At 61.0% G+C, this 115,343-nt stretch carries 95 protein-coding genes (2 of these 95 running past the window's edge); 60 read left to right on the forward strand and 35 right to left on the reverse strand.

Annotated elements, in window-relative coordinates:
* A protein-coding gene (dcuC, locus tag ACW5W7_RS03095; RefSeq protein WP_456500737.1) for an anaerobic C4-dicarboxylate transporter DcuC crosses the window boundary here: on the reverse strand, positions 1-609 show its beginning. Its footprint begins 744 nt before the window's first position; 609 of the gene's 1,353 nt are visible here — the first part of the coding sequence; the start codon lies at positions 607-609; its stop codon lies beyond the left edge, outside the window.
* Positions 610-920: 311 nt separating this feature from the next.
* On the opposite strand from dcuC, the gene ACW5W7_RS03100 reads away from it, so the two are divergent.
* Entirely contained in the window at positions 921-1,517 is a 597-nt protein-coding gene (locus ACW5W7_RS03100) for a DUF922 domain-containing protein (protein WP_456500738.1), read from the forward strand.
* 87 nt (positions 1,518-1,604) lie between these two features.
* Here ACW5W7_RS03100 and mnmC read toward each other — a convergent pair whose 3' ends face one another.
* Positions 1,605-3,623, reverse strand: coding sequence for a bifunctional tRNA (5-methylaminomethyl-2-thiouridine)(34)-methyltransferase MnmD/FAD-dependent 5-carboxymethylaminomethyl-2-thiouridine(34) oxidoreductase MnmC (gene mnmC, locus ACW5W7_RS03105; protein ID WP_456500739.1), 2,019 nt, complete (start codon positions 3,621-3,623; stop codon positions 1,605-1,607).
* A gap of 90 nt (positions 3,624-3,713) precedes the next feature.
* Here mnmC and fabB point away from each other — a divergent pair, with 90 nt between their 5' ends.
* A complete protein-coding gene (fabB, locus tag ACW5W7_RS03110; protein WP_349922007.1) occupies positions 3,714-4,925 on the forward strand; it encodes a beta-ketoacyl-ACP synthase I in 1,212 nt (403 codons plus the stop codon).
* Between the two features lie 141 nt (positions 4,926-5,066).
* On the opposite strand, the gene ACW5W7_RS03115 is transcribed toward fabB, so the two are convergent.
* From ACW5W7_RS03115 to ACW5W7_RS03125, 3 genes are all read right to left on the reverse strand, one after another.
* A complete protein-coding gene (locus ACW5W7_RS03115; RefSeq protein WP_456500740.1) occupies positions 5,067-5,567 on the reverse strand; it encodes a GNAT family N-acetyltransferase in 501 nt (166 codons plus the stop codon).
* Positions 5,568-5,669: 102 nt separating this feature from the next.
* Entirely contained in the window at positions 5,670-5,984 is a 315-nt protein-coding gene (locus tag ACW5W7_RS03120; protein WP_349922009.1) for a DUF4377 domain-containing protein, read from the reverse strand.
* 95 nt (positions 5,985-6,079) lie between these two features.
* On the reverse strand, positions 6,080-7,366 hold the full coding sequence (locus ACW5W7_RS03125) for a citrate synthase (protein ID WP_349922010.1): 1,287 nt from the start codon (positions 7,364-7,366) through the stop codon (positions 6,080-6,082).
* A 422-nt stretch (positions 7,367-7,788) separates the two neighbouring features.
* Here ACW5W7_RS03125 and sdhC point away from each other — a divergent pair, with 422 nt between their 5' ends.
* The 10 genes from sdhC (at position 7,789) to ACW5W7_RS03175 (ending at position 18,999) form a co-directional block, all read left to right on the forward strand.
* Entirely contained in the window at positions 7,789-8,178 is a 390-nt protein-coding gene (sdhC, locus tag ACW5W7_RS03130) for a succinate dehydrogenase cytochrome b556 subunit (RefSeq protein ID WP_349922011.1), read from the forward strand.
* Positions 8,172-8,516 (forward strand): succinate dehydrogenase, hydrophobic membrane anchor protein, encoded by a 345-nt coding sequence (sdhD, locus tag ACW5W7_RS03135; RefSeq protein ID WP_349922012.1) that lies wholly within the window; start codon positions 8,172-8,174, stop codon positions 8,514-8,516. The genes sdhC and sdhD overlap by 7 nt, the downstream gene beginning before the upstream one ends.
* A gap of 1 nt (position 8,517) precedes the next feature.
* Positions 8,518-10,284 (forward strand): succinate dehydrogenase flavoprotein subunit, encoded by a 1,767-nt coding sequence (sdhA, locus tag ACW5W7_RS03140; protein ID WP_456500741.1) that lies wholly within the window; start codon positions 8,518-8,520, stop codon positions 10,282-10,284.
* 17 nt (positions 10,285-10,301) lie between these two features.
* Complete coding sequence (locus ACW5W7_RS03145) at positions 10,302-11,018, forward strand: succinate dehydrogenase iron-sulfur subunit (protein WP_349922014.1); 717 nt, start codon at positions 10,302-10,304, stop codon at positions 11,016-11,018.
* A gap of 144 nt (positions 11,019-11,162) precedes the next feature.
* Positions 11,163-13,973, forward strand: coding sequence for a 2-oxoglutarate dehydrogenase E1 component (gene sucA / locus ACW5W7_RS03150; protein WP_456500742.1), 2,811 nt, complete (start codon positions 11,163-11,165; stop codon positions 13,971-13,973).
* A gap of 85 nt (positions 13,974-14,058) precedes the next feature.
* Positions 14,059-15,249, forward strand: a complete 1,191-nt coding sequence (gene odhB, locus ACW5W7_RS03155; RefSeq protein ID WP_434667636.1) for a 2-oxoglutarate dehydrogenase complex dihydrolipoyllysine-residue succinyltransferase — start codon at positions 14,059-14,061, stop codon at positions 15,247-15,249.
* Between the two features lie 212 nt (positions 15,250-15,461).
* The gene (sucC, locus tag ACW5W7_RS03160) at positions 15,462-16,628 is read left to right on the forward strand and encodes an ADP-forming succinate--CoA ligase subunit beta (protein ID WP_100861649.1); all 1,167 of its coding nucleotides are present in this window, start codon (positions 15,462-15,464) and stop codon (positions 16,626-16,628) included.
* Complete coding sequence (gene sucD / locus ACW5W7_RS03165; RefSeq protein ID WP_042863772.1) at positions 16,628-17,500, forward strand: succinate--CoA ligase subunit alpha; 873 nt, start codon at positions 16,628-16,630, stop codon at positions 17,498-17,500. The genes sucC and sucD overlap by 1 nt, the downstream gene beginning before the upstream one ends.
* A 69-nt stretch (positions 17,501-17,569) precedes the next feature.
* On the forward strand, positions 17,570-18,382 hold the full coding sequence (locus tag ACW5W7_RS03170) for an NYN domain-containing protein (protein WP_456500743.1): 813 nt from the start codon (positions 17,570-17,572) through the stop codon (positions 18,380-18,382).
* Between the two features lie 161 nt (positions 18,383-18,543).
* Entirely contained in the window at positions 18,544-18,999 is a 456-nt protein-coding gene (locus ACW5W7_RS03175) for a YcgN family cysteine cluster protein (protein WP_349922019.1), read from the forward strand.
* A 627-nt stretch (positions 19,000-19,626) separates the two neighbouring features.
* On the opposite strand, the gene pflB is transcribed toward ACW5W7_RS03175, so the two are convergent.
* The 3 genes from pflB to ycaO form a co-directional block, all read right to left on the reverse strand.
* The gene (gene pflB / locus ACW5W7_RS03180) at positions 19,627-21,909 is read right to left on the reverse strand and encodes a formate C-acetyltransferase (RefSeq protein WP_456500744.1); all 2,283 of its coding nucleotides are present in this window, start codon (positions 21,907-21,909) and stop codon (positions 19,627-19,629) included.
* Positions 21,910-21,950: 41 nt separating this feature from the next.
* On the reverse strand, positions 21,951-22,799 hold the full coding sequence (gene focA, locus ACW5W7_RS03185) for a formate transporter FocA (protein WP_349922021.1): 849 nt from the start codon (positions 22,797-22,799) through the stop codon (positions 21,951-21,953).
* A 383-nt stretch (positions 22,800-23,182) separates the two neighbouring features.
* Complete coding sequence (gene ycaO / locus ACW5W7_RS03190) at positions 23,183-24,943, reverse strand: 30S ribosomal protein S12 methylthiotransferase accessory factor YcaO (protein ID WP_456500745.1); 1,761 nt, start codon at positions 24,941-24,943, stop codon at positions 23,183-23,185.
* Positions 24,944-25,222: 279 nt separating this feature from the next.
* On the opposite strand from ycaO, the gene ACW5W7_RS03195 reads away from it, so the two are divergent.
* Positions 25,223-25,921, forward strand: a complete 699-nt coding sequence (locus ACW5W7_RS03195; protein ID WP_456500746.1) for a B3/B4 domain-containing protein — start codon at positions 25,223-25,225, stop codon at positions 25,919-25,921.
* 293 nt (positions 25,922-26,214) lie between these two features.
* Here the strand turns inward: ACW5W7_RS03195 and sugE are convergent, their stop codons facing one another.
* On the reverse strand, positions 26,215-26,529 hold the full coding sequence (sugE, locus tag ACW5W7_RS03200) for a quaternary ammonium compound efflux SMR transporter SugE (RefSeq protein WP_456500747.1): 315 nt from the start codon (positions 26,527-26,529) through the stop codon (positions 26,215-26,217).
* Between the two features lie 330 nt (positions 26,530-26,859).
* Here sugE and asd point away from each other — a divergent pair, with 330 nt between their 5' ends.
* Positions 26,860-27,972 carry an aspartate-semialdehyde dehydrogenase gene (gene asd, locus ACW5W7_RS03205; protein ID WP_456500748.1) on the forward strand — a complete coding sequence of 371 codons (1,113 nt, stop codon included), beginning with the start codon at positions 26,860-26,862 and terminating at the stop codon, positions 27,970-27,972.
* Positions 27,973-28,098: 126 nt separating this feature from the next.
* Here the strand turns inward: asd and cspD are convergent, their stop codons facing one another.
* Entirely contained in the window at positions 28,099-28,317 is a 219-nt protein-coding gene (gene cspD, locus ACW5W7_RS03210; RefSeq protein WP_005300025.1) for a cold shock-like protein CspD, read from the reverse strand.
* A gap of 228 nt (positions 28,318-28,545) precedes the next feature.
* On the opposite strand from cspD, the gene clpS reads away from it, so the two are divergent.
* Both clpS and clpA read left to right on the forward strand, forming a co-directional pair.
* Positions 28,546-28,863 carry an ATP-dependent Clp protease adapter ClpS gene (gene clpS / locus ACW5W7_RS03215; RefSeq protein ID WP_349922026.1) on the forward strand — a complete coding sequence of 106 codons (318 nt, stop codon included), beginning with the start codon at positions 28,546-28,548 and terminating at the stop codon, positions 28,861-28,863.
* Positions 28,864-28,923: 60 nt separating this feature from the next.
* A complete protein-coding gene (gene clpA / locus ACW5W7_RS03220; RefSeq protein ID WP_456500749.1) occupies positions 28,924-31,176 on the forward strand; it encodes an ATP-dependent Clp protease ATP-binding subunit ClpA in 2,253 nt (750 codons plus the stop codon).
* A 69-nt stretch (positions 31,177-31,245) separates the two neighbouring features.
* On the opposite strand, the gene infA is transcribed toward clpA, so the two are convergent.
* The 3 genes from infA to aat all read right to left on the reverse strand — a co-directional run bounded on the left by infA (position 31,246) and on the right by aat (position 32,953).
* On the reverse strand, positions 31,246-31,464 hold the full coding sequence (infA, locus tag ACW5W7_RS03225; protein ID WP_005300033.1) for a translation initiation factor IF-1: 219 nt from the start codon (positions 31,462-31,464) through the stop codon (positions 31,246-31,248).
* A 68-nt stretch (positions 31,465-31,532) separates the two neighbouring features.
* Positions 31,533-32,249 (reverse strand): arginyltransferase, encoded by a 717-nt coding sequence (locus ACW5W7_RS03230; RefSeq protein ID WP_349922028.1) that lies wholly within the window; start codon positions 32,247-32,249, stop codon positions 31,533-31,535.
* A complete protein-coding gene (gene aat, locus ACW5W7_RS03235) occupies positions 32,246-32,953 on the reverse strand; it encodes a leucyl/phenylalanyl-tRNA--protein transferase (RefSeq protein WP_456500750.1) in 708 nt (235 codons plus the stop codon). The genes ACW5W7_RS03230 and aat overlap by 4 nt, the downstream gene beginning before the upstream one ends.
* A 17-nt stretch (positions 32,954-32,970) precedes the next feature.
* Here aat and ACW5W7_RS03240 point away from each other — a divergent pair, with 17 nt between their 5' ends.
* Positions 32,971-33,441 (forward strand): glycine zipper 2TM domain-containing protein, encoded by a 471-nt coding sequence (locus ACW5W7_RS03240; protein WP_456500751.1) that lies wholly within the window; start codon positions 32,971-32,973, stop codon positions 33,439-33,441.
* A gap of 104 nt (positions 33,442-33,545) precedes the next feature.
* Here ACW5W7_RS03240 and ACW5W7_RS03245 read toward each other — a convergent pair whose 3' ends face one another.
* From ACW5W7_RS03245 to ald, 3 genes are all read right to left on the reverse strand, one after another.
* Positions 33,546-34,787 carry a diguanylate cyclase gene (locus ACW5W7_RS03245; RefSeq protein WP_349922031.1) on the reverse strand — a complete coding sequence of 414 codons (1,242 nt, stop codon included), beginning with the start codon at positions 34,785-34,787 and terminating at the stop codon, positions 33,546-33,548.
* 57 nt (positions 34,788-34,844) lie between these two features.
* Positions 34,845-35,795 (reverse strand): thioredoxin-disulfide reductase, encoded by a 951-nt coding sequence (trxB, locus tag ACW5W7_RS03250; protein WP_456500752.1) that lies wholly within the window; start codon positions 35,793-35,795, stop codon positions 34,845-34,847.
* Between the two features lie 183 nt (positions 35,796-35,978).
* Positions 35,979-37,094: an alanine dehydrogenase gene (gene ald / locus ACW5W7_RS03255; RefSeq protein WP_456500753.1), complete on the reverse strand. Its 1,116-nt coding sequence runs from the start codon at positions 37,092-37,094 to the stop codon at positions 35,979-35,981.
* A 150-nt stretch (positions 37,095-37,244) separates the two neighbouring features.
* Here ald and lrp point away from each other — a divergent pair, with 150 nt between their 5' ends.
* The 7 genes from lrp to purF all read left to right on the forward strand — a co-directional run bounded on the left by lrp (position 37,245) and on the right by purF (position 46,332).
* Positions 37,245-37,736 (forward strand): leucine-responsive transcriptional regulator Lrp, encoded by a 492-nt coding sequence (lrp, locus tag ACW5W7_RS03260; RefSeq protein ID WP_005300047.1) that lies wholly within the window; start codon positions 37,245-37,247, stop codon positions 37,734-37,736.
* Positions 37,737-37,931: 195 nt separating this feature from the next.
* Entirely contained in the window at positions 37,932-40,430 is a 2,499-nt protein-coding gene (locus ACW5W7_RS03265) for a DNA translocase FtsK (protein ID WP_349922034.1), read from the forward strand.
* A 68-nt stretch (positions 40,431-40,498) separates the two neighbouring features.
* Positions 40,499-41,107, forward strand: a complete 609-nt coding sequence (gene lolA, locus ACW5W7_RS03270) for an outer membrane lipoprotein chaperone LolA (protein WP_456500754.1) — start codon at positions 40,499-40,501, stop codon at positions 41,105-41,107.
* Positions 41,108-41,177: 70 nt separating this feature from the next.
* The gene (locus ACW5W7_RS03275; RefSeq protein WP_456500755.1) at positions 41,178-42,515 is read left to right on the forward strand and encodes a replication-associated recombination protein A; all 1,338 of its coding nucleotides are present in this window, start codon (positions 41,178-41,180) and stop codon (positions 42,513-42,515) included.
* A gap of 302 nt (positions 42,516-42,817) precedes the next feature.
* Positions 42,818-44,113 (forward strand): serine--tRNA ligase, encoded by a 1,296-nt coding sequence (serS, locus tag ACW5W7_RS03280; RefSeq protein ID WP_349922037.1) that lies wholly within the window; start codon positions 42,818-42,820, stop codon positions 44,111-44,113.
* A 188-nt stretch (positions 44,114-44,301) separates the two neighbouring features.
* Positions 44,302-44,793, forward strand: a complete 492-nt coding sequence (locus tag ACW5W7_RS03285) for a CvpA family protein (RefSeq protein WP_349922038.1) — start codon at positions 44,302-44,304, stop codon at positions 44,791-44,793.
* 18 nt (positions 44,794-44,811) lie between these two features.
* Positions 44,812-46,332, forward strand: coding sequence for an amidophosphoribosyltransferase (gene purF / locus ACW5W7_RS03290; RefSeq protein WP_349922039.1), 1,521 nt, complete (start codon positions 44,812-44,814; stop codon positions 46,330-46,332).
* 80 nt (positions 46,333-46,412) lie between these two features.
* On the opposite strand, the gene ACW5W7_RS03295 is transcribed toward purF, so the two are convergent.
* Both ACW5W7_RS03295 and ascF read right to left on the reverse strand, forming a co-directional pair.
* On the reverse strand, positions 46,413-47,843 hold the full coding sequence (locus ACW5W7_RS03295) for a 6-phospho-beta-glucosidase (protein ID WP_456500756.1): 1,431 nt from the start codon (positions 47,841-47,843) through the stop codon (positions 46,413-46,415).
* Positions 47,844-47,876: 33 nt separating this feature from the next.
* Entirely contained in the window at positions 47,877-49,346 is a 1,470-nt protein-coding gene (ascF, locus tag ACW5W7_RS03300; RefSeq protein ID WP_456500757.1) for a PTS cellobiose/arbutin/salicin transporter subunit IIBC, read from the reverse strand.
* A 257-nt stretch (positions 49,347-49,603) separates the two neighbouring features.
* Between ascF and ACW5W7_RS03305 the strand changes: the two genes are divergently transcribed.
* Positions 49,604-50,614, forward strand: coding sequence for a LacI family DNA-binding transcriptional regulator (locus ACW5W7_RS03305; RefSeq protein ID WP_456500758.1), 1,011 nt, complete (start codon positions 49,604-49,606; stop codon positions 50,612-50,614).
* A gap of 106 nt (positions 50,615-50,720) precedes the next feature.
* The gene (gene miaE / locus ACW5W7_RS03310) at positions 50,721-51,479 is read left to right on the forward strand and encodes a tRNA isopentenyl-2-thiomethyl-A-37 hydroxylase MiaE (protein ID WP_456500759.1); all 759 of its coding nucleotides are present in this window, start codon (positions 50,721-50,723) and stop codon (positions 51,477-51,479) included.
* Positions 51,480-51,655: 176 nt separating this feature from the next.
* Here miaE and ACW5W7_RS03315 read toward each other — a convergent pair whose 3' ends face one another.
* The 6 genes from ACW5W7_RS03315 to pspF form a co-directional block, all read right to left on the reverse strand.
* Positions 51,656-52,441: a peptide ABC transporter ATP-binding protein gene (locus tag ACW5W7_RS03315; protein WP_349922044.1), complete on the reverse strand. Its 786-nt coding sequence runs from the start codon at positions 52,439-52,441 to the stop codon at positions 51,656-51,658.
* A 142-nt stretch (positions 52,442-52,583) separates the two neighbouring features.
* Positions 52,584-53,582, reverse strand: a complete 999-nt coding sequence (locus tag ACW5W7_RS03320; protein WP_456500760.1) for a peptide ABC transporter ATP-binding protein — start codon at positions 53,580-53,582, stop codon at positions 52,584-52,586.
* A 114-nt stretch (positions 53,583-53,696) separates the two neighbouring features.
* Positions 53,697-54,590, reverse strand: coding sequence for an ABC transporter permease subunit (locus tag ACW5W7_RS03325; protein WP_456500761.1), 894 nt, complete (start codon positions 54,588-54,590; stop codon positions 53,697-53,699).
* A 62-nt stretch (positions 54,591-54,652) separates the two neighbouring features.
* Complete coding sequence (locus tag ACW5W7_RS03330; RefSeq protein ID WP_434667698.1) at positions 54,653-55,612, reverse strand: ABC transporter permease subunit; 960 nt, start codon at positions 55,610-55,612, stop codon at positions 54,653-54,655.
* A gap of 70 nt (positions 55,613-55,682) precedes the next feature.
* Positions 55,683-57,278, reverse strand: a complete 1,596-nt coding sequence (gene sapA, locus ACW5W7_RS03335) for an ABC transporter substrate-binding protein SapA (protein ID WP_434667701.1) — start codon at positions 57,276-57,278, stop codon at positions 55,683-55,685.
* Between the two features lie 164 nt (positions 57,279-57,442).
* Positions 57,443-58,495: a phage shock protein operon transcriptional activator gene (gene pspF / locus ACW5W7_RS03340; protein WP_456500762.1), complete on the reverse strand. Its 1,053-nt coding sequence runs from the start codon at positions 58,493-58,495 to the stop codon at positions 57,443-57,445.
* A gap of 195 nt (positions 58,496-58,690) precedes the next feature.
* On the opposite strand from pspF, the gene pspA reads away from it, so the two are divergent.
* The 12 genes from pspA to hutW all read left to right on the forward strand — a co-directional run bounded on the left by pspA (position 58,691) and on the right by hutW (position 69,832).
* Positions 58,691-59,365, forward strand: coding sequence for a phage shock protein PspA (gene pspA, locus ACW5W7_RS03345; protein ID WP_349922050.1), 675 nt, complete (start codon positions 58,691-58,693; stop codon positions 59,363-59,365).
* Positions 59,366-59,368: 3 nt separating this feature from the next.
* The gene (pspB, locus tag ACW5W7_RS03350) at positions 59,369-59,605 is read left to right on the forward strand and encodes an envelope stress response membrane protein PspB (RefSeq protein WP_349922051.1); all 237 of its coding nucleotides are present in this window, start codon (positions 59,369-59,371) and stop codon (positions 59,603-59,605) included.
* Positions 59,602-60,003, forward strand: coding sequence for an envelope stress response membrane protein PspC (gene pspC, locus ACW5W7_RS03355; protein ID WP_349922052.1), 402 nt, complete (start codon positions 59,602-59,604; stop codon positions 60,001-60,003). Before pspB ends, pspC begins: the two co-directional genes overlap by 4 nt.
* A 77-nt stretch (positions 60,004-60,080) precedes the next feature.
* The gene (locus ACW5W7_RS03360; RefSeq protein WP_456500763.1) at positions 60,081-61,487 is read left to right on the forward strand and encodes a YcjX family protein; all 1,407 of its coding nucleotides are present in this window, start codon (positions 60,081-60,083) and stop codon (positions 61,485-61,487) included.
* 52 nt (positions 61,488-61,539) lie between these two features.
* A complete protein-coding gene (locus ACW5W7_RS03365; RefSeq protein WP_456500764.1) occupies positions 61,540-62,580 on the forward strand; it encodes a YcjF family protein in 1,041 nt (346 codons plus the stop codon).
* Between the two features lie 243 nt (positions 62,581-62,823).
* Complete coding sequence (gene phhA, locus ACW5W7_RS03370; protein WP_456500765.1) at positions 62,824-63,639, forward strand: phenylalanine 4-monooxygenase; 816 nt, start codon at positions 62,824-62,826, stop codon at positions 63,637-63,639.
* A 43-nt stretch (positions 63,640-63,682) separates the two neighbouring features.
* Positions 63,683-64,021 carry a 4a-hydroxytetrahydrobiopterin dehydratase gene (locus ACW5W7_RS03375; protein ID WP_456500766.1) on the forward strand — a complete coding sequence of 113 codons (339 nt, stop codon included), beginning with the start codon at positions 63,683-63,685 and terminating at the stop codon, positions 64,019-64,021.
* Between the two features lie 142 nt (positions 64,022-64,163).
* Positions 64,164-65,711 (forward strand): transcriptional regulator TyrR, encoded by a 1,548-nt coding sequence (gene tyrR, locus ACW5W7_RS03380; protein ID WP_456500767.1) that lies wholly within the window; start codon positions 64,164-64,166, stop codon positions 65,709-65,711.
* 171 nt (positions 65,712-65,882) lie between these two features.
* Entirely contained in the window at positions 65,883-66,428 is a 546-nt protein-coding gene (locus ACW5W7_RS03385; protein WP_456500768.1) for a YfiR family protein, read from the forward strand.
* Positions 66,425-67,672, forward strand: a complete 1,248-nt coding sequence (locus ACW5W7_RS03390; RefSeq protein WP_349922058.1) for a diguanylate cyclase domain-containing protein — start codon at positions 66,425-66,427, stop codon at positions 67,670-67,672. Before ACW5W7_RS03385 ends, ACW5W7_RS03390 begins: the two co-directional genes overlap by 4 nt.
* A 27-nt stretch (positions 67,673-67,699) precedes the next feature.
* The gene (locus tag ACW5W7_RS03395; protein ID WP_434667728.1) at positions 67,700-68,188 is read left to right on the forward strand and encodes an OmpA family protein; all 489 of its coding nucleotides are present in this window, start codon (positions 67,700-67,702) and stop codon (positions 68,186-68,188) included.
* Between the two features lie 264 nt (positions 68,189-68,452).
* The gene (gene hutW / locus ACW5W7_RS03400; protein WP_456500769.1) at positions 68,453-69,832 is read left to right on the forward strand and encodes a heme anaerobic degradation radical SAM methyltransferase ChuW/HutW; all 1,380 of its coding nucleotides are present in this window, start codon (positions 68,453-68,455) and stop codon (positions 69,830-69,832) included.
* Positions 69,833-69,895: 63 nt separating this feature from the next.
* On the opposite strand, the gene xseA is transcribed toward hutW, so the two are convergent.
* From xseA to ACW5W7_RS03425, 5 genes are all read right to left on the reverse strand, one after another.
* On the reverse strand, positions 69,896-71,260 hold the full coding sequence (gene xseA / locus ACW5W7_RS03405) for an exodeoxyribonuclease VII large subunit (RefSeq protein ID WP_456500770.1): 1,365 nt from the start codon (positions 71,258-71,260) through the stop codon (positions 69,896-69,898).
* Positions 71,261-71,427: 167 nt separating this feature from the next.
* The gene (locus tag ACW5W7_RS03410; protein WP_456500771.1) at positions 71,428-72,342 is read right to left on the reverse strand and encodes a DMT family transporter; all 915 of its coding nucleotides are present in this window, start codon (positions 72,340-72,342) and stop codon (positions 71,428-71,430) included.
* 178 nt (positions 72,343-72,520) lie between these two features.
* The gene (locus ACW5W7_RS03415) at positions 72,521-72,943 is read right to left on the reverse strand and encodes an ExbD/TolR family protein (RefSeq protein WP_456500772.1); all 423 of its coding nucleotides are present in this window, start codon (positions 72,941-72,943) and stop codon (positions 72,521-72,523) included.
* Positions 72,943-73,713, reverse strand: coding sequence for a MotA/TolQ/ExbB proton channel family protein (locus ACW5W7_RS03420; protein ID WP_456500773.1), 771 nt, complete (start codon positions 73,711-73,713; stop codon positions 72,943-72,945). The genes ACW5W7_RS03415 and ACW5W7_RS03420 overlap by 1 nt, the downstream gene beginning before the upstream one ends.
* A 2-nt stretch (positions 73,714-73,715) precedes the next feature.
* Complete coding sequence (locus ACW5W7_RS03425; protein ID WP_456500774.1) at positions 73,716-74,489, reverse strand: energy transducer TonB; 774 nt, start codon at positions 74,487-74,489, stop codon at positions 73,716-73,718.
* A gap of 453 nt (positions 74,490-74,942) precedes the next feature.
* On the opposite strand from ACW5W7_RS03425, the gene ACW5W7_RS03430 reads away from it, so the two are divergent.
* The 9 genes from ACW5W7_RS03430 (at position 74,943) to ACW5W7_RS03470 (ending at position 89,889) form a co-directional block, all read left to right on the forward strand.
* A complete protein-coding gene (locus tag ACW5W7_RS03430; protein WP_456500775.1) occupies positions 74,943-78,152 on the forward strand; it encodes an alpha-amylase family glycosyl hydrolase in 3,210 nt (1,069 codons plus the stop codon).
* A gap of 830 nt (positions 78,153-78,982) precedes the next feature.
* Positions 78,983-79,615 carry a YitT family protein gene (locus ACW5W7_RS03435; RefSeq protein WP_349922068.1) on the forward strand — a complete coding sequence of 211 codons (633 nt, stop codon included), beginning with the start codon at positions 78,983-78,985 and terminating at the stop codon, positions 79,613-79,615.
* A 274-nt stretch (positions 79,616-79,889) separates the two neighbouring features.
* A complete protein-coding gene (guaB, locus tag ACW5W7_RS03440; RefSeq protein WP_349922069.1) occupies positions 79,890-81,353 on the forward strand; it encodes an IMP dehydrogenase in 1,464 nt (487 codons plus the stop codon).
* Between the two features lie 84 nt (positions 81,354-81,437).
* Positions 81,438-83,015: a glutamine-hydrolyzing GMP synthase gene (gene guaA, locus ACW5W7_RS03445; protein ID WP_456500776.1), complete on the forward strand. Its 1,578-nt coding sequence runs from the start codon at positions 81,438-81,440 to the stop codon at positions 83,013-83,015.
* Positions 83,016-83,390: 375 nt separating this feature from the next.
* On the forward strand, positions 83,391-83,663 hold the full coding sequence (locus ACW5W7_RS03450; RefSeq protein WP_349922071.1) for a hypothetical protein: 273 nt from the start codon (positions 83,391-83,393) through the stop codon (positions 83,661-83,663).
* Between the two features lie 713 nt (positions 83,664-84,376).
* Positions 84,377-85,840 (forward strand): amidohydrolase family protein, encoded by a 1,464-nt coding sequence (locus ACW5W7_RS03455; RefSeq protein WP_434667760.1) that lies wholly within the window; start codon positions 84,377-84,379, stop codon positions 85,838-85,840.
* Between the two features lie 96 nt (positions 85,841-85,936).
* Positions 85,937-87,355: an MFS transporter gene (locus ACW5W7_RS03460; RefSeq protein ID WP_456500777.1), complete on the forward strand. Its 1,419-nt coding sequence runs from the start codon at positions 85,937-85,939 to the stop codon at positions 87,353-87,355.
* Positions 87,356-87,688: 333 nt separating this feature from the next.
* Complete coding sequence (locus ACW5W7_RS03465) at positions 87,689-89,035, forward strand: protein kinase (RefSeq protein ID WP_456500778.1); 1,347 nt, start codon at positions 87,689-87,691, stop codon at positions 89,033-89,035.
* A gap of 206 nt (positions 89,036-89,241) precedes the next feature.
* Positions 89,242-89,889 carry a thiopurine S-methyltransferase gene (locus ACW5W7_RS03470; protein WP_456500779.1) on the forward strand — a complete coding sequence of 216 codons (648 nt, stop codon included), beginning with the start codon at positions 89,242-89,244 and terminating at the stop codon, positions 89,887-89,889.
* A 275-nt stretch (positions 89,890-90,164) separates the two neighbouring features.
* On the opposite strand, the gene ACW5W7_RS03475 is transcribed toward ACW5W7_RS03470, so the two are convergent.
* On the reverse strand, positions 90,165-92,939 hold the full coding sequence (locus ACW5W7_RS03475; RefSeq protein WP_456500780.1) for an insulinase family protein: 2,775 nt from the start codon (positions 92,937-92,939) through the stop codon (positions 90,165-90,167).
* Positions 92,940-93,100: 161 nt separating this feature from the next.
* Between ACW5W7_RS03475 and sixA the strand changes: the two genes are divergently transcribed.
* From sixA to ACW5W7_RS03490, 3 genes are all read left to right on the forward strand, one after another.
* The gene (sixA, locus tag ACW5W7_RS03480; protein WP_456500781.1) at positions 93,101-93,568 is read left to right on the forward strand and encodes a phosphohistidine phosphatase SixA; all 468 of its coding nucleotides are present in this window, start codon (positions 93,101-93,103) and stop codon (positions 93,566-93,568) included.
* Between the two features lie 133 nt (positions 93,569-93,701).
* On the forward strand, positions 93,702-93,908 hold the full coding sequence (locus ACW5W7_RS03485; RefSeq protein WP_349922445.1) for a DUF1107 domain-containing protein: 207 nt from the start codon (positions 93,702-93,704) through the stop codon (positions 93,906-93,908).
* A gap of 211 nt (positions 93,909-94,119) precedes the next feature.
* Positions 94,120-95,040, forward strand: coding sequence for a DMT family transporter (locus tag ACW5W7_RS03490; protein WP_456500782.1), 921 nt, complete (start codon positions 94,120-94,122; stop codon positions 95,038-95,040).
* A 59-nt stretch (positions 95,041-95,099) separates the two neighbouring features.
* On the opposite strand, the gene ACW5W7_RS03495 is transcribed toward ACW5W7_RS03490, so the two are convergent.
* Positions 95,100-96,716, reverse strand: a complete 1,617-nt coding sequence (locus ACW5W7_RS03495) for a peptide ABC transporter substrate-binding protein (RefSeq protein WP_456500783.1) — start codon at positions 96,714-96,716, stop codon at positions 95,100-95,102.
* A gap of 373 nt (positions 96,717-97,089) precedes the next feature.
* On the opposite strand from ACW5W7_RS03495, the gene fbp reads away from it, so the two are divergent.
* Complete coding sequence (gene fbp / locus ACW5W7_RS03500) at positions 97,090-98,124, forward strand: class 1 fructose-bisphosphatase (protein ID WP_100858471.1); 1,035 nt, start codon at positions 97,090-97,092, stop codon at positions 98,122-98,124.
* Between the two features lie 190 nt (positions 98,125-98,314).
* Here fbp and mfd read toward each other — a convergent pair whose 3' ends face one another.
* Both mfd and ACW5W7_RS03510 read right to left on the reverse strand, forming a co-directional pair.
* Entirely contained in the window at positions 98,315-101,770 is a 3,456-nt protein-coding gene (mfd, locus tag ACW5W7_RS03505; RefSeq protein ID WP_456500873.1) for a transcription-repair coupling factor, read from the reverse strand.
* Positions 101,771-101,818: 48 nt separating this feature from the next.
* Positions 101,819-102,394 (reverse strand): PilZ domain-containing protein, encoded by a 576-nt coding sequence (locus ACW5W7_RS03510; RefSeq protein ID WP_349922081.1) that lies wholly within the window; start codon positions 102,392-102,394, stop codon positions 101,819-101,821.
* A gap of 76 nt (positions 102,395-102,470) precedes the next feature.
* Between ACW5W7_RS03510 and ACW5W7_RS03515 the strand changes: the two genes are divergently transcribed.
* Genes ACW5W7_RS03515 through lolE form a run of 3 tightly spaced genes read left to right on the forward strand, consistent with a single transcriptional unit; the run spans position 102,471 to position 105,713 of the window.
* Positions 102,471-103,706, forward strand: a complete 1,236-nt coding sequence (locus tag ACW5W7_RS03515; protein ID WP_456500784.1) for a lipoprotein-releasing ABC transporter permease subunit — start codon at positions 102,471-102,473, stop codon at positions 103,704-103,706.
* Between the two features lie 37 nt (positions 103,707-103,743).
* On the forward strand, positions 103,744-104,472 hold the full coding sequence (gene lolD, locus ACW5W7_RS03520; RefSeq protein ID WP_349922083.1) for a lipoprotein-releasing ABC transporter ATP-binding protein LolD: 729 nt from the start codon (positions 103,744-103,746) through the stop codon (positions 104,470-104,472).
* Positions 104,472-105,713, forward strand: a complete 1,242-nt coding sequence (gene lolE / locus ACW5W7_RS03525) for a lipoprotein-releasing ABC transporter permease subunit LolE (RefSeq protein WP_456500785.1) — start codon at positions 104,472-104,474, stop codon at positions 105,711-105,713. Before lolD ends, lolE begins: the two co-directional genes overlap by 1 nt.
* Positions 105,714-105,840: 127 nt before the next feature.
* Here the strand turns inward: lolE and yfbR are convergent, their stop codons facing one another.
* Together yfbR and ACW5W7_RS03535 are read right to left on the reverse strand one after the other, a co-directional pair.
* On the reverse strand, positions 105,841-106,431 hold the full coding sequence (gene yfbR, locus ACW5W7_RS03530) for a 5'-deoxynucleotidase (RefSeq protein WP_456500786.1): 591 nt from the start codon (positions 106,429-106,431) through the stop codon (positions 105,841-105,843).
* An 85-nt stretch (positions 106,432-106,516) separates the two neighbouring features.
* Positions 106,517-106,951 (reverse strand): YccF domain-containing protein, encoded by a 435-nt coding sequence (locus tag ACW5W7_RS03535; RefSeq protein ID WP_349922086.1) that lies wholly within the window; start codon positions 106,949-106,951, stop codon positions 106,517-106,519.
* A gap of 429 nt (positions 106,952-107,380) precedes the next feature.
* Here ACW5W7_RS03535 and tig point away from each other — a divergent pair, with 429 nt between their 5' ends.
* From tig to ppiD, 6 genes are all read left to right on the forward strand, one after another.
* Positions 107,381-108,691: a trigger factor gene (gene tig / locus ACW5W7_RS03540; protein WP_456500787.1), complete on the forward strand. Its 1,311-nt coding sequence runs from the start codon at positions 107,381-107,383 to the stop codon at positions 108,689-108,691.
* A gap of 86 nt (positions 108,692-108,777) precedes the next feature.
* Positions 108,778-109,401 (forward strand): ATP-dependent Clp endopeptidase proteolytic subunit ClpP, encoded by a 624-nt coding sequence (gene clpP, locus ACW5W7_RS03545; RefSeq protein ID WP_005324106.1) that lies wholly within the window; start codon positions 108,778-108,780, stop codon positions 109,399-109,401.
* Between the two features lie 141 nt (positions 109,402-109,542).
* Positions 109,543-110,817, forward strand: coding sequence for an ATP-dependent protease ATP-binding subunit ClpX (gene clpX, locus ACW5W7_RS03550; RefSeq protein ID WP_349922088.1), 1,275 nt, complete (start codon positions 109,543-109,545; stop codon positions 110,815-110,817).
* Positions 110,818-110,957: 140 nt separating this feature from the next.
* Complete coding sequence (gene lon, locus ACW5W7_RS03555) at positions 110,958-113,312, forward strand: endopeptidase La (RefSeq protein ID WP_456500788.1); 2,355 nt, start codon at positions 110,958-110,960, stop codon at positions 113,310-113,312.
* A 239-nt stretch (positions 113,313-113,551) separates the two neighbouring features.
* On the forward strand, positions 113,552-113,824 hold the full coding sequence (gene hupB, locus ACW5W7_RS03560; RefSeq protein WP_005315375.1) for a nucleoid-associated protein HU-beta: 273 nt from the start codon (positions 113,552-113,554) through the stop codon (positions 113,822-113,824).
* A gap of 150 nt (positions 113,825-113,974) precedes the next feature.
* Positions 113,975-115,343 carry the 5' portion of a peptidylprolyl isomerase gene (gene ppiD, locus ACW5W7_RS03565; RefSeq protein ID WP_456500789.1) on the forward strand. The gene runs 545 nt beyond the window's last position, so only the first 1,369 of its 1,914 coding nucleotides appear in the window; the start codon lies at positions 113,975-113,977; the stop codon falls past the right edge of the window.

Here is a 115,343-nt window from a genome sequence, read left to right on the forward strand (position 1 = left end):
CGCGAGGGAGATGGGCAGGGTCAGCTGGAAGGCGAACTCGATGAGCTCCATGTTGGCCGCCTGGGCCGCCATCACCACGTCCCCGGAGGTGGGGGCGAGGATGATGGCCGCCGGGGAGGCGCACACCGCCGCCGCCGCGCCGCGGGAGATCCCCATGTTGACCATGAGCGGGAACAGGGTCGCCATCAGCAGTACCCCGAGACCGGTGGCCGAGCTCACCGCGAGCGACATGGCGCAGGCCACCAGATAGGCGGCGACCAGCAGGATATAGGGGGACTTGATGATGCCAAGCGGCTTGCTGGCGAGTTTCACCAGGATGGTGTTGGCGCCGATGTGGCTCATGTAGCCGGCAAAACCGCACAGCACCATGATCAGCATGCCCAGACCACCGCCACGGTCGACCAGCAGGAAGCGCACGTACTCGAACACGTCAGTGGCTACATGACCGGTGGAGGTGACGCTGGCGGGCAGCACGGCCTTGCCCATCAGGGCGGTGATCGCCAGCAGCAGCAGACCGCCGCTGAGCAGGACCCCGGTCGCCGAGTAGCCTTTGAATATGTAGCGACCCACGGCCAGGGTGACCAGGGTGCCAATGAGGAGTTCCATCATAAAGTAAGTTCCTGAGTACGAATAACGGTGGAGCTGCGTGCCCACGTTGGCGCAGATCTGACCAAATTGGTTAGCCCCGGTAATAAAACGTGCTGATTATTAGCTCAAAAGTAGTATTTTTCTTTGATCTGTCTCCATATCTTTCACATTCAAGCCGTCCCGTCTGACCACCCTTTGTGCACTTGGACCTGGCTCGGGGTGACAGGAGGTGACAGTTGTCCCGAACGCGGGTAATCTCCCATCTTGAATATTAATTCATTGATTCTTAATCGAAATTACGCCGGACTCACAAGGAGCAAGGCAGCGAACAGATGGGACTCTTCAGCAAAGCAGGGATGGCGGCCGTCCTGATGTACGCCGCCTCAATCGGGGCACAACCCTCCCATCATAGCGGTATTCGAGTGGCGCCGGATATAAAGGTCGACTTTCAGTTTTACCGGGTATCCGGTCCCGATGTCGCCAGCCTGATGCGCCAGATCGCCAATCCCGCACCCACCCAGGCGAGCGGTCACATCGGCAAGGCGAGTTATCAGCTCTCCTGGCAGTTGCAGACGAAGCCAACGGCGGCGCGCTGCGAGCTGGAGCAGGCCAGCGTGACCGCCCGCGTCAAGGTGCTGGTGCCGAACTGGATGGACAAGGCGAAGGCGTCCGAGCGCGAACGGCAGAAGTGGGATCGGCTGATGGCGGCCATGTTTGACTACGAGAGCCGTCACAAGGACATTCTGCTGGAGAGCGTGAGCCAGCTTGGCATCCGGCTCGCCCAGTTGCCGGTGACCCGGGATTGCGACGCCCTGCAATATCAGGGGTGGCAGCAGGGGCAGGCGGTGCTGGCGACCACCCGCAGCCGTTTCGCCACCCTGGCGCAGCAGACCGACGGTGGCCGCAAGCTGGGGCTGGTCTGGCGCTGAGCGCTGGCATGGGGCAAAACAGAACGGGCTACCCAGTGGGTAGCCCGTTTTCGTTGGTCATCGGCCGCCAGCCTGAGGCTTGCTTGTTCAGTCGAGGGACTTGCCCTTGAGCAGCTTGCGCACCCAGTAGCGGGCGGGGTGGAGCGCCTCCAGCAGATCGCGGGGCAACGGCAGGGGATCGCCACAGATCTCGCTCGCCACCAGTTCACCGCACAGGGGGGCCGAGCAGAGGCCCCGGGAGCCGAGCGCCCCCAGCACATAGAGGCCCGGGTGGAGGGGCAGGGGAGCGGCATCCGCCGGATGCTGCTGGAGCCCGGCGTAGTGATCCGCCAGACCGGGCAGACGCACCACGGGCCCCGCCACCGGCAGGTGATCCCGACTGGCGCAGCGCACGCCGACCCTGGCCTGGTGGCCACTCACGTCCACTTCGTCCGGCCAGATCTGATCTGGCAGGCAGGCCTGCAACCGGCTGCGGTTCTGGGCCTGCTCCTCGGCGCTAAACCCAAGCTCGGTCTGGTTGCGGCCATAGCTGGCACCGATGCAGTGGGCGCCATCGTGAGCCGGGGTGAGATAACCGTCGTAGCAGAGCACGGTGTTGAGCTGACTGAGGCTGGCCGTGGTCGGCACATGGCTCACCTGACCGCGCACCGGGTAGAGGGGCAGCTCGGCGAAGGGGATGAGGGCGGGCAGACGATGACCGGCGGCGACCACCAGATTGGGGGCCAGCCAGTGGCGGCCGTCATGGCTCGTCACCTGCCAGCCATCGGCCTGTTCATCGACCTGGGTCACCTCGGCGCCATATTCCAGCTGCAGCAAGCCGCTCTGCATGGCGTCGCTCAGCGCCGCCCGGGTCAGGTCCGCCGGGCAGAGCCAGCCCCCCAGGGGATAGCTGACGCCGCCCACGCCGCAGGGCAGGCCGACCAATGGTTCGATCTCGCTGGCCGAGAGGGGGCGCATCAGTTCGGGCGGGAAGGGGCCCTGGCTCATCTTGGCGAGCTTGGCCGCCGACTTGTCGTCATAGCCGAGCTGGGTGACGCCGCACAATGCAAAGGCGATGGGGTGGCGATCGCTCAGGGCCTGCAGCCGGTTTCGGGCATAGCCGAAGGCGAGGGCATAGAAGCGCGACAGGGCGTCATGCTCGCCGTTGAGCAAGGGATAGAGCGCCCCCTGGCGGTTGCCGGAGGCGCCGGTGGCGGGCTCGGCATCGGCGCAGAGCAGGGTGACGGCGCGGCCCCGCTCCACCAAAGAGAGGGCGGTCATGGCGGAGGCGATACCGCCGCCGATGATGAGGGTCGCCCCTTTCCGGCCCGCCGGGCGGGCGTACCAGGGCGCTATGGTGCTGTCCGGGGTCTTCTCTTCCCGCATTCCGGCCAGCATCTCCCGCTTGCTGCCGTGACCTTTCACCTTCTTCATGGCAAAGCCCGCGGCGATGAGCCCCCGGCGCACGAAACCGGCGCAGGTAAAGGTCGCGATGGTGGCGGTGGGACGCGCGAGACGCGCGAGGCCGTCGAACAGATCCTGGGTCCACATTTCGGGGTTCTTGGCAGGCGAAAAACCGTCCAGATACCAGGCATCCACCAGCCCCTCGGCCGGGTGGGGGACCTGCGGCAGCGTCTCCTTGATGTCACCGAGCCAGAGATCGAGGCGTATCCGGCCACCGGCAAACGACAGACGGTGACAGCCTTCGACCGGCAGCGGCCACTGGTCGATGAGGGCACGGCTCAACGGCGCGAGTTCGGGCCAGGCCGCGAGCGCCTTGCACAGATCATCCCGGGTCAGAGGGTATTTTTCGAAGCTGATGAAGTGCAGACGCGGGCAGCGGGCGGGATCGCCTGACTGTTCCAGAAACGCAGCCATTGTCGCCAGAAAGTTAAGACCAGTGCCGAAACCTGTTTCACCAATCACGAAACTGTCACTATCGTGGTGCGAAAATCGCTCTGGCAGCCGATTTTGCTGCAAAAAGACGTAGCGGGTTTCACTTAGACCGTTATCATTGGAAAAGTACACATCCCCGAACTCACTGGAGACTGGAGTTCCCGCTTCATTCCAGTCCAATCGGGCATGATGTAAGGATGTTTGACTCACGTTTTCCTCTGCTCGCGTCATAAAATCGCGGGCATTCTACGTGAAAGCAGACCAGTTTGGCAGCCGAAAGCGGGTAGACTCGGTGCCAGTTTTTCCAGACGAGATGAATTAATGAGAAGAGCAGTGATCACCGGTATCGGCGTCATCTCCAGTATCGGCAACAACAAGGAAGAAGTGCTGGCCTCCCTGCAAGCAGGCAAATCCGGCATCACCTATTCCGAGCAGTTTGAACAGTACAATCTGCGCAGCCGTGTCTGGGGTAACATCAAACTCGATCCGTCTGAACTGATCGACCGTAAAGTCATGCGCTTCATGGGTGACGCTGCGGCCTACGCCTATCTCTCCATGCAGCAGGCCATCGAAGATGCGGGTCTGGCAGAGGATCAGGTTTCCAACGAGCGTACCGGTATCGTCACCGGCTCCGGCGGCGCCTCCGGCAAGAATACCTCGGAGTCTGCAGACATCGCCCGCGAGAAGGGCGTCAAGCGGGTAGGTCCCTACATGGTGCCGCGCACCATGTCTTCCACCACCTCCGCCTGTCTGGCCACGCCGTTCAAGATCAAGGGTGTCAACTACACCATCAGCTCCGCCTGCGCGACCTCTGCCCACTGCATCGGTCACGCTCTGGAACTGATCCAGCTCGGCAAGCAGGACATCGTCTTCGCCGGCGGCGGCGAGGAGCTGGACTGGTCCTCCACCATTCAGTTTGACGCCATGGGCGCTCTCTCCACCAAGTACAACGACAACCCGGAAAAAGCCTCCCGCACCTATGATGCGGATCGCGATGGCTTCGTCATCTCCGGTGGCGGCGGCATCCTGGTGGTCGAGGAGCTGGAACATGCCCTGGCCCGTGGCGCGCACATCTACGCCGAGATCACCGGTTACGGTGCCACTTCCGACGGCTACGACATGGTGGCCCCGAGCGGTGAAGGCGCGGTGCGTTGCATGAAGATGGCGATGCAGGGTGTGGGTCAGGTGGATTACATCAACACCCACGGCACCTCTACCCCGGTGGGTGACACCAAGGAGCTGGAAGCGATCCAGACCCTGTTTGGCAGCAATGCCCCCAAGCTCTCCGCCACCAAGGCCATGACCGGGCACGCCCTGGGCGCCGCCGGTGTGCACGAGGCCGTCTACTCCCTGCTGATGCTCAAGCACGGCTTCATCGCCCCCAGCATCAACATCGAGAATCTGGACGAGAAAGCCGTGGGCCTGCCCATCGTGCGCGAGTACGAAGCGGCTGATCTCAACACTGTCATGTCCAACAGCTTCGGCTTCGGCGGAACCAACGCCTCCCTGGTGTTCAGCAAGTTCAAGGCTTGATGAACTAGCCATCCTGGCGAGACAATCGAGATAGAAAAAGGCGCCGCAAGGCGCCTTTTTTATGGCCGATCGTCAGTGTTCAAACCGCACTGCTGCCGGGAAAAGTACGCTGGCGTACACACCGGGTTTGCTTGCTGTCGTTCACGCCACGCTTGGCGCTGCCAGCGGCAGTCGCATATAGACGGCACCCTCACCATATTCCGCTAGGCACTTGTCGGTGGCGGCGGGCAGGAACCCCTGCTTGCGCCAGAAGGCCGGCGCGTCTTGCACCGCCACCAGACCCGCATGTGCGAATCCCTCTTCACTGGCGAAGGCGAGGGCGGTGGCAAGCAGCCGCTGCCCCACCCCGATGCCGCGCGCTTCACCCGAGACGGCGAGATCGTGCAGATAGAACTCCTCATCCCCTGCCAGTCGCTGCATGGCGATCGAGAGGGGTGGGGGCCGCCTGGCACGCCAGGGGTGACAGAGCAGGTAACCGAGCACCTTGCCCTGGCGCTCGGCAACCCAGCAGCATGCCGGCGCCAGCGCGGACTTGTTCTGCATCACGTCGAGAGGCTCGGGATCGAACTGGTGATAGCACTCGTGCTGGATCTTCATGATGGCGGGCCAGTCGGGAGCCCGGATGGCGCGGATGTTAATCATAACCTTTAACGCTGCAGTAGTGACTCAAACCATGAGGGAGGCCCAGACTAGCACAAGGCGCTGATTAATTGAACAGGGGTGGTCTATATGACGCCCATTCACTCAGCGAGCGGCTTCCTTGCTCACGACCTTGATCAGCTGGTAGCGCAGGGAAGAGGCATCGGCCGGCACATCGGTCAGCTTCTCCTTGGTGACTTCCAGTTGATAGTTGTAGCCAGGCTCGAAGGTGAAGCCCTCGATCTGCTGGTAGAAGAAGCTCCAGCTCTCGCCGGGCTGGCTGCGTACCTGCATGCACTTCATGGGGGCGACACCGACGCAGTCGGCCAGCTGGCTCTTGATGTAGAGGGTCTCGGTGGGCGGGGTGCTCTGGCAGGCACTGAGCAACAGGGCGGAACAGAGTATCAGGGGGGCTTTCATCAGGGTCTCTCCTTTTGGCGAAAGGGCGCGATTAAAGCGGTAAATGAAAAGGCGGTCAATGACCGCCTTTGTAACAATTTTTATCAGCGATGAATTCAGCGCTGATCCAGGGGGACGAATTCCCGCTGGGGCTGACCGGTGTAGAGCTGACGGGGACGGCCGATCTTCTGATCCGGATCCGAGTGCATTTCGTTCCAGTGGGCAATCCAGCCGATGGTACGGGAGATGGCGAAGATCACGGTGAACATGGACATGGGGATGCCGATGGCCTTCATGATGATGCCGGAGTAGAAGTCCACGTTCGGGTAGAGCTTCTTCTCGATGAAGTAGGGGTCGGAGAGCGCGATGCGTTCCAGCTCCATGGCCACATCCAGCAGCGGATCCTTGATCTGCAGCTCCTGCAGCACTTCGTGGCAGGTCTGACGCATCACGGTGGCGCGGGGATCGTGGTTCTTGTAGACCCGGTGACCGAAGCCCATCAGACGGAAGGGATCGTTCTTGTCCTTGGCCTTGGCAATGAACTCGGGGATGCGATCGACCGAACCGATCTCTTCGAGCATCTTGAGGCAGGCTTCGTTGGCACCGCCGTGGGCCGGACCCCACAGGGAGGCGATCCCGGCGGCGATACAGGCGAACGGGTTGGCACCGGAGGAGCCCGCCAGACGCACGGTGGAGGTGGAGGCGTTCTGCTCATGATCCGCATGCAGGGTGAAGATGCGATCCATGGCGCGTTCGACGATGGGGTTGACCTTGTACTCTTCGGTCGGCACGCCAAACATCATGTGCAGGAAGTTGCCCGCATAGGAGAGGGCGTTGCGCGGCTGCATGAACGGCTGACCGATGGAGTACTTGTAGCACATGGCGGCCAGGGTCGGCATCTTGGAGAGCAGACGGAAGGCGCAGATCTCGCGGTGCTCCTCGTTGTTGATGTCGAGGGCATCGTGATAGAAGGCGGACAGGGCGCTGACCACGGCGCACATGACGGCCATGGGGTGAGCGTCACGACGGAAGCCGCGGAAGAAGAAGGCGATCTGCTCGTGCACCATGGTGTGGCGGGTGACCAGACGTTCGAAGTCCGTGTACTGGGCCTTGGTGGGGGCCTCACCGTAGAGCAGGATGTAACAGACTTCGAGGTAGCTGGCCTGGGTGGCCAACTGGGCGATGGGATAACCACGGTGCAGCAAGACACCCTGATCCCCGTCGATGTAGGTGATGGACGATTTGCAAGATCCGGTGGCCATGAAGCCCGGGTCAAAGGTGAAGTACCCTTGAGCACCCAGTTTTCTGACATCGATGACATCGGGTCCGACAGTCCCGGACAGGATCGGCAGTTCTACCGGCTCTTTTCCGGGCAAGTGTAGGGTGGCTATTTTATCAGCCATAGCACGTCTCCTTTGCTCTTTATAATTTGGTTCCAGTCCTACTTTATTACGACTTTCATAACGCTGGCAAAGGTTGTTACCCGTACCACGGCGGCTGGAGCGCCTTATTTGAACCAGAGATCGATAGCTTTGTCAATTTTACTGGATGATCATTAATGAGTTGTTAAAGCTGTTGTGGGATCTGGTTTACGGTTTTGGGTTTTCTATGTAGCTAATTGATTGTCATTGGTTAAGGCCGCCGATATACTGCGCCACGTGGGTGATGGTCGTCGGTGTTTGAAACGCTTTCGCAAAGCCAGATGTGATATTGAAAATGTTATTTTTGGCTTTCCTGAGTTGTTTTGGTAACAAAAACCTAACAAATGCCACTCCTAGCCCTCAAAGCGTGTAAAAACAATAACTAACGTGCTCAATGGAGCTGAGTGGGCAAAGCCGTGAAAAACAAACAGAGACCTGTAAACCTCGACCTACAGACGATCAGCTTTCCTGTCACCGCCATCGCTTCCATCTTGCATCGTGTCTCAGGGGTCATCACCTTTGTGGCGCTTGCCATCTTGCTGTGGATGCTTGGTACTTCACTCGCCTCTCCCGAAGGATTTGAAACGGTCGTTGCCATCATGGACAACTTCCTGGTCAAGTTCGTGCTGTGGGGGATCCTGACTGCGCTGGCTTACCACATCGTGGGCGGTCTGCGTCACCTGGTCATGGACATGGGGCATTGGGAAGAGCTGGAATCCGCGAATCAGAGCGCCCGGGTGGGCTTCGTGATCACCGCGATTCTGGCCGTATTGGCGGGGGTACTGGTATGGTAACCAATTCTGCAACTTTCGGGCGCAGCGGTGTTCATGACTACATCCTGATCCGCGCCACCGCCCTCATCATGACGGCCTACGTCCTCTATCTGGTGGGTTTTGTCGCCCTCAATGACATCACCTACGAGGTGTGGACCGGCTTCTTCGCCAAAACCTTCACCAAGGTCTTCACCCTGCTGACGCTGGTTTGCGTCCTGATCCACGCCTGGATCGGTCTGTGGCAGGTGCTGACCGACTATATCAAACCGGTGGGACTGCGCGGTGCACTGCAATTTGCACTGGTGGTGGTGCTGTTTGTCTATCTGATGACTGGTTTCGTCGTGCTGTGGGGTGTGTAAGGTGACTATTCCAACTCGTGAATTTGATGCGGTCGTGATTGGTGCCGGTGGCGCCGGTATGCGCGCCGCGCTGCAGATTGCCCAATCCGGCAAGAGCTGCGCACTGCTTTCCAAGGTTTTCCCGACTCGTTCCCACACCGTTTCCGCCCAGGGCGGGATCACGGTCGCCCTGGGCAATGCCCATGACGACAACTGGCAGTGGCACATGTATGACACCGTCAAGGGCTCCGATTACATCGGTGACCAGGAAGCGATTGAATACATGTGCAAGACGGGCCCGGAAGCCGTCTATGAACTGGAGAACATGGGTCTGCCCTTCTCCCGCTTCGACAACGGCGCCGTCTATCAGCGCCCGTTTGGTGGTCAGTCCAAGAATTTCGGTGGCGAGCAGGCGGCCCGTACCGCGGCTGCGGCCGACCGGACCGGCCATGCCCTGCTGCATACCCTGTATCAGCAGAACGTCAAGAACAAGACCACCGTCTTCTCCGAGTGGTATGCGCTGGATCTGGTGAAGAACCAGGACGGTCACGTCGTCGGCTGCACCGCCATCGACATGGAGAGCGGTGAGGTCGTCTACTTCAAGGCCAAGGCCACGGTGCTCGCCACCGGTGGCGCCGGTCGCATCTACCAGTCCACCACCAATGCCCACATCAACACCGGTGACGGTGTCGGCATGGCGCTGCGCGCCGGTGTGGGCGTGCAGGACATGGAGTTCTGGCAGTTCCACCCGACCGGCATCGCCGGGGCAGGGGTGCTGGTCACCGAGGGTTGCCGCGGTGAAGGCGGCTATCTGCTGAACAAGGACGGCGAGCGCTTCATGGAGCGTTATGCGCCGAACGCCAAGGATCTCGCCGGTCGCGACGTGGTGGCTCGCTCCATCATGATCGAGATCCGCGAAGGCCGTGGCTGCGACGGTCCCTGGGGCCCGCACATCAAACTCAAGCTGGATCACCTGGGCAAAGAGGTACTGGAATCCCGCCTGCCGGGGATCTGCGAGCTGTCTCGCACCTTCGCCCACGTGGATCCGGTCAAGGAACCCATCCCTATCATCCCGACCTGCCACTACATGATGGGCGGCGTGCCGACCAGCGTGAACGGCCAGTGCCTGACCCAGGACAAGGACGGCAACGACGTCCCCGTGGTCGGTCTGTTCGCGGTGGGGGAAATTGCCTGCGTCTCCGTACACGGCGCCAACCGTCTGGGTGGCAACTCCCTGCTGGATCTGGTGGTGTTCGGTCGTGCCGCCGGCATGCACCTGGTGGAGACCCTGGGCGAGATGGAACATGGCCGCGAGGCCAGCGAGGCCGAAGTCGCCAAGGCCCTTGAGCGCTTCAACCGCTGGGAAGCCAACCGTGACGGGGAAGACCCGGCCCAGATCCGTAAAGATCTGCAGCGCTGCATGCAGAACAACTTCTCCGTATTCCGGGAAGGGGATGCCATGGCAGAAGGGCTGGCCGAGCTGAAACTCATCCGCGAGCGCCTCAAGAACGCCCGTCTGGACGACACCTCCAAGGAGTTCAACACCCAGCGCATCGAGTGCCTGGAGCTGGACAACCTGATGGAGACGGCCTATGCCACCGCGGTGGCGGCGAACTTCCGTACCGAGAGTCGCGGTGCCCACAGCCGCTTCGACTTCCCGGATCGCGACGATGAGAGCTGGCTGTGCCACAGCCTCTATCACCCGGACACCGAGTCCATGACCCGTCGCGCTGTCAACATGTCTCCGAAAACCCGTGAGGCATTCCCACCCAAGGTGCGGACTTACTGATTGCGGAGCCAAATACAATGAACGTCACATTCTCTGTTTACAGATACAACCCGGATGTTGATAACGTCCCGCACATGAAGGATTATCACCTTGATATTCCTGAAGGTTCCGACATGATGGTGCTCGACGCACTGATCCAGCTGAAAGAGCTGGATCCCACACTCGCCTTCCGCCGCTCCTGCCGCGAAGGGGTCTGTGGATCAGACGGCGTCAACATGAATGGCAAGAATGGTCTTGCCTGCATCACTCCGCTTTCCGATCTCTTGAAGAAGGGCAACAAGGTCGTCATTCGCCCCTTGCCCGGCCTGCCGGTGATCCGGGATCTCGTGATCGACATGACCCAGTTCTACACCCAGTGGGAGAAGGTCAAACCCTTCCTCATCAACGATGAAAAACTGCCGCCCGTGCGTGAGCACCTGCAATCCCCCGAAGAGCGCGCCAAGCTGGATGGTCTGTACGAGTGCATTCTGTGCGCCTGCTGCTCCACCTCTTGCCCCTCCTTCTGGTGGAACCCGGACAAGTTCATCGGCCCGGCCGGTCTGCTCGCCGCCTATCGCTGGCTGGCGGACAGCCGTGATACCGCGGCTGCCGAACGACTGGGTAACCTGGACGACGCGTTCAGCGTGTTCCGCTGCCACGGCATCATGAACTGCGTGAACGTCTGTCCCAAAGGCTTGAACCCGACCAAGGCCATCGGTCAGATCAAGTCGATGCTGCTCAATCGGGCCGTGTAGTACCAGGGCCGGGCGTCACCCGCCGGGCCCGACCTCTGGATAGCCATCCCGCCCCTCTTCAGGCGAGTTGCCAGGCGAGATGCAGGATGGCTGTTTGACCCCTACAAGCTGCACTGCAGCGAACAAGATGTACAAGGGATAGAAATGCATAACGGCGTGATGAAGGCCTGGTTGGAGTCATCTCACCTGGCTGGTGCGAATGCAAGCTACATTGAGGATTTGTACGAATCCTTCCTGGAAAACCCCGACTCCGTCGCCGACGAGTGGCGCAGCCTGTTTGAGCAGCTGCCCCAGGTCAACGGTCATGCTGTCGACCAACCCCATTCCCAGGTTCGCGACTATTTCCGCCGCCTGGCCAAGGATCCCTCCCGTTACAGTGCCCCCGTCAGCGATCCCCAGGTGGACGCCAAGCAGGTGCGCGTGCTGCAGCTGATCAACGCCTTCCGTTTCCGTGGCCATCAAAATGCCAATCTGGATCCGCTCGGCCTCTGGGATCGTGAAACCGTTGCCGAACTGGACCCCGCCTTCCACGGTCTGCAGGGGGCCGACATGGAGGCCACCTTCAACGTGGGCTCTTACGCCATCGGGCGTGAGACCATGGTGCTGTCGGATCTCTACGCATCGCTCAAGAAGACCTACTGCAACAGCATCGGTGCCGATTACATGCACCTCACCTCCACCGAGGAGAAGCGCTGGCTGCAGGACAGGCTCGAATCCATCGAAGCCCACGGCAATTACAACCTGGAGGAGAAAACCCGTTTCCTCGAGAGTCTGACCGCCGCCGAAGGGCTGGAAAAATACCTGGGGGCCAAGTTCCCCGGTGCCAAGCGTTTCTCCCTGGAAGGGGGCGATGCCATGGTGCCCATGCTGAAAGAGTTGATCCGCCGCGCCGGTGAGCAGGGCTGCAAAGAAGCCGTCATCGGCATGGCCCACCGCGGCCGCCTGAACGTGCTGATCAACGTGCTCGGCAAGCGGGCGCAAGATTTGTTCGACGAGTTTGCCGGCAAACATGGCGAGTCCTGGGGCACCGGTGACGTGAAGTACCACATGGGCTTCTCCTCCGACTTCGCCACCCCGGGTGGCAACGTCCACCTGGCGCTCGCCTTCAACCCGTCTCACCTCGAGATCGTCAACCCCGTGGTCATCGGTTCGGTCCGTGCCCGTATGGATCGTCGTGGTGACAAGGATGGCTCCAGCGTGCTGCCCATCACCATCCACGGTGATTCCGCCATGGCCGGGCAGGGGGTAGTCGCCGAGACCTTCAACATGTCCCAGACCCGTGCCTATGGCGTCGGCGGGACAGTGCGCATCGTCATCAACAACCAGGTCGGCTTCACCACCTCCTACATCCGTGACCTGCGCTCCACCGAATATTGCACCGACATCGCCAAGTCCGTGCAGGCGCCTGTGCTGCACGTCAACGGTGACGATCCGGAAGCCGTGGTGCTGGTGACCCAGATTGCGCTGGATTATCGCAACACCTTCAAGCGCGACGTGGTCATCGAACTGGTCTGCTACCGTCGTCACGGCCACAACGAGGCGGACGAGCCGAGCGCGACCCAGCCGCTGATGTATCAGAAGATCAAGCAGCATCCGACCCCGCGCAAGATCTACGCCGATCAGCTGATCGCCGAGGGCATCATCGCTCCCGAGCTCGCGACCACCCTGGTCAACGAGTACCGCGACACCCTGGACCGGGGTGAGCGGGTGAGCAAGGAGTGGCGCCCCATGGAGCTGCACTCCGTGGACTGGACCCCGTATCTCGGTCATGACTGGGCCATGCCCTACGACAGCACTGTGCCCATGGATCACCTGAAGTCCCTAGGTGAGCGCATCAGCCAGTACCCGGCGACCCACGTATTGCAACGTCAGGTCGAGAAGATCTACGAAGACCGTCGCCTGATGGCCGCCGGCGAGAAGCTGCTGGACTGGGGCTTTGCCGAGACCCTGGCCTACGCCACCCTGGTGGACAAGGGCTCGCGCATCCGCTTCACCGGTGAAGACTCCGGCCGTGGCACCTTCTTCCACCGCCACGCCGTGCTGCACAGCCAGACCGACGCCAGCACCTATACCCCCCTGTGCAATCTGCACGACGAGCAGGGGCCGTTCGAGGTGTACGACTCCGTTCTGACCGAGAACGCGGTTCTGGCCTTCGAATACGGCTATGCCAGCGCCGAGCCGGCGGGTCTCACCATCTGGGAAGCCCAGTTCGGTGACTTCGCCAACTGTGCCCAGGTGGTGGTGGATCAGTTCCTCTCCTCCGGTGAGCAGAAGTGGGGCCGGATGTGCGGCCTGACCATGCTGCTGCCTCACGGTTACGAAGGGCAGGGTCCGGAGCACTCCTCCGCCCGCCTCGAGCGCTATCTGCAGATGTGCGCCCAGCACAACATGCAGGTGTGCGTGCCGTCCACCCCGGCCCAGGTGTTCCACATGCTGCGCCGCCAGGTGGTGCGCCCCATGCGCCGTCCGCTCATCGTGATGACGCCCAAATCCCTGCTGCGCCACCCGCTGGCGGTGAGCAAGCTCGACGAGCTGGCGGAAGGCACCTTCCAGAACGCCATCGGCGAGATCGATGCGCTGGATCCGAAAGGGGTCAAACGCGTGGTGTTCTGCTCCGGCAAGGTCTACTACGACCTGCTCGATGCCCGTCGCAAGGCCGAGCAGCAGGACGTGGCCCTGGTGCGGATCGAGCAGCTCTACCCCTTCCCGGAGGAAGAGGTGCGCACCATCCTGGCCGATTACGCCCATGTCACCGACTTCGTCTGGTGTCAGGAAGAGCCGCAGAACCAGGGCGCCTGGTACAGCACCCGTCATCACTATGACAGCGTGCTGCCAAGTCAGGCCCGCCTGCGTTATGCCGGTCGCCCGGCCTCGGCCTCACCGGCCGTCGGCTACATGTCCGTCCACACCAAGCAGCAGAAAGCCCTGGTGGAAGACGCCCTCACGCTGGAATAAACGAGTCATGGATGAGAGGGGTGCCAAGCCCCTCTCTGAGCTGGAACAAGCCTGCTGGCCAAGAAGTAAACAAGGAACTGAATAGATGACTATCGAGATCAAGGTACCGGACCTGCCCGAATCAGTGGCAGATGCCACCATCGCGACCTGGCACAAGAAACCGGGTGATCTGGTTGCCCGTGACGAAGTGCTGGTCGACATCGAAACCGACAAGGTCGTGCTGGAAGTCCCGGCGCCGGAAGCCGGCGTGCTGGGCGACATCCTGCAGGCGGAAGGGGCGACCGTGCTCTCCCGTCAGCTGATCGCCATGCTCAAGGCCGCCCCCGTGGCCGGTGAAGAGACCAAGGAGAAGCCGGTGGAAGCCGCAGCCGACGACAGCACCGATGGCATGAGCCCGTCCGTGCGCCGTCTGGTGGCCGAGCACGCCATCGACGTCGCCAAGCTGACCGGCACCGGCAAGGGCGGTCGCGTCACCAAGGAAGACGTGGAAGCCTTCATCAAGAACCTGGGCAAGGCTCCTGCCGCTCCGGCTGCTGCCGCCCCCGTGGCTGCGGCACCGGTCGCTCCGCTGGCCGGTCGCACCGAGAAGCGCGTGCCCATGACCCGTCTGCGCAAGCGCATCGCCGAGCGTCTGCTGGAGGCCAAGAACACCACCGCCATGCTGACCACCTTCAACGAGATCAACATGGCGCCCATCATGAAGCTGCGCAAGCAGTACGGCGAGATCTTCGAGAAGAAGCACGGCATCAAGCTCGGCTTCATGTCCTTCTACGTTAAGGCCGTTGTTGAGTCCCTGAAGCGCTACCCGGAAGTGAACGCGGCGCTGGACGGGAATGACATCGTCTATCACAACTACTTCGACGTCAGCATCGCCGTCTCCACTCCCCGTGGTCTGGTGACCCCGGTGCTGCGCGATTGTGACAACATGAGCCTGGCGGACATCGAGAAGGCCATCAAGGATCTGGCTGGCAAGGGCCGTGACGGCAAGCTGACCGTGGATGAACTGACCGGCGGCAACTTCACCATCACCAACGGTGGTGTGTTCGGCTCCCTGATGTCTACTCCCATAATCAACCCGCCGCAGAGCGCCATCCTGGGGATGCACAAGATCCAGGACAGACCCATGGCGGTCGATGGCAAGGTCGAGATCCTGCCGATGATGTACCTGGCGCTCTCTTATGATCACCGCATCATCGACGGTCGCGAGTCCGTGGGCTTCCTGGTCTCCATCAAGGAGCTGCTGGAAGATCCGACCCGTCTGTTGCTGGACGTTTAAGGGCATGGGCCGGATGGCAAGCCCTCTGGCTTTCCATCCGGCCATGCACAGGATGTCCGAGGGGCAGGGGAGGCGCCCTTGCTGGCAAGCGCCCCCGCCTTCGAGTACCCGAGCGAAATCAGAAAGATAACCGGGGCCCCAGAGGCCCTTTCACAGGGGATTGAGAAACACGAGCCCCGGACGGAAATACCTACAACACGGATAGAGCATCTATGAATCTGCATGAATATCAGGCAAAACAGCTGTTTGCCGAGTATGGCCTGCCGGTCTCCGAAGGTTATGCCTGTGCTACCCCGCAGGAAGCGGCCGAAGCGGCCGATAAGATTGGCGGCAACACCTGGGTCGTCAAGTGCCAGGTCCACGCCGGTGGCCGCGGTAAAGCGGGCGGCGTCAAGCTGGCCAAGAGCAAGGACGAGATCCGTGCCTTCGCCCAGAACTGGCTCGGCAAGAACCTGGTGACCTATCAGACTGACGCCAACGGTCAGCCGGTCACCAAGATCCTGGTGGAATCCTGCACCGACATCGCCAAAGAACTGTACCTCGGCGCCGTGGTCGATCGTGGCAGCCGCCGCGTGGTCTTCATGGCCTCTACCGAAGGTGGCGTGGACATCGAAAAGATTGCCCACGAGACCCCGGAACTCATTCACAAGGCGGCCATCGATCCGCTGGTAGGCCCGCAGGCTTACCAGGCGCGCGAGCTGGCCTTCAAGCTGGGTCTGGTCGGCGATCAGATCAAGCAGTTCACCAAGATCTTCTTAGGGCTTGGCCAGATGTTCCTGGATTGCGACTTCGCATTGCTGGAAATCAACCCCCTGGTCATCACCGACAAGGGCAACCTGCATTGCCTGGACGGCAAGATCAACATCGATGCCAACGCCCTGTACCGTCAGCCCAAGCTGCGTCAGATGCACGATCCTTCCCAGGATGACCCCCGCGAAGCGCACGCCGCCCAGTGGGAGCTGAACTATGTGGCGCTCGATGGCAACATCGGCTGCATGGTCAACGGCGCCGGTCTGGCCATGGGCACCATGGACATCGTCAACCTGCACGGCGGCTCACCGGCCAACTTCCTGGACGTCGGCGGCGGCGCCACCAAGGAGCGCGTGACCGAGGCCTTCAAGATCATCCTGTCTGACAGCAAGGTTCAAGCCGTGCTGGTCAACATCTTCGGCGGCATCGTGCGCTGCGACATGATCGCGGAAGGCATCATCGGCGCCGTGAAAGAAGTCGGGGTGAAAGTGCCCGTGGTGGTGCGTCTGGAAGGCAACAACGCCGAACTGGGTGCCCGTAAACTGGCCGACAGCGGCCTCAACATCATCGCCGCAACGAGTCTGACTGACGCCGCGCAGCAAGTGGTCAAAGCCGCGGAGGCCAAATAATGAGCGTTCTGATCAACAAAGACACCAAGGTGATCTGCCAGGGCTTCACCGGCGGTCAGGGTACCTTCCACTCCGAACAGGCCATTGCCTACGGTACCCAGATGGTCGGCGGCGTGTCCCCGGGCAAGGGTGGCACCACCCACCTGGGCCTGCCGGTGTTCAACACCGTCCGTGACGCCGTGGAAGCCACCGGCGCCACCGCCTCCGTCATCTATGTGCCGGCCCCGTTCTGCAAGGACGCCATCCTGGAAGCCATCGATGCCGGCATCAAGCTCATCGTCACCATCACCGAAGGCATCCCGACCCTGGACATGCTGCAGGTCAAGGTGAAGCTGCAGGAAACCGGCGTGCGCATGATTGGCCCGAACTGCCCGGGCGTCATCACCCCGGGTGAGTGCAAGATCGGCATCATGCCAGGCCACATCCACAAGCCGGGCAAGGTGGGCATCGTCTCCCGTTCCGGCACCCTGACCTATGAAGCGGTCAAGCAGACCACGGACGAGGGCTTCGGCCAGTCCACCTGCGTCGGTATCGGTGGCGACCCCATCCCGGGCTCCAACTTCATCGATATCCTGGAGATGTTCCAGAAGGATCCGGCGACCGAAGCCATCGTGATGATCGGCGAGATCGGCGGCAGCGCCGAGGAAGAAGCGGCGGCCTATATCAAGGCCCACGTCACCAAGCCGGTGGTCTCCTACATCGCGGGTGTCACCGCCCCGGCTGGCAAGCGCATGGGTCATGCGGGCGCCATCATCGCCGGTGGCAAGGGCACGGCGGCCGAGAAATTTGCCGCCCTGGAAGATGCCGGTGTGAAAACCGTGCGCTCCCTTGCTGACATCGGCAAGGCCCTGCGTGAAGTAACTGGCTGGTAAGTCAGCCTGTTATCTCAGATAGTAAAATGCCGCCCTAGGGCGGCATTTTTTCACTTATCAGGTAGCCGGATGCTGCCTATAGATTGCTTACTGACAGGAGTCATCATGGTTTCACCAAGGCTAATTGCCAAAATCGAATCTGAAGAGCCAACGCTCCGTTTAGCGGTTCTGATTGATGCAGACAATGCTCAAGCTGCGGTTATTGAAGGGCTGCTTGCTGAGATTGCACGCTTCGGTGAAGCAACTGTCAAACGCATCTATGGTGATTTCACCGCGCCTACTAGCGCTGCGTGGAAAAAGGTTCTTCAAAAACATGCAATAAAGCCTGTTCAGCAGTTTGCCTACACGACGGGAAAGAATGCTACAGACAGCACTCTAATCATTGATGCAATGGATTTGCTCTACACCCGGAAATTTGATGGATTTTGTCTGATTACTAGTGACAGTGATTTTACCGGCCTTGCCATGCGCTTGCGTGAGGAAGGAATTACCGTTCTTGGTTTTGGTGAACAAAAGACGCCAGAAGCATTTCGTAATGCTTGTCATAAATTTTTGTTTACCGAGGTTCTTCGCCCAAGCGTTTCCACAGAGAGTCAGTCAATCAAGCCAGATAGTACTCAGTCACCTATGACAGAGGCAAAGACTGCGTTTCCAAAGAAGTTCGTACTGACGGCCCTTGAACAATCGGGTGATGAATCAGGCTGGGCAAATTTAGGTACTTTTGGTAGTTATCTGACCAAACTACAACCTGATTTTGACTCCAGAATTTATGGCTACAAGAAACTTTCTGATCTTGTCAAAGCGATGACGGAACTCTTTGTTACTGAAGAACGCCTTGCACCAGGTTCAACACAAAAAATTCTCTATCTTAGGGCGAGGTAAGATTCTGAAACTTCTCATGGAGCAATGCATTCTCTGTACGATTAACGAAATGTAATCGAGCGCTCGCATGATTGAGCCCATGACATAACCCACAACCTTGAAAAATCGGGCCATAGGGCGTATAACCACGCGCTTGTCAGTGTATTGAGTGAGCCAAATTTATGCAGCAGAGTGAACCCGTGCAGACCGCCCCCTTTTGGCAGGTAAAAAGCCTGCAGCAGATGACCATGACCGAGTGGGAGTCCCTGTGCGACGGCTGCGGCAAATGCTGCCTGAACAAGCTCATCGACGAGGATACCGAGGAGCTGGTGTTCACCAACGTGGCCTGCAACCTGCTCAATACCAAGACCTGTCAGTGCTCCGACTACGGCAACCGCTTTAAAAAAGAGCCGGACTGCCTGCAAATCACGGTCGACAAGATAGCCGAGTACGACTGGCTGCCGTCGAGCTGCGCCTATCGCCTGCTGGCCGAAGGCAATACCCTGCCTGCCTGGCATCCCCTTATCACCGGCAGTCGCAGCGCCATGCACCAGGCCGGCCAGTCGGTGCGCGGCAAGGTGGTGCACGAGGCGCAGGCTGGCGACTGGGCCGACCATATCATTACCTGGGCGAGCTAAACCTTACATCGCCGTTTATCGCCACCGTTTATTGCAAACAACAGGGGCAGGGGAGTGAGACTCCGCTGCCCCTGTTGTTTTTGGCATATAAGTGATCAGTTTTTTGCGATGAAGGCAGTGTAACGTCTTGCTGTGAGATAAGCGCAGCGCCGGGCTCTGGGAGGTCGCCTCTAACGCCGCCAGCACCCGTCCAATCGCTTCCAGGATACAAGGGCAGCAGAGTTCACACTCTGCTGCCCTTGTTGCTTTCTGGCGCCTTCTCGCGATGTCGATGACATCCCCTCACCCTGACCCTCTCCCAAGGGGAGAGGGAAGAGATTCAGGTTCTGGTGCAAAGTCCGTGGCGGCGGAGCACGGTTCTGCCCTGCTTGTCTGCTTGTCTGCTTGTCTGCTTGTCTGGGTGCTTGTGAGCGCATCAGTGCATAAAACGGTGGAGGGGAGGAGAGAGGGGCATAGAGAGGGCCGTTGGGAAGCCAATCTCTGGCCGCGCCCGCGCGTCGAAGCAAATCGGTGGATCAGCGGATCTGCGAGGGGGAAAGCGGCTTGCACTGCGGCCAACAGCCATAAAAAAACCGGCGCCTGGGCGCCGGTTTTTGTTCACCGCAATGCTTGCTTACAAATAAGCGATTACAGAGAAGCGGTGAAGGTACGGGTGATGACGTCTTGCTGTTGCTCCTTGGTCAAGGAGTTGAAGCGAACGGCATAACCGGATACGCGGATGGTCAACTGCGGATATTTCTCCGGGTTTTCCATGGCGTCCAGCAGCATTTCACGGTTCATCACGTTGACGTTCAGGTGCTGACCGCCTTCCAGGTTGGACTCGTGGTGGAAGTAACCATCCATCAGGCCAGCCAGGTTGGCTTTCTGGGCTTCCATGTCTTTGCCCAGGGCGTTCGGTACGATGGAGAAGGTATAGGAGATACCATCTTTGGCGTAGGCGAACGGCAGCTTGGCGACGGAAGTCAGTGAAGCAACGGCACCCTTCTGGTCACGACCGTGCATCGGGTTGGCACCCGGGCCGAACGGTGCACCGGCGCGACGGCCATCCGGGGTGTTACCGGTCTTCTTGCCGTACACCACGTTGGAGGTGATGGTCAGCACGGACTGGGTCGCCACGGCGCCACGGTAGGTGTTGAGCTTCTGGATCTTCTTCATGAAGCGCTCGACCAGGTCGCAGGCGATGTCATCGACGCGGGCGTCGTTGTTACCGAACTGCGGGTATTCGCCTTCGATTTCGAAGTCGATGGAGACGCCGTCGGCATCACGTACCGGCTTGACCTTGGCGTACTTGATGGCAGACAGGGAGTCAGCCGCAACAGACAGACCGGCGATGCCGCAAGCCATGGTGCGATAGACGTCACGGTCGTGCAGCGCCATCAGGGAGGCTTCGTAGCTGTACTTGTCGTGCATGTAGTGGATGATGTTCAGGGCGGCGACGTACTGCTTGGCCAGCCAGTCCATGAAGTGATCCAGACGGTCCATCACGTCGTCGTAGTCGAGGAACTCGGACTTGACCATTTCGGTTTTCGGACCGACCTGGATCTTGAGTTTCTCGTCCATACCGCCGTTGATTGCATACAGCATGGTCTTGGCCAGGTTGGCGCGGGCACCGAAGAACTGCATCTGTTTGCCGACGATCATCGGGGACACGCAGCAAGCGATGGCGTAGTCATCGTTGTTGAAGTCCGGACGCATCAGGTCGTCGTTCTCGTACTGAACGGATGAGGTCTCGATGGATACCTTGGCGCAGTACTTCTTGAAACCGACCGGCAGCTTCTCGGACCACAGGATGGTCAGGTTCGGCTCAGGGGACGGGCCCATGGTGTACAGGGTGTTCAGCATACGGAAGCTGTTCTTGGTGACCAGGGTACGGCCATCAACGCCCATACCGGCCAGGGTCTCGGTGGCCCACATCGGGTCGCCGGAGAACAGTGAATCGTATTCCGGGGTACGCAGGAAGCGAACCATACGCAGCTTCATGACCATGTGGTCCATCAGCTCCTGGGCTTCTTGCTCGGTGATCAGGCCCTTCTTCAGGTCACGTTCGATGTAGACGTCCAGGAAGCTGGAGGTACGACCGAAGGACATGGCGGCACCGTTCTGGGACTTGACCGCAGCCAGGTAGGCGAAGTAGGTCCACTGTACGGCTTCTTTGGCAGTCTTGGCCGGCACGGAGATGTCGCAGCCATATTTGGCAGCCATCACCTTCATCTGGGCCAGGGCACGGTGCTGCTCGGAGATCTCTTCGCGCAGACGGATGGTGGCTTCCAGGTTGACACCGTTTTCCAGATCGGCCTGCAGGGACTTGAACTGGGCCAGTTTGTCGGCCATCAGGAAGTCGATACCGTACAGGGCGACACGACGGTAGTCACCGATGATACGGCCACGGCCGTAGGCATCCGGCAGACCGGTGATGACGCCGGACTTGCGGCAGTTCAGGATGTCCTTGGTGTAGACATCGAACACGCCCTGGTTGTGGGTCTTGCGGTATTCGGTGAAGATCTTCTCGACCATGGGGTCGAGCTGACGGCCGTAGACTTCGCAGGAAGTCTTGACCATCTTGATACCGCCGTTGGCGATGATGGCGCGCTTGAGCGGCTTGTCAGTCTGCAGACCGACGATCTGCTCCAGGCTCTGGTCGATATAGCCGGCATCGTGAGCGGTAATGGTGGAGGGCAGGTCAGTATCAAAATCGACCGGCGCGTGAGTGCGGTTCTCGATCTTGATGCCTTCCATGACCTTGTCCCACAGCTTGGTGGTAGCGTCGGTCGCGCCAGCCAGGAAGGACTCGTCACCTTCATAAGGGGTGTAGTTCTTCTGGATGAAATCACGGGTGTTGACAGAGGTCTGCCATTCACCGGCTGCGAAGCCTTCCCATGCGCTTTGGAACTGTTCGTTAAGTTCTGCCATTTTCATTACCTCTCAAGGTATTTATGTGTCTGTCGCCGTCCTTAATGATGGCGACGGAAGATAAACCAGTAAGTCAAACCAACCATTACGCCGCCGCCAATGATGTTGCCAATGGTCACCGGAATGAGGTTGTGTAGCACGAAGTTGGATACGGTCAGGTCGGCGAAGCTTGCCGGATCCTGGCCGATGGCCTGCCAGAATTCCGGACCGGCCACGCTGTGAATGGCGATGCCAACCGGGATCATAAACATGTTTGCGATGCTGTGCTCGAAACCGGAGGCCACGAACATGGCGACGGGGAGCAGCATGACCATCACCTTGTCGGTGGCACTGCGGGCACCAAAGGCCATCCACACGGCGAGACACACCATGAGGTTGCAGAGAATACCGAGGGCGACGGCTTCGAAGAAGCTGTGGTGAAGCTTGTGCTGGGCCACGTTGAGGGCATTGAGGCCCCACTGGCCGTTGGCGGCGGTGTACTCGGCGGACATGATGATGAGGCCGACCATGATGAGGCCACCGATGAGGTTGCCAAAGTAGACCAGACCCCAGTTCTTGAACAGCTGCGCCCAGCTGATGCGATTGGCCGCCTTGGCCACCAGAGTCAGGGTGGTGGAGGTGAACAGCTCGGCACCGAGCAGCACGCACAGGATGAGGCCGAGGGAGAAGCACAGACCGCCGACCAGTTTGGCCATGCCCCAGGACATGCCGCTGCTGCCGGTGGTGACCGTGATATAGAAGATGAACGCGATGGCGATGAATGCGCCAGCCGTGATGGCCAGGGGGATGACCTTGTATGCAGGCTTGGTGGCCTTGGCATAGGTAATGTCTTCGGCCAATGCGGCGATGGCTTCGGGCTTGAGACAATCAAAGGGAGATTCTGCTTTCAATTCTCATGTACCTGCATATTTTGCCTGTGGAAATCATAACAAAGGGGCATTTCGTCAAATTTGACTCGGATCAAGAATTACAGATTGTGAATGTAATTTTACTACAGAAATTTCACCCCGCTGGCAGCTTGACTTTACACCCGATTTCAGGTGAAACAGAAATACATGTTACAGTAAGTTAATGATTTAACGTGACATTATTTTGTTTTAGGCAAAAATATATCGTCAATCTATCTTTGCGGCAGCCCCGCACAGAAGTACCGAGGTTGACAACCCCCTTAGAGGTATTTTTTGTTTTTTATTTCATCCCTGAATAACAAACAGCCCAAAGCGTAGACCATAAAACAGAAGGGGCCATCAGGCCCCTTCGTCACATTACCACATCAGGCCCAAGAATGGGCTCGTTTGGCCTTCTGTAGCTTCTCATAGGCCGCCAGCAACTTCTGGTGCAGCGGGAATTGAGACAGGGACAGATCGGCGGCCTCCAGCCCATGGAAGCGTGCCTCGCCGCTGGCGTGGGCCCAGGCCTCGGCCAGCGCCGCTTCCCCGAACATGCGGGTGAACACCGGGCGGTACTGCTCAGGATCGCGATCCTCGTCCAGGAACAGCTCGACGCAGGCACGCAGGGCGCGGTAGTAGTTGGCGCGATCGCTTGGGAACACCGACTGGTTGAACTCCATGGTCCAGTCGATGAGATCCAGCGCGCTCTCCAGCTCGCCTGCGGCCAGTGCCAGCATGGCTTTGAGTTCACCGACGCGCAGGGTGTGCAGGGCGGTGCCCTTGGCGGCGGCGATGCCGAGCAGCTCGCGCACCCGGGTACGTTCGTCGTGACCCTCTTCATCAAGCTGATCGAACAGTGCCATGTACTGCTCGGCATCCCACTCCAGGGACGGCAGCGCCAGGATCACTTCTCGCAGGTGCGCGCCCATGGTGTTGTTGGCCAGCAGCAGATCCTCGACCGGGTAGATGTCGGACATGCCGGGCACCAGGATGCGACAGGCGTAGACGCCAAGGTGCTCGTAGTCGGCGATGTAGACCGGCTGCTCCAGCTCATGGAAGATGCCGATCAGGTGATCGAACTCCTCCTGGGAGCTGCCGCGGAAATCCCAGTCGGCGAACTCGAAGTCGCTCTCCTGCTTGAACAGATCCCAGCTGATGAGACCGGAGGAGTCGATGAAGTGGGTCTCCAGGTTGTGGTGATCCGCCACCTGCTCGTTGTCGAACGAGGGGGGCACGAACACATCCAGATCTTTCAGGCCACGGCCCTGCAGCAGCTCGGTGACGGTACGCTCGAACGCCACTTCGAAGCGCGGGTGGGCACCGAAGGAGGCAAAGCAGGTGCCGTTGCTCGGGTTGAGCAACACCACGCAGATGACCGGGTAACGACCGCCCAGGGAGGCATCGAAGCTGTAGATGGGGAAGCCTTCGGCCTCGAGCGCATCGATGGAGGCCTTGATCCCCGGGTAGCGGGCGATCACCTCGCTCGGAATTTCCGGCAGGCTGATGGCCTCGGCGATGATCTTGTTCTTCACGTGACGCTCGAACACCTCGGACAGCCCCTGGGTGCGGGCCTCGGTCTTGGTGTTGCCGGCGCTCATGCCGTTGGAGACATAGAGGTTGCCGATGATGTTCATCGGGATGTAGACGGTCTGGTGATCGGACTGGCGCTCGAAGGGCAGGGCGACGATGCCGCGGCCCTCATTGCCCGATTGCAAGTCCACCAGCATGTCGGCGGTCACTTCCCCGTCCGGGTTGTAGAACTTGCGGGTGAAGCTGTCGAGCAGCCCGGCGGGCAGCTGATCCCCCTCGATGGGGAACCATTTCTCGTTCGGGTAGTGAACGAAGTCGCCGTTCGCGACCTGCTCGCCCAGATAGAAGTCGGCGAAGAAGTAGTTGGTGGAGAGACGCTCGAAGTACTCGCCAAGGGCGGAGGCGAGTGCCGCCTTCTTGCTGGCACCCTTGCCGTTGGTGAAGCACAGGGCGCACTCCTTGTCGCGGATATGCACGGACCAGACGTTGGGCACGGGGTTGAGCCAGGAGGCTTCTTCTATATCAAACCCCAGGGCTTGCAGCTTGGTCTGGAAGCGTTCGATGGAGTCTTCCAGCGCCGCGTCCTTGCCGGGAATAAAGGTGTGGTCGGTCATCACAATATCCTGATTTTATTGACTCATGTTAGGCCGCAGATAATAGCATGAGTCGGCGGGGACAATCCCACCCCAGAGGTTGTGAGGAGTGCCATCGGCGGCCGATCTGCCTCTTCTTCATTAGTTTCTCTAAACAACATTAAGAAAAAGTAGTTTTTTTTATGATTCGGCCTCCGCCATCATGGGGCCCTCTTGCTGCGGAAGACGAGACGGGTCGTGGATTTATGCGGGTCGTTCCTTCGCTATCGCCTTCCCTTAGCCCATTTATCGGGAGTTGCTATGCCATTGATGACACCACAAATTGCACCCGGCGTGACCGACCTGGCACCGGGATTTCGGGCCCTGAGCATTCTGGTCGACGGGGCCCCCATCGTCGATGCCGAGGTCGGTGCCCGTGCGCTGGCGCGGGCCTGTCAGTCGGTCGATGCCGACGGGGCCCCCTGGGCGCAGGCCCACCTCGATGCCTGGGGCGAGGTCTTCAAGCGCTTTGGCGCCAAGCCCCAGCGTTTCCCCTGCTCGGCACTGGCTCTGCGCAAGCGGGTGCAGCGGGACGGCAGCCTGCCCAGCATCGATCCCGTGGTGGATCTCTACAACGCCATCAGCATCGAATACGCCATTCCGGTCGGGGGGGAAGATCTCACCGCCTATGAGGGGGTACCGCGCCTCATCGTGGCCGATGGCAGCGAGCAGTTTGACACCATGAAGGAGGGGGAGCCCGCCTTTGAGTGCCCGGAGCCCGGCGAAGTGGTGTGGCGTGACGACAAGGGGGTGACCTGCCGGCGCTGGAACTGGCGCCAGGGGATCCGGACCCGGCTCAGCGCCGAGTCCGGCCAGATGTGGTTCATCCTGGAAAGCCTGCCGCCAATGCCGCTCTCGGCCTTGCAGGAGGCCGGCGATCGCCTTATCGACGGATTGCGGCAGATGATGCCGGAGGCCCACATCGAACATGAGCTGATCGGCAGTCTGACGCAGGCATAAGGCTGGTTGAGCCACAAATAAGGAAAGGTATAAAAAGGGCCACCCTGGGTGGCCCTTTTTATATGCGCGGATCACGGGTGACAGAGCAGGGATGGCGAGCGCCGACCCAGGTATCAATGCCGATTCATGGCAGTGATAGATGCTATTATCTGTCAATTTCGCAGAATAAGCTGGATGGAAAGTCGCGACGGGCAGTGAGATGTTGGTGCAATTCTGTGCCGCCCGGCACGGCGTCCTGTGCCGCACACGGCGAGAGCACAGGGGATCGGTCAGTCCGATCCCCTTTTTATGGCTTAGCCAACAAACTTCAGCCCCAGGATGCCGCCGATGATCAGCAGCAGGCAGAGGATGCGCACCAGGGTGGCGGGCTCGTTGAACAGCCAGATCCCCATCAGCACGGTGCCGACGGCGCCGATGCCGGTCCAGACCGCGTAGGCGGTGCCAAGGGGCAGTTGCTTGACCGCCATGGCGAGCAAGAACACGCTCACCGCCATTGCAGAGAGGGTCAGCAGGGTGGGGAGGGGACGGCTGAAGCCGTCGGTGTATTTGAGGCCAATGGCCCAGGCGACCTCGAACAGGCCAGCCAGTAGCAGGAGTAACCACGCCATCAGGGAGTTTCCGAAGGGGCAGGGTCGTCCCTGCGAGCGGAGGAGCCTCGGGGTCGTCCCCGAGGGGCAGCCGGGCTGCCAAGTCCCGTCCATCATGCCTCAAGGTGCGCTTGGCTGCCAGGGGTTGCCCACGGCAATCGCACCAGGGGGGATATTGCGGCAATCGACACAGAATATTGCGCAATTCGACTTGCGCCCGCCGCGACAATCCGTAATGTGGACAGACGCATGCGTGCAACACCATTCTTGTGATCCATTTGTGAACGGACCCCGCGTCCGGCAAGGGATCCGATACACAGTTTCTATAGCAGCTATCCAGGGTAGGACATTATGAAAAAAGTAGGTTTGGTCGGTTGGCGGGGCATGGTGGGTTCGGTGCTGATGAGCCGGATGCAGGAAGAGAAAGACTTTGCCCGTATCCAGCCCACCTTCTTCACCACCTCCCAGGCCGGTGAGGCCGCCCCCAACTTCGGCGTCGATGCCGGCACTCTGCAGGATGCCTTCGACATCGAGGCGCTGGCGGCGCAGGAGATCATCATCACCGCCCAGGGCGGCGATTACACCAAGGATGTCTATCCACGTCTGCTGGCCGCCGGCTGGCAAGGCTACTGGATCGATGCCGCCTCCTCCCTGCGCATGGACAAGGATGCCGTCATCATCCTGGATCCGGTCAACGGCGATGTGATTGAGCAGGCCCTGGCCAAGGGTGTCAAGACCTTCGTCGGTGGCAACTGCACCGTCAGCCTGATGCTGCTGGCCCTGGGCGGCCTGTTCAAAGCAGATCTGGTGGAGTGGGTGAGCGTGGCGACCTATCAGGCTGCTTCCGGTGGCGGTGCCCGCCACATGCGCGAGCTGGTCACCCAGATGGGCCTGCTGCGGGACGAAGTGGCGGTGGAGCTGGCGGATCCCGCCTCCGCCATCCTCGACATCGAGCGCAAGATCACCGAGAAGACTCGCTCCGGCACCCTGCCGGTGGACAACTTCGGCGTGCCGCTGGCCGGCGGCCTCATCCCCTGGATTGACACCAAGCTCGACAACGGCCAGAGCCGTGAAGAGTGGAAAGGCCAGGCGGAGACCAACAAGATCCTGGGTATCGAAGAGGCGGCCATTCCGGTGGACGGCCTCTGCGTGCGGATCGGCGCCCTGCGTTGCCACAGCCAGGCTTTCACCATCAAGCTCAAAAAAGACGTGCCGCTGGCCGAGATCGAGGCGCTGATCGCCGCGCACAACGACTGGGTGAAGGTCATTCCGAACGATCGCGATATCACCGCCCGTGAGCTGACTCCGGCCGCCGTCACCGGCACCCTCAGCATCCCGGTGGGGCGTCTGCGCAAGCTCAACATGGGGCCGGAGTACCTGGCCGCCTTCACCGTGGGTGATCAGCTGCTGTGGGGGGCCGCCGAGCCGCTGCGCCGCATGCTGAACATCCTGCTGGCGCGCTGAGGGGCTATAACTTACCCGTTCCTAGCAGCAAAAAAGGAAGGCCAAGCCTTCCTTTTTCTCTGTATTTTCCCAATAAAAAACGGCAGCCGCGTGGCCTGCCGTTTTTTAATTTATCCAGTTTGACTCTTACATGTTCTGTGCTTCGTTTGGCACGATGACAGAGGCGTGATTTCCTTTCGGCCCCTGCTGCAGTTCAAAGTTGACTGCTTGACCTGCTTTCAAGGTCTTGTAACCTTCCATTTGAATCGTGGAGTAGTGAGCGAAGATATCTTCACCACCGCCTTCCGGACAGATAAACCCAAATCCTTTTGCGTTGTTGAACCACTTGACTGTTCCGGTTGCCATACATCTACATCCTTTTATTGATTACCCTGAAGTCGTTGAGTAACCTGCGCCAGCCTTATATAACTAGAGCATCAGCCCATAGCAGACGGGCGCCGATTAGCAAGTAACCAATCTAGTCCAACTTTTGAGCGAGTCAAGAAGTTGTTAACAACCGATGTGATCTGGTTAACAAGTCTATTGACAATCCTGAGCGAGACGGTAGTAATCTAGAGGTACCAAAGCGCAATTATGAGCAAGCAGAAAGAACTCTTTGCTAATGAAGAGATTGCAGAAGCAGAGAAAACGAAGCTGCAACCGCCATCCATGTACAAGGTCGTGTTGAACAACGATGACTACACACCCATGGAGTTCGTGGTGGAGGTGCTGCAAAGGTTCTTTGGTATGGACTTGGACAAGGCGACTCAGGTCATGCTGAGTGTGCATTATAGTGGTAAGGGAGTCTGCGGCACCTTCACCGCCGAGATTGCCGAGACCAAGGTAGTCCAGGTCAACACCTACGCACGTAACAACGAACATCCACTGCTATGTACCATGGAAAAGGTTTGAATCTGATGACTTGATGGCGATAACGACACCGCATTGTGGCTGTACTGAGGGGAGGTGCCTATGTTGAACAAAGATCTAGAAAAGACGCTGAACGAGGCTTTCAAACTGGCCCGTGACGAGCGCCACGAATTCATGACAGTCGAGCACCTGTTGTTAGCCCTGCTGGATAACAGCTCAGCCCATGAGGCGCTGAGTTCATGTGGTGCGGACGTGGAGCAACTGCGCAAGGAAATTCGCGCATTCATCAACCAGACTACCCCGCTCATCCCCCGGGATGACGAAGACCGTGAAACCCAACCCACCTTAGGCTTCCAGCGCGTGCTGCAACGGGCCGTATTCCACGTCCAATCCTCCGGCAATACCGAGGTGAGCGGCGCCAATGTGCTGGTAGCCATCTTCAGCGAGCAGGAGTCCCAGGCCGCCTACTTCCTGAAAAAGGCCGAGATAAGCCGACTGGATGTGGTGAACTTCCTCTCCCATGGGGTACGCAAGGACAACAAGCCCGAGAGTGGCGGCAACAATGCCGAGTCTGACGACGAGGTTTCCTCCGCCCAGATCGAGAGTTTTGCCACCAACCTCAACCAGCTGGTGCTGGAAGGGCGCATCGACCCCCTCATCGGGCGTGATCAGGAACTCAACCGCACCATCCAGGTACTCTGCCGTCGCCGCAAGAACAACCCCCTGCTTGTCGGGGAGGCCGGCGTGGGCAAAACCGCCATCGCCGAAGGGCTGGCCTATCGTATCGTCAAGGGTGATGTGCCCGAGGTGATCGCAGGCAGCACCATCTATTCCCTGGACATGGGCTCCCTGCTGGCGGGGACCAAGTATCGCGGTGACTTCGAGAAGCGCCTCAAGGTGCTGCTCAAGCAGATTGAACGTCAGGAAGGGGCCATCCTCTTCATCGACGAAATCCATACCATCATAGGGGCGGGGGCTGCCTCCGGTGGACAACTGGATGCCGCCAACCTCATCAAGCCGCTGCTTTCCAATGGCTTGCTGCGCTGCGTCGGCTCCACCACCTATCAGGAGTATTCCCAAATCTTCGAGAAAGACCGTGCTCTGGCACGCCGCTTTCAGAAGATCGACATCGTCGAGCCGAGCGTGGATGACACAACCCGCATCCTGATGGGGCTCAAGAGCCGTTATGAGTCTCACCACGGGGTGCGCTATACCGTCAAGGCCATCCGGGCCGCGGTGGAACTTTCCGCCAAGTACATCAACGACCGTCACCTGCCGGACAAGGCCATCGACGTGATCGACGAGGCGGGGGCGGGTCAGCGGCTGCTGCCAGCCAGCAAGCGTAAAAAAGTGATCAATGTGCCGGAAATTGAAGCCATCGTGGCCAAGATCGCCCGCATCCCGGAGAAATCGGTCTCTTCCTCCGACAAGGAGGTGCTGAAGAACCTGGAGCGCAACCTCAAGATGGTGGTGTTCGGGCAAGACAAGGCCATTACCGTGCTGACCGATGCCATCCGTCTGTCACGCTCCGGTCTTGGCAACGAGCGCAGGCCGGTGGGCTGCTTCCTGTTTGCCGGCCCGACCGGGGTAGGCAAGACAGAGGTCACCCAGCAGCTTGGCAAGGCGCTCGGGGTCGAGGTGCTGCGCTTTGACATGTCCGAATACATGGAGCGCCATACCGTTTCCCGCTTGATCGGGGCGCCTCCCGGCTATGTGGGCTTCGAGCAGGGGGGGCTGTTGACCGATTCCGTCCTCAAGCACCCGCACTCCGTGGTGTTGCTGGATGAGATCGAGAAGGCGCATCCGGATGTGTTCAACCTGCTGCTGCAGGTGATGGACAACGGTACTCTGACGGATAACAACGGTCGCAAGGCGGATTTCCGTAACGTGATCCTGGTGATGACCACCAACGCCGGTGTGCAGGAGACCCAGCGCAAGTCCATCGGCTTCCAGCAGCAGGACATGAGCCACGATGCCATGGCGGTGATCAACAAGACCTTCAGCCCGGAATTCCGCAACCGGCTCGATCACACCATCTGGTTCAATCATCTGGACATGCAGGTGATCCACCAGGTCGTCGACAAGTTCATCGTCGAACTGCAGGTGCAGCTGGATGCCAAGGGAGTGTCCCTCGAGGTGTCAGAAGGTGCGCGTCACTGGCTGGCCGAGAAGGGATACGACAGAGCCATGGGTGCCAGACCCATGGGACGGGTCATTCAGGAACACCTCAAGAAGCCGTTGGCTAATGAGATCCTGTTTGGTTCCCTGGTCGATGGTGGGGTGGTGAAAGTGGAACTGGTGAATGACAGCCTCAGCTTTGATTTTCAGGTCAATGTTGAAGCTGTATCCCACTAAATCTCGCTGACGACAGAAATAGCAAAAAACCCCAACCGAGAGGCTGGGGTTTTTTGCTGAATTCCTGGCTTAGCGAGAGCGGAAAACAATACGTCCCTTGGAGAGATCGTACGGAGTCAGAGCCACCGTTACTTTGTCCCCAGTCAGGATACGGATGTAGTTTTTGCGCATCTTGCCGGAAATATGAGCGATAACCACGTGACCATTTTCCAGTTCCACACGGAACATGGTATTGGGCAAGGTTTCGAGAATGGTACCCTGCATCTCAATACTGTCTTCTTTAGCCATTGAATCCTCTTGATAAGCCACAACAAAAAACCGCTGGATCATGCCGGATTTAAGGCTATGTGTAAAGTTTACTCGGGCTTGGCGTCGATCTTTTTCCATTCTCCCTGTACCAGCAGTTCATGAGGCAGGTACTGGCGTTTGTAATTCATCTTGCGGCACGCCTCCACCAGATAACCCAGATACAGCCAACTGCGGCCGGTTCGTCGGGCCAGTTCCAACTGACTCAGAATGGCGAAGGTGCCTAGTGAGCGATCGGCGTAGTCCGGATCGAAGAAGGTATACATGGCGCTCAGGGAGTGGGGTAGCAGATCCGTGGTGGCGACCCCGATGAGGCGTCCCTCCTTGCGCATCTCCAGATAGAGCGGAGGCATCCAGTCACAGTGCAGGAAGCCCTTGTACTGGGTACGGCTCGGTGGATACATGCTGCCATCGCGGTGGCGCTCGCGGATGTAACGCTCGTAGAGCTGATAGTATTCGGGCTTGTCGTCGTAACTCAGCACCAGTTCGATATCCCGGTTTTGCTGACGCACGCGCTTCTGGCCCCGGCTCGGCACGAAGAGTTCGCTGTGAATGCGAAGGGATTGGCAGGCGCTGCAGGCCGGGCAGTGGGGACGATAGATGTCGTTGCCGCTGCGCCGGAATCCCGCCGTCAGCAGTCGCTCGTAACCGTTGGCATTGAGCAGGTCGTGATCCATCAGCACCAGCAGCTGCTCCTGCTCGTGGCCGAGGTAGCTGCACGGGTGCCTGGGGGTCAATCCCACTTTGAGGATGACTTCTTCGGTCATAGGCTGATGCTCCTCGGTTGCCAGCAGCCTGCCAGCAGGGGTTGCTGGGTCAGCCGGTTCAAGGCACTCAAGAACTGCGACCTCGGCCATTGCTCGATCCCGAGGGTGGCGAGGAAGTCGTTCTGCATCTGGCAATCGATGAGGGCACCGCCGTGGCGGGCAAAATGGCGGCAGAGCGCGACCATGGCCAGCTTGGCGCCGTTGTCGATGCGGCTGAACATGGATTCGCCGCAGAAGAGGCGTCCGAGGGAGAGCCCGTAGAGCCCGGCTCGCAGCTCACCCTCCTGCCAGATCTCGACGGAGTGGGCGTGGCCCAGGCGATGGAGTTGTTGATAGGCGTCGATCATGGGGGTGCTTATCCAGGTTCCACTGGCGCTGCGACGGGGGGCGGCGCAGGCCACTATCACCTCATTAAAGGCGCGATTGACGGAAATATCGAATGAGGTTCGGCGGATGGCCTTGTGCAGGCTGCGACCGATGTGCAGTTGATCAGGCAGGACCACGCCCCTGGGATCCGGTGACCACCAGAGCAGCGGCTGGTGGGGTTCATTCCATGGGAAGATCCCCCTGTGATAAGCTGCCAGCAGACGGTCAGGGGAGAGATCCCCCCCGATGGCCAGCAGGCCGTTGGGCTCTTCCAGCGCGTGGCGGGGATCGGGAAACCAGCACAGCTCATCATCCAGTTGGGTGAGATAGCGAGACATAAGACAGAGGTTCACAGATGAAGGCCATTCTCCTGATAGTATCCAGCTTGCTCTGCTTTGTCACGGCAACCGCCTGGGCTGCGCCTTATGAGCGCAATACGGCGCGCCCCGTGGATCAGGTGGTGTTTGGTCAGGTCGATACGGTGCGCAACATCACCCAGCGCCAGATAGTGGAGTCCGAGCACAGTGGCTGGAAGACCCTGGGCGGCGCAGTGCTGGGAGGGCTGCTTGGCAACCAGTTTGGCGGTGGTCATGGGCGGGAAATCGCAACTGCCGTGGGGGCGCTCGCGGGGGCGGCTGCGGTGCAGCACTACCAGTCTGGCGACAGCGTGGTGGAAAACAAACTGGTGGAGCTGCTCATTCGCAACGAACAGAACGGCCTCATCAACGTGATCCAGGATTACGATCCGGCCATGGTCTTTGCGAGCGGTGACAAGGTGCGCATTCTCTATTTCAGTGACGGGGTGCGGGTCGACAAGACCTATTGAGCGGCTGGCTGGGAGCCAAGCAGAGATAAAGAAGAAGGGAAATGAACCCGGCGCCGCAAGAGAGCGGGCCGGGCGGGACTACACGGAGTGCCCTGGCAAGACGCTCAGGCTTCCTGACACACTATCTTGTCGCGGCCGGTGTTCTTTGCCAGATAGAGCTGGCGATCCGCCTCGGACAGTGCTTCATCCATGGAGAGCCGCCCGACGTTGATGACGCCGAAACTGGCGCGCACGAACAGAGGAGTCTCCCTAGAGAGGGGTTGCTGGCGCATCTGCTGGCGCAGACCTTCCAACCGCTTGAGCAGCACGGGTACGGTGCAATGGGGCACCATCAGGGCGAACTCCTCGCCACCGAAGCGGGCGATCATGGCGTCGGGGAAGAACTGGGCGAGCAGTCGGGTCAGATGGCAGAGCAGCTGATCGCCGATGGCGTGACCCCAGTGATCGTTGACCTGCTTGAAATGATCCACATCGAGTACGCAAAGGGAGAGCTGCGTCTGTTGCTGTTGGTGCTCCTCGAACCACTTCTGACCCTCGTTGAACCAGTAACGCCGGTTGTAGAGCCCGGTCAGATAGTCGCGGTTGGCCGACTCCTGAATGTTGTTGAACTGCTCGAGGGCCTCCAGATTGTGGCTGACCCGGCATTGCAGCTCCTCGGGCTCGAACGGCTGGTTGAGAAAGTCATTGGCCCCCTGCTTGAGGTAACGGGCCGAGAGGCCGCGCTTGTCAGACACCGAGATGCCGATGATGGCGAGCTGCTGCTTGCTGTAGCGCTCACGCAGCATGCGCACCAGGCTGATGCCGTCGATCTCCGGCATGTAGTAATCCACCAGTACCAGCCGGATGGCCGGGTGCTGCTCCAGCAGGGTCAGGGCATCGCGGGCGCAGTTGGCTTCGTGCACCTGCAGCAGTTGCTTGCGCAGTTGCGCCATGGTGCGGTGGCGGGAGGTGAGGGAGTCATCCACCACCAGCACCTCGATGGCCTGATTGAGGTAGAGGCGATGCACCAGGCTCACGGCGTATTGGAGCGAGTGACGGGAATCCTTCATCACATAATCCAGCACTCCGGCCTCCAGCCAGGCTTCCCGCTTCTCCTCGCTGATGTCGGCGGTGAGGATCACCACCGGCAAGCCCTGCTCCAGCAGTACCTTGACCGCTTCTCCACTCGGGGCATCCGGCAGGGTGAGATCCACCAGGGCCACTACATACTCTTCTCCCTGGCAGTGGCGGGCGCCCGCCAGGGTATCGAAGGCATCCACTTCCAGCCCGGTTTGTTGGGCGATGGCCTGGATCAACATCCGGCGGATCGTAAGGCTGTCTTCGACTATCAATATTTTTCGCTTCATCCGGCTCCTTAAAAAGAAAAGGGCATGCCTGTTGGCATGCCCTTTATATCCTTGCGCTTATTGCGCGTCCAGATATCGCTCAGCATCCAGGGCCGCCATGCAGCCCGTGCCGGCGGAGGTGATGGCCTGACGGTAGACGTGATCGGCCACATCACCGGCGGCGAAGACTCCCTCGATGCTGGTCTGGGTGGCAAACCCCTCGAGACCGCCACGTACCTTGAGGTAGCCATTCTCCATCGCCAGCTGGCCGGCGAAGATCTGGGTATTGGGCTGGTGGCCGATGGCGATGAAGACCCCCATCAGCGGCAGCTCGGTGGTGCTGTCATCGCGGGTGCTGCGCAGGCGCACACCGGTGACGCCCATTTCATCGCCCAGCACCTCGTCCAGGGTCTGGTGGGTGTGCAACACGATGTTGCCGCTCGCCACCTTGTCGTGCAGGCGCTTGATCAGGATCTTCTCGGCGCGGAACTCGTCGCGGCGATGGATGAGGTGCACCGTCTTGGCGATGTTCGCCAGATAGAGGGCCTCTTCCACGGCGGTGTTGCCGCCGCCGACCACGGCCACTTCCTGATTGCGATAGAAGAAACCATCACAGGTGGCGCAGGCGGAGACGCCGCGACCCTTGAATGCCTCTTCCGAGGGCAGCCCCAGGTATTTGGCAGAGGCACCGGTGGCGATGATGAGCGCGTCGCAGCTGTATTCACCGTTGTCGCCCTTGAGGCGGAACGGGCGCTGGGTCAGCTCGACCTCATTGATGTGGTCGAACAGGATGCGGGTATCGAATTTTTCGGCATGGGCCTGCATGCGCTCCATCAGGGCCGGGCCGGTCAGCCCTTCCGCGTCACCTGGCCAGTTTTCCACTTCCGTGGTGGTGGTCAGCTGACCACCTTGCTGCATGCCGGTGATCAGCAGGGGATTGAGGTTGGCGCGGGCGGCGTAGACGGCGGCGGTGTAGCCTGCCGGGCCGGACCCCAGGATCAGCAGTTTGCTGTGAGTGACTTGGCTCATGATGTGATTTCCGAGACGTGATGAGTTTGCGCGATTGTAGGTAATTCGTGATCCGGGGTCAAAGGGCGGTGCATCGATTGTGGCAATCGCCTTGAAAGGGGGAGGGCGCAGGAAAAGAGCCATAAAAAAACCGCCCATCGCGGGCGGATTTTCACTCATCGACTCACCCTGGCGGGGGAGGGATCAGTTCAACAGGGTCAGGGGATCGGTGTAGGCCAGGTTGTGTGCCTCGGCCACTTCCCGGCAGGTGATCTTGCCCGCCATCACGTTCAGGCCGTGCAGCAGGTGGGGATCGCCGAGCAGCGCCTTGCGATAACCCTGATCCGCCAGCCGGATGATGAAGGGCAGGGTGGCGTTGTTGAGGGCCACGGTGGAGGTGCGGGCCACGGCTCCCGGCATGTTGGCCACACAATAGTGCACCACTTCATCCACGATAAAGGTGGGATCCTGGTGGGTGGTGGCGTGAGAGGTTTCCACGCAGCCACCCTGATCGATGGCCACATCGACGATGGCCGAGCCCGGCTTCATGCGCGCAATATGGTCACGGCTGACAAGTTTTGGCGCAGTGGCACCGGGTACCAATACACCGCCGATGACCAGATCCGCCGCCAGGATGTGGCGCTCCAGGGTCTCGCGATTGGAGTAAACCACCTTGGCTGCGCCCTGGAACTCGCTGTCGAGACGGCGCAAGGTGTCGATGTTGTTATCAAGGATGGTGACGTCTGCGCGCAGGCCGATGGCCATGCGGGCCGCGTTGGAGCCCACTACCCCGCCACCGATGATCACCACCTTGGCCGGTTCCACGCCGGGCACGCCGCCGAGCAGCACACCGCTACCGCCGCGGGATTTCTCCAGCGCCTGGGCGCCGGCTTGAATAGACATGCGTCCGGCCACCTCCGACATGGGGGCCAGCAGGGGCAGGCCGCCACGGGTATCGGTGACGGTTTCGTAGGCGATGCAGACCGCGCCGCTGTCCACCAGTTCCCGGGTCTGGGCCAGGTCTGGCGCCAGATGCAGGTAAGTGAACAGGGTCTGGCCCGGGCGCAACATGGCGCGCTCGATCGCCTGGGGCTCCTTCACTTTGACGATCATCTCCGCCTTGGCGAAAACATCGGCAGCAGAGGCCAAAATTTCGGCGCCAGCAGCCAGATAATCTGCGTCAGTGAAGCCAATGCCACTTCCTGCCCCGCTTTGCACGAAAACAGTATGGTTTCGTGCTGTTAGTTCACGTACACTGGCTGGAACCATGCCTACGCGATATTCATGGTTTTTTATTTCCTTAGGTACACCGATAATCATGCTATCCCTCGTCTATCGATTGGTGGTTTATGTTGCCAATGTGTTAAGCAACATTTGCGCCTAGTATATTCAGGTATTGACAGGATTTGTGACCATTATTATAAAATGACTGGTGATTCTTACCAAAAAATAGCCAAAGGATGGAATTAAATGATGGAAGCTAAGAGTCGGCTGAAGGATTTGGACAGGATTGACCGCAACATTCTGAACGAACTGCAAAAGGACGGCAGGATTTCGAATGTTGAGTTGTCCAAGCGAGTTGGCCTGAGTCCTACACCGTGTCTTGAACGGGTTCGTCGCCTCGAGCGACAAGGTTATATCGAAGGATATGCCGCCATTCTGAACCCTCATTATCTTGACGCGTCCCTGCTGGTATTCGTGGAAATTACCCTCAATCGTGGTGCTCCCGACGTGTTTGAACAGTTCAACAAGGCTGTTCAGGTACTCGAAGAGATCCAGGAGTGCCACCTGGTCTCCGGCGATTTTGACTATCTGCTCAAGACCCGTGTTAGCGACATGTCGGCTTACCGCCGTCTGCTCGGGGAGACGCTGCTGCGCCTGCCCGGGGTCAACGACACCCGCACCTACGTGGTGATGGAAGAGGTCAAACAGAGTAGTCGTCTGGTGATCAGCACCCGCTAAGGTGGGTTGTGCTGTGACTTGCCTGTTCAACGACGAGTCACGATAGTCAGAAACGAGCGGCTGGTCCGCTCGTTTCTTCTTATCACCTGGTGATAACCATGGCCGCCCACAGGCACAGGCTGACAATCGGTGGGCTTTTCAGGGATACTAGGCCACCTATCCCCGCATTACTCGTTTTCAGAAAGGAGCCGGAGTTTGGCCGACAAAAAGCTGTTTACTCCTTTATCAGGTACCCAACGGATCTTCGAGGCCGTCTTGATCGCCATCACCCTGATGGCTGCCTATCTCTTACTCGCCTTGTTGTCCTATCACCCCGCCGATCCCGGCTGGTCCCAAACCTCCTGGCAGGGGGATGTGAAGAACCTGGCGGGCAGTGCCGGTGCCTGGCTTGCCGATATCACCATGTTCACCTTCGGTGCCTTCTCCTATCTGGTTCCCCCTCTGGTCGTCTTGCTCGGCTGGAGCCTCTTCTGGCGCCCGAGCAAACTGCTGGAAGTGGACTATCTCACCCTGTCGGTACGCATCATCGGCTTCGTATTGACGGTGCTTGGCATGTCGGCCATCGCCAGCATGAACTTCAACGATCTGCAAAACTTCTCCGCCGGCGGCCTGGTGGGGGACGTGATCGCCTCCGCCGTGGTGCCGCTGTTTGGTGGCGTTGGTGCCAACCTGATGTTGCTCTGCTTCGTGGCCACCGGCATCACCCTGTTTACCGGCTGGTCCTGGCTTACCATTGTCGAGCGCATCGGTGCGAGCTGCACCGGCAGCGTCAGCGCCATCTACCATTTCCCCACCACCCTGGGTCGCTGGCTGACCGGTGGCTGGCGCCAGCCGCGCATGGAGGGGCCGGATCCCTTGCTGGAAGGGGGCCCGAGTGGCGTCAATCTCGATGACGAGGATGAGCCCCACAGCAGCTGGACCCGTCGCCCCAAGGCGGTCGGCAAGGTGCAAAAGACAAGATCTGACGAATACCTGCCGGAGCTGGACGAGGATACCTTCCAGTTCGATCCGCAATTTGACGACGATGATGACGCGCCAGCCCCCGCGGCCAAGGCCAAGCGTCCGGCCCGTGCCCAGCCGCAGCTGGCCAACGAAGAGGAAGATGATCTCGATCTGCCCTGGGCGGATGGAGATGACGAACCCGCGGCGCCTGTTGCCGCCGCCCCCGCGCCCAAGGCCAAGCGTCGCCCGCAGCCCAACATGGCACCCTTGCCGAGCCTGGAGCTGCTGGACCGTCCCCCTGCCAAGACCCAAATGATGAGCAAGGACGAGCTGGATCGCATGGGCCGCCTGGTGGAAGCCAAGCTCGCCGATTACAACGTGCAGGCCAAGGTGGTCGGCGTCTACCCGGGCCCCGTCATCACCCGCTTCGAGCTGGACCTGGCGCCGGGCATGAAGGCGAGCAAGATCACCAACCTGTCGCGAGACCTGGCCCGCTCTTTGTCTGCCAGCAGCGTGCGGGTAGTGGAAGTCATCCCGGGCAAGACCTTCGTCGGCATCGAGTTGCCCAACCGGGTGCGCCAGACCGTCTACCTGCGCGAGACCCTGGACTGCGAAGCCTTCACCGGCAGCCACAACCCGCTCACCATGGGTCTGGGTCAGGACATCGCCGGTGAACCCGTGGTGGTGAACCTCGCCAAGATGCCGCACCTGCTGGTGGCCGGTACCACGGGCTCGGGCAAGTCGGTGGGGGTGAACACCATGATCATCTCCATGCTCTACAAGTCCTCCCCGGAAGATCTGCGCTTCATCATGATCGACCCCAAGATGCTGGAGCTGTCGGTCTATGAGGGGATCCCTCATCTGCTGACCGAGGTGGTCACCGACATGAAGGATGCCGCCAACGCCCTGCGCTGGTGTGTGGGGGAGATGGAGCGTCGCTACAAGCTGATGTCGGCGGTCGGGGTGCGCAACCTCAAGGGCTACAACGACAAGGTGCTGGCGGCCGCCGCCGAAGGAGAACCCCTGCTGGATCCCCTGTGGCGTCCGGGCGACTCCATGGATCAGATGCCACCCGAGCTGGTGAAGCTGCCCCACATCGTGGTGGTGGTGGACGAGTTCGCCGACATGATGATGATCGTCGGCAAGAAGGTGGAAGAGCTCATCGCCCGTATCGCCCAGAAGGCGCGGGCCGCCGGTATTCACCTCATCCTCGCGACCCAGCGCCCGTCGGTGGATGTGATCACCGGCCTCATCAAGGCCAACATCCCGACCCGGATCTCCTTCCAGGTGTCGAGCAAGATCGATTCGCGTACCATCCTGGATCAGGGCGGTGCGGAATCCCTGCTCGGCATGGGTGACATGCTCTACATGCCGGCCGGCACCTCCAACCCGACCCGGGTTCACGGCGCCTTCGTCGATGACCACGAGGTCCACAAGGTGGTGGCGGACTGGAAACTGCGCGGCGAGCCGGATTACATCGACGAGATCCTCTCCGGTGAATCGGACGGCGAGGGGAGCGGTGGCGACTATGGCGGCGGTGGCGACGAGGAGCTCGATCCCCTGTTCGACGAGGCGGTGGCCTTCGTGGTGGAATCCCGCCGCGGCTCCACCTCCAGCGTGCAGCGCAAGTTCAAGATTGGCTACAACCGGGCGGCCCGCCTCATCGAACAGATGGAGAACCAGGGCATCGTCAGCTCCCCCGGCGGCAACGGCCAGCGGGACGTGCTGGCACCGCCTCCGGTGCGCGACTGACTCTTCATATCATCCTGGCCATGTCTGCGGACATGGCCTTTATCTGACCCTCTGACATGGGAATCGTGATGAAAATAGCATTGTTGATGGGTTCTGTACTGCTGCTGGCCAGCAGCCAGGTCTGGGCGGATGCCGCCAGCGATCTCAAACAGAAGCTGGCGGGTGTCAGCCTCTTCTCCGCCAAGTTCTCCCAGGTGGTCTATGACAGCAAGGGCAAGGAGCTGCAGCGCGCCGGTGGCGACCTGCTGGTGCAACGCCCCAATCGTTTCAACTGGCACACCACCACCCCGGACGAGAGCCTAATCGTGGCCGACGGCAAGGATGTCTGGATTTACGATCCCTTCGTCGAGCAGGTCACCGCCCTCAAGTTGAAAGACGCCGTGCTCAACACCCCCTTCGTGCTGATCGCCGGCAACGACGACGCGCTCTGGAAGAACTATGAAGTGACCCAGCAGGGGGACGTCTACACCGTCACCAGCCGCAACAAGGACGAGCTGATCGCCTCCTTTCGCATCACCTTCGACAGACAGAACAACATCAACCGCTTCGATGTGAAAGAGGCCCAGGGGCAGTGGAGCGAATTCACCCTGAGCAGTTTCAATCGCAAGCCGGCGCTCAAGGGCAATGAGTTCGTGTTCAAGATCCCCAAGGGTGTCGCGCTGGACGACCAACGCTGATGAGCGGGAGCAGACCGCCGCCCGGTGTCCCATCGGACGCGGCCTGCACCCCATTGGACGAGTAACCCTGATGAGCAATTTATCCCTGGATTTTTCGTCGGACTTTCGCCCGCTGGCGGCCCGCATGCGGCCGCAGAACCTGGATCAATACATCGGCCAGCAGCATATCCTGGGGCCCGACAAACCCCTGCGAAAGGCCATACTGGCGGGCCACTGCCACTCCATGATCCTCTGGGGCCCCCCCGGCACCGGCAAGACCACCCTCGCAGAACTGATGGCGCACTACTGCCAGGCCGAGGTGGAGCGACTCTCGGCGGTCACCTCCGGCATCAAGGAGATCCGCGCGGCCATCGACAAGGCCAAGGAGAACAGCTGGCGTGGGGTGCGCACCATCCTGTTCGTGGACGAGGTGCACCGCTTCAACAAGAGCCAGCAGGATGTGTTCCTGCCCCATATCGAAGACGGCACCATCACCTTCATCGGTGCCACCACTGAAAACCCCTCGTTCGAACTCAACAACGCGCTGCTCTCCCGGGCCCGGGTCTATCTGCTCAAACGCCTGGAAGAGGCGGACATCCTCGCCATGATCGATCAGGCGCTGACCGATCCCCGCGGCCTGAGTGATCCCGGCCTGCACTTCGCCCCCGGGGTGAAGGAGGCGTTGGCCAAAGCCGTGGACGGGGACGGGCGCAAGTCCCTCAACTACCTGGAGCTCCTGGCCGACATGGCCGAGGCGAACGGAGCGGGGGAGCGGGTTATCGACAGCAGCCTGCTTGCCGCCATGGTGGGGGAGCATGTGGCCCGCTTCGACAAGGGGGGCGATCACTTCTACGACCTCATCTCGGCGGTGCACAAATCCATTCGCGGCTCGGCGCCGGATGCGGCCCTCTACTGGTACGCCCGCATGGTGAGCGCCGGTTGCGATCCCCTCTATATCGCCCGCCGGCTGCTGGCCATCGCCTCGGAGGACGTGGGCAATGCCGATCCCCGCGCCATGCAGGTAGCCCTGTCCGCCTGGGATTGCTTCCATCGCATCGGCCCGGCGGAAGGGGAGCGGGCCATCGCCCAGGCCATCGTCTACCTCGCCTGCGCTCCCAAGAGCAATGCGGTTTATGTTGCCTGGAAGGCGGCGCTCAATGACGCCAGAAACCTGCCGGACTTCGAGGTGCCACCCCACCTTCGCAACGCCCCGACCAAGCTGATGAGCGAACTCGGCTACGGCGCCGAGTACCGCTACGCCCACGACGAGCCCGGCGCCTACGCCGCCGGCGAGAGCTACTTCCCGCCGGAGCTCGCCAGCAAGCACTACTACCAGCCCACCGATCGGGGTCTGGAGAAGCAGATAGGGCAAAAGCTCGATTATCTGCGTGAACTGGACAGCCAAAGCCCGAAAAAACGGGATAAATAAGTCGTTTCAATGAGGCAGGGCAGTGCAATGCGCCGATGGGCGGTGCGAAGTGCCGCCCCTGTCGTAAAACTTGCGAAAAACGACCCCATAACGCCCTGTTCGGGCGGGGGGGCGGTCTGCTACACTGCCCCACTGACCCCGTTGTCTTGGCTCGGTGCCATCTTCTTGATTTTGAAGGCTGGAAAGATCCAACTTTCTTCTTAAAGACGGCTGGGGTACGCCAATCGATATTAACTTCCTGATCTGTTTTCTCGCCAGGGCCATGCCCCGGGCTCAGATCTCATTAAAAAAGTAGGTAAACCATGCTGGATCCCAAATATCTGCGCAGCGATATCGCCGAAGCTGCCGCTCGTCTGGCGACACGTGGCTACGTCCTGGACGTAGCGGCTGTCAATGCTCTGGAAGAGAAACGCAAGGATCTGCAGTCCCGCACCCAGGAGCTGCAGGCCGAGCGCAACGCCCGCTCCAAGTCCATCGGTGAGGCAGCTCGTCGTGGTGAAGATGTGGCCCCGCTCAAGGCACAAGTCACCCTGATCAACGAAGAGCTTGAGACCAGCAAGGTTGAACTCGAGGCGCTGCTGCGCGACCTCAAGGCCATCTCCGACGCCATCCCGAACCTGCCGAGCGACACCACCCCGGTGGGCCGTGACGAGAACGACAACGTGGAAGTGCGTCGCTGGGGTACCCCGCGCGCCTTCGATTTCCCGGTACGCGATCACATCGATCTCGGTGAAGCGGCCAAGGGCGTGGACTTCAAGAACGGGGTCAAGCTCTCCGGTGCCCGTTTCGTGGTGATGAAGGGTCAGATTGCCCGCCTGCACCGCGCCCTGGCGCAGTTCATGCTGGACCTGCACACCCAGCAGCACGGTTATACCGAATGCTATGTTCCCTACCTGGTGAACCCGGACAGCCTGTACGGCACCGGCCAGCTGCCGAAGTTCTCCGAAGACTTGTTCAACACCGGCATCAACGGGGAAGGGGACGAAGAGGGCCACGTGCGCAAGTTCTCCCTGATCCCGACCTCCGAAGTGCCGCTGACCAACATGGCCCGCGACGAGATCTTCGACGAGCAGGACCTGCCCATCAAGATGACCGCCCACAGTCCCTGCTTCCGCTCCGAAGCGGGCTCCTACGGCCGTGACACCCGTGGCCTCATCCGCATGCACCAGTTCGACAAGGTCGAGATGGTCCAGCTGGTGCACCCGGAGAAATCTTGGGATGCCCTGGAAGAGATGGTGGGTCACGCCGAGAAGGTGCTGCAACTGCTGGAGCTGCCGTATCGCGTGATGGCGCTGGCCACCGGTGACATGGGCTTCTGCGCCGCCAAGACCTACGATCTGGAAGTCTGGCTGCCGGCGCAGGATACCTACCGCGAGATCTCCTCCGTCTCCAACTGTACCGATTTCCAGGCCCGCCGCATGCAGGGCCGGGTACGCATCGACGGCAAGCCCCAGTTGCTGCACACCCTGAACGGCTCCGGCCTCGCGGTGGGTCGTACCCTGGTGGCGGTGATGGAGAACTATCAGCAGGCCGACGGCCGCATCGCCATTCCCAAGGCGTTGCAGTCCTACATGGGTGGTCTGACCCATATCGGCTAAGCCGAACGCCGTAATGACAACGCCATGGCAGTGCCATGGCGTTGTGCATTTGGGCGCGGCTCAATCGTTTTTAGTGCCGTAAAACAGGGCTCTATCGACGCTGTAGTGAAGCTTTAACACAATTTTATCAAGCATTGCGCAATCGTTTTTGTTAGACTGCGCCGCAATTTCGCAGGACACCCGTTTCTATGGTCTGGATTGATTACGCCATCATCGGCATCATCGGTTTTTCCGCCCTCATCAGCCTGGTGCGCGGCTTCGTCAAGGAGGCCATGTCCCTTGTCACCTGGTTCGTCGCCTTCTTCATCGCCAGCCATTTCTATTCCGATCTCGCCGTCTATTTCACCTCCTTCTCCGACGCCCTCGTGCGCAATGGCCTGGCCATCGCCGCCCTGTTCGTGGCGACCCTGATCCTCGGCAGCGTGGTGAACTATGTGGTGGGGCTCCTGGTGGACAAGACCGGCCTGTCCGGCACGGATCGGGTGCTCGGCATCTGTTTTGGCGCCATTCGCGGGGTACTGATCGTCAGTGCCCTGCTGTTTTTCATGGATACCTTCACCAGTCTCTCCCAGAGCGATTGGTGGGCGGCATCCAAGCTGGTTCCCGAGTTCAAACCGGTGATCCAGTGGTTTTTTGGGTTCATACAGAGCTCATCGAGTTTCATTCAACCGGTACAGTGACTTCGAGGTAGCAAAGACATGTGTGGTATTGTCGGTATAGTTGGCACCACCCCCGTCAATCAGGCCCTCTACGACGCCTTGACGGTGTTGCAGCACAGGGGACAGGACGCCGCCGGGATCGTGACCATAGACAGTGGAAACTTCCGGCAACGCAAGGCCAACGGCCTGGTGAAGGATGTGTTTGAAGTGCGCCACATGCAGCGTCTGAAAGGGAATATCGGCATAGGACATGTCCGTTATCCCACCGCAGGCAGCTCCAGTGCCGCAGAAGCCCAACCTTTTTATGTGAACTCTCCCTACGGCATGGTGCTGGCCCACAACGGCAACCTCACCAACGCCAAGGCGCTCAAGGAGCAGCAGTTCAAGGTGGCCCGCCGCCACATCAACACCACGTCCGATTCGGAAGTGCTGCTGAACGTGCTGGCCCACGAGCTGGACCTGTGCGACAAGATGGCGCTGGCGCCGGCGGACATCTTCTCTGCGGTGCGCAAGGTGCATCAGCAGATCCGCGGTGCCTACGCCGTGGTCTCCCTGGTGATTGGCCATGGCCTCATCGGCTTCCGTGATCCCAACGGCATCCGCCCGCTGATCCTGGGTCGTCGCACCGATGAGCAGGGACAGATTGAATACATGCTCGCCTCCGAGAGCGTGGCACTGGATGCCATCGGCTTCGAGACCGTGCGTGACGTCGCCCCGGGCGAGGCCATCTACATCACCGAGCAGGGCCAGCTCTTCTCCGAGCAGTGCGCCGACAACCCGCAGATGAGCTCCTGCATCTTCGAGTACGTCTACTTCGCCCGTCCCGATTCGTGCATCGACAAGGTCTCGGTCTACGCCGCCCGCCTCAACATGGGTCGCAAGCTCGGCAAGAAGATCGCCCGCGAGTGGGAAGATCTCGACATCGACGTGGTCATCCCCATCCCCGAGACCTCCTGCGACGTGGCGCTGGAGATCGCCCACACCCTGGACCTGCCTTACCGTCAGGGATTCGTGAAGAACCGCTACATCGGCCGTACCTTCATCATGCCGGGCCAGACCCAGCGCAAGAAGTCGGTGCGCCGCAAGCTCAACGCCATCGGCTCCGAGTTCAAGGGCAAGAAGGTATTGCTGGTGGATGACTCCATCGTCCGTGGCACCACCTCCGAGCAGATCATCCAGATGGCGCGGGAAGCCGGTGCCGCCAAGGTCTACTTCGCCTCCGCCGCGCCGGAAATTCGCTTCCCCAACGTCTATGGCATCGACATGCCTACCGCCAACGAGCTGATCGCCCATGGCCGGGAAGTGGAAGAGGTGTGCAAGATCATCGGCGCCGACGGCCTCATCTTCCAGGATCTGGAAGATCTGGAAGAGGCGGTGCGGGAGATCAACCCCGAGCTGCGCCACTTCGAGACCTCGGTGTTCAACGGCCACTACGTCACCTCCGACGTGGATCAGGGCTATCTGGATCACCTCAATGCCATGCGCAGCGACGACAACAAGGCCGTGCGCGAGTGGCAGGAAGGCACCAGCAACCTGGAAATTTTTAACGAAGGCAGTTAAACGTTTTCTCGCGGCTTGCGAGCCGACACGAAAATGGGGGCCGAGGCCCCCATTTTTTTATCCCTGTCATGGCTATCCGGTTATGCCAGATCCTCGCCGTTGCTGGCGATGACCTTCTTGTACCACCAGAACGACTTCTTGCGTCTGCGCTCGAGGGTGCCCTTGCCCGCATCGTCCCTGTCCACATACACGAAGCCGTAGCGCTTGCTCATCTCGCCGGTGGAGGCGGCGACGAGATCGATGCAACCCCAGCTGGTGTAGCCCATGAGCGGGATGCCGTCACCGATGGCATCTCCCATGGCGTGGATGTGCTCGCGCAGATAGCCGATGCGATAGTCATCCTCAATCTCGCCTGCGTCATTCACCTCGTCCACGGCGCCCAGACCGTTCTCCACCAAAAACAGTGGCTTCTGGTAGCGGTCATAGAGGGTATTCATGGTGATGCGAAGGCCGAGGGGATCGATGCCCCAGCCCCATTCGCTCACTGCTAGGTGGGGGTTTTTCAGGGACTTGACCACGTTGGCCGCGCTGGTGTTGCCGGCGTTCATGTCGGCGGAGGCGCAGCGGGAGGCGTAGTAGCTGAAGGAGACGAAATCGACGGTGTTTTTCAGAATGTCGTCATCCTCCGGCGCCTTGACGATCTGGATGCCCTTGTCCCGAAACAGGCTGGCGGCATAGCTCGGGTAGGCGCCCCTGGCCTGCACGTCGATGAACAGCAGGTTCTCCCGTTCTTTTTGGAGCGCCATCCACACATCTTCCGGCTTGCAGGAGTAGGGGTAGAAGTTGCCCCCCGCCAGCATGCACCCCACCTGGTTGCAGGGGTTGACCTCGTGGGCAATCCGGGTCGCGAGGGCGCTCGCGATGAGTTCGTGGTGGGCCGCCTGGTACTTCACCTGCTCCTTGTCTTCCCCTTCCTCAAACACCAGCCCGGCGCCGGAGAAGGGGCTGTGCAGCATGATGTTGATCTCGTTGAAGGTGAGCCAGTACTTCACCAGACCATCGAATTGCTCGAAGCAGGTGCGGGCGTAGCGGGTGAAGAATTCCACCATCTGGCGGCTGCGCCAGGAGCCGTATTCCGTCACCAGGTGCATGGGCACGTCGAAGTGGCACAGGGTGACCAGGGGCTCGATACCGTATTTCTTGCACTCCTCGAACACGGCACGATAGAAGGCGATGCCCTCGGCATTGGGCTCGTGCTCATTCCCCCTGGGGTAGATCCGGCTCCAGGCGATGGAGGTGCGAAACACGGTGAATCCCATCTCGGCCATCAGGGCGATGTCTTCCTTGTAGCGGTGATAGAAGTCGATGGCATCGTGACTCGGGTAATACTCGTCGCTTCGCAGGGAGAAACGCTTCTCCTGGCCGAGCTTGACCGCCATGCGGTTCGGGCCGTGGGGGATCATGTCCACCGTGGTCAGCCCCTTGCCGCCCTCGCGGTAGCCCCCCTCCGCCTGGTTGGCGGCCAGGGCGCCGCCCCAGAGGAAGTCTTCGGGGAATCGGGTTATCGACATCTGTTACCTCTTGTCATGTCTGATATGAGTGGGTTAGGCGCTGGCGGTGGTTTGGCGCTGGCCAACCTTGGCCTGGGCAGTCGCAGCCGGCTGGGGCGCGTCGGCCTCCTTGGGGGCCTCGACCGGGATGTCTTCAAAGCCCATCACCAGGGTCAGGATGAAGGAGAGCACCACGGAGAGCGCCATGACGCCGAACACCCAGGCGATGCTCATGGGGTTGGCCGGATCGAAGAACTGCACGCTGGTGAAGAGACCGGGAGCCGCCATGGAGTGGCTGGCCAGCCCCGCCATGCCGGCGACGGCGCCGCAGATGAAGCCGCTGATGAGGCTGGCGATGAGCGGCCGCTTCAGGCGCAGGGCCACCCCGTAGAGGGCGGGCTCGGAGATCCCCGCCATGATGGCGGAGGCGGCGGCCGCCATAGCGGTCTGACGCAGTTCGGGGTTCTTGGTCTTCCAGGCCACGGCGAGGGAAGAGCCACCGAGGGAGAGGTTGGCGCCGATCTCGGACGGCATCACCATGCCTTCTTTGCCGGTTTCGGCGATGGTCTGGATGATGGTGGGGGTGAAGACGCGATGCATGCCGGTCATCACCAGCAGCGGCCACAGGGCCCCCATGATGGCCACCGACAGCCAGCCGAGGTAGTCGTGGACCGTGTAGACAAGGCCGGAGATGGCGGTGCCGATCCAGATGCCGATGGGGCCGATGAGCACGATGGCGAGCGGCGCGGCGATGAGCACGATCAGCATGGGTTTCAAGAAGTTCTTGGTCACCGCCGGGGTGATCCTGTCCACCCAGCGCTCGATGTAGGAGAGGCACCAGGTCATCACCAGGGCCGGGATCACCGTGTAGGTGTATTTCACCGCCGTGACCGGAATGAGGGCGAAGCTGACCTGCTCACCCTGGGCGGCCCTGGCCATCAGGTCGATGAAGCTCGGGTGTACCAGCACGCCGGCGATGGCGATGGCGAGCGACATGTTGGTCTTGAACTTGATGGCCGCCGAGGCAGCCACCATCAGCGGCAGGAAGAAGAAGGCGCCGTCACCGATGGCATTGAGGATGATGTAGCTGGGGGCCGTGGTCTCCACGACGCCGCTCATGCTGAGCACCATGGCCAGCAGCTTGACCATGGAGCCGCCGATGATGGCCGGGATGAGCGGCGACATGGTGCCGATGAGGGCATCGAGGATGCCAGCCCCGAGGCGACGGAGGCTGAAGCCGGGCTTGGCCTCGGCTGCGGGGGCGTGCTCACCGGCGGGCAGCAGGGCGAGCACCTCCTTATAGGCGTGGGAGACCATGTTGCCGATGATCACCTGGCACTGGTTGTCGCCTTGCACCACCCCGAGCACCCCGGAGATGGCTTTCAGGGCCGGGCCGTCGAGCTGGGCGGGGTCTTGCAGCACGAAGCGCAGGCGCGTCATGCAGTGGGTCACGGCACTGATGTTGCCGGTTCCGCCGAGGGCCCTGATGACCTGGCCGGCCAGGGCCGCATAGTTTTTTGACATCTAGCTGTATCCTTTTTACCAAATGGGTCCTGTTCATCCGGGCCCGTTGACGGCGGGATGAGAAGGCATGAAACTGAATGTGGAACCGGTTCCACATAGCATGCGCAGTTTCATATCGGGTTACAAGGTGGTCGCACCACCATTGTGCAGATCCGTGAAAGGGATCACTGAACGCACCCCGTCGTCGACAATCTTGCTGCGACAACCCGGGGCCCGTGCAGTACACTGCGGCCCGTCGGATAGGAGGGATGAAGAAGATGACCACTATGCTGGAGGTGGCGAGGCGGGCAGGGGTGTCGAAGGCGACGGTCTCCCGCGTGTTGTCGGGCAATGGCTATACCAGCCAGGAGACCCGGGATCGGGTGTTCAAAGCCATCGACGAGAGCGGCTATCGCCCCAATCTGGTGGCGAGGCAGCTGGCGACCAAAAGCACCCAGACCCTGGGGCTGGTGGTGACCAACACCCTCTATCACGGCGTCTACTTCGGCGAGCTGCTCTCGCACGCGGCGCGGATGACGGAGGCGCGCGGGCGCCAGCTGATCCTGGCCGATGGCAAACACAGCGCCGAGGAAGAGCGTCAGGCCATTCAGTACCTGCTGGACTCGCGTTGTGATGGCGTCATCATCTACCCCCGTTTCCTCGGCGTCGAGGAGATGGACGAGATCATCGAGCAGCATCCCCAGCCCATCATGGTGCTCAACCGGCGATTGCCCCGTCACCACCACCACTGCGTCTATTCCGATCAGCGGGTGGCGGCGGCGACCGTGGTGGACAAGCTGGTGGAGATGGGGCACAGGGAGATCGCCTTCATCGCCGGCTCGTCCGATTCGCCGACCGGCATCGAGCGCCTCGCAGGTTACCGCGACGCCCTGGCTCGCCACGGCTTGCCCCAGCAAGATGCCCTGATCGCCCCCGGCAAGTGGACCCCCGCCTGCGGCGCCGCCGCCGCGGCGACCCTGCTGGCACGAGGTGTACCCTTCAGCGCCCTGATCGCCAGCAACGATGACATGGCCATCGGCGCCATCAAGCAGTTGCACGCATCCGGTGTGGCGGTGCCAGAGCAGGTCTCGGTGGTGGGGTTCGATGACATCGCCCTGGCCCCCTATGTCATTCCTTCGCTGGCCAGCGTCAAGATGCCGGTGACCGAGATGATCCAGGAGACCATCAGCCGGTTGATCACCATGGTGGAGGAGGGGGGCGTTCAGACACTGCCCTCCTTCAGCGGCACCCTGATCCGGCGCGACTCCCTCAAGCGCCTGCTGGCGTGATGGCGGTGGGCAGCGGGGGCGGGATCCGTTAGCATAGGCCCCCTTCGCGGCGACCCGCCGCAGCCTGTATGTCAGTCAACGCCAACCAGAGAGTACAAGAGTTCAGATGGATGATCTGCTAGCCCCCGTTCGCCAGTTCCTGCATTGTGAGACCCCGGATGAGTGGGTGGAGATGGCGCGGGATCCCGCCCAGTTGTCGACCCTGCTCATCGATCACGCCAACTGCGAGAACAAGGCCGCCCTGACCGCCCACAGTCTGGTGCGCCGCTACTGCCTGCCCAAGGGCAAACGCCACCTGCTGCCCAAGCTCGAGTTTTACCGGGAGCTGGACGCCATCCCCGAGAAGGCGGAGATCCTGGGCAAGCGCACCATGGGGGAGTCGGACAGAAGCGTGTTTGCCGAGCTTGAGCGCAACCCCTTGCTGTTTCCCATGGTCAGGCTCATTCAGGAGGAGCTGCACCACTTCGAGCAGGTGCTGGCGCTGATGCAGGCCCGCGACATCCCCTATGGCCCGGTCAGCGCCTCCCGCTACGCCCGCAGCCTGCTCACCCATGTGCGCACCTACGAGCCCGCGGCCGTGGTGGACAAGATGATCATCGGTGCTTACATCGAGGCGCGATCCTGCGAGCGCTTCGCCAAGCTGGCTCCTCATCTGGACGATGAATTGGGGCGCTTCTATGTCTCCCTGCTGCGCTCGGAGGCGCGTCACTACCAGGATTATCTGGCCCTTGCCGAACAGTTCGCCGAGGAGGATATCAGCGAGCGGGTGGCCTTCTTCGGGAAGATAGAAGCGGAGCTTATCTGCTCACCGGATCCGCAGTTCAGGTTCCATAGCGGACTGCCTGTCAGATCTGACAGTTGTTGATAAAAGGGGGCACACCTAGTATCTGGGATGTTCCTACTACGAGCGACGCAATCACTTTTTTTGAGCGCAATACCCGGCCCACAAGCCGGGTTTTTTTATGGCTGAAAACGGCTCACAGGCCGGTTCTGTCTTGTCGCTGAGAGGGGGAAAAACGGCCCGAGCGGGCCGTTTGGGGGTTATCGGCGGTATTCGTTGTTGTAGTTCTGGATGAGGCGGCGGGTCACCTCGTGCTGGGGATCGGCGAACACCTTGAGGGTCTTGCCACGCTCCACCACCCGGCCCTCGTGCATCACCAGCACCTCGTCGCTGATGTGGCTGACGATGCCCAGATCGTTGGCGACCAGCACATAGCTCAGCCCCGTGGTCTCCTGCATCTCCAGCAGTAGGTTGATGATCTGGGAGCGCACCGAGATATCCAGGGTCGACAACGCTTCATCCGCCACCACGATTTTGGGGTTGAGGATCAGGGCCCGCGCCAGCCCTACCCGTTGCTGCTGACCGGCGGAGAGCATCTGGGGGTAGAAGAGGGCGTGATCCGGCAGCATGCCCACCATGCGCAGGGTCTGGACGACCTTCTCCCGTCGCTCCTCCTCGCTCAGCGCCGTGTTGAGGCGAAGGGGGGTCTCCAGGATCTGGCCGACCCGGATCTTGCGGTTAAGGGAGGTGTTGGGATCCTGGAAGATCATCCGCAGCAGCTTGCAGCGGGTCTGGTAGTCACCGTGTACCAGGCGCTGGCCCTCGACGGCGATCTCGCCGCCGCTCGGCTCTATCATGCCCGCCAGAATGCGCGCGAGAGTGCTCTTGCCGGAGCCCGCTTCGCCGACGATGGCCAGGGTCTGACCCGTCTCCAGGCTGAAGGAGAGGGGTTTGATCGCCTCCACCGCCTGGCGCCGGAACAGGCCGGTACGGTTCTGATAGGTCTTGCACAGGCCCCTGACCTGCAACAGAGAGGGTTCGGTCACAGGCTTGGCTCCTGGGTAGCGGAACATGCTGAAAAAATGGCGGTTGTCATCATTTTTGTATCGACGGGACACAGGCGTGCAGTGCCATGAGCTGCCAGTCGAGATGGCGCGCCCGGGAGCCGGGGCTGACGACGGGGAGCGATCATTTCTTCGGCTCTTCCATGTTGAGGGGGAAGTGGCAGCTGAACTGGTGTCCCTTCACCTTGCTCATCAGCGGGGTCTGCACGCACTGCTTCTGGGCATAGGGGCAGCGAGGGCCGAGCCGGCAGCCGATGGGCAGGTGCTGCAGGGGCGGGATCACCCCGGGCAGGGTTTCGAGCCGGGACTTGTGGCGCACCAGCTTGTCAAAGTCCGGGATGGATTTGAGCAGGGCGTCCGTATAAGGGTGATGAGGGCTGGTCATGATCTGCTCGCGGGTCCCCACCTCCACCATCTGGCCGCAGTACATGATGTTGATGGTGTCGGTCAGGTTGGCGATGGCGGCCACGTCGTTGCTGATGATGAGGATGGTGGTGTTGCCCAGCTTGTTCATCTTGTCCAGCAGCCGCAGGATCTGGGAGTGGGTGGTGGACTCCATGGCGCTGGTGGGTTCGTCCGCTACCAGCAGGCGCGGCTGATTGGCGATGGCCATGGCGATCATCACCTTTTGGCACATGCCGTCCGAGAGCTCGTGGGGATAGGCCCGCATCACCTTGCGGTGATCCTTGACCCCGACCCGGTGCAAGAGGGCGATGGCCCGCTTCTTGCGCCACTGGAAGCGCTGCCAGAACTTGCCGACGAAGGAGTCGGTAGGGATGGCCTCTTCCAGCTGGGTGCCAATCTCCGTCGAGGGGTCGAGACAGCTGATGGGATCCTGGAAGATCATGGCGATCTCCCGGCCCATGATGCGGCGTCGCTCCTTGGGGGCCATGGTCAGCAGATCCATGTCGTTGAAGCGCATCCGGTCGGCGCGCACCGTCCAGTTGTCCTTCTGGATGCCGACGATCACCTTGGCCACCAGGCTCTTGCCGGAGCCGGATTCGCCGACGAGGCCGCGAATTTCTCCCTCGCTCAGGGTCAGGCTGACCTTGTCCACCGCCTTGACCTTGCCCTGGGGGGTGTCAATCTCGATGGTGAGGTTGCGGATATCAAGCAAGGGCATGGACGTTTCCCCCTTCGAGTGGTGCGCGGGCGCCTGCCCGTGACGGCATGCCCAGCGCGGAGCTCAGGTGCGCGCCCAGTGCGCTGAGGCTGCCCATCTTCAATGATACCCCCATCAGTCGTTCCCCTCCTTGAGCGCTTCGCGGATCCCTTCACCCACCACGTTGGTCACCAGCACGCTGAACAGGATGGCCATGCCGGGCAGGGTCACGGTCCAGGGGGCGAGATAGATGAGATCGCTCGAATCCGCCAGCATGGCACCCCACTCCGGCTGGGGGGATTGGGCGCCGAGGCCGAGGAAGCCCACCGCCGAGATGTCCAGGATGGCAGCGGAGAGGGTGCGGGTGGTCTGGGCCACCAGGGTCTCGACGATGTTCGGCAAGATGGCGAGACGCATGATGCGGGAGGGGGGCGAGCCGTCGAGGCGGCTGGCGATGATGTACTCCTTCTGCATCTCGGTGTGGACCGCGTTGTAGGTCGCCCGGATGAACGGCGGAATGAGTGCCAGGGTGATGGCGATCAGAGTGTTGAACAGGCCGGGCCCCAGGATGGCCACCACTATGATGGCCAGCAGCAGGGAGGGGATGGAGAGCAGGGTATCGAGCAGATGGTGCAGCACGCTCGATTTCACCCCCTTGCTCATGCCGCCGAGGATGCCGATGGCGGAGCCGATGATCAGGGCAATCAGCACCACCAGCAGGGCATTGCCGAAGGTCAGACGGGCCCCCACCACCAGGCGGGAGAGGATGTCACGGCCCAGATCGTCGGTGCCGAGGAAGTAGTCGATGTTGCCGGTGCTGGCCCAGGAAGGGGCCAGCAACAGGCGAGTGCTGTGCTGATCATCGATGCCATAGGGCACCACCAGGGGACCGATGAGGGTGATGAGCAGCAACAGGCCGAAGCACCATAGTCCGGCCATGGCCAGTGGGTTGCGGCGATAGGCGGCCCAGGTCTGCTCCAGGGGGGAGAGGATCCTGAGCTCCGGGTAGAGGCTCGATTTATCTTGCATGAGTCAGGCTCCCACCCAGGCCATCGGCGTGTTCAGTCATGTTTTGCATCCCGTGACCCTGTTCAGTGTTGCTTTGCATAGAGCTCTTTGCGCCTGGCCGGATACATGATGGTGGTCAGCAGTTCGGTGCTGACGCTGGTGAAGATGACGAAGCTCGCCACCACCAGGGAGGCTCCCCGGATGGCGGCATAATCCTGCAGGGCGATGCTGCTCACCAGCCAGCGGCCGATGCCGGGCCAGTCGAACACGACCTCGGTGATCATGGCGGAGGTGAGCACGCTGCCAAGCTGCAGCCCGAGCAGGGGCAACACCGGGGGCAGGGCATTCTTGAGGCCGTGGCGCCAGACGATCTGGCGACGGGAGAGGCCACGGCTCGCCGCGGCCTTGATGTAGTTCTGCTTCATCACGTCGATGAGGGAGCTGCGCACATGGCGGATCACCTCGGTGGTGGGCACCACCGCCAGCACCAGGGAGGGAAGTACCAAATGGCGAAGGGCATCGTGCAGGGCCGCCTCGCGCCAGGGCTCCTGGCTCATCAGCACGTCGATGATCGCAATGCCGCTGATGTTGGGCACGTCATAGAGCAGGCTGATCTGGCCCGAGCTCGGCAGCCAGCCGAGATCCAGGGAGAAGAACATCACCATCAGCAGCCCCAGCCAGAACACCGGCACGGCATAGCCGATGAGACCGGCGGTCATGATGGAGAGATCCACGCTGCGCCCCTGGTAGAGGGCAGCCAGGGTGCCGAGCGGGATCCCCACCAGCAGGGAGATGGCGAAGGCCGCGAGGCAGAGGGTCAGGGTAGCCGGGAAGTAGTGACGGATCTCGTCCAGCACCGGCTGGCCGGAGACGCTGGAGACGCCGAGATCGCCGGCGAAGATCCGGCGCATGAAGTCCGGGTAGCCGTGCCAGAAGTCCAGTACCTGAGTGATGAGGCGATATTCCAGCAGATAGGCCCCGATGCTCAGCACCAGCAAGGTGATGAGCAGCAAGGTGATGCGGCGCAGGATATAGAAGAACATGGTTAGGTCCGTCCTCGCTGACGGTGGGATGACGGAGCGTCATCGCTGGCATGAAGAAGTCGGAACATGCTCACTCCCGATGGGCCTGATTGAACGTGGTGCCCCCAAAGGGCATAAGGGCAAGCCCCTCGATATCGTTGCGGCTCACCTGAGTGCGCAGGGCATGGGCCAGGGGGATCACCGGCAACTGCTCGCCGAGCAGGGTCTGGGCATAGTAGTAATTGCGCAGCCGGAAGGCGAGCTGGGGCGTGGTCACCGCATCGTCGAGCAGTTGATCGAAGGCGGGGCTGCACCAGCGGCTGTAGTTGTTGCCCCGCTCGACGGCGGCGCAGCTGAGCAACTGGCGGAAGAAGTTGTCCGGATCCGCGTTGTCGGCGACCCAGCCGGAGAGCAGGCTGTCATATTGCCCCTTGGCGAGCCGGGTCTCGATGACCGGCCAGGCCTGCTGCACGATTTTCAGTTTCACCCCAATCTTGGCCAGATCGCTGCGCATCAGCTGGGCGGTCTTGAGGCCATCGGGGTTGTAGGGGCGCGCCCCCGGTTGGACCAGCACCTGCATCTCGAAACCGTGGGGGAAACCAGCCTCGGCGAGCAGTTGACGGGCGAGCTTGAGATCCTGCTTGCGCAGGTGCAAGGAGGGGTTGTAGCCCCAGGAGAGGGGCGGCAGCAGGCTGACCGCCGGTTGTCCGGTCTCGAAATAGACCGCCTGCAGCAGGTTCTGCACATTGATGGCGCTGGCGATGGCCTGGCGAACCTTCACCTTGTTGAACGGCGCCTTGCGGGTGTTGAGGGCGAGGAAGGCGACGTTCATGCCCGACTGCACCGACAGATTGAGGTGGGAATCCTTGTCGATCACCGACAGCTGGCTGGCGGAGGGGGTGCTCATCACGTCGCATTCCCCGGTCAGCAGCTTGGCGAGCCGCTTGGAGGATTTGGGGGTGATGTCGTAGATGAGTTGCTCAATCCTGGCCTCGCCGCCCCAGTAGCCGGGATGGCGCAGGTAGCGCACGAACTCGTTGTGGCGGTACTCCTTGAAGCTGAAGGGACCGGTGCCGATGGGGCGGCTGTCGAGCAGCTCGGGGGTACCGGCCTTCTGCATCTGTTCGCCATACTCTGCCGAGAGCACGATGGCGTAGTCGCTGGCCAGGGTGGCGAGGAAGGAGGAGTCCGGCCGATTCAGCTCGAATACCACCTCATGGGGGCCCTTCTTGTAGACCCGCTTGATGAGGGAGGAGAGGCCGAGGCTCGAGAAATAGGGGTAATCGCCACCTGAGATATGGTGGTAGGGGTGATGCTCGTCCAGCAGGCGATGATAGGTGAATACCACGTCGTCGGCGTTGAAGGGACGGGATGGATTGAACCAGGGAGTGCGATGGAAGGTCACCCCCTTGCGCAGGGTGAGCCGGTAAGTCAGGCCGTCGTCACTGATCTGCCAACGGGTGGCCAGCCCCCCTTCGATGCTCAGGGTATTGGCGTTGACCTCCAGCAGGCGATCGTAGAGGGGGCGGGCGCTGGCATCCAGGGTCACCGCCGAGTTGGCGAGCTGCGGGTTGAAGGTCTGGGGCGCCCCTTCGACGCAATAGATGAGCCCTGTCTTGGAGGCCTCGTCCTGTTTCTGACAACCGGTGACCAGCACCAGCAGCCCGAGCAGCATTGGTTTGAGCATTCTCATTATGGAACCATGTTTTTATTCGAAAGTGCCAGCACCCGGGCTGGCGAGTGGTGAGGGCCCGTGCTGCTGCCGTGGCGGCGCAGCATCCCTCTCCTGGCCGCTATCTTGCCACATTCCGCCATCAACTGCGGGTGACATGGCCCCTGGCAGGTCCTGACTCAGGCGCCATCGTGCTCTGGGTTGCCATTGCCATCATCCCCGTCGAGCAACTGGTATTTTCGCAGCATGCCCCTGAACTGGTGGTAACTCAGCGCCAGCAATTGGGCCGCTTTGCGCTGATTATACTGGGATTGCTGCATCCCTTGCTTGAGTAAATTAATCTCGAACTCGGCCACCGTGCTCTTGAGATCCAGCGGCAACTGGAGGGCCGGGGAGCCGGCAGAGGGCGCCTCCCCGGCGGGAGCGGAGGTCTGTACGCTCGCGGCGCGAGGGCGCCAGGGGGAGTCGAAGGGATTGAGCACCAGCTCCGCCAGCGGCAATTGCGGGTTGCCCTGGCGGTAGATGCTGCGCTCCACCACGTTTTTCAGCTCCCGCACGTTGCCGGGCCAGGGGTAGTCGAGCATCAGCTGGGTCGCCTTGCGGGAGAACCCCGCAAACAGCGGATAGCCGAGCTCCCGGGTCATGCTGTGGGCGAAGTGCTCCGCCAGCATCAGGATATCCTCCCGTCGCTCCCGCAAAGGGGGGAGGGTTATCACGTCAAAGGCCAATCTATCCAGCAGATCGTGTCGAAACAGCCCCTTGTCGGCCAAGGCGGGCAGATCCTCGTTGGTGGCGCACACCAGGCGCACGTCCACCTTGAGGGGCTTGGCCCCGCCGACCCGCTCGAACTCCCCGTATTCGATGACCCGCAGCAGCTTTTCCTGCACCCGGGCGCTGGTGGTGGCCAGCTCGTCGAGAAAGAGGGTGCCCCCGTCCGCCCGCTCGAAACGACCCTGGTGGCGCTTGGCAGCGCCGGTGAAGGCGCCAGCCTCGTGGCCAAACAGCTCGGTCTCCAGCAGGCTCTCACTCAAGGTGGCGCAGTTGATGGTGACAAAGCTTTGATCCCAGCGGGCCGAGAGATAATGTAGGCGGTGGGCGATGAGCTCCTTGCCGGTGCCCCGCTCGCCGATGATGAGCACGGGTTTGCGCAGGGGGGCTAGTCGCGAGGCCTGCTCAATGATCTCGAGAAATGCGTTGGACTCACCCAACAGACTCTCCGTGGTTGTGCTCATCTTGCTCCCTGCTCGTTGAAAAATCTGGTCAATCTTACCAAGAGTTGGTGATTTTTATCACCCCTTGAGACGGCGTCCTTGAATTTCATCCAATGCGCCCATATAAATCAATAAGTTAAAATTTGTTCCAGATTGGCACACAAGTTGCCATTGTCAATGGAGAAACAACCCAATGCCCATCACAGGAGTACAATCATGAGTATTTTTTCCCGTCTGGCCGACATCATCAATTCCAACCTGACGGCCCTGCTCGACAAGGCAGAAGATCCCCAGAAGATGGTGCGCCTGATCATCCAAGAGATGGAAGATGAACTGGTGAAGGAGCGCTCCAACCTGGCCCGCTTCCTCGCCAACCAGAAAGAGATTGGCCGCCAGGTCTGCCGCCATCAGGAGCGGGTGGACGAGTGGCAGGCCAAGGCCGAGCTGGCGCTGACCAAGGGTCGTGAAGATCTGGCCCGCGCCGCCCTCATCGAGAAGAAGAAGCAGGTGGAGCTCGCCGATGCGCTCCAGCGGGAGCAACAGGCGGTGGACAGCGGCATCGACAAGCTGGGGGATGAAATTCGCCAGCTGGAAGCCAAACTCGAAGACGCCCGTGCCCGCCAGAAGGCGATGGCCATTCGCAGCGAAGCGGCCAGCAGCCGCCTGAACGTGCAAAGCCAGGTGGCCCGTGGCGACAGCCAGGCCGTGGTCAGCAAGTTCGAGCGCATGGAGCGTCGCATCGACGAGATGGAAGCCCGCGCCGATCTGGGGCAATCCGACAAGGCGCTGGCCCAGCAATTCGCCGAGCTGGAAGTGGACGATCAGATCAGTCGTGAACTCGAGGCCATGCGTGAGAAGCTGGGTCAGAACCCGGCTCCCAAAGGAGAGTAATGGATGGAAGACATCATTGGCATTCTGGCGACGCCGCTCATCGTCTTCATGGTGATCGTCGCCCCCATCTGGCTGGTGCTGCACTATCGTGCCAAGGGCAGGATAGGGGCAGGCCTCGCCGACAACGAGCGTGAACAGCTGCAAGGGCTGCTGGTGCGCGCCGAGAAGATGCAGGAGCGGGTCGGTGCCCTGGAGTCCATCCTGGATGCCGAGGTCCCCGGCTGGAGGAACAAGGTATGAGCGCCGCCAACAGTCAACGCAACCTTTATCGGGATCCCCAGCAGGGCAAGATTGCCGGCGTCTGCGCCGGCCTTGCCGACTACTTCGGAGTGGAGACCTGGATAGTGCGGCTGCTGGCCATCAGCGGTCTCATCTTCGCCGGTTTCATCACCTTCACCGCCTATATTGCGGCCTGGTTCCTGCTCGACAAGAAACCGGTGACCCTCTATGGGGAGCAGGATGCCGATTTTGGCGAGCTGCGCATGAAGGCGCGCAGCTGGCAGGCGGGGGTGACCCCTCATCAGGCGCTGGGACGCATCGCCCAGGAGCTCGACAGCCTGGAGCCGAGATTGCAGCGTATGGAGAAGCTGGTCACCTCCAAGGAGTTCAACTTGCAACGGGAATTCAGCAAGCTGTGATGAGAGTGTGACAAGAGACAAGTGCGCCCTGGGCCAGCGAGGGTAGGGGCGCGACAACACAGAGGATTGATCAGGCCTTGATACGAAACAAGTTCGAACAGCAGTGGTCCGTGCTGCAGCACAAGGCCAATGAGGTAGTGAACCGGGTTCGGGATCGCCACATCCGGCTGGCGGTCACCGGCCTCTCCCGCAGTGGCAAGACCGCCTTCATCACGGCGCTGGTAAACCAGCTGGAGCATGCGGCCATCGACGGTCGGCTGCCCTTGTGGGATGCCCAGCGTCAGGGGCGGATCCTGGGGGCCCGTCGGGTGCCCCAGCAAAACGTCCACATCCCCACCTTCCCCTACGAGCGAGGGCTCGACGCTCTGTTTGGCGATCCCCCCGCCTGGCCGGAGCCCACCCGCGGGGTGGCCGAGGTACGTCTCGAAATTCGTTATCGCACCCGCCATCCCTTGCGTCGCCATCTGGGGGAGATCTCCACCCTCTATGTGGATCTGGTGGATTACCCCGGCGAGTGGCTGCTGGACTTGCCCCTGCTGGATCTCAGTTACGAGCAGTGGAGCGAGCAGGTTGAGCAGCAACTGCGCCGCCCCGAACTGCAGGCGCTCGCCAGTCGCTGGCTGGCACCGGTCTGGCAGGCGGATCAACCCTTCGAGGAGAAACCGGCCTGCGAGCTGGCGGAGCGTTACACCGACTACCTGCACGCCTGCAAGCGGGAGCTCGGCCTGCACCTCATCCAGCCCGGGCGCTTCGTGCTGCCGGGGGAGTATGCCGGTGCACCGCTGCTGCAATTCGTGCCCTGGGTGTGGGAGAAGCCTGCCCATGAGCCCGCCGACGGCACCCTCTACGCCACGTTCAAGCAGCGCTTCGAGCAGTACAAGCAGCACCTGGTGCAGGGGTTCTACGAGCAGCATTTCGCCGGGTTTGATCGCCAGATCGTGCTGGTGGACTGCCTGCAACCCCTCAACGCCGGTGCCGCCAGCTTTGGTGACATGCAGCAGGCCATCGCCCGCATCATGGAGAGCTTCGCCTACGGCAAGAGCAACTGGTGGCGCAGGCTGTTCGCCCCGCGCATCGACAAGTTGCTGTTCGTGGCGAGCAAGGCCGATCACGTGACCCCGGAGCAGCACGGGCCTCTGGTCTCTCTTTTGCAACATCTGGTGAGCAGCGGTCGCGGCCAGGCCCGCTTCGAGGGCATCGAGACCGAATGCCTGGCGCTCGCCGCCATCAAGGCCACCGAGGTGGGCAAGGGGCAGGCCAATGGCCGGGAGTTCCCCGCCATCCGTGGCACCAGTCTGGACGGCGAGCCCTTGCTGCTGTTCCCGGGGGAGGTGCCCTCCCAGATCCCGTCGGCCCAGTGGTGGCAACACCAGGGCTTTGATTTCCAGGCATTTCGCCCGCTGCCCATGAGCGCCCATCAGGCGCTGCCCCATATCCGGCTCGATGCCGCGCTGGAATTCTTGCTCGGGGATCACCTCGAATAATCAGGTGGCCAGGCGGCGGCAACCCCGCGACCTGGCGCCGAGGAACATAGCGATGAACGATCAGACAAAACCGCGTGCGCTGGATGAGGCGCCGCTGCAGGGGAAGATGGTGCTGGATCCGGTGATCCCGGCACCAGCCCGGGAGCCCGCTCCCGCACCGGCCCAGCGGCTGGAAGAGGCGAGCTTCGAGCGTCTCGATGATCTCGATGATTTCACCGAGGTGGAGCCCGCCCTCACCGTCAAGCCCCGTCGCCGTCACCGCCTGCTGGGATGGGGGCTGGGGGCCGTGGGGCTGCTCTCCCTTGGCCAGTTTGGGGTCTTCCTCGCCGACCAGTTTGCCTCCTCGCCGTTCTGGGGCGGTGCCTGGCTGCTGGCCTCCGGTCTGGTGCTGGTGGGTACGGCCTCCGTGGCGGGCCGTGAGTGGCTGCGACTGCGTACCCTCAAGCGGCGCCAGGATGTGCGCTCGCGCGCCGAAGACCTGCTGGCGCATCAGGGGGTGGGGCAGGGCCAGGCATTTTGCGAGGCTCTGGCCGAGAAGAGTGGTGACAAGGGGCGGGAGGGTTACCACAACTGGCTTTCCCAGCTCGACGAGAGTCACAGCGACCGGGAGGTGCTGACCCTTTACAGCCAGCTGGTGCTGACCGAGCGGGACAAGCTGGCCCAGGCCCGGGTCGCCAAATGGTCGGGGGAGGCCGCCGTGCTGGTGGCCCTGAGTCCGCTTGCCACCGTCGACATGATGCTGATGCTGTGGCGAAACCTGCGGATGATTGAAGATATTGCGGATGTTTATGCCATCGAACTCGGTTATTGGAGTCGAATCAAACTGATCCGCCAGGTGTTTCGCAACATGCTCTATGCCGGCGCCACCGAACTCGTCACCGAGGTGGGGATGGATCTGCTCGGTGCCGAGCTCACCGCCAAGCTGTCGGCGCGGGCCGCCCAGGGGGTGGGGGCGGGGCTGCTCACCGCACGGCTCGGGCTGCGCACCATAGAGGCGTGCCGCCCGCTGCCCTGGTGCGGCGACGAGAAACCCAAGCTCGGCGAGTTGCGCAAGCGGCTCATCGGCCAATTGGCGGGCTATCTCAATCGCTGAGGCCCTGGCGCTCCCGTTTCGGAGCCCGGATGATGACTCGGGTCTGGCATGGGAGTCTCAAACCTGGATGTCACAAATTATTTACATTTGTGCGTGGCAGCCGACCCCGGGGTCGGCTGCTTTTTTAGGGGGCAAACCGTTACAGTGATCCCATAGACCTTTGCGAGAGAACCTGTGCACACAGGGCTTCTCCCGCAGAGCCAACGCAGCGGCGCCCAGGCAGGGCACGGGATGGAAGGGATCATGGCCAGCCTCTATACAGCACATCAACCGGACGAGCAGGGCGTCATCCACTACAGCGATGAGGAGCACGGCACCTGGCAGATCCTCATCGAGCGCCAGCTCGCGGCGCTGGGTGGCAAGGCCTGTGAGGAGTACGTGGCGGGGCTCGCGCGCCTCGACCTGCCCCGGGAGCGGATCCCCCAGCTCGCCGAGATCAACGCCGTGCTGCAACCCGCCACCGGTTGGACCGTGGTGGCCGTGCCGGCGCTCATCTCCTTCGACCGCTTCTTCTCGCTCTTGGCCAACCGCCAGTTTCCGGTGGCCACCTTCATCCGCCGCCGGGACGAGCTCGATTATCTGCAGGAGCCCGACATCTTCCACGAGTTGTTCGGTCACTGCGCCATGCTCACCAACCCGGCTTTCGCCCACTTCACCCATGTCTACGGCCAGCTCGGTCAGCAGGCGAGCAAGGAGGAGCGGGTCTTTCTCGCACGCCTCTACTGGTTCACGGTGGAGTTCGGCCTGGTGCAGGGGGACGCAGGTAAGGGGCAGGGGAGCGATGGCCTTCACATCTACGGCGGCGGCATCCTCTCCTCCATCGGCGAGACCGCCTATGCCCTGAGCGGCCAGCCCAAGTTGCAACCCTTCAACCTGATGGAGGTGCTGCGCACCCCCTATCGCATCGACATCATGCAACCCATCTACTTCGTGTTGCCGAGCCTGGATGCCCTCTACCGGCTGGCGGAGCAAGACATCATGGGGACGCTCGCCGAGGCGCGTCGCCTTGGCCTCAATGCCCCCTTGTTCGCCCCGGCCCCTGACAAGCAGGCGAGCTGAGGCCAGCGTCCACTTTCCGATTTATTAACCAAAGGAGTCCCCCATGTCCGAACTGGCAAGCCAACAGTGCGAAGCGTGCCGCGCCGATGCCCCCAAGGTCAGCGACGAGGAGCTGGCGACGCTGATGCACGCCATCCCAGACTGGCAACCCCTGGTGGTCGCCGGTGAGCTGCAATTGCGCCGGGAGTTTGGCTTTCGCAACTTCAAGGAGGCGCTCGCCTTCACCAATCGCCTGGGGGAGCTGGCGGAGGCAGAGTTCCACCATCCTGCCATCTTGACCGAATGGGGCAAGGTCACGGTGAGCTGGTGGACCCACAAGATTGGCGGATTACATCGCAACGACTTCATCATGGCGGCACGCACGGATGCGCTGCTGAAGTAAGCCATTTTCCCCGGTTTTTCCCCGCGTGCCTGCCTGATGATAATCGGGTGGGCCCGCATTTTTGTGGGTCAGCGCTCGCACTGGCGGGATCGAGTCTGTATTATCCGGTGAATCAGAATGTTAGCTAGGAAGTGTGTTCCGAATGCGTCTTGAAGTCAGCTGTGAAGACCGCCTGGGCCTGACCCGGGAACTCCTCGACCGCCTGGTGGAGCACAACATCGATCTGCGTGGCATCGAAATCGATACCTCAGGCATCATCTACCTCAACTTCCCCGAGCTGGAATTCAGCGACTTCCAGCACCTGATGCCGGGCATTCGCCGCATTCCTGGCGTCTATGACGTCAAAACCATTCCCTACATGCCCTCCGAGCGGGAGCATCACGAGATTGAGGCCCTGCTCAAGGCACTGCCGGATCTGGTGTTCTCCCTCGACGCCAAGGGCAAGATCACCCAGGCCAACCAGTCCGCCCTCACCACGCTGGCCCTGCCATCGGAGGAGGTGCGCGGCCTGGCGCTGGGCTCCCTGGTCAAGGGCTTCTCCTTCAGCCGCTGGCTGGAGGCCCCAGAGATCCGCCCCCAGACCTGCAAGCTGAGCCTCGGTAGCGAGGAGTACCTCGGTGATCTCATGCCGCTGTTCGTGGCGGAGGAGAAGGGCAGACAGGCCCTGGCCGGCGCCGTGGTGGTGCTCAAATCCGCCCGCCGGGTCGGCATGCACTTCAGTGCGCTGCACGCGGTGGAAGTGGGGGGCTTCGAGCACCTGCAGGCCGAGAGCCAGAAGATGAAAGAGGTGCTGGCTCAGGCCGCCAAGCTCGCGATGCAGGACGCCCCCTTGCTGATCGTCGGGGAAACCGGCACCGGCAAGGAGCTGCTAGCCCGCGCCTGCCACGGTGCCAGCCTGCGCTCCAGCCACCCCTTCATGGCGCTCAACTGCGCCGCCATGCCGGACAACGTGGCCGAGAGCGAGCTATTCGGTTACGCCCCCGGCGCCTTTGGCAACAACACCGAGGGCAAGCGCGGGGTGCTGGAGCTGGCGAGCGGCGGCACCCTGATGCTGGACGAGATCGGCGACATGTCTCCCCATCTGCAGACCAAGTTCCTGCGGGTGCTGCAAGACGGGGTCTTCCGCCGGGTCGGGGACGAGCAGGAGGTGCGGGTCAATGTGCGTTTCATCTGCACCACCCAGAAGCAACTGCTGGATCTGGTGCACGAGGGCAAGTTCCGCGAGGATCTCTACTATCGCCTCAACGTGCTGAGTCTGGCGCTGCCCCCCTTGCGTGAGCGCAAGGCGGACATCATGGCTCTGGCCCAGCAGTTCGTTTCCCGCTTCGCGAGCGAGTTGCAGCGCCCGCGCCCGCGTTTCACCCGCAACATGGCCGAATACCTGACCGCCTATCGCTGGCCGGGCAACGTGCGTCAGCTGCGCAACTGTCTCTACCGGGCCATGACCCTGCTGGAAGGGGACGAGATCGGCCCCGAGCACGTGGATTTGCCCATGGCGGCCGATACCATGCCGCTCATCGACGAGTGGTTTGAGGGAGGGCTCGACGAGGCGGTCAAGCGCTTCGAGAGCCAGCTGCTGGCGCGGCTCTACCCGGCTTTTCCATCTACTCGCCAGCTGGCCAAGCGGCTCGGGGTCTCCCACACCGCCATCGCCAACAAGCTGCGTGAGTACGGGCTCGGCAAGAAATAGCGAGATGGGGGGATCAGGTTGGTGGGGCCCTGTTGATCACGGGGCCCTGTGGTGCTTGCGACAACCGCTGACACAACCGAGGTGGTTGCGGATCTGCGGTGCTCGCACGACTGGTAAGCTCGCATCACATATCCTCCCCCTTGCCATGGGTACTGACGAGCGCAGACAGTCATGATGCAATCACACTCCTTGATCCGGGCCTTGCTGCTGCTGATCACGCTGTCTGGCTCTCTGGTACAGGCCGGTGAGCCCCTGACCAGTGCGGAACTGCGTGCCGAACAGGTTCGCCAGACCGTGCTCGATATCCTCAGCTACACCCGCTGGCCGAGTGAACCCACGACCCTGCGTCTGTGCATCACGGCGCCGACAGAATATGCGGAGGCCCTGCTCAGCATCGCGCACCAGGCCAATGGCCGTCCGGTGGAGGTACACCGTTACGAAACCGATGACGGGAGCCTGGGACAGCGTTGTGACGTGATCTACGTCGGCGTGCTCTCCCCCCCATTGCGTCTGCCCCTGTTCCAGCGGCTGGAGGGGCACCCCATCCTCAGCATCAGCGAGCAGAGCAGCGAGTGCATCGCCGACGCCGTCTTCTGTTTGCAGGCGACGGGGGAGAGGGTGCGCTTCAAGGTCAATCTGGATGCCCTTGCCCGCAGTGGGGTCAGGGTGCACCCGGCCGTGCTCAAATTGGCCCGTGCCGGGGAGGGGGCGCCATGAAAGATCACGCCTCGTTTGATTCAACCCGGGTCACCCTGCGTCAGAGCCTTGGGCGCACCCACATGATGACGTCGCTCACCGCCGTCTGCATGGCGGGCCTGTTCCTGACCATCACCGCCCTGCTGGCCCTGCGCCTCTATGCGGACCACAACCTGGAGCTGGTGGCGCGGGCCATCAGCTATACCACTGAGGCGGCGGTGGTGTTCCACGACGAGGAGGCGGCCAGAGATGCCCTTGAGGCCATTGCCTCCCACGAGGATGTGGCGAGCGCCAGCATTCATCTGGCCGATGGTCAGCTGCTGGCAAGCTGGACCCGGGCCATCTCCACCCCCTGGTCCAGTCTGGAGCAGCAACTGGCTCACCTGATCCTGCCAGGTCCGGTGGACTTGCCCATATTGCGGGATGGCCAGGAGATCGCCAGCATCCATCTGGTGGGACATGGGCAATACCTGCTCAGCTTCTTGCTGCAAACCCTGCTGGCGACCCTGGTCTGCCTGCTGCTCAGCATCCTGGGGGCCCTCTATGTGGCGCGCCGGATGCAGCACTCCATCACCGAACCGCTCAAGTCCCTGGCGCTGGTGGCCTTCAATGTGCGCCGCCGCCGCGACACCAACCTGCGGGTACCGTCGACCAATATCGCCGAGCTGCACGAGCTGGGGGAGGATTTCAACTCCCTGCTGGATGAGCTGGAAGCCTGGCAGGCACACCAGAAGCGGGAGAATGCCAGCCTGCTCCATCAGGCGACCCATGATCCCCTGACCGGGCTGCCCAACCGGGCCCTGTTCGAGGCGAGGCTGGCCCAGGCCATCACGGCCGGTGCGACCAAGGGGGAGCACTTTGCCTTGCTCTATCTCGACTGCGATCGCTTCAAACAGATCAATGACAGCCTCGGCCACGCCGCCGGTGACGATGTGCTGATCACCCTGGCCAGACGGATCCAGCATCAGCTGCGGCCGCTGGATCTGGTATGCCGGCTGGGGGGGGACGAGTTTGCCATCCTGTTGTTGCCCCTGCATTTCCAGCACGAGGTGGATGAGGTGATGGTCCGGATCCAGCGGGCCATGGCGGCCCCCGTGGTGCTGGGGGACGGCCAGCAGCTGGTGGCCGGCGTCAGTGTCGGATTTGCCATGTATCCCCAGCAGGGGGGCACGGCGGAGGCGCTGCTGCAACACGCGGATGGCGCCATGTATGAGTCGAAACGACAACGACGGGAGGCTGAAGAGAGCACAAGAGACGCAGAGTGACGCAAGTACAATAACAAGAGGACAAGAATGAACACTTCCAACTGGATAAGAGCGGGCCTGACCGGTTTGTTGCTCACCCTTCTGAGCGCATGCCAGAGCGCTCCCCAGGGCCTGACCCCGGCACAGCTGACCGTGCTCAAGGAGCAGGGCTTTCACCTGACCGACGAAGGCTGGACTCTGGATATTTCCAACAAGGTGCTATTTGCCAACAACGTGGGGGCACTCAACCCCAACACGCGCCAGGTGGTGGCGCAGCTTGGCAAGGCACTGATGGATGTGGGGCTGGACAAGGCGCGGGTGGATGGCCACACCGACTCCAATGGTGAGGCGGCCTACAATCAGCAGCTCTCCCTGAAACGGGCCCAGTCCGTGGCGGACGTGCTGATCTCCGTGGGCATGCCCCCCGCCAACCTGGATATCCGCGGCCGCGGTGAAGAGGCGCCCATCGCCAGCAACAGCAACATGGCCGGACGCGCCGAGAATCGCCGGGTGGCCATCATCATCGGCAACGATTGAGCGCGCGAGCCGCGCCTGGCTGATTTCTCGCATCGCGAGGTCGCCATGTTGCGCAGGCAAAGCCAATCCGTGTGTGTCGCCACTCTCCCCGGGGGGTGGCTATCTATCTCCTCTGATCCCTCTTCACTCAACCCCTTCTAGCCCGGTCCTGCCTCAAGACGGGGATTCATGACCACACTTTGCCCCTGACTTGATCCAGCACAACGCACCCATTGAGTGATAGTCGTTATCATTTGTATTATTTGCAGATGGTAACGGTCCCTGATGACAGTACAACTCACTCCCACCATGACCGGGGTCTCCAGCCCGGATCCCCTCAAGTTTGCCTTCACCGCCAAGACGTCGGCCCACGCCAGCCGGGGAGGCGTGCGTCCCTTGCCCCTGGATGAGGCGGGCTGGCAGGCCTGGTGGCAGCAGCCGAGCCAGGCGGATGAGCGGGCGCTCTACATCCATATTCCGTTTTGTCGCAAGCGCTGCAGTTTCTGCAACTTCTTCGAAAATGGCGCCAATCCGGCGCGCATGAGCCGCTATATGGACGCCCTGTGTGAAAGCTTGCAGTGGGCCGCCGATTCCCCCCTCGGTCAGAGTCTGCCATTTTCCGCCGTCTATGTGGGAGGCGGCACCCCCACCGACATGGAGGCGGTGGATTTGGCGCGCCTCGCCGCCGTGATCCGCCGTTTTCCCCTGACGCCGGATGCGGAGCTGACGCTGGAGGGGCGCCTCAACGGCTTCGATGACGAGAAGTGGCAGACGGCCCTCGAAGGGGGCTTCAACCGCTTCTCGTTCGGGGTGCAGAGCTTCGATACCGAAGTACGCCAGCAGGCGGCCCGTTTCGACGACAGGGAGACGCTACTGACCCGGCTGGCCGAGCTGACCCGGGACGATGCCGCCGTCATCGTCGCGGATCTCATCTTCGGTCTGCCGGGACAGGACGATGCCATCTGGCGTCAGGACATCGCGGACGTGATGGCGAGCGGGGTGCACGGGGTGGATCTCTATCAGCTCATCGCCATGGCGGGCACCAATCTGGATCGGGCGGAGCAGAAGGGCAAGCTCGGCTGGTCGGCAGACGGCCAGCAGCGTGCGGCCATGTATGCCTATGGTGCCCACACACTGGAGCAGGGGGGGTGGGAGCGGCTCTCCGGCAGCCATTGGCGCCGGGGCGATGCTGAGCAGAGCCGCTACAACCAGATGGCGAAGCGCGGGGCCGAGATCCTCCCCTTCGGCGCCGGTGCCGGAGGTAATGTGCACGGCCATGGTTTGATGTATGGCCGGGATCTGTCCCTCTGGCACGAGGCCCTGAGTGCGAATGCGCGTGCCCCCGGCATGGTGATGAGTGTCAATCCCAATGCCCGTATCGACGGCCTGCTGCGCGGGGCGCTCGACACCGGCTGGCTGGCGCTGGAACGGATCCCTGCGCCATTGCGTGCCCATCTGGCCCCCTTGTTCGAGGCCTGGCAGCAGCATGGACTGGCGACACTGTCGAGGGATCGCCTGGATCTGACCCTGGCCGGGCGCTTCTGGAACGTCAATCTGCAGGCCGGGCTGTTCGAGTTTTTGCAGCTCAATCCCCTGGGCGGGGAGCCTGTGTTGGCGGCGAGATCTGGCCATCCGGGCGCCGCAGTTCGTCATTCCCTGGTGTGAGTTTCACAGCATAAAAAATGGTCCACCATACGGTGGGCCATTTTTATTTTTCCGTAGCGCAATTTACTGGTCGTTAATGCTGTCCACTCGCACCTCGAGGCTCCCCTGTGCCAGGGTGGTGAGGAGTGTCTGACCCGGACTCACCTGACTGGCGCAACTGATCACCTCGCCGCTCTGGGTGCGGGTGATGGAGTAGCCGCGACCCAGGGTGGCCAGCGGGCTGACTCCGTCGAGGCGGGCGCTCAGCATGGCGAGGCGGTGCTCGGCCTGGCTCTGACGCTTGGCCATCAGCGCAAAGAGCCGCTCCTCGGCGAGCTGATGACGGCGCTTGCCGGCGGCCAGCCGTTTCTCGGGGCTGCTGGCCTGCAGGCGCAGCTCGAGGTTTGCCAGGCGCCGCTCCCCTCGATGCAGGCGTTGACCCAGCAACTGTTGCAAGCGGTTGGCAAGCTCGTCCAGGTGCTGGGACTGCTGTTCCAGCCGGCGTTTGGGATCCTGGTGATCCAGCCGTTTTTGCAGCAGGGCAAACTGGTGGCTGGCGACGGTCTGGCGCCGCGCCATGGCCTGGGCGATGCGCTGCTGCAAGTGGGTGAGGCGCTGGGCACGGGCGCTTCTGTCCGGTGCCACCAGTTCGGCGGCGGCGGAGGGGGTTGGGGCGCGCAAGTCGGCGGCAAAATCGCTGATGGTCACATCCACCTCGTGACCCACGGCGCTCACCACCGGGATGGCGGAACGACTGATGGCACGGGCCACCGCCTCCTCGTTGAAGCACCAGAGATCTTCCAGCGACCCGCCGCCGCGACCGACGATCAGCACGTCCACCTCGGCGCGGCGGTTGGCCAGCATGATGGCCGCCACTATCTGGCTGGTGGCGGCGCTGCCCTGCACCTGGGTCGGGTAGATGAAGACCGGCAGATCCGGGGCCCGGCGCCTGAGCACCGTCAGCATGTCGTGCAGGGCGGCGCCGGTGGCGGAGGTGACCAGGCCCACGGCGCGGGGTTCACGGGGCAGGGGGCGTTTTCGGCCCTCGTCGAACAGCCCCTCGGCGCCGAGCCGACGCTTGAGCTCCTCGAAGCGCAGGGCCAGCATGCCATCCCCGGCGGGCTGCATGGACTCGATGATGAGCTGGTAGTCGCCGCGGGGCTCGTAGAGGGAGACCCGCGCCTGCACCAGTACCTGCATGCCATCCTGCGGGCGGAACGGCACCCGCCGGTTGTTGCCCTTGAACATGGCGCAGCGCACCTGGGCGGACATGTCCTTCAAGGAGAAATACCAGTGGCCGGAGCTGGGCATCGCCAGGTTGGAGAGTTCCCCCGTCAGCCACACCAGCCCCAGATCCTGCTCCAGGATCATGCGCACGGCGCTGTTGAGGCGGGTGACGGTGAAGATCTGCTGTGCCCGGTTCTGGCTGTTGTCGTTGAGGTGATTCAAGGCTGATCCTGCTGCTGGGTCCGCCGGGGCGGGGAGAAGACGATGGGGCCTATCTTACCCCAGTTCGCGACGTGAGCCGAGTCCGGGGAAGGCGAGGCGGCGCAATCTGATGGCCGAAACAGATACCGGGCCCCAGGGCCCGGTATTTCAAGGGTTCAGTTACGGGATCAGCGCTCGGGCTGTGGGCTGATGGGTTTGACGACGCGGGCAGGGCTCACCACCAGCCAGACCGCGAGACAGACAACGACGCCACCGATGACGAAGCCACCGGTCAGGGTCTCACCGAGCACCAGATAGCCCCACAGGATGCCAAACGGGGGAATGAGGAAGGTGACGGTGAGGGAGCGCAGGGGGCCGATGTCGGCGATGAGGCGAAAATAGAGCAGGTAGGCGAGGGCGGTACAGATGAAACCGACCGCCAGCACGCTGGCCCACACCTCGGGCAGGGCCCAGTTGACCACGGGCCCCGTGGCCTGGACATAGCCGAAGAAGGGCAGCAGGAACAGGCAGGCCCCGAGCTGGCTGCCAAAGGCCACCAGCTTGGCATCCAGCCCCCCGCGCTCGCTGATCCAGCGGCGGGTCAGGAAGCCGGCGCAACCGTAACAGGCGGTGGCGAGGAGACAGGCCAGCACCCCGGTGACGAGGTTGCCGGTCAGGCTCAGCTCCCCGGTGGTGGTGATGAGGGTGATCCCGATGAGGCCGAGCAGCACGCCGGCCCATTTGCGCAGGGTCAGCTGCTCGTTGAAGAAGGAGAAGCCGATGAGGGCCCCCATCAGCGGTGTGGTGGCGTTGAGGATCGCGGAATATCCCGCCGGCAGCCAGAGCGCCGCGATGGCGTACATCAGGAAGGGGATGCCGGAGTTGATGATGCCAAGCACCATGGACGACTTGAGTTTGCCGTGAAACTGCATGGGGGTTCGCAGCAGCGCCAACATGGCGGCGAGGCCGATGAGGGCGAAGAAGACCCGCAAAAAGGTGGTATTGACCGAGCCAAAGGCGGGGGCCGCGATGCGCATGAACAGGAAGCTGGCGCCCCAGATGGCGGCCAGGGCCAGCAGTCTTCCATAATCCGATGTTCTCATATTCTCTTCCTTGAAATGCCGGGCTTGCGTCCACTGACGGGCCAGCAGACTCCGCATCATGCAGCCTTGCCCGGCTGCTGACAACCGGTTGAGGGGGAGGCACACAAGCAAGGCACCACCTGGGTGATGCCTTGTCGCATGGGGTGTGTCGATTTAGCTCAATCCGTGCCTGGGTCTATCACTCGCTTTGCGGCTGACTCACGAAGGCTATCTTGTGCAGACCCTGCTGGGAGGCCTGGGCCATCACCTTGGCGATGATGCCGTACTCGACCCCCTTGTCGATGCGCAGCTGGATCTCGGGGGCCTCGGGTTTGGCCGCGCTGGCCTGTTCCATCTTGCCGAGCAGCGCCGCCTCATCGACCTCCTGATCGTTCCAGTACAGCTTGCCAGCCCCGTCGATGGAGAGCACCACATCCTCCTGTTTGGGTTGGTTGACCTGACTGCTGGCTTCGGGCAACTCGAGTTTGACCGCATTGGTGAGCAGGGGGGCCGTGATCATGAAGACGATCAGCAGCACCAGCATGACGTCGATCATGGGGATCATGTTGATCTCGGAGAGCGGCTGCTCATCCGGATCGCCGGGCAGTTTGCCAAAGGCCATTACAGCTGCCCCTTCTTGATGTTCTCGCTCTTGGCATTCTCGATACCAGGCAGTTGGGTCACGTTGGAGGCGCTCTTCTCAAACCCGGTCACCAGCAGGGCGAACAGGTCGTAGGCAAACTCGTCCAGGGCGGCGAGCTTGAGGCGATTGCGGCGCACGAAGACGTTGTAGATGAGCACGGCGGGCAGGGCGACGGCGAGGCCGAAGCCGGTCATGATGAGGGCCTCACCCACGGGGCCTGCCACCTTGTCCAGGCTGCTCTGGCCGGCGGCACCGATGGCCAGCAGGGCGTGATAGATACCCCAGACGGTGCCAAACAGCCCGATGAAGGGGGCCGCCGAGCCGACGGACGCGAGGAAGGCCAGCCCCTGCTCGAGGCGGATGCGCTCCATGGTGATGGCCTGGCGCAGGGCGCGCAGCAGGAAGTCATCGGGGGCGCCCAGTTTGAGTGAGACGGCTCGCTCCTGCGCCCGGTCAATCTGGGCCACGGCTGCGAGGGCCGCGTGGGTAATTCTGCCATAGGCCTCGTCGGGGGGCGTGTGGGCGAGCTGGCGTTCCACCTCCTGCACGCTCTCATGCTGCCAGAACCGGGTGATGAAACGCGCGTTCAGCCGCTGTTCGCGCACCCCGAGCCAGAGCTTGAGCAGGGCGTAGTAGCAGGTGGCCAGCGACATCAACACCAGCAGGATCAGGGGGATGAGGCCGACCCCGGTGTTTTGGCTGAGCAGATGGGCGATGCCCATGGTGTTGGTTTGGACTCCCGGATTCATGGTTAACTTCCTAGCTTGAAAATGATGGTGACCCTGGCCCAGTCCGCGACGGCGACATTGTTCTGCCTGGCTGGAATGAAGCGCCAGCGGTTGACGGTGCGTCTGGCGATCATGTCAAGGCGCCGATAACCGCTGCTGCGCTCCACCTCGACCGACTCCGCCGTGCCCTCCCTGGTGACGCGTACCTTCAGCACGACCTGGCCCTCTTCCCCGCGCCTGCGGGACTCCTGGGGGTAGAGGGGCTCGGGGTTTTTCAACCTAGCATCCCGGGCGATGGGGGCGCTGCTGCCCCCGCCAGTGCCCGTCGGTTGGCTCTTGGCCGGTGTACTGCTGCTGTTGGCACTCTGGTTATTGGATGCGGCCGTGGTCGGCGTGGCAGGCGCAACGGGGGCCACCACGGGCTGGGCCTGGGTGACAGGTTTGACCACAGGAACGGGTCTGGGCTTGGGCGGCGCCTTGGGCACGGGTTTGGGCGCTGGCCGCTTGACGACCGGCTTGACCACCTTCTGCTGCACCGGCGCCGATTTTTTGACAACCGGGGGCGGTGCGGGGGCGGCGGCCGCCTTGGCCGGAGCATCATCTTTGTTCGACTCCCCCGCCCAGCGGGCAGAGAGGGTGAGGGGTTCGGGCGGCTGGATGGGGGCGGCGTGACTGCCCTGCATCAATGCGAAAAGGGCGAGGTGCAGGAGCAGAGCCAGGGTCAGGCAGGCGAGCTGGGCAGGGCCAAGGGTCATCTTGTCGCGGCCCAGGGTAGGCCTCATCGTGCAGGTGCTCATCGACCCGCGTCCTTCCGGCATGTCATCTTGGTACTCGAATGTCTATGAAATGGCCGTCAATACCGGCCCTTGGTGCCCAGCATGCGCCAGCCGACAGCCCTCAAACAAGAAAGATTATCAATCGCGTTTTAATCATCCGGGCAGATCCACGGCGATGTGGGTGCCATCGTGCCGACCTGCCGTGCATCTTCTCGATGAGGAGCAATCCCTCCCGCCAAGCTCTCATCCATAGCGCGCGGAGCCCATTGCAACCTGCCCAGAAATGAAAGCGCTATCAATCACATACAGCAGATATCGGGGGCGATGTTGGTCACAAATTGCACGTGACGGGTCATTGGGCGGCCAGTTTGAGCCCTAGACTGGCTGGGCCCATCTGAAGGCGGGACAGTAGCGGATGGGGGAACGCCGACACACAGGCGTCACACACAAAACAATGAAAATAAAGGACTATCAATGGCTAGATGGATAATCGCGGCCGGATTGTTGGGAACCCTCATGGTGCCGCCAGGAGCGGCGGCCGCGGAGTGGTTCTTCCGTGGTACCGCGAATGGATGGGCGGCGACCGCCATGGTCTCCACCGACGGCGTCAACTTCGATACCTGCCAATTCTTCCAGAGCGGAGACGCCAGCGGCGGCCCGCGCTTCAAGATAGACAGATACGGCAACTGGCAGCAGAGCTACCCGGCGGCCGACAAGCTGGTCAATGCCAATACCCACTATCAAATTCGCATCAACGCCGGTACCCAGGCCATCACCGCCACGGCGGTGGAGAGCTGTGAGCCGGGAGGCTTTGCCAAGATCTGGCCGCAGTCGCAGGTGCGCGGCACCTTCAACGGCTGGGCCAGCCAGCCCCTGACCCTGGTGGCGGATCACCTGTGGCAGGTGGATGCCTATATGGATGGTAAGGCGAGCCAACGCCTCAAGTTCGATCTGGCGGGCGACTGGGTGAGCAACTACGGGGACAGCAACGCCGACGGAGTACTGGAGCCGGGCGGTGGCGACATCTTCTGGGGCGGCACCGGTAATGTCCGCTTCCAGGTCAACGATCAGACCCTGGCCTACAGCATCACTTCCCTTGGGGATGACAACCAGCCGCCGCTCGCGGTGATCACCCCGGGCGGCACGGTCAATGTGGCGCAGGGAGCGGCGCTCACCTTGAGCGGCAGCGACTCCACGGACGCGGACGGCCAGATAGCGGGTTACCTCTGGAGCAGCGGCGAGACCACGGAGAGCATCGTCGTCAACACCAGCCAGGTGGGCACCTTCACCTACGGCCTGACGGTGACCGACGATCAGGGGGCAACCGGGAGCAGCAGTGCCAGCGTGGTGGTGGCGGCGCCCCAGAGCGGTGACAAATGGTACTTCCGCGGTACCCCCAACAACTGGGGCCTGACCGCCATGACCAGCCAGGATGGGGTCAATTTCTGTACCGAGCAGGCCTTTGGCAACAGCGATCCCCGCTTCAAGGTGGATCACAAGGGGGACTGGACGGAAGCCTACCCGGCCCAGGACTACAAGGTGACCGCCAACACCAGCTACCGCATCTGCTTCGATGCCACGAGCAAGGTGCTGAATGTGGCGCCGCTGGTGGGTGCCGACACCCAGGCACCGACGGTGAGCGCGAGCCCGGCCCCCGGCAACTACACCCAGGCGCAGTCCATCACCCTCACCGTGAGCGATGACCAGGATGCCGCCCCCAAGCTCTATTTCACCCTGGATGGCAGCACGCCGAGCACCGGCTCCCCCCTCTACAGCGGTCAGGGGATCAGCGCCAGCGACAAGGGCAGCGGCGCCGATCTGGTGATCAAGACCCTGAGTGTTGATGCTGCCGGCAATCGCCGTGAGCAGAGTTTCAGCTACTACATCGGCGATCAGGCAGTGGCCAGCGGCGATTTTCGGGGGGAGAGCATCTACTTCCTGCTGACCGCCCGCTTCTATGACGGGGATGCCGGCAACAACTACTACAACCGGGACCGTTACAAGGCGGGGGATCCTCACTGGCGTGGCGACTTCAAGGGCCTCATCGAGAAGCTCGACTACATCAAGGATCTCGGCTTCACCGCCATCTGGGTGACGCCGCCGGTGGAGAACCGCTCCGGCCTCGATTATCACGGCTACCATGCCTACGACTTCTATCGGGTCGACCCCCGGCTGGAGTCGCCGGGGGCGGGCTACCGTGAGTTTATCCAGGCGGCCCACGCCAAGGGGATCAAGGTGATACAGGACGTGGTGATCAACCACTCCAGCCAGTACGGCCTGCGGGGCAAGACCTGGATAGATCACTTGCCCATCAAATACTATGTGCCGACTGGCTCCAAGCAGGGGCTCATCAACAACGGCCCCTATCAGGGCAACCTCGGGGATTACGCCAGCGCAAACCGCTGTGACGATGACAACCCGGCGGCACCGGACTGGTACAAGGCCCGCTGTCAGTCTGACCCGGAAGGTCTGGTCCCCCTGGTGGATCCCAAGACCGGTAGCACGGTGCCGAGCGCCGGCTACAATCCCAACCGCTTCTTCGGCATCGACGCCCAGGGGCTGGATCCCGCCTGGTATCACCTGGATGGCTTCATGTCCGGTGGTGACTGGGAGAATCCGCTCTCCCTGCAGCGCAAGCACATGGCGGGGGATTGCATCGACTTGGCCACCGGCAACCAGAACGTCAAGGATTACATCAACGGCGCCATCCACCAGTACCTCGACATGGGGGTCGATGCCATCCGTATCGATACCCTCAAGCACATCGAGCGGGACGAGCTGCTGACCTATGTCCACGACTGGCAGGCCCACAAGCCCGGGCTCTTCGTGTTCGGGGAGAACCTGGTGAAGGGCACCGGCTGGGGATCTGAGATCGCCAACGACAACGCCTCCGCGGTGATCCGCCCCTGGTGGTACACTCGCACCACCAGCGATCCGGCCAATCCGCGCGCCGGTGGGGACTCGGGCCTGTCGGTGCTGGACTTCTCCCTCTTCTCCACTTTCCGTGACAACGTCACCAAGGGGAGCTTTGGCGGGGTCGGCGGCATCTTCGGCATGGACTGGGTCTACGGGGATGCCACCAAGCTCATCACCTTCTTCCAGAACCATGACGTGGGGCCGGACAACGACTTCAAGTACCGCTACGGCGGGGAGGAGGGGAACGCGGCCATGACCTACAACCTGCTGTGGACGGCGCGGGGCATCCCGACCCTCTACTACGGGGAGGAGGTGATGTTCCAGGCCGGCAAGCCGCAAGACATCGACGGCGCCACCATGACGGTGGATCAGACCGGTCGCGCCTATTACGGCGACGTGCTGGACAACCCGGCGACCGCCTCCCATCCGCTCTACCAGCACATCAAGCGCCTGAACCAGATCCGCAAGGCGGTGCCCGCCCTGCAAAAGGCGGCCATGAGTCAGGTAAACGAATGGGGCAGCGGCATGAGCTTTGTGCGCGATCTCAGCGCCGAGGGCAGCTACGCGGCGGTCGGCCTCGCCGCCAACTCGGCCCAGCAGATAAGCCTGAGCGGCATCAAGATCGGCAGCTATACGGACGCCGTGACCGGTACCACGGTCAGCGTCAGCAATGGCAGCCTGAGCTTTGCGGTGCCCGCCTATTCGGCGCGCGTCTGGGTGCTGAACGGCCCGGGCAAGGTCGGGGGGGATGGCAAGTATCTGAAATGATCGCCTGCGATGGCCCGGCCACCGGGCCATAGCGTGACTGACAATTCCCAAGTCGGCCCGAGGGCCGACTTTTTATCCCCCCATGATCCTCACCAACGATGATGCGCGGCAATGTTCACTGCTGACTGCTGACTGCTGACTGCTGACTGCTGACTGCTGACTGCTGGTAGTGGGTACGCCCGTTGTTTGGGCTGTCAGCTCTCCCGGTACGTTGCCAAGCCCAGTTCCCGATTTCCTCCGCGCAACTGCCTGGCCCTGATCCCGGTGGCCAGCTATATGGCCATCCATGCAGGGAAGGGGGAGATGGATACGCAACCTGTGCGCCAGCCATCTTGATTTTGTGCACTCACCATTCGCACCAAGTTGGTGCTATTGCATCATTGTGGTGCGCCGCGTTCGATGTTGATCCCGCCGTTTTCGTGCAAGCTCGGGAGCCGGGATGAGGCACTGATCTATCCCCAGCCCTGTTGCCACCGGCCTCTTGCCCATTTCGTCGCCGAGTCGTGGCGACGTTTCACGCATTGCCATTCCAGGACAGCGCAAACATGCTGACTCTGTGAAGCCTGGTGTTTTCGTGCAGGTGTTACCGACTATTTCTGAGATCAATAGCAGACATTAAATTCAAAGATTCAATATTTAATGGTTGCTTGTGTTGGTTGGCGTCGTTTTTGCTGCGATTAATGGATGTGTCACACCCTGAGTAATCCGGGTGCCGCTTCTCGCCGGGTGGTCATGGCGCCTGTCGCCGCGATGTGCTGGTGGGGCAGGGGCTCGGCAAGCCGCTCTCGGGTCGAGCCACCCGGGTTTTCAGGATCAAGAAAAGGAGTCATATGGAAGGTGAAATGGCCATCTCATCCCCGGCAACCCAGGGGCTGGCCCACAGCCTCAAGGACGATGTCTACGGCATGGTGCTCGGCGTCATGTTCATCGCCGTGGGGCTCAATCTGCTCAAGTGCTCTGGCATGATCACCGGTGGCATCGCGGGTATCGCGCTGCTGCTCTCCCACGTCAGTACGTTGCCCATCGGTGTGCTGTTCTTCCTGGCCAACCTGCCGTTTCTGGTGTTCAGCTACTTCACCATGGGCCGGGCTTTCATGCTCAAGACCCTGGTGGTCAATGTGGCACTCTCGGCGGCGACCCAAGGGGTGCCCTTGCTGCTGACGGTGAGCTATGTGCATCCCCTGTTCTCCGCCCTGGTAGGGGGCACCTTCCTCGGCATGGGAGTATTGTCTCTCGCCCGCCACAACGCCTCGGTCGGGGGAGTCGGCGTGGTCACGCTCTGGCTGCAGCGGCGCGCCGGCATCAATGCAGGCAAGAGCCAGATGCTGCTGGATGTGCTGGTGTTCGTCCTCTCCTTGCTCACCCTGCCGCTGACTCTGTTGCTCTGGTCCACCCTGAGCGCGCTCGCCATGAACGCCATGCTGATGAACTGGCACAAGCCCGGTCGCTATCAGGGCAGCTGAGGCTGCCCTCGACTTCTCAGAGGGCTGGGGAGTTGTTAAAAAAGACGCAGGCGAGGGGTTGGCGGTAGAAATTGCCCCAACGGCAAAAAAGATCATCTTGTTCCACAAAACGACATGGTTACGGCTGAATTTATTGGTTTTTTGCCCAGTTCATGGCGTTAAAACGGGCTACGCCATAAAAAATTCAAAAAACTTCTTTACCATCGACCAATGCATGAGTAAAATTTGTCGGCAATATTTTACACCCCCACTTCCACAACGGTGAGATATTGCCATGCTCAGGATTGCCAAAGAAGCGCTGACCTTCGACGATGTATTGTTGGTACCAGCCCACTCCACTGTTCTTCCTAATACCGCCGACCTGCGCACCAAGCTCACGTCTGGTATCTCCCTGAATATCCCGATGATTTCCGCTGCCATGGACACAGTGACCGAAGCCCGTCTGGCTATCGCACTGGCCCAGGAAGGTGGTATCGGCTTCATTCACAAGAACATGTCCATCGAGCAACAGGCCTTCGAAGTGCGCAAGGTCAAGAAGTACGAGAGCGGCGTCGTCTCCGACCCCGTCACCGTGCGCCCCGACATGACCATCGCCCAGATCAAGGAGCTGAGCCTCAAGAATGGCTTCGCCGGCTACCCCGTCGTCACCGACGGCAACCAGCTGGTCGGCATCATCACCGGCCGTGATGTGCGCTTCGTGATCGATCTCTCCCAGACCGTCGAACAAATCATGACCCAGAAGGATCGTCTGGTCACCGTGCGTGAAGGTGCGCCTCGTGAAGAGGTGGTCGCCCTGATGCAGAAGCACCGTATCGAGAAGGTGCTGGTGGTCAACGCTGACTTCAAATTGAAGGGCATGATCACCGTCAAGGACTTCCAGAAAGCCGAGCGCAAGCCCAACGCCTGTAAGGACGACAAGGGTCGCCTGCGGGTCGGTGCCGCAGTCGGTGCCGGTGCTGGCAACGAGGAGCGCGTCGCCGCCCTGGTCGAGGCCGGTGTGGACGTGCTGCTGATTGACTCCTCCCATGGTCACTCCCAGGGCGTGCTGGATCGCATCAAGGCGACCCGCGAAGCCTATCCTGACTTGCAGATCATCGGTGGCAACGTGGCTACCGGTGCTGGCGCCCTGGCGCTGGTGGAAGCGGGCGTCAACGCCGTCAAGGTCGGTATCGGCCCGGGCTCCATCTGTACTACCCGCATCGTGACCGGTGTCGGCGTACCTCAGATCACCGCCATCTCTGACGCGGTCGATGCCCTGGAAGGCACCGGCATCCCGGTCATCGCCGATGGCGGCATCCGCTTCTCCGGCGACTTGGCCAAGGCCATCGCCGCTGGCGCCAGCTGCGTCATGGTCGGCTCCATGTTCGCCGGTACCGAAGAGGCGCCGGGTGAAATCGAGCTCTACCAGGGCCGCTCCTTCAAGTCCTACCGTGGCATGGGCTCCCTCGGCGCCATGTCCAAGGGTTCCAGCGATCGCTACTTCCAGACCGACAACGCCGCCGACAAGCTGGTGCCGGAAGGGATCGAAGGGCGCGTGCCCTACAAGGGCCGCCTCAAAGAAATCATCCACCAACAGATGGGCGGCCTGCGCTCCTCCATGGGGCTGACCGGCAGCGCCACCATAGACGACATGCGCACCAAGGCCGAGTTCGTGCGCATCTCCGGCGCCGGGATGAAAGAGTCCCACGTTCACGACGTGACCATTACCAAAGAAGCCCCCAACTACCGGATGGGCTGATAAAACGGGGCTGCGGCCCCGTTTCTCCACCCCCTTTTTTATCCCGTGCTTTTTGTGACAACATCAGCCTGATGCAGGAATAAAATGACTAAAGATATTCACCAGCACCGTATCCTTATCCTCGACTTCGGTTCCCAGTACACCCAGCTGATCGCCCGCCGCGTGCGCGAGATCGGCGTCTACTGCGAGCTCTGGGCCTGGGATGTGACCGAAGCGCAGATCCGTGAATTCAATCCGAGCGGCATCATCCTCTCCGGTGGCCCGGAATCCGTGACCGAGGCAGGTAGCCCCCGCGCCCCCGAATATGTCTTCAACGCCGGCGTGCCGGTGTTCGGCATCTGCTACGGCATGCAGACCATGGCCGAGCAGCTCGGCGGCAAGGTGCAATCCTCCACCGAACGCGAATTTGGTTATGCCCAGGTCGAAGTGCTGGGTCAGAGCACCCTGCTGCGCAACATCGAAGACGCCATCGCCCCGAACGGCCACGCCCTGCTGGACGTCTGGATGAGCCACGGCGACAAGGTCACCACCATCCCGGCCGGTTTCACCACCATCGCCCAGACCGCCACCTGCCCCCACGCGGCCATGGCTTGCGAAGAGAAGCGTTTCTACGGCGTGCAGTTCCACCCGGAAGTGACCCACACCCGTCAGGGTGCCCGTCTGCTGGAACACTTCGTGAAAGACATCTGCGGTTGCGAGTGCCTGTGGACTCCGGCCACCATCATCGATGACGCCGTCGCCCGCATCCGCGAGCAGGTGGGTGAAGATGAGGTGATCTTGGGCCTCTCCGGCGGGGTGGACTCCTCCGTGGTCGCCATGCTGGTGCACCGCGCCATCGGTGATCGCCTGACCTGCGTCTTCGTGGACAACGGTCTGCTGCGCCTGAACGAAGGCCAGCAGGTGATGGACATGTTCGGTGATCACTTTGGTCTGAACATCGTCAAAGTCGATGCCGAGGAGCGCTTCCTGTCTGCGCTGGCGGGTATCGACGAGCCGGAAGCCAAGCGCAAGACCATCGGTCGCGTCTTCGTGGAAGTGTTCGACGACGAGTCCAAGAAGCTCAAGAACGCCAAGTGGCTGGCTCAGGGCACCATCTACCCGGATGTCATCGAATCGGCTGCCAGCGCCACCGGCAAGGCCCACGTCATCAAGTCTCACCACAACGTCGGCGGCCTGCCGGAAGAGATGAAGATGGGTCTGGTCGAGCCCCTGCGCGAGCTGTTCAAGGACGAGGTACGCCGCGTCGGTCTCGAACTCGGCCTGCCTTACGACATGCTCTACCGTCACCCGTTCCCGGGCCCGGGTCTGGGTGTGCGCGTGCTGGGCGAGGTGAAGAAAGAGTACTGCGATCTGCTGCGCAAGGCCGATGCCATCTTTATCGAAGAGCTGCGCAAGGCCGACCTCTACAACCAGGTCAGCCAGGCGTTCGCCGTCTTCCTGCCGGTGCGCTCCGTCGGCGTCATGGGCGATGGTCGCAAGTACGACTGGGTCATTGCCCTGCGCGCCGTCGAGACCATCGACTTCATGACCGCCCACTGGGCCCATCTGCCGTACGACTTCCTCGGTCACGTGTCGAATCGCATCATCAACGAGATCAACGGCATCTCCCGCGTGGTGTACGACGTCTCCGGCAAGCCGCCTGCAACCATCGAGTGGGAATAAGGGTTAACCCCGCTTCCTGCCGATAACGCAAAACTGCAAAAAAGACGCCCTTGCGGCGTCTTTTCTTTTTCCAATCGTTTGCGCCTCACTTTTCTGTTCGTTAGCCGTTTTCTCGCCTTCTTGTCTCTGTGATCTATGACAAGGGGGATCATGGATCACGCGCTAGGCTCTGCCATGCCAATTGAGACCTGCTCTGTAAGGCGCCGGTCGTGGCAGAAGGGGAGGATGGCGACAGCAAAGCCTCCATGTACGCTGTCGGCACCGGACATACCACTCTCTGGTATGGCCCCGGTGGAGTCCTGGTGCCACTTGAATCAACGGAGCGGAACCCGAACAGCCAAACGAGTAGGGACAAGAGATCACGGAGGGTTAGTTATGTCAGAACAAGCAGTGTTGTTGGGCGGATGGACTGCCTACCATAAGTTGAGCACCAAGGATCAGGCCGTATTCAATCAAGCGCTGGCAGGATTTGTCGGGGTGCAGTACACACCCTTTGAGGCCTCGACCCAGGTCGTCGCCGGCACCAACTACCGCTTCAAATGCAAGAGCACGGTACCGTTGCCCAACCCCATCCACGGGGAAGCCGTAGTGCAGATCTTCCAATCTCTGGAAGGCACTGCCCAGATAACCTCCATCACCCCGATCTGATCCGTAGTGGGACAAGCCGGGGAAGGAGAAAAGCTACCGACCGGTTGATCCCAAACATCATCAATAAGAAAGACGCTCTAGGGCGTCTTTTCTTTTTCCAATCGTTCGTGAGTAAAATTTGCTCTTTGGTGGGGGCCTGAGGTCGTTTCGTCAGCAGCGTAGTCGTGGGGTTATTATTCGCTCGATAAATCCTTATCGGGCATTGCGAATGTGGTGACATATTGCTCGCCTGCCAGGGGAGGGCTGATGCGGTTGAGTCAAGAGGGGTGGGCAAGCGATACGCAAGCAGCAATCCTATGTGTCCTTAGGGCCCGGGTGAGCGACCGCTGCGGGCACAGGGTATCTCCAAGGCAGGTTTATTCCAGACAAGCCATCCCCTTGGTGAATGCCTTGCGCCATTCAATGAGGCAGATGAACCTTCTCTCAAAATATTCCTCCATATGCATGGGATCACGGCCTGCGTGATTGAACCGTATCACCGTTACCTTTATTCAACCTTGGCCGGATTGAGCAATATCTTGTCCGGATTGTCCACTGACACTTGAATAGAGTGTTTTTATAATTTCACCATGAGATTGAAAGATGAATTCCTGATGATGCTCAGATAGGGAACCATTCATCTTTAAAACATTTTACTGTGGTGATGGTGTTAAAAATAAAAACACTGGTTGCAATGTGACTTTTAATATTTTCTGGATTAATGAAGGTACTGTATGAATCAGCATAAGAAAGTTATTCGGGGTGGTGTCTTTATCACTATGGATAAGGCCATGGGTGATATCCATAATGGTGCGTTGCTGATTGAGGGAAACCTCATTAAAGGCGTGAGTCGAAACCCCCATGAATTTGACAGTCACGAAGATGCGGAGTTTATTGATGCCGATGGTGCCATCGTCATGCCTGGGATGGTCGATGCTCATCGCCATAACTGGATGTCTCTTTTCCGTGGGGTGTCGACAGAAGAGTCCTTGCCGGCTTTTCTGATCAATACGTTTTACGCTTTCGGTGGTGTGCTTACCGCAGACAACATGTATGCCGCCGTGCTTGGCGGTAACGTGAGTGCTCTCAATGCGGGTACAACCACTGTGTATGAGATCAATGACTGTGTGAATACTCCTGATCATGCGGTGAATGCGATCCAGGCCATGAAGGATAGCGGTATTCGTGGCATCTATGCCTATGGCATGCAGGTATATGATTTCAAACCAGCCGGTTTTAAATCCATGAAAGATCGCCTGGATAATGCGAAAGATATTTCGAAAACCCAGTTCAATGGTCAAGATCGCCTGAAAATGGGGATGCTCATTTCTGACTTGGGTACCGTTGATTTCGAGTCGACAGTCAAACAGATCAATCTGATTGACGAGCTGGGAATAAAATGTGTTTCTCACACGGGGGCGGCGAAAACATCGGTACTACTGCGTGGCCTGCGAGAACTGGATGATCACGGTCTGTTGCGCCCGGGCCACCTGCATGCACACAGTAATGGATTAACCGGTGAAGACTGGAAACTGATTGCAAAGACAGGTGGGTATGTCGTCAGTACACCGTCCAGTGAATTGCAAATGGGGATGGGGTTCCTGCCCTATCGGCCTTGCGTCGAACATAATATTCCCTTTGGTCTGGGGACCGACCTGACGGGGGTAACGACTGACGATCTGTTCACCCAGCTGAATATTGCATTGCAAATTGAGCGAGCCCTGGCCAATGACAAGGTTCACCAGCGTGACACCATGCCATTCGTCATTACGCCAACCGTGCGTGAAGCACTCCATTGGGCCACTCTGGGCAGTGCTGAGGTAATGGGAATGGAGAATGAGATCGGCTCATTAACCATAGATAAAAAAGCCGACATTATTATCATTCGCCATCATGAAGGCTTCTCTCCGACAATGAATGTGGCTGGCAGTGTTGCGCAAATGACGAAGAGTAGCGATGTCGATACCGTTATCGCTGACGGCATGATCCGTAAACGCCATGGCCAGCTCGTCGGGTATGATTTGGAAAAAATTGAGAGCCTGTCACAGACCGCCTTTGAAGAGCTCTCCATCAAAGCGAAGTCATTTGTGACTTTGTCAGCGGATGAAATTGAACAGTTCTTCCGTCTGGCCGAGCGCAAGGCGTCTTACCACTTTGCACAGGCATATGGTGGTGATTTCTTCGATAAAGCAATGTAACAAACATCAAGTGAAATGAAGCAACCGCCATTAAGGATATTTAATGGCGGTTGTTTTATGTGAGCTTATCAAGCAACCGACAGTTCGGATTAAAAAATGACTCGTGACACATTTGAAAAGCCAGAGAAACAGGTTGAATCACCCTATCTAATGTTGATGGTATTGATGATAGGAACCTTTTCTGGTTTGTTTGGCGAAACAGCATTGAATATGGCGCTGCCCACGCTCATGGACGAGTTTTCGATTACTGCGGGTATTGCACAGTGGTTGGTGACTGGCTATCTATTGACCTTGGCCATCTTCATGCCTGTTTCGGCCATTTTAACTAAATGGTTCAATACGAGAAGCCTTATTCTAAACGCAATCCTAATCTCCTTCATTGGGTGCGTGATCGCCACTGTTGCGACCAGCATCATCACGCTAATGATTGGCCGTATTGTGCATGCGATAGGTACAGCCATCATTCTACCCGTACTCATCAATGCCGCCTTGGTTACCTTTCCTAAAATAAAGCATGCTGCCATCATGGGGTTCGTTGGCATCGCAATCACGCTTGCTCCCGCTATTGGGCCTACATTGTCTGGCGTCATAATTACATTCGTGAACTGGCGAGCCATCTTTATAATCAGTGCTTTGCTTTATATGATGATATTCATGATGACTCTGAGTGTCGTGGAGAACATCGGTGACATCAGCAAGCCTGAGGTAGATGTGATCTCTATTGCGCTATCAGCATTGGGGTTTGGTGGGGTCGTTTTCAGCCTGTCCATCATGGCAGAAACGCCCTTGCTGTCGCCAACGCTCTGGTTACCAATGATGCTGGGGATTACCAGTCTCATCCTGTTTGCATGGCGGCAAGGGCGCATTACATTGCCCATGATAAACTTTCGTGTTTTTAACCAACGTGAGTTCTCAATAGGGTTATTCATGATGATGTTAAGCATCATGAGTGTGCTGGCCACAGCGATAGTGTTGCCCATTTATTTTATGAATGTTTTAAAGCTGGAGGCAGCATTGGCAGGCATGTTCCTTCTTCCTGGAAATATTGCAAATGTCGTGTTGTCACCCATTGTTGGAAACTTGTATCACCGCTATGACACCAGAGTATTTACCGTCATGGGAGCTGTATTTATTCTATTGAGTGCCGCAATTTTCCTCGGTGTCGTCAATGAGTCCACATCAGCATGGAAGATCAGCATCGCATTTACCTGCCTCTGCTGCGGGGTGACCTGCATTATCATGCCTGCTCAAACGACGGCGCTGAGTGCCTTATCCAAAACACTCTATGCGGATGGTTCGTCGGTGTGGAACACGCTATATCAGGTATCGGGAGCCATTGGCTCTGCGGTTTCTGTGACCTTGATGTCTCAAGTTACCGATAAGTTGCTGGTGAGTGGCGGGGATATCAGTGAAACCGCGGCCCTGTCCCAGGGGGTTCATGCTGTCTTTTACTTCATATTGTTGATCGGGGCGTTATCGCTATATCTGGCATTCAAACTTAGAAAGCCGGATTGACCAAGCGGCAGGCAGAGGGGCGTTATCTGACCTTGAACGATATTTTCGGTTGTCATTGTTTGCCCCTCTTTTAACCGTGAGATTCAGCGCCAGGGTTCTGGTGTTTCAGATAATCAATGTCAGTCCGTGGCAAGCAGCTGGACGTTAAAGGAGTCGTGCATTCCAATCAGGTTGCTTGCAACATGATCCGCCAGTGGCGTAACAAACCAGAAGATCTCTGGCGCCAGTTCTTTATAATGCCCCTCTTTTCATGGCTGCCGGGCCAAGGCCCGGCGGTGCAGATGGCCTGCTTCATCACGACGGATAGCCGGCCACCCCGAAAGAGACATTGCCATGCATACCCTGGAACAGCTGCGCGCAGGCTCCTTGAACGGTGCACGTCACCTCAAGCTCTGTGAAAACCTGACGACCTTCCCCCTCGAGATCTTGAGCCTCAAAGAGACACTGGAGGTGCTGGATCTCACCGGCAACCAGCTCTCTGCACTGCCGGACGCACTGGCCGAGTGCACCAAGCTTCGCATCCTCTTCTGCTCCGAGAATCATTTCACCGCACTGCCCGAGGTGCTGGGGCGTTGCCCCGCGCTCTCCATGGTGGGCTTCAAGGCCAACCGGATTGAAGTGGTCTCCCCCAAGTCGCTGCCCGTGAGGCTGCGCTGGCTGATCCTGACCGACAATGCCATCGAGCGCCTGCCGGACGAACTGGGTCAGTGTACCTCCTTGCAAAAACTGATGCTGGCGGGCAATCGCCTGACCGCGCTGCCCACGAGCCTCGTCCACTGCCAGCGGCTCGAACTACTGCGTATCGCCGCGAACCGGATAGAGACGTTCCCCACCTGGCTGCTCGCCTTGCCGCGCCTTGCCTGGCTCGCCTACGCGGGCAATCCCTTCGCCGAGGGGTGGGAGCCGAAGAGGGCAAACGCGGTTGCCGATATTCCCTGGCACGAGCTCGAGCTGGGCGCCTTGCTGGGGCAGGGGGCGTCCGGCGCCATTCACCGTGCGACCTGGCGCCCCGCAGTGGGCCAGCCAGTGGCATTGGCCCTCAAGCTGTTCAAGGGGGCGGTGACTAGCGACGGCCTGCCGGCGGCCGAGATGAAGGCCGCCTTGGCGGCGGGTCAGCATGCGGCGCTCATCGGGGTGCTGGGGCGGGTGGATGATCACCCCTCCGGGATCCCGGCGCTCGGGATGACGCTGGTCAGCCCTCACATGCAGAACCTGGCGGGGCCGCCGAGCCTTGATTCCTGCACCCGGGACATCTACCCGGAGGGGCTCGCACTCTCGTTGTCGGCGGCGCTCGCCATGGTCAGGAACGTCGCCTCGGCCGCCGCCCATCTGCACCGGTTGGGGGTGATGCACGGGGATCTCTACGGTCACAACCTGCTCCATGATGGGGAGGGGGCCGTGCTGCTCGGGGATTTCGGCGCCGCCTCCTGCTATCCGCTGGCAGACGCCGTGCTGGCTGCCGCGCTGGAGCGGCTGGAGGTGCGCGCCTTCGGCTGCCTGCTCGAAGAGCTGCTGGCCCTGTGCCCGGCGAAAGCCGCCGGGTGCGAGTCGCTCCATCGACTGGCGAACGAATGCCAGCGCCCGGAGGTGGTCTTGCGACCGAGCTTTGCCGAGATTGGCTCCCGGCTTGACGATGCGCTGTGTTCGTTGCGCACCGAGAGGGCGCCGCTGATGGGATAAACGACTGCGGGATCTGAGTCCTGACGGTATTGTGTCGCAAGGTGGCAAATGGGTAGTCAAAGGAACCTGTTAAAGTGATTTGGATGCATATTTTATGTTGTTGACGATGGCCGTTATGAAATGGCCAAGACAGGGTCGACAGGGCTTGCACCGCCCCGGTGAAGTTGTGATATTGATGCATCATTGCAGATGGCGAGAGGATGAGGATGGAAGCGGCATTTTGGCATCAGAAGTGGGAAGAGAACCGGATAGGCTTCCATCAGGCGGACGTCAACCCCTGGCTGCCGGTCGGCTGGTCCGCTGAGCAAGAAGAGGAGACCGTGCTGGTGCCCCTGTGCGGCAAGTCCAGCGACATGCTCTGGCTGAGTGGCCAGGGCCATCCCGTTGATGGCTTCGAGCTCTCCGAGCTTGCCATCGAGCAGTTCTTCAGTGAAAACCGGCTGACCGAGACGGTGACCGAGGTCGGCCCCTATCGCTGCCATCAACACGATCGTCTGCGCATCCATCAGGGGGATTTCTTTGCGGCCCCCGCCCTCGGGCGCCAGTACCAACAGGCCTATGACAGGGCGGCTCTCATCGCGCTGCCGAGCGCCATGCGCCGGGAGTATGCCCAGTTGATGAGCCGCTTGATGGCGCCAGGCGGACAGATCCTGCTGGTGACCCTCGAGTATCAGCCGGAGCAGCAGAAGCAGCCGCCGTTCTCGGTGGGGGAGATGGAGGTACGCCATCTGTTCGAGCGGGACTTCGCGGTGGAGGTGCTGGGCCGGGCCAGCGAGCAGGAGCACCCCAGGGTGATCTCGGGTCAGCTCTCCTATTTTGACGAGGTAGCCTACCGGCTGACGCGCCGGGGCTAGGGACCCCTTGGTGAGGAGCGTGAGACTCTTTTTACCTCCTTTGATGTAGATCAACGTGGTGGAGAGAGGCTCTGTCTAAGATGGCTCTGTTTCTCAATCACTGTCAGGTTTCGGTCGGCGCGCTCTGGTTTCATCGCCTGACCTGTCATCGGCTCAGTGTCTGATTTTCACGCTCATGTTCACTTTGGCGGCCCAGGTCGCAATTGCTAATGGTTTTTCCAGCCGACCCCCAGGGGTCGGCTTTTTATTATCTGCGGTTTGGTGAAAAGAGGCTGTTACGCCTCGAAGGTGGTGGCGGCGAGGCGAAATGCTCTGGGATCGTCGATGAACTGGCCGGTGATCCGATCGTCGTGCTCATGGCCCTGGCCATAACTGCAGAGGATCAGCCTGTCCGAAGTTCGGGAGCGCAACTGGGTGATGAAGCGTACCAGATCGGCGCGGCTGAGGTTGCCCACCTCCTCGCAGACCCGTTCCCGCTGATCGAAGCCGAGATCCTTGTTGCCAATGCTGACCCAGAGCCGCTGGCCGCGGCTGCGCAGGTTGGCATCCCGCTCACTGAGCTGGGCCTGCAGGCCCGCCTTACTCTCCTGCCACTGCTGCTCGGTAAACTCCAGCATGGCGATGGGGAAGAGGTCGATGAACTCCTCCACCGCGTCCAGCAGGATCTGCGGCCCCGCCACCGGTGACTGGATATAGAAGATGAGGCCGGGGTGGCGATTGAGGGGCAGGTTGCCGGCCCCCACCACGTAGCCGAGCTGCTGACGGGTGCGCAGTTCGTGGAAGAAGGTGGAGGACATGATGTGGTTGGCCAGGGTGAAGCAGGCGAGATCCCGCGCCCGCACGGTGCGGGATTGGTAATAGACCAACAGCGCCGAGTCTTCGTGCTCGCAACCCTGCTCACGAATGAGGGTACCCCTGTCCTGGATGGAGATGAGGGGGCGGCGGGTCTCGGCACTGGGCTGGCTGTTGTCGCCCAAGTGGCGCTCCAGCAGGGCGGCGAGATCCAGTGCCTCGCCCACATCCCAGTCCCCGTGCACCAGGGTCTCCACGTGTACCTTGGCGAACAGCTGGGCGACGAACTCGGGCATCTCGCCAAGCTCGATGGTGCGCAGGTGGCGCAACAACTGCTCGAACGGCGGATTGTTGGGTTGCAGCAGGCTGGTGAGCTGGTTGAACAGCTGGGAGATGGGGCGGGTCTTGGACTGGTTCTCCCAGTTGCGGATGAGCTGCTCTTTTATCTCGGCAAAGCGAGCCGGATCCGGGTAACCCAAGGTGCGGTTGCTCAGGATCATGTCGAGCAGCAGGGGCTGTTTGTCGGCAAAGCCGCTCATGTTGATGGTAAAGCCCCCCTGGTGGGCATAGATCTGGTAGCCGAGCCCTGCGAGCTCTGCCGGGTAGGTGAGGGCATTGAGGTGATCCTGGAGCAGCTCCACCGCGAGGCGGGCCATGGCGATGTGACGCGGGCTCTTCACCGCATGTTCGCTGTCGATGGAGATATAAAGGTTGCCCTTGGGCACCCCGAAGAGGTGCTCGTGCAGATGCCAGAGTCGAAAACCCGGTCTGTCCACCAGGCAGGCGGGCATGTCGGCAGGCAAGGGGGGCGTGCGCGCATCCAGTCGGCTGCTGATGAAGGGGTTGGGGGCGGGCAGATGCAGATTGGAGTCCGGTTCGCTCTGCTGCCAGCGGACTTTCAGCGCCTCCGGAATGGGGGCGACGCTGTAGGGGGTCTGATACCAGCGGGCGAGGCGATCGGTACTCACCTCCGGCGCCTGCACCGTCATGCGCAGGTTGTGGGGGGTGAGCTTGGCGAGGAAGCGGTGCAGCAGCGCCTCGTCATATTCGCGCATCATGTAGTCGCCGTAGAGCAGATCGGCCGGAGCGTAACTGAAGAGGTTCAGCACCAGGCTGGAGGCGGTGTCCAGTGCCCGGCCTCGCTCCTGGAAGCGGAAGGCGGATTCCAGCACGCTGCGCTTCTCGTCGTAACGCCAGGCCTCCAGGCCATCGCGCTCGATGAGTTTCAGGTAGCCGAACAGCGCCTCGATGATCTCGTTCACGTGCTCGAGACCGAGGGGCGTGAGGCCAAAGCTCACCCCGAAATCCTTGAAGTTGCTGCCGCTGATCCCGCCGCCGGCGGCGAGCTGATTGACCCAGCCCTTGCCCTTGAGCAGGGAGAGCAGGCTGCCATCCCCTTCGTAGCCGATAAGGTGGCTCAGGAAGGTGAGGGGCTTCTTGTCGTAGTAGGCATCCACGCTCGGCAAGGGGAAGGTCAGCGCCAGCTTGCGGGTCTCCTTGACCGGTTTTATCTGGATGCGGATGCCGAGATCCTCGAGGCGATAGAGGGGGACCGACAGGGTCGGCTCGCCGAGGTTGCGATCCTGAATGGGGCCGAAGTAGTGCTCACACCAGCCGAGCTGGGTCTCGATGGGGGCGGGGGAGATCATCACCAGCGCCATGCGATCCGCACTGTAGTGAGATTCGTAGAAAGCAACGAGGTCGGATCTCAGATCCCGGCCGGGCAGATCGGCCAGGGTATCGAGGTTGCCCACCGAAAATTTGGAGAAGGGGTGGGCCGGATTGACGGTCTCTTTATGTACCTGATAGCTGCGGCGCACATCGTCCTGCAACTTGAGGCGGTATTCGGAGTCCACCGCGTTGCGCTCCTTGTCGACCCACTCGGTGGCGAAGGTGGGGCAGATGAAGAACTGGGAGAAGCGATGGAGCCCTGCCTCGAAGAAGCCGTTGTCGATGTCGAAGAAGAAGTTGGTGAACTCGGTCCCGGTCCAGGCGTTGTTGCTGCCCCCGTGACGACTCATGAACTGCTGATATTCACCGGGCTTGGGATAGGTCTGGGTGCCGAGAAACAGCATGTGCTCGAGGAAATGGGCCATCCCCTGGCGGTCGGCGGGATCATCGAAATGGCCGGTATTGACGGCCAGAGAGGCGGCGGACTTGTCGGTATCGGGATCGCAGATCAGCAGGACCCTGAGCCGGTTTGCCAGCTCCAGATAGTGATACCGCCTATGGTCGTTGGGACTGGCATGTGGGCTCATGAGGGCTGACTCGCGGTGAATTTATTTGAATTTAAACATGATTATCGACGCCGCTATCTCACGAGGCAAACCCTTTTCTGAGAGGTAGCGCAATTGTTTCCCCCGGCACGGCGGGGTAAGATCCCCCCGCTATTTAAACAGGCCCCCTGGGCGAGGTTGTAATGAAGATCTACATCATGCGTCATGGCCAGGCTGGCATGAATGCAAAAACGGATGAACAGCGTCCCCTGACCGAGCAAGGCCGTGACGAGTCCATTCATATGGCTCGCTGGCTGGCTCCCCAATTGACGGGTCCCTTGAGTCTGGCGATTCATAGCAACTATCTGAGGGCCAGACAGACCTGGCAGGGCATCGCTCCCGAGCTGCCAAAGGCGCAGAGCGTCGAGGAGAGTGGCGATATCACCCCTTACGGGGATCCGGCCATGGTGGCGAGCTATCTCACCGCTCTGGCGAGCCGCCATGACAACATTCTGATGGTCAGCCATCTGCCGCTGGTGGGCTATCTGGTGCAGAGCCTCTGTCCGGCGGCGGGGGCGCCCATGTTTGCCACCTCCGGCATGGCCTGTATCGAGTGGCAAGATGACAAGGGGGTATTGCTCTGGCTGGAAGGGCCGCATACAATACGATAAAAGTTAATAATAAGTTACAGAATGGTTTTTTAGGGAAGAGATGGGCGATTTTTCCGGTATTTTATATAAATTTAACGGAATTATTTCGCAGGAGCTGCTGTCATACGGATACAACTGCAAGAGGTTGCAAACGATGAGAGTGTTCAAGAAATACCTGCCGCTGATGGTGGCAAAACATGTCAAAACTTTCTTCAAGGGACGGATCTACATCCACGGCAGGGGGCGCTTCGATTTCCAGTCGGGCTTGTTATTGATGCCAATGGCGGCCGACATTCCCCATCGCCAGACGGTGCTTGAGGTCAACGAGTTGATCTCGAGGCTGCACATGGATGCGGCGTGACAGACACGCCCGGATAGGTTCCCCCTCATGCCCGCCCTCGTGCGGGCATGATTGTTTCAAGTCCTCCGAAAACGCCGTTTTGAAAATCGCTGTGGCAATCTTTGTTACCGGCTGTCGATGACTTTTTGCGCCGCCGATGATGGTGCTTGCTTATCCTGTTTGCCTCTCTATACTCCCGCAAAATACCCGCTGTCTTGTTCTGGATTTAGCGATGCCACTTGCCTTCTTGTTTCCCTTCTCCTGCATGGCCATCTGGGCCGGCAACAGCATTGTCAGCAAGCTGGCGGTGGGCGTGCTCTCACCGGCGGCCCTGGCCTGGTCGCGCTGGGTGGTGGCGGCCATCATCCTGACCCCCTTCCTGGCCCACCGCGCCTGGCGCGAGCGAGTGCGGCTGAAAGCCGGTTTCTACAAGCTTGCCATGCTGGCCCTGCTCGGCATGGTGTTGAACCAGAGCTTCGGTTATTACGCCGCCCAGACCCTGGGGGCCACTGAGATAGGCCTCATGATGGGGCTGACACCGCTGATGACGGTGATGCTCAGCATCTGGCTGCTGCACGAGCGCCCGACCTGGGGGGCCCTGCTCGGCGGCGTTATCTCCATCTTCGGGCTGACCATCCTGCTCGGGCAGGGGGATCCCGCTCGCATGTTCACCCAGGGCATTCACATCGGCTACATCTACATGCTGTTGTCGGCGGCTACCTATGCGCTCTACAGCGTGCTGCTCAAGCGCTGGGATCTGGGGCTGAGCAGCTGGACCCTGTTCTACGGCCAGGTGCTGTGCAGCCTCCTGTTCCTCACCCCCTTCTACCTGCTGGTGGACGGACAATGGCCGGATCATCGCGCCCTCTGGCTCATCCTCTATGCGGGGATCCCGACCTCGGCGCTCTCGCCCTGGCTTTGGATGCAAGGCATTGCCCTGCTCGGGGCGAGTCGCACCGCCATCTTCATGAACCTGCTGCCGGTGATGACGGCGGCCCTGGCCATCAGCTGGCTCGGGGAGCGGCTCACCAGCTACCACCTGATCGGCGGCGGCATGACGCTGGTGGGGGTCTTGCTGGCGCAGTTGCTGGTCAAACCGGTCATCTTGCGGCGCCGTACCCGGCTGGCCATGGCGGGTTGCTCCGACGACTGAAACCCCGGTAGAAAGAAAAAAAGACCGCCAACAGGCGGTCTTTTTGTTTTGTGGCCGGCTCACTGGGCCGTCAGATAGAGGTCTTTGGAGTAGACCAGATCCTGCGGGTTGTGATAGGGGTAGCCCTTGACGAAGGGCTTGAGCAGCCGGGATTTCACATAGAAATAGACCGGGGCTATGGGGGCTTCGGCATCGATCAGGGCTTCCGCCTGCTGGTAGAGGTGATTGCGCTCGGCCGCGTCCTGGGAGTCATGGGCCTTGGCCAGCAGGGCGTCATATTGCGGGTTGTGCCATTTGCCGCTGTTGGCGCTGCTGCTGGAGGTCATGATGTCGAGGAAGGTGGAGGCGTCGTTGTAGTCCCCGTTCCAGGAGTAGCGGCTCACCCCGAAGTCTCCCTCATTCAGGGTCGACACCATGGTCTTCCACTCCATGTTGTTGAGCTCGGCCTTGACCCCCAGGTTGTGCTTCCACATGGAGGCGATGGCCAGGGCAATCTTCTTGTGCCCCTCGTTGGTGTTGTAGAGGATGTCCACGTCCAGCGGCTTGCCCGGGCCATAGCCCGCTTCGTTCAGCAGGGTCTTGGCCTCCTTGATCCGCGCCTCCTTGCTCATCAGTTCGCTGGCCGGTTGCTTGAGTTCAAACCCGTCCACGCTTGGTGGCGTCAGGCTGAAGGCGGAAAGTTGCCCCTGTCCCAGGATCTTCTCGGTGATGGTATCCCGGTCGATGGCCAAGGAGAGCGCCTTGCGCACCTTGGGGTTGTCGAAGGGTTTACGCTGGGTGTTGAACACATAGTAATAGGTGGCAAGCAGGGGCACGTTGACCAGCTCTTGCGGACTCTGGCTCTTGATCTGCTTGTACTGCTCCAGCGGATAGCTGGTGTAGTGCACCTCGCTCGCCCGGTAGCGGTTGAAGGCGGCGGTATCGGAGACGATTTCCAGATAGATCACCTTGTTCAGCACGGTATGCTGATTGTCCCAGTAGTGGACGTTGCGCTCGGAGATGAGCCGCTCGTTCGGGGTCCACTCTTTGAGCACGAAGGCGCCGTTGGAGACGATGTTGCCCGGCTTGACCCACTCGTTGCCGTACTTCTCGATGGTCGCCTTCGGCGCCGGGAAGGTGGTGTAGTGGGAGAGGGTCTTCAAGAAGAAGGGGACCGGGTTTTTCAGGGTGATCTGCAGGGTATGGTCATCCAGGGCCTTGATGCCGAGGGCATCGGGCTTGGCCTTGCCTTGCACCACCTCGCTGGCGTGGGTGACCCCGGTCAGCTCGATGAACCAGGCGTAGTTGGAGGCGTTCTTGGGATCAGCCGCCCGCTGCCAGCCATAGACATAGTCCGCCGCCGTGACCGGCTCGCCGTTTGACCACTTGGCGTCGGGTCTGAGCTTGAAGGTATAAATGGTGCCCGTGGGGTCGAGCTCATAGCTGAGGGCGCCGGCGGGTTGCAGCTTGCCATCCCCGTCCAGGGTGTAGAGTCCCTCGAACAGATCGTTGACGATCTCGCTGCCCGCGCTCTCCTCCACCATCTGGGGATCGATGGAGGCGGGCTCGGTGCCGATGTTGCGCACGAAGGTCTGCTGGGCTGCGGGGAGGAGCTGGGTGCCGGCAGGCACCTGTGCCGCCAGGGCGGGGAGAGAGATCAGGGCGGCAACCGTGCCGGCAATGAGTGTCCTTTTCATTGAATATCCTTATGTTTTTTTGCTTCCAAAGCCAAGCCAGTGTGCGGGATTGAGCCCCAGATCTCAAGGAGGGATTGGAGGGTGTCATGGACCTGTTCCCGAATGGGGAGGGGCCGGAGAACGGCGGTAACGGGGGTTGGATTATTGTTACGAATTAAGGTGGTGAAAGAGGTCGGTTGACGCCCTATTTTCCCCAGTATGACGCCATTTTCTGGCGTGAACTGGCGAGACAATCACCGCCTTAATTCGCTGCAAAAACAAAAAACAGACGTTACATTAGGTTACAAAACAACGCAGCCGAGGATCGGCACTTTTTTTGTCGATGCTTGCAAACGTTTTCAAGGCCAACGGAAACGATCCTAAAGGAAGAAGAATGCGAAACATGATCACCATGGGCGAGTTCATCGTCAAAAAGCAGGCGGACTACCCGACCGCAACCGGCGAGCTGACCTCCTTGCTCAGCTCCATCCGCCTGGCTGCCAAGGTGGTGAACCGGGAGATCAACAAGGCGGGGCTGGCGGACATCATCGGCTCCATGGGAGCCGAAAACGTGCAGGGGGAGGTGCAGCAGAAGCTGGACGTCTACGCCAACGAGCGCTTCAAGGCGGCGCTGGAAGCCCGGGGCGAGGTGTGCGGCATGGCCTCCGAAGAGGAAGAGGACTTCGTCTCCTTCGATTCCGAGCTCTCCCGCCACTCCAAGTACGTGGTGCTGATAGACCCTCTCGACGGTTCTTCCAACATCGATGTCAACGTCTCGGTCGGGACCATCTTCTCCATCTACCGCCGGGTGAGCACGCCGGGGGCCGGGGTGACCCTGGAGGACTTCCTGCAGCCGGGCAACCGTCAGGTTGCCGCCGGTTACGTGGTCTATGGCTCCTCCACCATGCTGGTCTACACCACGGGCTTCGGGGTCAACGGCTTCACCTATGACCCTTCCATCGGCTGCTTCTGCCTCTCCCACGAGAACATCCGCATCCCGGAGGAGGGCAAGATCTACTCCATCAACGAGGGCAACTACATCAAGTTCCCGGACGGGGTGAAGAAGTACCTGAAATATTGCCAGGAGCGGGACGAGGCGACCCACAGACCCTATACCTCCCGCTACATCGGCTCCCTGGTGTCGGATTTCCACCGCAACCTGCTCAAGGGCGGCATCTACATCTATCCGTCCGGCACCAACTCCCCGAACGGCAAGCTGCGTCTGCTCTACGAGTGCAACCCCATGGCGTTTCTGGTGGAGCAGGCCGGTGGCAAGGCCTCGGACGGCTTTGGCCGCATCATGGACATCCAGCCCACCGCCCTGCACCAGCGCACCCCCTACTTCGTCGGCTCCACCAAGATGGTGGACAGGGCCGAGGCCTTCATGCGGGAGTTTTCCGCCCACGAGGATCCGGCCAATCAGGGATGAATGGCTCGCAGGGCGCTGGCAACCCAAGGGGGCCAGGCATGACGAGCAGGATAGACAGATAAAAACGGGAGCCTCAGGGCTCCCGTTTTGTTGGGGGGTCATGGATGGCCGCGCGACGAGTGGTCTGGCGTACTGACTCAATGGCGTTGTGCCAGCCAGCACTGCTTGTCAGACCAGCAAGCGGGGCTCATCAGGGCAGGGCGTGCTTGGCCAAGTCCGCCAGCAGGGAGTCCACCAGTTTGAGCCGCATGGCCCTCTCCTGGTTCGGCACCTGGAAGCGCAGGCGGGTCGGTCCATCCATTTTATAGATACGTGGCTGCTCGGAGAGAAGTTTTACCAGATAGGTCGGATTGACCTTGGTGTCCTGACTGAAGTCGAGGTAGCCACCGCGATCGCTCATCTCCACCCGGCGGATGCCAAGGGCCGTGGCCCGCTGGCGGAAGGCGGCTATCTCCATCAGCGTCTTGGTCGCCTCCGGCAGCAGGCCGAAGCGGTCGATGAGCTCCACCTTGAGCTCCCGCAGCTCCTGCTCGTCCCGGCTGCTGGCGATGCGCTTGTACATGGAGAGGCGCATGTTGACGTCCGGAATGTAGTCGTCCGGCAAGAGAGCGGGCAGGCGCAGCTCCACCTCGGTGTGCTGGCTCATCAGCTGATCCAGGGAGGGCTCCTTGCCGTGCTTGAGCGCCTCCACCGCCTGCTCCAGCAGCTCCATGTAGAGGGTGAAGCCGATGGATTCGATCTGGCCGCTCTGATCGTCCCCGAGCAGTTCGCCCGCGCCGCGGATCTCCAGATCGTGGGTGGCGAGCGCAAAGCCCGCCCCGAGATCTTCGAGCGATGCGATGGCGTCGAGCCGCTTGGCGGCGTCCTTGGTCATCAGCTTGGGATGGGGGGTGAGCAGATAGGCGTAGGCCTGGTGATGAGAGCGGCCGACCCGGCCCCGCAACTGGTGCAGCTGGGCCAGGCCCAGATGATCCGCGCGGTCCATGATGATGGTGTTGGCGCTCGGCACGTCGATGCCGGTCTCGATGATGGTGGTGCACACCAGCAGGTTGAAGCGCTGATGGTAGAAGTCCGACATCACCCGCTCGAGCTCCCGCTCGCGCATCTGGCCGTGAGCGATGCCGATGCGCGCCTCCGGCACCAGGGTGGCGAGATCCGCCGCGCACTGCTCTATGCTCTCCACGTCGTTGTGGAGGTAATAAACCTGACCGCCCCGCTTCAATTCCCGCAGCACCGCTTCCCGGGTGACCGCCGGCTCCTGCTGGCGCACGAAGGTTTTGATGGCTAGGCGCTTGGCGGGCGGGGTGGCGATGATGGAGAGATCCCGCATGCCGGACATGGCCATGTTGAGGGTACGCGGGATCGGGGTCGCGGTCAGGGTGAGGATGTCCACGTCGGCCCGCAGCGCCTTGATCTTCTCCTTCTGGCGTACCCCGAATCTGTGCTCCTCATCGACGATGAGCAGACCCAGATCCTTGAAGGTGAGATCGGACCCCAGCAGTTTGTGGGTGCCGATGATGATGTCCACCTTGCCTTCCGCCAGCTCCTTGAGCACCGCGGTCTGCTCCTTGGCGGAGCGGAAACGGCTCAGCACCTCGACCCGCACCGGCCAGTTCGCGAAGCGATCCCGGAAGTTGTCGTAGTGCTGCTGGGCCAAGAGGGTGGTCGGCACCAGCACCGCCACCTGCTTGCCGCCGTGCACCGCCACGAAGGCCGCCCGCATCGCCACTTCGGTCTTGCCAAAGCCCACGTCGCCGCACACCAGGCGGTCCATGCTCTTGGCCTGGCACATGTCGCCGAGCACCGCATTGATGGCGTTGAGCTGATCTTCGGTCTCCTCGAACGGGAAGCCGGCGGCAAACTGGCGATAGGCCTCTTTGTCGTGCTTGAAGGCAAAGCCGTGGCGGGCCGCCCGCATGGCGTAGACGTCCAAGAGCTCCGCCGCCACGTCGCGGATTTTCTCCGCCGCCTTGCGCCGCGCCTTGGTCCAGGCCTCGCCGCCGAGCTTGTGGCTCGGCGGGTTGTCCGAGCCGGTGTAGCGGCTGATGAGATGCAAGTTGGTGACCGGCACGAACAGCTTGTCGCCGCCCGCGTACTCCAGAGTCAGGAACTCGGTGGGCAGGCCGCCGGCGTCGATGGTCTCGAGGCCAAGGTAGCGGCCGACCCCGTGATCCAGGTGCACCACGGGCTGACCCTGGGTCAGTTCGCCGAGGTTGCGAATGACCGCATCGGAACTTAAGTTCTTGCTCTTGTCCCGGGCGCGACGGCTTCGGATCTTGCCGCCGAGCAGCTCGGTCTCGGTGATGAGGGCGAGCTCCTCCTGCCCCGGCTCGCGCAGCAGGAAGCCTCGCTCCAGCGGGCAGACCAGCAGGCCATGGCGCGCGGTGCTGGCCACGAAGGCTTCAAGGGAGGTGAACTCCCTGGGCTGCACGCTGATGCGCGCCAGCAAGTCACCCAGCACCTCCCGTCGTCCCTCGGACTCCACGGAGAACAGGGTGCGGCCATCAAAGCCTTGCAGGAACTGGTTGAGTGCCAGCAGGGGCTGTTCCTTGCTGTGATCGAGCTGCAAGTCCGGCAGGGGAGCCGTGGCCAGGTTGTGCTGACCGGCGCTCCCATCGGTGGCGTCGGCCTGCAGCCGCACGGCGCCATAGTCCCCGAGCGCCGCAAACAGCTGCTCCACCGGCAGATAGATCTGCTGGGGCGGCAGCAAAGGACGGGTGTTATCCCAACGTCTGTCCTCATAGCGCTGACCGATATCGTTCCAGAAGCGCTGGGCGGCAGGATAAATCTCTCCCACCGTGAGAAGCAGGGTGTTGCCTGGCAGATGGTCGAACAGGCTGGCGGTCTCGTTGAAGAAGAGCGGCAGATAGTATTCGATGCCGGCGGGCCAGCGTCCCTTGCTCACCTCCTGATAGATGGAGCCCTCGGCGCGGGAGATCTCGAACTGCTCCCGGTATTGGCCGCGAAACAGCTCGATGGCTCCCTCGTCGGTGGGAAACTCCCGGGCGGGCAGCAGGCTCACCGACTTGACCGGCTCGCTGGAGCGCTGGGTCTCGGGATCGAACGGGCGGATGGAGTCCACCTCGTCGTCGAAGAAGTCGATGCGATAGGGGCTGTTGCTGCCCATGGGGAAGAGATCCAGCAGGGAGCCGCGGGCGGCGAACTCGCCGTGCTCCAGCACCTGTTCCACCGCCACATACCCGGCCTCGGCCAGACGCCCGCGCAACTGCTGCAGGTTGAGGCGCTGGCCCGCCTTGACCAGCAGGCTGTACTTGTCCAGATAGACCCGGGGGGCACAGCGCAGCATCAGGGTGGAGATGGGGACGATCAGCACGCCGCTGCTCATCTGCGGCAGCTTGTAGAGGGTCTCGAGGCGCTGGGAGATGATGTCCTGATGGGGGGAGAAGGTGTCGTAGGGCAGGGTCTCCCAGTCCGGGAACAGCAGCACGGGGCAGCCCTTGTCAGCCAGCAGATACTGCAGTTCCTGTTCGAGGCGCAGGGCGCTCGGGGTATCGGCGGTGACCAGCAGAACGGGGCGATCCGATTGCTGGGTGAGACGGGCGGCGACCAGTGCCAGGCTGCTGCCGACCAGCTGGCCAAGGGTGATCTTCTGGCCCGCTTTGGCGGGCAAGGCGGGGATTGTCATTGGCATCGTTCGATTCTTTTCACGTTGACGTTGGCGATGAGACCGGAATTAGCGCTGGCGCTCCTGGGCCCGCAGCTTGAGCTGTTTGGATTGCACGTGCAGGCTGGCACGCACCAGCAGCTCCCGGTCATCCTCGCGGATCCGTACATAGTCGAGCAGCACCTGGGTGCCATGCTCGCCCGGTTCCAGCTGTTTGACCTCGGCGTAGCAGTAGACGGCGGAAGCCTCTTCCCGCAAGAAGATCTTGAGCCGCACGATTTGGTGGGGGCGGGGGGGCTCCCCGTGCCCCTGGCGCGGGTGCAGGTAGACAAGGTTGCCCGCGCCGAAGCGCAGGGTGTGGAAGCGGTGTTCCGGGTGATCCTGCACCGCCAGCACATAGCCCATGATCATGTCTATCTTGCGGGACTGCTGATTGACGATCTCGACCAGATCGTGCATCGACTCGTTCTGGCTGCGCAGCAGCCGGCTGCTCACCAGATCGATGGCGGTGATGGCGGAGGCGATGCGAAAGGGTTCTGGCAGTTCGGCGTCCAGCGCCTCCAGCGTCGGCAGATGGAAGTCGGCCGGCATGGGGATCACATTGACCGGCGTGGCATGGGTGACGCTGAAGAACTGTTCCTGCATGGAGGCTATCCCTTGTTGTCCTAGTCTGTTTGCCTTTATTATCCGGTATCTTATTTTGTTGGCAACGTAGATATCCTTGAAGACTGGACTTTTTCAGCCATTGTCGCTGGCCATCGGCCTGCGTTATGCAGGCTCGCGACGCAGTAACCGCTTCGTCTCCTTCATCTCCCTGTTTTCCACTTTCGGCATCGCCATCGGGGTCGCCGCCCTGATGGTGGTCATCTCCGTGATGAACGGCTTCGAGGGGCAGCTCAAGGGGCGCATCCTCGGGGTGATCCCCCACGTGGTGGTGACCAATCCCGCCGGCCGTATCGAGACGGCGCCCGAGGGGCTGCCGGACCTGGCCAGGCTGCCTCACGTGGTGGCCCATGCCCCCATGCTCGACAGCGAAGGCATGTTGCAGAGCCCGGGTCAGCTGACCGGGGTGAGCGTGCAGGGCATCGACCCGGCGCTTTGGCCGAAAGATGACATCCTCCACGCCCAGATGCTGGCGGGGCAGCTCAGCAGCCTGCAACGGGGTGAATACCACATCGTGCTGGGGCAGGGGGTGGCGAATCGCCTGAAGGTGTCGCTCGGGGATCAGGTGCGCCTCATTCTGACCGAAGGCACCCGCTTCACGCCGTTTGGCCGGGTACCGGCCCAGCGGCTGTTCACCGTCTCCGGCATCTTCGGGGTCGGGGCCGACGTGGACAGCCAGGTGGCACTGATCGCGCTGGGTGATGCCCAACGCATGTTGCGCCTGCCGGATGACACCGTCGGTGGCATCCGCCTCTGGCTGGACGATCCCTTCGCCGCCGACGAGGTGATCAAGACGGCGCTGCCTGACGGGCTGGAGTGGCAGGATTGGCGCCGGGAGCGCGGCGAGCTGTTCCAGGCGGTGGCCATGGAGAAGCGCATGATGGGGCTGATGCTGGTGCTGATCATCGCGGTCGCCACCTTCAACATCCTCTCGGCCCTGGTGATGGTCGTCACCGACAAGGAAGGGGAGGTGGCCATCCTGCGCACCATGGGCATGAGCGAGTCCGGTATCGTCAAGATCTTCATGGTGCTGGGGGCGTCCAGCGGCGTCATCGGCGCCCTGTTTGGCGGCCTGGCGGGACTGGGGCTGTCCCTTGGTCTCAACCCCCTGCTCAATGCGGTGGGGCTCAACCTCTATATGGCGGCGGGGGGCTCGGGCCTGCCGGTCATCGTCGAGCCCGCCCAGGTCATCACCATCTTGCTCGGCGCCGTGCTGCTGAGCTTCAGTGCCACCCTCTACCCGGCGGCCCGTGCGGCCCGGGTCAAACCGGCCGAGGCACTGCGTCATGAATAATTCTTCTGTTATTACTTCCCCAAGCGGAGCCCCTTTTATGAATGAGCCTGTAGTGCGTGGCGCCGAGTCCCGCGACAATCCGTCCCGCGAGCCGCTGCTGCGCTGTGAGGCCCTGAACCATGTCTATAAAGAGGGCAATCTCGAGACGCAAGTGCTCAAGGGGATAGACCTGTCCGTGGCCCCCGGCGAGATGCTGGCGGTGGTGGGGAGCTCGGGCTCCGGCAAGACCACCTTGCTGCATTTGATGGGCGCGCTGGATAACCCCAGCAGCGGCAGCGTGCTGTTCAATGGTCAGGACATTCACCACTGGGACAGCCGTACCCAGGCCCGATTCCGCAATCAGGAGCTGGGTTTTGTCTATCAGTTCCACCACCTGCTCGCGGAGTTCACGGCGCTGGAAAACACCGCCATGCCGCTGCTCATCGCCGGCGAGTCGGTGGCAAGCGCCAGCGAGAAGGCGACCCGGATGCTGGGGCGGGTGGGGCTCTCCCATCGCCTCAATCACAGGCCCTCCGAGCTCTCCGGTGGCGAGCGCCAGCGGGTGGCCATCGCCCGCGCCCTGGTCAACGAGCCCAGCCTGGTGCTGGCGGACGAGCCCACCGGCAACCTGGATCACGCCAGCGCCACCGCCGTCTACGAGCTCTTGTGCGAGCTGAACCGCGAGCTCGGCACCGCCTTCGTGGTGGTGACCCACGATTTGAGCCTCGCCGCCAAGCTGCACCGACGGGTGACCCTGGTGAGCGGCGTCATGGCGGAGGTCGCCTGATGTTCAAACCGCTGCCCCTGTTCCTGGGCCTGCGTTACAGCCGCTCTCGCCGCCGCAACGGCTTCATCGCCTTCATCTCCGCCTCCTCTCTCATCGGCATCGCCCTCGGGGTGATGGCGCTGATTTTGGGACTCTCGGCCATGAACGGCTTCGAGCGAGAGCTAAAGAACCGGGTGCTCTCCGTGGTGCCTCACGGCGAGCTCATCGGCATGGAGGCGCCGCTGCCCAACTGGCCGAAACTTCGGGACTACCTGCTGGCCCAGCCGGGGATCGAGGCCGCGGCCCCGGTGATCCGCCTGGACGGCCTGCTGGAGCACGGTTCTGCCTTGAAGGGCGTCCAGCTGCGCGCCGTGCTGCCGGAGCTCGAGGCTAACCTGTCGGATGCAGGCAAGTACATGACGGGCCGTGGCCTGCGTGAACTGGAGCCCGGCGAGAAGGAGGTGATCCTCGGCAAGACCATCGCCGACAAGCTGGGGGTCAAGATAGGGGATCAGGTCGCCCTGTTGCTGCCCCAGGGGGGCGATGCCAGCGGTATCAAGAACCCCAAGCGCGAGGCGCTCACCGTGGTGGGGCTGATGGAGATCGGCGGTCAGCTCGACGGCCTGCTCGGTTTCATGCATCTGGCGGATGCCCAGGCCATCACCGGCATGGGCAAGGACGTGGAGGGGTTCAGCCTCAAGGTCAATGACGTGCTCAAGGCGCAGTCCATCACGGTGGCGGCGGCGAGCAAGTTCCCGCACTACGTCTACATCAGCAGCTGGATGAGCCGTCAGGGCTACCTCTATCAGGACATCCAGATGGTGCGCACCGTCATGTACGTGGTGATGCTGATGGTGGTGGCGGTGGCCTGCTTCAACATCGTCTCCACCCTGGTGATGGCGGTGAACGAGAAACGCAGCGAGATAGCGATCCTCAAGACCATGGGAGCAAGCCCGGGCCAGATCCGGCTCACCTTCGTCATCCAGGGCATGGTGAACGGGGTGGCGGGGGCGCTGCTTGGAGCGTTGCTCGGCGGCCTGCTGTCGAGCAAGCTGACCCAGATCCTGAGCTTCGTCGAGACCCTCATCGGTCATCGCTTCCTCAACCCGGACATCTACTTCATCGACTTCCTGCCCACCGAGCTGCACATGCAGGATCTGGTGATCGTGACCAGCGCCGCCATCCTGATGAGCCTGGTGGCGACCCTCTATCCCGCCTGGCGGGCGAGCGGCCTGGTGCCGTCCCGGGAGCTGGGGCATTGATGGTTCAAGATGACTGTGATGATGACAAGGGCCCTGCGGGGCCCTTTTGCTTGCTGGGGAACCCTGAAAAGGCTGCTCCAAAGGGTGTGGGTGAGGTTAAATCATGTGGAAATGATAAGTGGCAGCATCAATGGGCATTCAATTCATCAAGAGGCAGTGAAAAACTCGCCACAAACACCTCGATAAAGTAGCGCATGGCGGGATTCATCCGCGCGTCCAGCATCTGTTCGAGGCGTTTCCTGGCCGGTTCAAACTCCCGGTTGCCGGCATTAATTTCCTCGAGGCACTTGGTGTAGGCGCAGAGGGTGTCCGCGTCTTTCACCAGCCGGGCGAGCGCGTCGTCCTGGGCACCCGAGTCCAGCAGGGGGCGAAAATCCTCGACCAGTTCAGGGGGCAGCATCCCCAGCAGGCGTTGCTCGGCGGCAAGCTCTATCTTCTTGTATTCACGGGCTATCTCGGGGTTGAAGTACTTGACCGGGGTGGGGAGATCGCCGGTCAACACCTCGCTGCTGTCGTGGTAGAGGGCCATGACGGCGGCACGGTTGGCATCGACGTTACCCCCGAACAAGCGGTTGCCGATGACGCCGAGGGCATGGGCGACCATGGCGACCTGCAGGCTGTGCTCGGCGATGTTCTCCGGCTGGATGTTGCGCATCAGCGGCCAGCGGTAGATGAGCCGCATGCGGGCGAGGTTGGCGAAGAAATGGCTGGGAAGCATGGAGACCTCGAACAATGGCAATGAAAAAGGGCAGACTCTAGTCTGCCCTTTTTTCCGCGCCTTCGCCTAGTCTGCGACGGGCGAATTAACGGATATAGCGGCCGGACTCGGCTTCCTGATTGGTCACTACCATCTGGCCGATGGGGGCCAGGGCGATCAGGGCGAGTTTGAGGTGCTGGATGCCGAAGGGGATGCCGACGATGGTGACGAAGCAGGCCAGGGCCGAGGCGATGTGGCCGATGGCGAGCCAGACCCCGATCACCAGGAACCAGAGGATGTTGCCAATCATCCCGAGGGCACCGGTGCCGATGTCGCTCTGGCCTGTCATGGACTTGCGACTCACCGCCTGCTTGCCAAACGGGAAGAAAGTGAAGGTGCCGATGACGAAGCAGGCGCGTCCCCAGGGGATCCCTATCAGGGAGACGAAACAGAGCAGCCCGGCCAGCCACCAGGCCAGTCCCATGAAGACGCCCCCCAGTACAAACCAGAGCAGGTTAAACAAGAAGCGAAAAAAGGTCATTTGGGTCACTCCAGACTCATAAGTTGGCTGTCACCATAGCGATCCCCATCAAGGGACGCAATGGTTGAGATGACAAGGCGGACAGTTTGGGTCGCAGCCCCCAGGCCTGGCCCGGTCTGGGGCCCATTTTCATGAAAAATAGGGGCTTTTGGGGCAAAAAGAGTGAGCCAGTGCAAATTATTGCGCCCTGGATGCTTGAACTCGCGGCCCGCTTTCCCCATATAGGGGTCAGACTTGCGCAAATTGTGCCGTCTGCGCCCCGGATGGGGGATGTGCGGCTCGACGCGACCACTGTGCGCCGCTATAATGTCGCGTCAAATTTTCTCATCACAAAGACAGTCGTTGTCTTTATAAACAGGAAGACTCCGGGTATGTGCCCAGGGGTAATAAAGGGTCAGCACGCAGTGCTGAGTTGAACGAGGTAAAAGAATGCAAGTTTCTGTAGAGACAACCCAGGGTCTGGAACGCCGTCTTACCATCACCGTACCGGCTGCGACCGTTGACGCTGCCGTGCGCAAAGAATTGAATGGCCTGGCCAAGACTCGTCGCATCGACGGCTTCCGTCCTGGCAAGGCACCGGCGACCATCATCAAGAAGATGTTTGGTGCCATGGCCCATGCCCGCGTTGCCGATGAAATGATGCAGAACAACTTCATCAAAGCCATCATCGAAAACAAACTGAGCCCGGCCGGTGCGCCGACCATGGATCCGAAAGAGATCAAGGAAGGCCAGGATTTCGAATTCACAGCCACTTTCGAAGTGTACCCTGAGTTTGAAGTTGCCGGTCTGGAGAGCATCAAGGTCGAGAAGCCGGTTGCTTCCGTCAAGGATGCCGATCTGGCCAACATGATCGACACCCTGCGCAAGCAGCACGCCACCTGGTCCGAAGTGGACACCGCTGCCGCCAACGGCATGCGTGTGACCCTGGACTTCGTCGGCTCCATCGACGGTGAAGAGTTCGACGGCGGCAAGGCCGAAGGCTTCGCACTGGAACTGGGCGCTGGCCGCATGATCCCGGGCTTCGAAGACGCCATCATCGGCAAGAAAGCAGGCGACGAGTTCACCATCGACGTGACCTTCCCGGTTGACTACCACGCCGAAAACCTGAAAGGCAAGGCGGCCAAGTTTGCCTCCAAGCTGACCAAGGTTGAAGAGCAGGTACTGCCTGAGCTGACCGAAGAGTTCGTCAAGCGCTTCGGCATCGAAAGCGGCAACGTGGAAGAGCTGAAAGCCGAAGTGCGCAAGAACATGGAGCGCGAACTGGCCCAGGCCCTGAAAAACAGCGTGAAAGAGCAAGTGCTGAACGGCCTGGTTGAAGCCAACCAGATCGATCTGCCCAAGGCTGCCGTTGTCCAGGAAATCGACACCCTGCGTCAGCAGGCGCTGCAGCGTTTCGGTGGCTTCCAGGGCGGCAACGCTCCCGAGCTGCCGGCCGAGCTGTTCCAGGCTCAAGCCGAGCGCCGCGTCCGCGTGGGTCTGCTGCTGGGTGATGTCATCCGCACCAACGAGATCAAGGCTGACGAGGCCCGTGTGACCAGCATCATCGAGTCCATGGCCACCGCTTACGAAGATCCGAAGGAAGTGATCGAGTACTACCAGAAGAACGAGCAGATGCTGAACGGCGTCCGCAATCTGGCGGTTGAAGATCAAGCCATCGACCTGATCCTGTCCAAGGCCCAAGTGACCGAGAAAGAAGTGGCCTTCGACGACGTGATCAACAAGTCCGGTGCCGCTGCCTAAGATCATTTGACTTAAGGTCAAAACTGTTAAGTATAATGGCTCGTGTGATCTCCACTCGGGCCATTTTATTTTAGGGACAATGCCTTATGTACAAAAACTATAACGATGTGACTGAATCCCCACGCAATGCGCTCATCCCTATGGTGGTAGAGCAAACGGCCAAGGGTGAGCGTTCCTACGACATCTATTCCCGTCTGCTCAAAGAGCGGGTGATCTTCCTGACCGGTCAGGTCGAGGATCACATGGCGAACCTGGTGGTGGCTCAACTGCTGTTCCTCGAATCCGAGAACCCGGATCAGGACATCAGCATCTACATCAACTCGCCGGGTGGCGCGGTCACTGCGGGGATGTCCATCTATGACACCATGCAGTTCATCAAACCGGACGTCAGCACCGTCTGTATGGGGCAGGCCTGCTCCATGGGCGCCTTCCTGCTGGCCGGTGGTGCCAAGGGCAAGCGCTTCTGCCTGCCAAACGCCCGGGTGATGATCCACCAGCCCCTTGGCGGCTTCCAGGGTCAGGCTTCTGATATCCAGATCCACGCCCAGGAAATTTTGAAGATCAAGAACACCCTGAACGATCGTCTGGCCTTCCATACCGGTCAGGACATGGCCACCATCGAGCGCGATACCGACCGTGACAACTTCATGTCGGCGGAGCAGGCCGTGGCCTATGGTCTGGTGGACGGCATCCTGAGCCAGCGCGGCTGAGTCACGGTCAGGTCCGTCAAGCCGACTTGAGCGCTCCTGGGTGACGATTTTCCCAAAGGGTGTGCTTGAGCAGGGTGCCCCGTCCTGTTGTAAACTCAGCAGGACGATATCCATCCTCTATTGATAAAACGAGGTTGCTGAATGACAGAGAAACGCAAGGGTGAGGGCGACAAGCTGCTTTATTGCTCTTTCTGCGGCAAGAGCCAGCATGAAGTGCGCAAGCTGATCGCTGGCCCTTCCGTCTATGTATGTGACGAGTGTGTCGAGCTGTGCAACGATATCATCCGCGAGGAGATCCGCGAGATCTCCCCCAAGCGTGATGGCAGCGAGCTGCCGACCCCTCATGAGATCCGTGCTCACCTGGATGACTACGTGATCGGTCAGGAGTACGCCAAGAAGGTACTGGCCGTTGCAGTCTACAACCACTACAAGCGCCTGCGCAGCGGTAGTGAGTCAGGGGGCGTCGAGCTCGGCAAGTCCAACATTCTGCTGATCGGTCCCACCGGCAGCGGCAAGACCCTGCTGGCCGAGACACTGGCTCGCCTGCTGGATGTGCCCTTCACCATGGCCGATGCCACCACCCTGACCGAAGCCGGTTACGTGGGCGAGGACGTGGAGAACATCATCCAGAAGCTGCTGCAAAAGTGCGACTACGACGTGGAGAAGGCCCAGCGTGGCATCGTCTACATCGACGAGATCGACAAGATCTCCCGCAAGTCGGACAACCCCTCCATCACCCGCGACGTCTCCGGGGAAGGGGTGCAGCAGGCACTGCTCAAGCTGATCGAGGGCACCATCGCCTCGGTACCGCCGCAAGGGGGTCGCAAGCACCCGCAGCAGGAGTTCTTGCAGGTCGATACCTCCAAGATCCTGTTCATCTGTGGTGGCGCCTTCGCGGGCCTGGACAAGGTCATCGAGCAGCGCTCCGTCAAGGGAACCGGCATCGGCTTTGGCGCTGACGTCAAGTCCAAGAATGCCAAGGCGACCCTGAGCGAGAACTTTGCCAAGGTAGAACCGGAAGATTTGATCAAATACGGTCTCATCCCCGAGTTCATCGGCCGTCTGCCCGTGGTGGCGACCCTCACCGAGCTGGACGAGGCTGCCCTCATCCAGATCCTGAAAGAGCCGAAAAACGCCCTGACCAAGCAGTATGCCGCCCTGTTCGCCCTGGAAGAGGTGGAACTGGAGTTCCGTGACGACGCCCTGAACGCCATCGCGCGCAAGGCGATGGAGCGCAAAACCGGTGCCCGGGGTCTGCGATCCATTGTCGAAGCCGTGCTGCTCGACACCATGTACGACCTGCCGTCCCTGAAAGGGGTCAGCAAGGTGGTGATCGACGAGACGGTGATCAAGGGCGACTCCGCTCCCCTGATGATCTACGACAATTCCGAGACTCAGGCCGCTGCTTCAGAGTAACTGGCTGATTTTTAATCACATAAAGGGGCGTTTTGCCCCTTTCTTGCTTTTTACGGCCAAGGCGATTGAATCTCATCTTTGCGCCCCCATATACTCTGCCAAGCGCTTTGCCAACGGTATAACAAGCCGAGAGGACATATATGAACCTAGAGCGTTCTGAACGCATCGAGATTCCCGTCCTGCCTCTTCGTGACGTGGTGGTTTACCCCCACATGGTCATTCCACTCTTTGTGGGGCGGGAAAAATCCATTCGCTGTCTGGAAGCGGCCATGGAGCAGGACAAGAAAGTCCTGCTGGTGGCCCAGAAGGATGCGTCGACAGACGAGCCTACGGTGGAGGAGATCTTCACCGTCGGGACAGTGGCCAACATTTTGCAGATGCTCAAGCTGCCGGATGGCACCGTCAAGGTGCTGGTGGAAGGGGGTCAGCGTGCCCGTCTTGAGCGGGTGATCGATGACAAGGACTTCTTCGTCGGGGAGGCGCAGTACATCGCGTCTGCCGCCATCGACGAGAAGGACCAGGATGTGCTGGTGCGCTCCGCCATCGGCCAGTTTGAAGGTTACATCAAGCTCAACAAGAAGATCCCGCCCGAGGTGCTCACCTCGATCTCGGCGATCGATGATGCTGCACGCCTGGCTGACACCATGGCGGCCCACATGCCGCTCAAGCTCGAAGACAAGCAGAAGGTGCTGGAAATCGCCTCCGTGTCCGAGCGCATCGAGTTTCTGATGGCCATGATGGAGTCGGAGATCGACCTGCTGCAGGTCGAGAAACGCATCCGCTCCCGGGTCAAGAAGCAGATGGAGAAGAGCCAGCGGGAGTATTACCTCAACGAGCAGATGAAGGCCATCCAGAAAGAGCTGGGTGAGCTGGAAGACAGTCCGGACGAATTCGAAGCCCTCAATCGCAAGATTGAAGAGGCGGGGATGCCGGAAGATGCCCGTGAGAAGGCCCAGGCCGAACTCGCCAAGCTGAAGATGATGTCCCCCATGTCCGCCGAAGCCACGGTCGTGCGCAGCTACGTGGACTGGATGGTGCAGGTGCCCTGGAAGGCCCGCTCCAAGGTCAAAAAAGACCTCGGCAAGGCCCAGGAGGTGCTGGACGCGGATCATTATGGCCTGGACAAGGTCAAGGATCGCATCCTCGAGTATCTGGCGGTGCAGGCGCGGGTCAACAAGCTCAAGGGCCCCATCCTCTGCCTGGTTGGGCCTCCCGGTGTGGGCAAGACCTCGCTCGGTCAGTCCATCGCCAAGGCCACCGGCCGCAAATATGTGCGCATGGCGCTCGGCGGCGTGCGTGACGAGGCGGAGATCCGCGGTCATCGTCGTACCTACATCGGCTCCATGCCCGGCAAGCTCATCCAGAAGATGGCGAAAGTCGGCGTGAAGAACCCGCTGTTCCTGCTCGACGAGATCGACAAGATGAGCTCGGACATGCGCGGCGATCCCGCGTCTGCCTTGCTGGAAGTACTGGATCCCGAACAGAACAGCAGCTTCAACGATCACTATCTGGAAGTGGATTATGACCTGTCGGACGTGATGTTCGTGGCCACCTCCAACTCCATGAACATCCCGGGTCCGCTGCTGGACCGGATGGAAGTGATCCGTCTGTCCGGTTACACCGAGGACGAGAAGCTCAATATCGCCAAGCAGCATCTGGTGGCCAAGCAGATCCAGCGCAACGGCTTGAAGCCTGCGGAGATCACCATCGATGACTCGGCGCTGATCGGGGTCATCCGCTACTACACCCGCGAGGCGGGGGTGCGTAGTCTGGAGCGCGAGATCTCCAAGATCTGTCGCAAGGCGGTCAAGCGGATCCTGCTGGACAAGAGCATCAAGCATGTTCTGGTCAATCAGGAGAACCTCAAGGAGTTCCTCGGGGTACAGCGCTTCGACTACGGCAAGGCCACCGACCAGAACCAGATTGGTCAGGTGTGCGGTCTGGCCTGGACCGAGGTGGGGGGAGATCTGCTCACCATCGAGACCACCAACATGCCGGGCAAGGGCAAGCTCACCTACACCGGATCGCTCGGTGATGTGATGCAGGAGTCCATCCAGGCGGCCATGACGGTGGTGCGGGCCCGTGCCGAGAAGCTGCGCATCAACGGCGACTTCTACGAGAAGCGCGATATCCACGTGCACGTGCCGGAAGGGGCAACCCCGAAAGACGGCCCGAGCGCCGGTATCGCCATGTGTACCGCCCTGGTCTCCAGCCTGACTGGCAACCCGGTGCGTGCCGATGTGGCCATGACCGGCGAGATCACCCTGCGCGGCGAAGTGCTGCCCATCGGTGGTCTCAAGGAGAAGCTGCTGGCGGCTCACCGTGGTGGCATCAAGCGGGTGCTGATCCCGAAAGAGAACGAGCGGGACCTGGAAGAAATCCCGGCCAACGTCAAACAAGACCTTGAAATCTATCCGGTTCGCTGGATAGATGAGGTGCTGGCGCTGGCACTGCAAGACAATCCGCAGGGTTTCGAACGCGTTTCTGTCGTGTAAATGTTGATGCGCCGCAAATTTGGCGCATTCGAGGGGTGGTTAAGGCTTGCATGCGCCGGATAACGGAAGTAGCCTTGACCACCGATCGGGTACTCATGATGAGTCGCAATGCGTGATGTGGCGCGGGTTTGCGCCAGATTGTCACTTGCAACTGATCAGGAGGCTTGCTATAAAACCTCCACTGTTGTGGCCAGGGAAATCAGCGCCGCAGCGATGTTCGATAATAGGGGAAAATAAGAGTGAATAAATCTCAACTGATTGACAAGATTGCAGACGGTGCTGATATCTCCAAAGCCGCTGCTGGCCGTGCGCTGGATGCTTTCATCGATGCCGTTGGTGAAGCGCTGAAAGAGGGTGACCAGGTTGCGCTGGTTGGCTTCGGTACTTTCGCTGTTCGTGAGCGTGCTGCTCGCTCCGGCCGCAATCCGCAAACTGGTGCGACCATCGAAATCGCCGCCGGTAAAGTTCCTGCCTTCAAAGCCGGCAAGGCCCTGAAAGACGCGGTCAACTAAGCCGGACGCTGATATCACATCGGCACCGTCCTTGGTCACAGACCAGACAAGTGAGAGGGCTCTCCCTCATACTGATTGACCAAGGCGCATCGCAATCGGTGCGCCTTTTCATTATTTACGCCCATCGAGTTCGGGAGCATAAGTACAAACATGATGTTGGATAAACTACGCGAAGGGGCGCAGGGCAAGGTAGCCAAGGTTATCTTGGGCCTGATCATCCTCTCCTTTGCCTTGGCCGGTGTAGGTAGCTACCTCAATGGCCCGGCACGTACCGCCCCCGCTACCGTCAACGGCAATGACATCAGTGCTCCCGCACTGGAGAATGCCTATCGTAACGAGCGGGCCCGCATGGAATCCCAGATGGGGGAAGCCTTCAACCAGCTGGCCGCCAATCCCGATTACATGAAACAGTTCCGCCGCGGCGTTCTTGACCGTCTCATCGATCAGGCACTGATCGACGGCAAGGCCCGTGAGCTGGGTCTGCGCGTCAGCGACGAGCAGATCAAGCAGGCCATCGTCGCCATGCCGGAATTTGCCGAGAACGGCAAGTTCAACAACGACCGCTATCTGCAACTCATCCGCCGCGCCGGCATGACTCCGGAGATGTTCCGTGACTCCCTGCGCCAGGACATGGTGCGTCAGCAGCTGATGGGCGCCGTGCTGGGTTCCGAATTCGCCCTCAAGGGTGAAGCCGAACAGCTCGACAAGCTCTACAACCAGACGCGCGATCTGCGTCTGGTGCGCCTGGCGGCCGCAGCCTACGTCGACGAGGTTCAGGTGACCGACGCCGAGGTAGAGCAGTTCTACAAGGCCAACAGCACCCGCTTCATGAATGACGAGAAGGTCAAGGTCGACTATCTGCTGCTGGATGCCGCCACCTTGAGCAAAGACATCAAGGTGACCGAGCAGGATGCGCAGGATTACTACGATCAGCACCAGGACCTGTTCCAGCGTGTGGAGCGTCGTCAGGTGGCCCACATCCTGATCCCGTTTGGCAAGGATGAGAAGGCGGCCGAGCAGCAAGCCGAAGCCCTGCTGACCAAGGCGAAAGGCGGTGAAGATTTCGCTGCCCTGGCCAAGGCCAACTCGTCCGATACCTTCTCCGCCAAGAAGGGCGGCGAGCTGGACTGGTTCGAGAAAGGGGTGATGGATCCGGCCTTCGAGAAGGCGGCCTTTGCCCTGGCCAAGGCTGGCGATCTCTCCACCGTGGTGAAGAGCCCGTTCGGTTTCCACATCATCAAGCTGCTGGCGGTCGAACCGGCCAAGACCAAGCCGTTTGTCGATGTGATGAGCGAGACCATCACCCGTCTGCAGTCTGACAAGGCCAAGGAGCAGTTCTTTGCCGAGCAGCAGAAGATGGCTGACAGCAGCTTCGAGAACCCGGACTCCCTGGATCTGACCGCAGAAGCCATGGGCCTGAAGGTGGTCTCCTCCGATTACTTCAGCCAGGCCGATGCCCCGGCACCGCTGAACGATCCCAAGGTGATCTCCGCCGCCTTCTCCGAACAGCTGCGCGATG

This window comes from Aeromonas intestinalis, assembly GCF_054052485.1.

Excerpts from the sequence above, each read along its gene's own strand:
- lolD (WP_349922083.1), top strand. The coding sequence starts at position 103,744 with ATGAATGAGCCTGTAGTGCGTGGCGCCGAGTCCCGCGACAATCCGTCC.
- sugE (WP_456500747.1), bottom strand. The coding sequence starts at position 26,529 with ATGGCGTGGTTACTCCTGCTACTGGCTGGCCTGTTCGAGGTCGCCTGG.
- purF (WP_349922039.1), top strand. The coding sequence starts at position 44,812 with ATGTGTGGTATTGTCGGTATAGTTGGCACCACCCCCGTCAATCAGGCC.
- sucC (WP_100861649.1), top strand. The coding sequence starts at position 15,462 with ATGAATCTGCATGAATATCAGGCAAAACAGCTGTTTGCCGAGTATGGC.
- ACW5W7_RS03230 (WP_349922028.1), bottom strand. The coding sequence starts at position 32,249 with ATGACCGAAGAAGTCATCCTCAAAGTGGGATTGACCCCCAGGCACCCG.
- sucD (WP_042863772.1), top strand. The coding sequence starts at position 16,628 with ATGAGCGTTCTGATCAACAAAGACACCAAGGTGATCTGCCAGGGCTTC.
- pspC (WP_349922052.1), top strand. The coding sequence starts at position 59,602 with ATGAGCGCCGCCAACAGTCAACGCAACCTTTATCGGGATCCCCAGCAG.
- trxB (WP_456500752.1), bottom strand. The coding sequence starts at position 35,795 with ATGAGCCAAGTCACTCACAGCAAACTGCTGATCCTGGGGTCCGGCCCG.
- pspF (WP_456500762.1), bottom strand. The coding sequence starts at position 58,495 with ATGAGCACAACCACGGAGAGTCTGTTGGGTGAGTCCAACGCATTTCTC.
- ACW5W7_RS03365 (WP_456500764.1), top strand. The coding sequence starts at position 61,540 with ATGAACGATCAGACAAAACCGCGTGCGCTGGATGAGGCGCCGCTGCAG.
- ACW5W7_RS03195 (WP_456500746.1), top strand. The coding sequence starts at position 25,223 with ATGCCATTGATGACACCACAAATTGCACCCGGCGTGACCGACCTGGCA.
- ACW5W7_RS03145 (WP_349922014.1), top strand. The coding sequence starts at position 10,302 with ATGAACGTCACATTCTCTGTTTACAGATACAACCCGGATGTTGATAAC.
- fabB (WP_349922007.1), top strand. The coding sequence starts at position 3,714 with ATGAGAAGAGCAGTGATCACCGGTATCGGCGTCATCTCCAGTATCGGC.
- ACW5W7_RS03120 (WP_349922009.1), bottom strand. The coding sequence starts at position 5,984 with ATGAAAGCCCCCCTGATACTCTGTTCCGCCCTGTTGCTCAGTGCCTGC.
- ACW5W7_RS03320 (WP_456500760.1), bottom strand. The coding sequence starts at position 53,582 with ATGCCCTTGCTTGATATCCGCAACCTCACCATCGAGATTGACACCCCC.
- ACW5W7_RS03125 (WP_349922010.1), bottom strand. The coding sequence starts at position 7,366 with ATGGCTGATAAAATAGCCACCCTACACTTGCCCGGAAAAGAGCCGGTA.
- guaB (WP_349922069.1), top strand. The coding sequence starts at position 79,890 with ATGCTCAGGATTGCCAAAGAAGCGCTGACCTTCGACGATGTATTGTTG.
- ACW5W7_RS03325 (WP_456500761.1), bottom strand. The coding sequence starts at position 54,590 with ATGCAAGATAAATCGAGCCTCTACCCGGAGCTCAGGATCCTCTCCCCC.
- odhB (WP_434667636.1), top strand. The coding sequence starts at position 14,059 with ATGACTATCGAGATCAAGGTACCGGACCTGCCCGAATCAGTGGCAGAT.
- ACW5W7_RS03485 (WP_349922445.1), top strand. The coding sequence starts at position 93,702 with ATGAGAGTGTTCAAGAAATACCTGCCGCTGATGGTGGCAAAACATGTC.
- ACW5W7_RS03535 (WP_349922086.1), bottom strand. The coding sequence starts at position 106,951 with ATGACCTTTTTTCGCTTCTTGTTTAACCTGCTCTGGTTTGTACTGGGG.
- lolE (WP_456500785.1), top strand. The coding sequence starts at position 104,472 with ATGTTCAAACCGCTGCCCCTGTTCCTGGGCCTGCGTTACAGCCGCTCT.
- ACW5W7_RS03245 (WP_349922031.1), bottom strand. The coding sequence starts at position 34,787 with ATGAAGCGAAAAATATTGATAGTCGAAGACAGCCTTACGATCCGCCGG.
- pspA (WP_349922050.1), top strand. The coding sequence starts at position 58,691 with ATGAGTATTTTTTCCCGTCTGGCCGACATCATCAATTCCAACCTGACG.
- infA (WP_005300033.1), bottom strand. The coding sequence starts at position 31,464 with ATGGCTAAAGAAGACAGTATTGAGATGCAGGGTACCATTCTCGAAACC.
- ACW5W7_RS03425 (WP_456500774.1), bottom strand. The coding sequence starts at position 74,489 with ATGAGCACCTGCACGATGAGGCCTACCCTGGGCCGCGACAAGATGACC.
- ACW5W7_RS03455 (WP_434667760.1), top strand. The coding sequence starts at position 84,377 with ATGAATCAGCATAAGAAAGTTATTCGGGGTGGTGTCTTTATCACTATG.
- phhA (WP_456500765.1), top strand. The coding sequence starts at position 62,824 with ATGGCCAGCCTCTATACAGCACATCAACCGGACGAGCAGGGCGTCATC.
- fbp (WP_100858471.1), top strand. The coding sequence starts at position 97,090 with ATGCGAAACATGATCACCATGGGCGAGTTCATCGTCAAAAAGCAGGCG.
- pspB (WP_349922051.1), top strand. The coding sequence starts at position 59,369 with ATGGAAGACATCATTGGCATTCTGGCGACGCCGCTCATCGTCTTCATG.
- ACW5W7_RS03495 (WP_456500783.1), bottom strand. The coding sequence starts at position 96,716 with ATGAAAAGGACACTCATTGCCGGCACGGTTGCCGCCCTGATCTCTCTC.
- ACW5W7_RS03295 (WP_456500756.1), bottom strand. The coding sequence starts at position 47,843 with ATGTCGATAACCCGATTCCCCGAAGACTTCCTCTGGGGCGGCGCCCTG.
- aat (WP_456500750.1), bottom strand. The coding sequence starts at position 32,953 with ATGTCTCGCTATCTCACCCAACTGGATGATGAGCTGTGCTGGTTTCCC.
- ACW5W7_RS03240 (WP_456500751.1), top strand. The coding sequence starts at position 32,971 with ATGAAGGCCATTCTCCTGATAGTATCCAGCTTGCTCTGCTTTGTCACG.
- ACW5W7_RS03410 (WP_456500771.1), bottom strand. The coding sequence starts at position 72,342 with ATGAGAACATCGGATTATGGAAGACTGCTGGCCCTGGCCGCCATCTGG.
- ACW5W7_RS03385 (WP_456500768.1), top strand. The coding sequence starts at position 65,883 with ATGATGCAATCACACTCCTTGATCCGGGCCTTGCTGCTGCTGATCACG.
- ACW5W7_RS03430 (WP_456500775.1), top strand. The coding sequence starts at position 74,943 with ATGGCTAGATGGATAATCGCGGCCGGATTGTTGGGAACCCTCATGGTG.
- ycaO (WP_456500745.1), bottom strand. The coding sequence starts at position 24,943 with ATGACCGACCACACCTTTATTCCCGGCAAGGACGCGGCGCTGGAAGAC.
- ACW5W7_RS03275 (WP_456500755.1), top strand. The coding sequence starts at position 41,178 with ATGAGCAATTTATCCCTGGATTTTTCGTCGGACTTTCGCCCGCTGGCG.
- clpA (WP_456500749.1), top strand. The coding sequence starts at position 28,924 with ATGTTGAACAAAGATCTAGAAAAGACGCTGAACGAGGCTTTCAAACTG.
- cspD (WP_005300025.1), bottom strand. The coding sequence starts at position 28,317 with ATGGCAACCGGAACAGTCAAGTGGTTCAACAACGCAAAAGGATTTGGG.
- ACW5W7_RS03170 (WP_456500743.1), top strand. The coding sequence starts at position 17,570 with ATGCTGCCTATAGATTGCTTACTGACAGGAGTCATCATGGTTTCACCA.
- lrp (WP_005300047.1), top strand. The coding sequence starts at position 37,245 with ATGATGGAAGCTAAGAGTCGGCTGAAGGATTTGGACAGGATTGACCGC.
- sdhD (WP_349922012.1), top strand. The coding sequence starts at position 8,172 with ATGGTAACCAATTCTGCAACTTTCGGGCGCAGCGGTGTTCATGACTAC.
- clpX (WP_349922088.1), top strand. The coding sequence starts at position 109,543 with ATGACAGAGAAACGCAAGGGTGAGGGCGACAAGCTGCTTTATTGCTCT.
- clpS (WP_349922026.1), top strand. The coding sequence starts at position 28,546 with ATGAGCAAGCAGAAAGAACTCTTTGCTAATGAAGAGATTGCAGAAGCA.
- ACW5W7_RS03510 (WP_349922081.1), bottom strand. The coding sequence starts at position 102,394 with ATGCAGGAACAGTTCTTCAGCGTCACCCATGCCACGCCGGTCAATGTG.
- ACW5W7_RS03285 (WP_349922038.1), top strand. The coding sequence starts at position 44,302 with ATGGTCTGGATTGATTACGCCATCATCGGCATCATCGGTTTTTCCGCC.
- clpP (WP_005324106.1), top strand. The coding sequence starts at position 108,778 with ATGTACAAAAACTATAACGATGTGACTGAATCCCCACGCAATGCGCTC.
- ACW5W7_RS03460 (WP_456500777.1), top strand. The coding sequence starts at position 85,937 with ATGACTCGTGACACATTTGAAAAGCCAGAGAAACAGGTTGAATCACCC.
- ACW5W7_RS03490 (WP_456500782.1), top strand. The coding sequence starts at position 94,120 with ATGCCACTTGCCTTCTTGTTTCCCTTCTCCTGCATGGCCATCTGGGCC.
- ascF (WP_456500757.1), bottom strand. The coding sequence starts at position 49,346 with ATGTCAAAAAACTATGCGGCCCTGGCCGGCCAGGTCATCAGGGCCCTC.
- tig (WP_456500787.1), top strand. The coding sequence starts at position 107,381 with ATGCAAGTTTCTGTAGAGACAACCCAGGGTCTGGAACGCCGTCTTACC.
- asd (WP_456500748.1), top strand. The coding sequence starts at position 26,860 with ATGAAAAAAGTAGGTTTGGTCGGTTGGCGGGGCATGGTGGGTTCGGTG.
- ACW5W7_RS03375 (WP_456500766.1), top strand. The coding sequence starts at position 63,683 with ATGTCCGAACTGGCAAGCCAACAGTGCGAAGCGTGCCGCGCCGATGCC.
- ACW5W7_RS03395 (WP_434667728.1), top strand. The coding sequence starts at position 67,700 with ATGAACACTTCCAACTGGATAAGAGCGGGCCTGACCGGTTTGTTGCTC.
- mfd (WP_456500873.1), bottom strand. The coding sequence starts at position 101,770 with ATGACAATCCCCGCCTTGCCCGCCAAAGCGGGCCAGAAGATCACCCTT.
- ACW5W7_RS03115 (WP_456500740.1), bottom strand. The coding sequence starts at position 5,567 with ATGATTAACATCCGCGCCATCCGGGCTCCCGACTGGCCCGCCATCATG.
- ACW5W7_RS03435 (WP_349922068.1), top strand. The coding sequence starts at position 78,983 with ATGGAAGGTGAAATGGCCATCTCATCCCCGGCAACCCAGGGGCTGGCC.
- sapA (WP_434667701.1), bottom strand. The coding sequence starts at position 57,278 with ATGCTCAAACCAATGCTGCTCGGGCTGCTGGTGCTGGTCACCGGTTGT.
- ACW5W7_RS03175 (WP_349922019.1), top strand. The coding sequence starts at position 18,544 with ATGCAGCAGAGTGAACCCGTGCAGACCGCCCCCTTTTGGCAGGTAAAA.
- lon (WP_456500788.1), top strand. The coding sequence starts at position 110,958 with ATGAACCTAGAGCGTTCTGAACGCATCGAGATTCCCGTCCTGCCTCTT.
- lolA (WP_456500754.1), top strand. The coding sequence starts at position 40,499 with ATGAAAATAGCATTGTTGATGGGTTCTGTACTGCTGCTGGCCAGCAGC.
- sucA (WP_456500742.1), top strand. The coding sequence starts at position 11,163 with ATGCATAACGGCGTGATGAAGGCCTGGTTGGAGTCATCTCACCTGGCT.
- ACW5W7_RS03450 (WP_349922071.1), top strand. The coding sequence starts at position 83,391 with ATGTCAGAACAAGCAGTGTTGTTGGGCGGATGGACTGCCTACCATAAG.
- ACW5W7_RS03305 (WP_456500758.1), top strand. The coding sequence starts at position 49,604 with ATGACCACTATGCTGGAGGTGGCGAGGCGGGCAGGGGTGTCGAAGGCG.
- yfbR (WP_456500786.1), bottom strand. The coding sequence starts at position 106,431 with ATGCTTCCCAGCCATTTCTTCGCCAACCTCGCCCGCATGCGGCTCATC.
- ald (WP_456500753.1), bottom strand. The coding sequence starts at position 37,094 with ATGATTATCGGTGTACCTAAGGAAATAAAAAACCATGAATATCGCGTA.
- sixA (WP_456500781.1), top strand. The coding sequence starts at position 93,101 with ATGAAGATCTACATCATGCGTCATGGCCAGGCTGGCATGAATGCAAAA.
- mnmC (WP_456500739.1), bottom strand. The coding sequence starts at position 3,623 with ATGACGCGAGCAGAGGAAAACGTGAGTCAAACATCCTTACATCATGCC.
- hutW (WP_456500769.1), top strand. The coding sequence starts at position 68,453 with ATGACAGTACAACTCACTCCCACCATGACCGGGGTCTCCAGCCCGGAT.
- tyrR (WP_456500767.1), top strand. The coding sequence starts at position 64,164 with ATGCGTCTTGAAGTCAGCTGTGAAGACCGCCTGGGCCTGACCCGGGAA.
- ACW5W7_RS03390 (WP_349922058.1), top strand. The coding sequence starts at position 66,425 with ATGAAAGATCACGCCTCGTTTGATTCAACCCGGGTCACCCTGCGTCAG.
- ACW5W7_RS03420 (WP_456500773.1), bottom strand. The coding sequence starts at position 73,713 with ATGAATCCGGGAGTCCAAACCAACACCATGGGCATCGCCCATCTGCTC.
- ACW5W7_RS03470 (WP_456500779.1), top strand. The coding sequence starts at position 89,242 with ATGGAAGCGGCATTTTGGCATCAGAAGTGGGAAGAGAACCGGATAGGC.
- ACW5W7_RS03475 (WP_456500780.1), bottom strand. The coding sequence starts at position 92,939 with ATGAGCCCACATGCCAGTCCCAACGACCATAGGCGGTATCACTATCTG.
- guaA (WP_456500776.1), top strand. The coding sequence starts at position 81,438 with ATGACTAAAGATATTCACCAGCACCGTATCCTTATCCTCGACTTCGGT.
- ACW5W7_RS03415 (WP_456500772.1), bottom strand. The coding sequence starts at position 72,943 with ATGGCCTTTGGCAAACTGCCCGGCGATCCGGATGAGCAGCCGCTCTCC.
- ACW5W7_RS03330 (WP_434667698.1), bottom strand. The coding sequence starts at position 55,612 with ATGTTCTTCTATATCCTGCGCCGCATCACCTTGCTGCTCATCACCTTG.
- serS (WP_349922037.1), top strand. The coding sequence starts at position 42,818 with ATGCTGGATCCCAAATATCTGCGCAGCGATATCGCCGAAGCTGCCGCT.
- ACW5W7_RS03100 (WP_456500738.1), top strand. The coding sequence starts at position 921 with ATGGGACTCTTCAGCAAAGCAGGGATGGCGGCCGTCCTGATGTACGCC.
- miaE (WP_456500759.1), top strand. The coding sequence starts at position 50,721 with ATGGATGATCTGCTAGCCCCCGTTCGCCAGTTCCTGCATTGTGAGACC.
- ACW5W7_RS03465 (WP_456500778.1), top strand. The coding sequence starts at position 87,689 with ATGCATACCCTGGAACAGCTGCGCGCAGGCTCCTTGAACGGTGCACGT.
- pflB (WP_456500744.1), bottom strand. The coding sequence starts at position 21,909 with ATGGCAGAACTTAACGAACAGTTCCAAAGCGCATGGGAAGGCTTCGCA.